This window comes from Bacteroides sp. 519 (assembly GCF_010500955.1).
Lineage (GTDB): Bacteria > Bacteroidota > Bacteroidia > Bacteroidales > Bacteroidaceae > Bacteroides.
In genome coordinates this window covers 1-100,217 of sequence record NZ_QVMJ01000008.1, presented here as the reverse complement: position 1 = coordinate 100,217, position 100,217 = coordinate 1, and the positions used below count along the sequence as shown (strand labels likewise).

Here is a 100,217-nt window from a genome sequence, read left to right as displayed (position 1 = left end):
GTAAGCGTCTCCGCTTTGTCGCCTATATTGTCTTTTCCTTGTTCTGTATCTTTGCATTTAATTTTTATATAATATTTTATGCAAGCCTCAGAACTATATCAGAAAACCCTCGATGGTTATCTTTCGTGTCTTGAACGTTTCCCTTCGCTCACGCTTCTTTCTTATTGCCGTGAGAAGCATGTTAACAATACTGGCATGCGACTTTGGATGAGCCGTAAAGGCATCTCTTTACGCTCTCTCAAACCTGTTGCCTCCTGTCAGCAGTCTGTTTTTGCTCCATTATCAACTTCCGAACCCAATCCTGCTTCGGAGTTTCTTTATGGAATCACCATCACCTTTTCCGACGGTGTAACCGTTTCCATCAAGCAAGGTAATGCCCATAGCATCAATTCTTTCATTAATTATTACAATCTTAAAACGGAGGAAATAAAATCATGTTTGCCCTAAATGAAAGTATTCACTACTACCTTTGTCAGCACTACGTAGATATGCGCAATGGCATAAATGGCCTTTACACGTTAGTAAAATCGCAGATGCACTTATCTCCCGTACAGGGTGACGTTTTTGTGTTCTTTTCCAAAAACAGAAGAAGCGTTAAGCTCCTGCGATGGGATACGGATGGATTTATTCTTTATCAAAAACGTTTAGAAGAAGGCACCTTTGAAGTCCCCCGTTTTAATGCCCATAGTGGTAGTTATGAACTCTCCTGGGAGACGTTTTGTTTAATCATGCAAGGCGTCTCGTTACGTTCCGTACACTATCGAAAACGCTTTAAAATCAAACGAACTGGCGCCTAATGTATTGATATACAGATTGTTGAGACTAAAATAATTGCTAAATTTCTTTGTAGCCCGGTTCTGTTTTCGTATCTTTGAGGTATGAAAAAAGACCGGGTTATTGAATTATTACAAGACCAGTTAAACGCAGTTACAGAACTCAATAAGAATTATCAAAAGATTATTCTTGATCTTACTGCTCAGGTACACGAACTCACTCTAACCATCTCCTCCTTGCAAGAAGCACTTACCAGTAAAGAAGGAGCATTAAATAAACAAACCAAGGTCTGTAAGAATCTCACCAAACTCCTCTCTAACGAATCAGAACAGCAACAGCCTGTGGTAACGAAAGAGCGTATCGTCCACAGCCCCAAAGAACGAGGCAACAATGGTGCCAAACGTAAGCCGCACTATGAGTTGGAAGAAGAGATAATAGATATTTATCCCGATGATCCTCGCTTTGATCCCCATAATGCCCGTGAAATAGGCATACGAGATTCCATTCGTTACTTGTTCATACCTCCCCGCTTCATCAAGCGTATAAACAGGTTGCATATTTACAGTGCAGCAGATACAGTAATAAGCGCCAAAGCTCCCCTTGCACCTTTTCAAAACTCGCAATACGATGGTTCTTTCATTGCAGGTATGTGTCAGCTGCGCTATATATACTCCATGAGTGTGGAACGCATTATAGGCTACTTCCGCGAAAATGGTTTTGCACTTGAAAAGTCTACCGCACACGGATTATTAGCAAAAACAGCTGGCTTGTTTGAAAACCTTTATAAAGCCATGCAAGTAGCTGTTTTGGACACCACTTATCTTTCTTGCGATGAAACCTATTACACTATTTTGGTAAAAGAGAAAAACAGTAAGGGTAAAGCTGTTAGGAAAGGATACATCTGGGTAGTGATTGCTGTACAACTGGGGCTGGTATATTATTTTTATGAAGATGGATCTCGCTCTCAGCAGGTGATACTTGATTTGCTTAAAAACTACCAACACACCATACAGAGCGATGCTTATGCTCCTTACAAAAAACTTGAAAGCAACGAGTATCCACATATTACAAGGTTGGCATGCTTCCAACATGTAAAACGAAAGTTTATGGATATTAAGGGGGATAAGGATGCAGAAAAAATAGTGGAACTTATTAATGAACTCTATCACAAAGAGCATCAACATCGAATAGGACAAGACGGCTGGAAGGAAAAAGACCACCATCGATTCAGGCAGCAATATGCACCGCCAATACTTAAGCAAATAAAAAAGAACCTTGTACGAATAAAGAATGATCCGAACCTGATTCCAAAAAGTGACCTTTATGGAGCAGTGGAGTATATGCTATCCGAATGGAATGCATTGGAAGAGATATTTAATCAGCCAAACTATAAACTGGACAATAACATAGCAGAGCGACATAACAGATATATTGCATTATCAAGGAAGAACTCATTGTTTTTTGGAAGTCACCAGGGAGCAAAGAGAGGGGCAATACTATACTCATTAGCCTGTTCATGTAGGGCAAACAACATTAACTTCTTTGAATATCTAGCTGATGTCATTAACAAAACAGCAGCATTACCACCAAATACAAAAACAGAGGTATATAGGGAGTGGTTACCAGATAGATGGAAAAAGAACGATTGAATTCTTAAGAAATCCCTTTGAATTTTAAAAAATCAGTCATTCCTTGACCAAGAACAAACAAGAAATACAATATAGGCGACAAAGCGGAGACGCTTACAGTACATTTATCTAACTATTGATGATGCCCCACTTAATGGCAGTGCATATATCGATAGCATTATTACGATTGAGAAAGTTAAAACAAGCCTCTTCAGCGTAGGATGTTCAATAGATGGCAGTCACCGTTTCCGGGAATACCATCAGAAGTTCGAAGAAAATCCATTCATAGAAATATACAACCATAGCTATTCGCATGCTAATCACAGATATGCTGCTTTTTATCAAAACCCGGAATATGTATTGAACGACTTTGAAAAGAACCAAACGAGTTGTAACATCAAATACAAAATAGCTCGCCTACCGGGACGTAATTTATGGCAACTCGGTGAAAGAAAGAAGAATTATAAACAAACAGGGGCTACTTCTGCCGCTCTGTTGGTCGAAAACGGTTATCAGGTATTTGGCTGGGATATAGAATGGATGTATAACTCCAAAGATTACTCACCCAAACAGAGTATTGAGGAATTGATTATAGAGATTGAACAGCTTTTTGAACGCCCTACCTTAACTTTTACTGCTAACCATGTGGTTTTACTGATGCACAATCAGATGTTTGCAAAAGTAACCGCACAGAATGATCTCTCTTTACTGATTCAAAAATTAAAAGAATGTGGTTACAGGTTTGAATATTTAAGAAAATATCCGGGAGTTTGATTAAATCTTTCCCAACAACTTCATTATCTTCCGTCCCAACCCTTTTGACTTTACAGAAAGCAAATCTTTATCAATCTTCTTTTTATTATCATCCAAATATGTGCAGGCCAGTGTGTAGCCTTTTTTATATATTTCCTGATTGTGTTTAAAATCAAATATAGAATACTCCGACACCTCATTACATTCAATCAGATAATCGCATAAATCTCGTTGGGCAGAAGTGTTTGCCCCTACCATATAATTCATACAGCGTTCAATTACATACTTCATGGATTCTTCGTATTTCATTGAAATTACAGGACTTATATTAACACCCAGAACGGTTTTGCAATCTCTTCGGATTACGGATACGGGAAAGTTCATCAACAAACCACCATCTACATAATGATGATCGTCTATATTTACCGGGGTAAAGACAATTGGAACAGAGCACGAAGCAAGAACTGCGGGAATGATTTCGCCTTTGGAGAAAACTTTTGCCTTACCACTCTCAATATCCGAAGCAACCACCCGGACAGGAATGTTGAGATCTTCAAATCTCTTGGCTCTTATATACTTAACCAATAGATGCTGAACTCCGGTAGTCTTGAAAAAGCCTCCACGGGGTATTATACCTTCAATGATGGAAGTAAATTTTACGGATAAGCCAATCTTCATAATTTCTTGTGTGGTATATCCGTCGGCATAAAAAACAGCAATAAGAGAGCCTACACTGGTTCCTGAAATAATATCCGGACGCAGATTCCGTTCTTCCATTGCCTTTAAAACGCCTAAGTGGGCAAATCCGCGTGCTCCGCCGCCGCTTAATGCTAAGCCCAGTTTATATAGAGGATTTTTATCCTGTATCATAATTCATTCATGGTTATATACACAAATATACATACTAAATGTAAGATATCCTCCAATCTATATCAGAATATTTTAATAGATGTTCTTCCCATTTACGAACCTCATCTGCCTGAGCAGTAAAGTAAAACAATTGGCGGTTACGGCTTATTTCAATCAGCGATTGGATAATGGCTTCCGAACGTTCGTCATCACTGTTTGCCAATAACTCATCAGCCAATACAGGTAGTTTAATCTGATTCTCTTGTGTCTCGATATATGCCAGCCGGATAGCCAACAACAATTGTACACGGGTTCCTGTAGATATTTCGTCCAGAGATTGGATTTGATTCAGCTTATTATCATACGCTTTAAAGGTTGGCTGACGCCCTTCTCCTAAAATCAGTTTATATCTGTTTCCGGTTATTGCACCCAGTATTTTATTGGCGCGCTTAAAAACCGGATTGTCATTGTTCAATGATATCTCTTCATGTAGATGCGAAATAATTAAATCTCCTGTAGTCGATTTCAGGTTATTATGTAACAGACCGTCTAATCCGTTCAGTGCTTCTTCTTTCTTATTTAAAGCCTTCTCAATATCATCCTTCGATTTTCTTTCACGGACTCGGGCTTTTATGTCGGACATTTCACGCATGATTTCACTTTGCCTGGCCGACAGGTACTCATATTCTGATTTCTTTTGCCGAACTTCTTCTGTGGTAATTTCTTTGTTCATTTCTTTATAAACAGCGTACAACGGATGAGTCGATAACAAATGTTCGTTTGCATTCACCATAGCTAAATCATCGGTAGCCTGCTTTTGTGTCTGTCTGAATAAATGATAATCCGCATTTAATTGATAAACTTCTTTATTACTTCCGTAAGGCAACCCCAAACGAGAATATATTTCTTTTAGCGAAGATTGATAACTGTCTTTCTCCTTTTGTTTCAACTCAATAATATTCCTTTGCGAAATAATCTCATTAAATATTCTGGTTTTGGTTTCGCATTCCTTTTTCAGGGTTTGTAATAGCGAAAAAGCCTGTACGTGGTTATCAGCAGTGGTATAATTCAGACTATCAAAAAGTGTATTTACTATACCGAGCTCATCAAAGTAGTTGTTGTAATAGGTCTGTTGCTCGCTTTGCAGTTTTTCAACTTCAATAACAGCATCCTGCCACTTGGATAAATTGGAAAGGAAAAGAAAAAACGAATTGTAATTACTGGTAAGTAAATCCATGTTTTCGGGAAGCATTCCCATATTCTCCTTTATCCGGAAGTATTCTGTTTTAATATCCATCAGCCTTGTTTGAGATTGCTCAAGTTCAATACTGATCTTTTTCAATTGTTCTTCTATATCGGTTTTAGCCGATACAATGTCGAGGGTATTTAGCAACTCCTGTAATCTTGCTGTTACCGAAACACTGTCCCAATGGGCAGGAGGCGGTAAAGAGCACTTTTTGAAATCGGCTATGCGAACATTCAATTCACTATTTTGTTGCTTTCCGTTCTTTCTGTTTACATAAACAACAATTGGGATAAGTAACAATGAAATACCTCCTACAAGCAGAACGGCCTCTTTTTTAGCATTATAGCTTATGGCTATAGCCAACAAACACCAGCCGATTAAAGCAATCATCACCCATAAGAGGTTGTTTTGCCGGTGCGATGTTATACCCTTTAGCCAATCGGATAAAATGCTGGCTCCTTTGCGGATATTATCAACAGAGATGCTTTGGGTCAGTTTGTTTTTCAATTCAATTAAATCTTTCTCCAGCCTCCGCTTTTCGTTTAGCAGATTGGCATTTATTCCTTCTGCCTCATTTGCTGCCTGAATAAACTCATTCAGGTAACCGGCTTCTTCCAGATTTATTTCACGCAGACCGGATAATTCCCGTTCCGAAGCAATAAGCCGTCCGGTTTGGTTCAATACTACTTCCTGATTTTTTATTTCCCGTTCAAGGGATGAAATCTGTTGTTGCAGGGTTTTCAGGTTTTCAATCCTTGCAGATAGTTCGGTTATAACTTCTTCGGGTATTTCTTTATCTGGAATACGTAGTGAATTTATTTTCTGCCAGTTGTCTCTAATTGTCTTCTCTTCTTCAAGGATGTATCTGTCAATATCAGCTATTTTTCTTTCCTGCGTTTCAATTGTATTATAATCATCCTCTTTTAGTTTGTATATAGCTTTGGGAAAACTATCGAGTTTAATCCGGGATGTTTCATACGCTTTACGGGCATCAAGAAAATTCAGTATCTTTTCATATAAATCTTTATATCCGGATGCTTCTTCGGCTTGCTTCTTTTCTGCTTCCAAAAGAAAAAGCTTCTCTTCATCCTTCAATAACAAAGATTGTTCTGCTTCCAGCTTTGATAACTCCTTTTGAACTTCGACGAAATATTTATAGCGAGGTTGAGCAACATTAGGATTACTCGACTTATAATCTAGTCTGCCGGTTGCCTTGGCAAGGTCTACTCCCCCATTTACTTCTTTGGCAATAATCCGGGCAAGATTATCATCATTGTTGTGTATTAAATCGTGAAGCGCCAACATGTATTGATTACTGAACTCTTTAGGAAAAACAAAAGAGAAGTCATCGTGCACTTGCCCATTGGCATTAATACGTGTATATCCCTGCGAATCAATCCTTATTCCACAAGTTTCGCGGTTGATGTTAAGCAAAGCATCAATCTCGTATCTTGCTGATACATTATCCCACCAAATTAGTTTGTGTATGGAACGGGCTGTTGAGCTCTTACCCGAACCATTGGGTCCGGTTACAATATTAACGTTCCCGGCCAGTTTATTGATACCTTTAAGACCTTCGGGGAAACCAGGTAACCTGTTTATTGTAAGTTTTTTAATTTTCATTTCGTTGATGATTGAGTTCAGCAATTAGTTCCCGGCATTCATTAAGAACGTATTCTCTGGCCATTTTATCCAGTTCCTTATCTGGTTTCTGGGCCTTGAGTGGAATATACACTGGCATAGTAGTAAGGTGTTCGTAACGTGATTTCCAATCGGCAACCAGTTTATCAATAAAACCGTTAGAACTTCCCGTTTCAAGAGTTTTAATGGCTGTAGCCAACACACCAATATACGAAGGTTCATTCATCAGTTGGTTTATATCGAGTTCCGGCCTGATATTGTATTCCATGGAACGGATAGATACATGGCACCAATCATCCGGATTGTAATTCTTTATCTCGTCGCTCCACTTCCGAAGCTCATATACATTGTTGTGGGTACCTGTAAATTCAATGTCGTATACCAGGAAGTGAGGGTTATATTGTTCTTTGATTTGCAATAAATGCATATCGAAGGCAGCGATAACCTGTTTTCTGAATTCAATTTCGTTGATTGCTGTTGATACATCAATATTTAAATATTGATAGCATACAGGCGATAAAGGGAGATGTTTATAGGTTATTTCTTTATTCTCTATGGTAAGTAACCAAGGGCCATGTATTTCTTTTTCTTTGGGATTTAAAGCGTGTGGCGATCCGGGATAAAGTATCAGGGGAGTTTTTTCGCAAATAACATCTGCTTTGTGAATATGGCCTAACAGCCAAGCATCTACTGCACGATATTGTTTCATCTTTTCTATGTTTACCGGATTGTATTTGCTTATAGCTTGATAAGCATCACCATGTAACAATGCCAATGTGGGTATACTATCTTCAAATTGAGGAAAGGTGTTATTTATGGCACTTTCGTAAATATATTTGTTGGTAAACGACCATCCGGCTATACGCACCGATTCACCGTTTGGGGTTGAGTGAATCTGGCTCTCCCATTTTCCATCTCTACCCAATAAATGCACATCAGAAAGGTTATTTATGGTGATGATTTGTGGCAGTACATCATGATCATGATTGCCGGCAACAAGGTAAACAGGTATTCCTGCTTGAGACAGTTTATCGAATCCGGTTTGCAAAGGGCCAATGGCTTCATAGAACCGGTTGTCGCGGTCAACAATATCACCGGTTAATAAGAGTAAATCTATTTGCTGGTCGATAACATATTGTACAATATTACCCCACGTGTATTTTGTAGATGTTGTATTGTTGCCATCAGTAAGTAACGATGAGCGTTTGCCAAGATGTAAATCGCCTGTCACTACTATTTTTATTGCCATAGGAGTTGAGTAATTCTGGGAATGTTTATACTTTTGTTCAATCATACAAAAGTAATTAATTTGCTATTAAAACTTCAAGACATATATGAACTTTTTAGAATTGGTAAAAGAAAGAAAATCCGTACGTAAATACCTATCTCACGAAATTGAACAGGAAAAGATTGAATACATAATGGAATGCACCCGGCATGCGCCATCGGCTGTAAACAGGCAACCTTGGAAATTTCTTTTAATAAAGGATAAGGAGAAGCAAGCTCTATTAAAACAATGCTATCAGGCACAATGGTTTAATGTTTCCGATTGTCCATATTATCTGGTTATATTAGGCGATACCAGCCAGTCGTGGAAACGTAGGTTCGATGGAAAAGATCATTGCGATATTGATATTTCTATTGCCATGGAACATTTTTGTTTAGCTGCAACGGAACAGCAACTCGGCACTTGTTGGGTTTGTGCATTCGATGTTGATTTGTTCAGGAAACTATTCGATTTGCCAGAGAATCTTTATCCGGTAGTTATGACACCGCTTGGATATCCTGATAAAGAGAATGGGGAAAGAACCCCAAGAAAGGATTTAAGTGAGGTTGTGGAAGTGGTGTAGCTTTGATGAAGTTACAAACACAACTGGTAATCAAAAACTTACAGTACCAACACTTTTTTACCTGTGAGAAAAAAGTATCACGCCTGTGGTACAAAAGTATCACAGGGAAGATACAAAAGTGCCACAGGCAAGATACAAAAGTACCACAGGGAAGATACAAAAGTATCTTAGGGAAGAGTATAGAAAGATATTTGTTGAACTCACTTTTCTCCCGGTAGGATAAAGGCTTTGTCCTACCGGGATAAACCGTTTATCCTACCGGGAGAAAGGCTTCATCCTACCGGGAGAAAAGGGTTATCCTACCGGGATAAAAAGAGATAGAAATTCCACGATACCAATGAAAAAGGCAATAGATCCGTTCATAGAGGAACAAGATATATTGCCTTTTGGCCTAATTGTGAATATACAGGCTATTTCTTATTATCAAACACTACTTTACCGTCTTTTTTCAAAACACTATGTCCCTGCCATTCTTCGTACACATAGTTTGCATTACTATATTTTATACCCGAAGCAGTAGTATCAGCTTTCAGGTTGATTTCTTTTCCATCCAACTTAAGTACAGCGGTATTATTGTTATTGTTGAAAGTCATATCCAGTTTTTCACCCTGTTTATTGGTGACCGAAGCACTCACAACATCTTTGTTGTCGAAAACAACTTTACCATCTTTCTTCAGTACGATATGTCCCTGCCACTCTTCGTATTCATACTCATTGTTGTGCATTTTTACACCTGAGGCAGTAGTGTCTCGAACCATGTTAATTGCTTCACCATTTAATTCGGCTATTGCAGTACCACTTTCATTATAAAATGCAAGTACCATTGTATTTCCTTGGTTATCGGTAACAGTAGTTCTTACAACTGATTCAACCACATCTACTTCCGAAACCTGATTATTCTTTTTATTACTGTTACAAGATACTAATAGAGCACCGGAGATAACAGTTATCAATAAGATTCTTTTTTTCATCATTTGCTTATTTAAATTTAAATTATGCTTCATTCAATATAACAATTAAATAATCAGAATGTTTAACTACCTCTTCACCAGCCCAACCTTTGCATTTAATCTGAAGTAAAGAATGCCATTCTCTTTTTCGATTGTTCCATAATGATCCTTTTGTACATCTCCTTGCTCAAAACGAGTATTATAGAATAAGAAATCATTAAATAATTGATTATCAGCTACCGGATAATAAAGAATCTCTCCTTTACCGTTTACCAGAAGAAGTCCTTGAATGGCAGCGGAAGGTGCGGTATATATTTTAGCCGGACGCATACCTGTAACAGCTGCGTTCAGAAATTGTTTCATCTTATACTCATAGAAATGATGTTTCTCAATAAGTTCATCCTTTATTTTTAGAGGATTCATTGCTTTTACAGCCTCTATCAAATCTTGTGTGCGGGTTATTCCATCCAGTTGCATAATACGAAGTACTTCTGCCAACAACCGGGGAAAATGGAGATCGATCATACAGAGGTTGCTTCGGAAAACTTTATCGGCAACATCCGAATATTTTAAAATACCTCCCAGGCTTTCAATAAGCATCATGCGTTCGGCAACAGTGTTTTGGCCTTCAACAGCATTCACTTTGCTTATCATGGGATTGGAAAACTTCATTCCGGTTAGTTCGAATTTAATATTGGCAGCACGTCCACCATCAAGTAACGGATGCATACGGGATAAACGCGAACGGATAACAACACCTGTTGCCGGCGCATCCATGTTCCAAAAGAATAAAGTTAAATTGGTACGTTCCTGCGTTTTTGCATCCAGTTCATAGATTTTAAGTTCATCCAGGAATTCTTCTACACCATCAGGAGAAACTACTGTATCTTCCGAACTACCTTTTATACCTCCCAATATCAGATCGGCAAAAACAGCGAACTTTTCCCTTGGAATTATCTGGGTATCTTCTTTACCTATGTGTATATTGTCTCCAAGAATGCGATACAGGCGACTACCGTCGTGTTCTTCGCGCTCTATTGCACATAAAGTATGTTGTACGCTCTTGTTTATTTCTCCTGAAACTGTGCCAGTGTTTACCAAACCGTTTGCCAACAAACGGAAGAATACATATAAATCACTCCACTCTCTTTTGGTTGCTTCGAATGCCATTTTTTATGTAGCTAATATAAATAATAGCAACAAAGGTACAATAAAAAAACATCTATTGTATTGAAATAAAAACAAAATAGACCTTCTTCACAGGAGGCCTATTTTTAAAGTTTTCAGATATTATCGTAGATAATTGGGATTATTCTACCTCTTTACCCTCTTCGTTAAGTGATACCACTTTTTCTGTCTGATTTTCTTTTGCTTCAAGAGTTACGCGAGTAATTTTCTTTTCTTCGTTATATTCCAGCTTTTTAACTGTATAGGCTTCATTGTAAGTAGCAAGAGTGGCCTGTACTTTTTCGTTCAGGTCTTCTGCTTTAACCTCTTTAAAAGCATCTTCTGTTACCAAAGTAACAACCTCTTGTTTCTGAACTGCATCTGCTGACTGTGCAAACGCTGCTGTTCCCATTCCCATAAATACTACTACTGCAACTAATAACTTTTTCATAATTTTAATTTTTTATTGTTAGTGACATTTTATTTTTGTAGCTAGTGTGCTACGCTTTATTAAATGCAATCTGCGTGCCAAACCCCATTCATAAATCATAAATATTTGTTTTACTGCAAGTTACAGCACAATAAACGACATATCATATACAACAAAAAAGTGTGTAAGTGTGTAAGACACAGGTTACATGTGTGTAAGAAGCAGATTTGGAATCATGATATCTTTTTCATTATTTTGTGCTGTGATGAGAAATAGTATCGAAACAAAAATAAAACTGAATGCCCTATTCATTTATCTGCTGGTTATGCTAACCTGTGGAGGAGGATTTATTTACTTCTACATAAGTTGGAAAAATATGCATATAAAAAAGCTGTCGGTTGAGGTATATAACAATGAACTGGCAAAGGTTAATGAATTAGTATATGCCATAAACGATGCACAAGCCGAAGTAAATCTCTTTGTTATAACGGAAAGACGAAAACACCTGAGAAACTTTCAGGCACAAGCTAAAGAAATAGGATTGCGTATAGATTCATTAAAAAACTCAGAAAAAGATTTGGGGGCAGACACTATTTTCACCGAAATAAATCTGCTGCTTAAACACAAAGAAGAATCTATAATAAGACTTACCCGCCAATTTACATTGCGCAACCCTATAGACTCACTGTCCGAAACCCTTTCTTCGTATTCGGGCAGTAACAGAAATATAGCAGATTCTATCTCTGAGGATGTTGCAAAAACATCTGTAAAAGCTCCTAAACGCAGTTTGTGGAAACGTTTGTTTTCATCTTCAAAAGCCGAAAATCCTGTTGATACACCTCAACCAGAGAGTAATAAAGTAGTACCCAATGATACGTTACCGGTTACGCAGATAATACAACAGGCACGTATTGATTACGATCAGCATATATCGGCTATCGAAAACCATATTAACTCGGTTGTGTTAACCGACCAGTATATAAGCTCCCGAATATCTGAACTGCTAACCAAACTATACAACCAGATTATACATCTGCGTATGCAAGATATTGAGGAAAGCGAAACAATGCTGCGCGAAAACAATATCAGTGCTATTATAATAGGTAGTGTGGCTCTGGTATTGATACTAATATCTCTTATCCTTATTTTAAGAAATGTACAAAAAGGATATTCTGCCCGCCAGGCATTAGAAAAAGCCAATCAGCGTACCAAACAGTTAATGGAAAGCAGGCATCAACTTTTATTATCTGTATCACACGATGTTAAAACCCCACTCAACTCAATGCTGGGCTATATAGATATGTATAAACGCAACGGTTTACTTTCCAACGCAGAGGTAGCACCGGTTTATAGTTCGGGCAATCATATTTTGGCACTGTTACATAATTTATTGGAGTTCTCGGGTTTAGAAAAAGGATCGGTTACACTTGCCCCACGAAGTTTTTCTCCACAGGAATTATGCAGAGAGTTATGCGAAATGTTTATTCCGCTTGCTGAAAGGAAATTATTACACTTTACACATCAAGAAGCTTTTCCAGAGGGTATTATTCTATTTTCTGATTGTTTAAAAATAAAACAGATAATCACTAATATATTATCGAATGCCATTAAATACACAACAGTAGGAGGTGTTTGTATTGAGTCGATATACCAAAATCAACAGTTGCAATTCCGGGTTACCGATACTGGCGTAGGAATTGCGGCAGAAAAACAAAACAACTTATTTAAACCATTCTCTCGTGTAGAAGAGAATAATGTATTGAACGAAGGAAATGGATTTGGATTATTTGTAGTAAAGGGCTTGGTTGATCTTTTTGGGGGAGAAATTAATTTTAAGTCGGAACAAGGTAAAGGAACAGAAGTTTTTATTAAACTCCCAGTAAAAGAAGGTAAAAAAAAGATAACCAACCAACAGGCAAAGAAAATATTGTTTATTGATGATGATTCTACTTTTTTGGAGATATTATCGAGCTTGTGTAGTGAACTTGGGCATGAGGTTACTTGTTGCAGAAACTGCAATGAATTAAAAGAAGAACTAAAAGATATATCGTCCTATCATTGTGTGATAACTGACATGGAGATGGGAATTTTTAATGGGAAAGATGTACTGAAAGAAATAAGAAATGTGAATACTGAAATACCTGTTATACTTATAACAGGAAGAACTGATTTAAGTATAAATACTATATTGGCAGAGGGATTTGCTGATCTTCTCTCCAAACCGGTAACGCTCCGTGAACTACATGCTATAATAGGAGGTAAACTTGAACATACATCGAACAATCTTCACTCTTTATTGAATCAAGACAAAGAGGCCATTCGGGAGATTATGGAAAATTTTATTATGGCTACTGTTAATAACATTGTATTAATAAACAATGCTATTACGGAAAAAGATTTTGATAAGGTCCAATACCTTTGCCACAAAATGTTGCCTATGTTTTTGCAGATTCAGGCACCCGAAGATATAACCCACACTTTAAAGCATATTGATAACATGCGGGGAGAAAACCGTCCGGATAATAGTGTTTGGGTAGAGATAAATGAAGTTATTAAGCGTATCGAGAATTATCTTAGTTCAATTCCATACTGATGCAACTTGTTGTAAAATCCCTTCCGGCTCATTTTGAGTAAACGGGCGGCCGCAGCTTTATTTCCTTTCACAATACGCAACACTGTAAGTATCTGTTCTTTTTCATCACCGGGTTTAAGTTCAATATCCGTATCGCATTTTAATGTGCAAAGATAATCCGGCAGAACCTGTGGTGTAATTTCTCCGTTTTTCGCAAAAAGAGTAGCTCGGCGTATTACATTCCGCAATTCACGAAGGTTACCACTCCAATGATAATTTATAAGCATTTCCATAGCCTCATCTGATATGGTAAATACATTTTTTTCCAATTCTTTATTGGCATCTTCAAGAAAATGGCTAGCGTAAACAGGAATATCTTCCAAACGCTCACGAAGCGGTGGAATATGAACGGTAAACTCATTAAGACGATGGTAAAGATCTTCACGGAAACGTCCTTCGGAAATAGACTTTTCAAGATTTTCGTTGGTTGCCACAATTATGCGAACATCCACTTTTATATCGGTTGCCGATCCTACCGGACGTACTCTTAACTCCTGCAAGGCTCTCAATAACTGTACCTGCACCTCGTAAGGAAGATTTTCTATTTCATCCAGAAAAACAGTTCCGCCATCGGCCTGTTCAAACACACCTTTTTTATTGGAGATGGCCGAAGTAAATGCTCCTTTCACATGACCAAACAACTCACTGGGTGCTAATTCACGAGAAAGTATTCCACAGTCAACAGCAATAAAAGATGCCTCATAACGTTTACTTTTCTCATGTATCATCCGGGCGGCATACTCTTTACCGGTTCCACTTTCACCCATAATTAAGATCGACATACGTGTAGGAGCAACAACTTCTATTTCTTCGTACATTTGCTTTGCCTGCCTACTGTTAGCATATACTGTTTTCTTGTAAGAATCGGTATCTTGTTTAACCACTTGCACAGGTTCAGGCTTTTTATTTAGTGCCTGATTGATTTTTTGTTTAAGGATTTCTGGGTTAACCGGCTTTTCCAGATAATCAAAAGCTCCCAGTTTTATAGCTGCAACTGCACTTTGTATTTCAGCATAACTGGTCATTATAATCACAGGATTGGGATTCTTTATTTCGCGCAACCACGAAAGAAACATGATGCCATCACCATCGGGTAATCGCAAATCAGTAAGTATCAATTCGATTTCTTTTTTTCGGATGATTTCCTTTGCTTGTTTTATTGTAGTAGTTAGCGAAACATTAAAACCGTTTTTTTCGGCCCATCTCTTTAATACTTCGCCAAAGGAAATATCATCCTCGATTATTAAGATTTCCGGATTCATGTAACTATAGTCTCATTATTGCTCGACAAATGTATGAATTTACAGCAGATTATATGTCTTTTTTGCAAATCTTTTTAGATGCCGAACAAGCCCTCAATAAACGCATCTACATACAAAGGATTTAATATCAATGGAAACAAAAAACCATATACAGCACCATAAAAGTGTGCATTATGATTTATATTATCGCCACCGCGTTTAGCCATATATTGACAGTATACCAAATAAAGGACTCCGAAAAGAATACCTGGTATAGGAATTATGGCGAAGAGTAATATTTCTCCCCATGGATCGAAGAATATAGAACTGAACAACACAGCCGAAACAGCTCCGGATGCACCTACCGAAATATAATAGGGGTTATTGTTTTTCTTAATCAGGTCGTAAAGAGAAGCTACAATCATTCCTCCGAAATAAAGAATAAAAAAAGCCAGACGTCCGTGCCCCATATATTCAAATAGGAACTCCATATACACTCCAAACGACCAGAAGGTAAACATGTTAACAAGAAGATGGACAGTATCGGCATGTACAAATCCATGAGTAATCAGTCGGTACCACTGTTTCTCTTTTACTGCAAGATAGGGGATAAAAGCTAGTTTTTCGAATAATGCACGATTACCAAAACACATAAACGAAACCACAACTGTTATTCCAATAATAAGATAGGTCATTATATTGTCTGTTTTTAATTCTGTGCAAAAATAGCAATATAGATTAAAATAAAAAAAGGCCACTCATCCCGAGCAGCCAATCTTTTGTTAACCTTAAAATCTAATACTATGAAAAACACAGTACAAATATAAGATTAACTTACTCGTTTATGCAAATTTTCTAACTATATACAATCTTTAATAACACCCGTTAATAATTTAACGTTGTTAAGTTAACACATTTAAGATTTGTTCAACCTTAGTCATTGTGCTGTAATCCAATTTCCAATATTACGTTCTGCGGCATCAAATTGTACGCCAACTTTAATAACTTCCCGCCTATCTGCAGTATAAGGAATCAAATATCCTTTGTCATCAATCTGTTGTAAAGCTTCCTCGGCAGTACCATTCAGTTTGAATTCAAATACATAAATATAATCTTTTGTTTTTACCACAGCATCGGCACGACCACGGGCACTTCGCACCTCGGCTTCTATATACTCACCAAGTAACTTGAATATAAGATAGAAAACTACTTGATAATGGCGTTCTGTACGATCATTTAGTTCGTAAGGAATATCTCCAAAAAAAGCTTTTAAGCGCTCCATGAAAGCAGACAAATCGCCACATTCCAGTTCCTTCACAAATTTACCGATAAAGAAACCACGCTCACCATCTTTCATTGGAGTATAAAATGGAACCAAAAATTTCAGAAAAGCATATTGTACTTCATCATTGGGAAATTTCAAACGATATAAACCAAATCTGGAATCATACCCCTTAATAGTTAAATAACCACTTTGATAGATTAAAGGAATAGGATTACCTGTATCAGCACGATACTCGGAGAAAGAAGAAGAATCTGTTTCAACACCATCTATTAACACACGAAGATCATAATCGCTTTCTTTTAATAAATCCACCAGAAAAGTAGGAGTGCCTGTATGAAACCAATAGTTATCGAATTTTAGTTTGTCTAACGCATTTAACACACTAAAGGGATTAAACATGCCTTCCGAATCTTCACAGAAATGATAACCATCGTACTGCGCTGTCATGCGAGCCACAGTATCGTCAAAAGAGAGACGGTTGTGGGTAGCCATCTTTTCTATTTCGGGCGTAAAAACCTGTACAAGTTCTTTTGATGTAATTCCGCACAATGTAGCATATTTAGCATCCATACTAATATCATTCAGTTGGTTCAGATTGCTGAAAACGCTTACTTGTGCAAATTTGGTAACACCAGTAATAAATACAAAGCGTAAATAGCGGTCAGCACTTTTCAGTACACCATAAAAAGACTCTAAAATTTTACGATACTCGTTCAACAACGGTTCATTGAGCACAGTTTGTAATAGCGGCTTATCATACTCATCAATTAATACCACTACTCCCTTGCCTGTTTGCTCGTAAGCACGACGAATAACCCCGGTAAAACGGTCCGAAAGAGTTATTTCGCGTTCTTCTTTTCCCCACACATCTTCCCATAAAAGAATATGACGACTCAATATTAAATTTAGTCGTTCAGCTGTATTATATTTTTCAGCATTCAAGTCAAGATGCAACACCGGATAGGTTTCCCATTCGGTTTCCAACTGTTCAATAGCTAGTCCTTTAAAGAGATCCTTCCGACCTGCAAAATAAGACTCAAAAGTGGATATCAATAAACTTTTCCCAAACCGACGAGGACGACTAAGAAAATAAGGTTTCCCTTTATTAGCAATCTCCCATACCAAATCGGTTTTATCTGCATACAAATAATTTCCAGTACGTATTTTTTCAAAAGTTTGTATCCCAATTGAGAGTTTACGCGCAATTGTATTCATAATCCTTTCATTTATAACACAAATCTTTATAAAAAGATCAGGCTATCCTACAATCGTATTTATAATTCTGCCTCAAAAGTATAAAAAAATAAGATTAACCTTTGCTATTTAAAAATCTTTTTCTAGTTTTGCCAGCAAGTTCGGAAAGTACCTTGCTTTTCTGAAAAGAAAAAGATGATGTTTCGTCATCGGTGAATAGATATTTGACATTCGGCACTACCTCCAATCTTTATGGGGAGATACACTACTATACGCATGGTTGCTGTTCTCCTCTCCACGAGATTAACCATGCGTATAGTAGTGTATCTCTGGAGTTGATTGATATAGTCCTGGGAAAATACGAAGATTCCGAACGATTAAGAACCAAGCCCTGTTTTATTTAAAATGGGGCTTTTTTATTTACGATTTGTAAATCAACACTATGTCGGAAAAATCCACCAGACAGCAAATTTACGACAGAATCCGTATGACCTCTAAGGATAGTTATATACTTGAGGAAATGAAACGGCTGGGTTTCTGGGATTCGTCGGATGTACCTTCACTTTCCGAAACCCTGATTAAAAGGGAATCCGAAGTAAACAAGGAACTAACCAGCCTACTAGAGAAAGACCGTAAGTACCGCAACCAGGAAGCCTTATTGAGAGAAATGCGCAAAGAACGCATGAAGAAGGCTAAAGAGAAACGGGAAGAAACAAAGCTACGCAACAAGAAAAAGCGTTTGGATAAAGCAGCTAAATGGAAATCGATGCAAGAGCATCAGGTTATTTATTTAGGTAAAGATGTTTCGGCCGGACTGAACAATACGGAAACCAACGAAGCATTACTCAACAAGAATAACCTTCCTGTATTCAAATCGCTGACAGATCTTGGACAAAGTATGCAGTTGGAGTTATCGAACTTGCGTTATCTACTGTTCCAACGTAAAGTTTCACGGCAAACACATTATTATAACTTCGAGATACCCAAGAAGTCAGGCGGTAAACGAAAAATATCTGCTCCTAAACGCAGAATGAAAGCCCTCCAACTTTGGGTATTGAATAATATCCTCGATCGTATTGCTATTGGCGAGCAGGCACACGGATTTATAAAACAGCGTTCTATTGTAACCAATGCCGGACCACATACCGGAAAGGATATTGTTATCAACATCGACCTGAAAGACTTTTTTCCAAGTATTGATTACAAGCGGGTTAAAGGACTGTTTCATAAACTGGGCTACTCAGAACAAATGGCAACCATCTTCGCTCTAATATGTACACAGGCCGAAACCGAAACGGTAGCAATGGATGGCGTAACTTACTATGTACAAAAAGGCAAAAGAATACTTCCACAAGGTTCACCTGCTAGTCCGGCCATTAGTAATCTTATTGCTTACAAACTTGATAAGAAGGTAAAAGGACTGGCCGATAAACTTGGATTCAGGTATACCCGTTATGCTGATGATTTAAGTTTCTCGACTGATAAGGGAAATGAAAAGAATATTGCATCCCTGTTGCACTTTGTTGGCAAGATAATTAAATCGGAAGGATTAACCATCAATCCGGAAAAGACGCATATTATGCGAAGCGGTGCACAACAAAAGGTAACAGGCATTGTGGTAAATGAAAAACTGAATGTAGAACGAAAACAACTGCATAACTTCCGCGCCCTACTTCATAATATTGAAACGAATGGCTGGAACGGACAGAAATGGGGACGGGCCGACAATGTAATGCATTCTATTGAAGGATACATTCACTTCATTAAAATGGTTAATCCGGAAAAGAGTATCCGGTTCGGCGAACAACTTACCCGCATTGTAGAAAAACACGGATTGCCTTTAGTCGAAGAAAAGACCTGCACAAAGCAAGATATTGCCCCAAAGCAGGTTGTACAGGTAGAAGAGCCTCTGAAGCCTGAGCCAACCATTCAGCCGGGACAGAAACAAGAAGACTCTAACAAGAAAACATCTTCGACAGATGATTGGTGGAATATATTTTCGTAACCTTCAATCCGCAGCAAAATGAAACTTATACAACAAAGTAAACTATATTTTAAAGAAGGTAATTCCGATAAGGTGTACGAAATTGACCTCTGCCAATTATCGGACAATGAATACCTGGTTAACTTCCGCTACGGACGTAAAGGAAGTACACTGAAAGCCGGAACAAAAACACCGGAAGCAGTAAGCCTTGAAAAGGCTGAAGCTGTTTTTGCAGCTTTAGAAAACGAAAAACGAAAAAAAGGATATCAACCCGAAGTAGGAGTAACCGTAGCGGTTGAACTACCTTCAATTGAAACCGTAAATCCGGGAACACCGCAGGGAGTGATACTTCAACGTTTGCAAGATGCTATTGATGGCAAGAAAACGTTTAAGACTGAATGGAAGACCAGTCGGGTTATTTGGCGTGCTGCCGAAATGGGAATGAAAGAAGCAATTCCATTCATTCTGCGATTGGCAACACAAGGTACCGAGTTGCAAACATATTCATCGCTTTGGGCATTGATTAAATTGAATGCCGAAAATGCCGAGCCGTTATTTACAGCTATCGCATCGCAACAAAAACAAAAGGCATATATAAAGCATATAGCCTGCGAAGGGTTGCTTACTGTTTTGCAGGGCAATGAACTTGCTGCATTTGTAAACCAGCTACTAGAGCGTATGCCTTCTAATATCCGTCAAGATATTGAATTGGGTAACAACAATAAATTATCGGCGCACCTTACCGAATATGTAAACGATCAAAATGTAGCATTCCTTTCACAATTCTATTTGTTGTGCAAAGCGAAACCCGAATTGTTGCCTCATCTTCATAACATACTTAAAGTATGCCCGTTTGAGCCACCATTCTTTAAACATATACGTTCTGTTTATAAATTGGCACAGGTTCGGAAAGACTTATCAACCCTATCGCTCCTCGCCTACCGATTCGAAAAAGAAAGTCCAATGTTCAAACGTTCGAGTCCGCTCGACTCAAGATATCATCAATATATTCAACGTATTGATACTTATTTGCGTGTAGGTTCGGAAATTAAAAGTGAAGAAAGCCGGATTGCCTTCTCACAATATACCAAGGCCTATTTCCAGCGCAATAGTTTAAACTTCTTGAAAAAGGCTGGCGATGCAGGCAATGCTACAGAGTATATTCAACTGGCTGTTTCGCTTCTGCTTCAATATACCGAGGCTGATTATACAAAAGAAGAAGAACGACCATATTCCGAATACGGTATATACAATTATACTAAGAAACTCTATTATTATATACTGGTACAGTATCCTGAATGTTGTGATTTGCTTTTGTTATCGAACATTCTGTTTGGAAACGACCCACGTCGTCAACTCCAAAAGAATCTGAAATATATTTATGGCAAACGTACTGTTGCCAGCCAACAATACTGGTATCAACCAGATAAAATCATTGCAGAGAAAGGTACAACAACTTCCGAAACAACAACTGTTTCTACTCAACCAACTGATTCCGGTAAATCCTTATTGGGAGCAATAAAAAGTTTCTTTGGCGGAAAGAAAGAAGAAGAAGAGCCTCAACTGCAACAACAGCAACCGGAAGCACCTGTTGAAGAAAAAACAGAACCATCTGCCAGATTAGAACTCTATCCGGAATTATGGGATAAGATGCCTAATGCCTATGTGCAACTCTTGATGCAGGCAAAAATGAATATCATTCACAGGTTTGCTTATGAAAATCTCAGGAATCACACTGACTACCAGGAAATAAGCAAACGTTTTACACCGGAAGTTATTCTTCAACTGCTATCACGTGAGTTTAAAATACCAAATATTTTGGGCTATGAGCTTCTGCTTACTAATGCCAACGAAATTAAAAAGCAACCTCAACTGGTTGCCCGGATTTTAGATACAAACAGTGCAAAAGCAAGAGAATGGGCTCAAAGGGTAGTCAGTAGCGACATGGATTATTACATGAGTGATTTCGACTTTGTACAAAGTCTTATCTCTAACTCACGGAAAGAAAACCATAGCTGGATAGCCGATACATTACAAAAATATCGTTTTACCGAAGATCGTCAGCAAGCATTGCTTGGTAAACTGGTTGCCGAATTACTGCAATTGGAAAATACAGATGCAAACAATGCGCTAGCCAAAATGATTATCAGCCGCATCAATATTATTGCAGCCGGTCATCTCAGTAAAATCAGTTGGGACATTGTAGAACAGTTAATCCTGTCTCCTCTCTTATCCAACATACTGCTGGCAAGTAATATTCTTACTCAGAAAGCACAAAGAATAAATCCTACCGACATCCCGGTATCGGTGATCGACCTGTTTATGAGAAACGACATTGCCGAGGTTAGGAAAAATGGTATCCAATTGATGAATCTATATCCAACCAACTTCCTTGTAGACAATTACAACTTTGTTCTTAACCAAATTGATAGTGCATGGCAGGATGTGGTTGAAAACGCATTGGTTAAAATCAGCGAATTGGTTAAAGGATATTCAATGGGAGATGCAACCGTACGTCATTTTAATTATGCACTTATCCGGAAAGAAAAATTTGAAGGTGCTCATAACTTATTGAGTAATTTTATGTTGAATAATCTGAAGGGTAACTGGAACACCGGATTAACCACTAAGGATATAACCAAACTGGTACATGCACAGTATCGTACCAGTCAGCTAACCGGATACGAAATTCTGAAAGCATACACCAAGCCCGAAGAGTTTACTTTAGGACAAATCATTTCATTTGGTAATCATGAATTGCTTGCTGTTCGCCATTGGTGCTGGCAGTATTTCAAAGAACATGTTGCACGCATCCGCTTTGAAAAAGACAAAGCACTCAATATTCTTGATTCCAAATGGGACGATACTCGCGAGTTTGCATTTAAATTCTTCCTGACTGAATTTACCGAAAGTGATTGGGATTCTGATACATTGATAGGTATTGTTGACTCCATACGTCCGGATGTAGAAAACTTCGGTAAAGAGCTGATTGGCCGCTATTTCAATCCGACTCACGCAGTGGAATATCTTACTAAACTCAGTGAACACCCCAGTGTAAACGTTCAGGCTTTTGTTACCAACTACCTGAATCATTATGCAGCCGGAAACACAGAGATCATCCGCGGATTGGAATATTACTTCCGTTCGGTACTTACCCGTGTAAATAAAGCCAGGGTTGCCAAAGACCGTATTTTGAAGTTCCTGTTGCAGGAAGCTATGAAGTGTGTTGGTAGTGCAAAGATTATTGCACCTATTATAGACGATATATCCGCACAGGCTACAATACAAGATAAAGCCACCTGCATAAATATTCTAACTGAAATAAGAAGTGCTTATCCACATATAGACACGCACTTAATCCGCATAAATAATTAATTATGATATTCGATTATAAATATAGTAGCAGCACATCAGTAAACAACAGTGCCACAGGTACTGCCATGAATTTTGTGCCCGATGCACTCCGTGAACCGACTTTCTTTGTAGGCAAGCTGAATAAAAAGATATCTTTCCGCGAAGCTATTTCGGCTTTGCACGATGTGGTAGTGTCTGATTTACGCTATACACCTAAAGATAAAACCGAATACAAAGCATGGGCTGCCGAGCAAGAGAAACTATGGCTTAGTGAATACATGGCCAATTTCCAGATAGATGAAGTAAGAGTTCGAATAGAACAATTGCGAGAAGAGCTCAACACTATTTATAAGGAAAAGAGCCGTGTAATGGGTCCCTTTAACCATGCCAAGAAAGCGTATTTCAATTATTTATATGAAAACGATAGGGATGCCTGGTTTGTACTCGATCCTGTTATTACTGTTCATCCGGATGAAGTGTTCTTCGAATGTTTCAGTCAGGACGAGTCTTCGTATGGCAAATTAAGTTGCAACTATAATGTTTTCAAGGAAATAAACGAATTCCAGTGTGGAACTACCAATATTGATTACTCGGCAGAGTTGTATGGTGAGTTCCAAAAGATACGCGATTACAAAGATACTTCCTTTGTTATCGACCCCAGCGGATTCGAAGCTACTACAACCAACGAAGAGACTTACAAGGAAGTTAAAATAGACTTGCCTGATTCGTGGGTACGTGGTTTTCTACAAGTTAGTACAGCTATGACACTGCCGGCAACTACCTTTGATCTTCATCCGATGGATATTTTCAGTATCTGCCAGTTCTTGCGTCGTTTCAAAGAAAAAGAAGGTCCGCGGGCCATACGGTTTATCCTTGAACCCGATAAACCTATCCGTATTGTATTTGAACCATGGTATAAGGAAATTACCTGTCATCGTTCAATTTACACAGGTAGCGATAGCCGCACAATCCGTATATGGGGACGTCGTCGAATAATGATTCTGGAACGTCTTATTCCTATCACTAAGAATTTTAAAGTTGTTCTGCTGGGCTCAGGATTGCCTTCTTTCTTTCTGGCTGATATGGGCGATATGACATTCACCTTGGGGCTTTCGGGATGGACCTCCAACGACTGGAGCCGGGCAGGGAATTTCGATTTAATGGCTCCCCGCGGAAATGTTGATTTCAATACTAAACAGTTGGTATTTAACTCGCTTAAGGAAAAGTGGTTCGAATCTGCCGATAGCCTGGCTAAACGATTAAATCTGGATAGTGCAACAGTGTCTTCTGCTCTTACTGCCTACACACAAGCCGGACGAGTGGTTTACGATCTTAAGGATGGTGTTTACCGTGTTCGTGAGTTAACACAGGAGCCATTGGATTTCGATCAGCTACGTTTTGGCAGTGAACAGGAACGAAAAGCAAATGAACTGATTGAACAAGATAAGGTTAAAATAACTCCGGAAGTTAAAAAAGAGACTTTACACATTAAAGGAAAAGTAAAGGATAAGAATAATACTTTCCACACGCTTGCAGTTATCGATAAAGACGAACGTTTAATTGATGGTGAGTGCGAGTGTTCTTTCTATGGAAATAACAAACTCAGGAAAGGCCCTTGTGAGCATATTCTGGCTACACGGATTGTTTGTAGTGGGATGAAGAGTAAGTTAATGCAATAAATTTAGTCTCTAAACCCTCCCCCTAACCCCCTCCAGAGGGGGATACCATGCGGTAACACTGTACATCCAGCATGTCCCCCTCTGGAGGGGGTTAGGGGGAGGGCCTTTTAGAACTAGTTCTTCACAACCACTTCAAGAATTGAATCTAATTCATCCAGTTCCCCAGTAAAATTAAAAGTAGTCTTACCAGTCTTTTTATCTGTTTTCCACTTAACTGTATTACCAGCCAAGTCTTTATTCAACCATTTAGCAGATTTAATACCTTTCAATTCTAATTCCAGAGAAGTTGTTTGAGAATTCAATACATGAATATAATATGTATTACCTTTTCTTGTTACCGCTCCCCACTCCTGCGGCTTATCAGGCCCCATTTGAGTTCCATAAATAGTTTCCCCATATTTATCCAACCACTCTCCCATTCCAAGAAGACGATCAACACACTCCGGTTGAATTTTTCCATTAGGCATTGGGCCTACATTCAATAACAAGTTTGCACCTGTTCCAGCTGTACGAATCAACAAATGAATAAGCTCCTTAGTTGGTTTGAAGTTATCATCAGTTATTCTGAATCCCCATGCACCATTAATTGTTTGGCAAGTTTCCAGTGGAAGTCTTGATATTGCCTGTCCGCTATGACCAGCTTGATTCTCACCTGGAACATCACGTTCAAAGATCTGGTAATCTTCTCCTGAGAAAGGAGGCAGGTGGTGATTGTTGGCAACAAGACATTCAGGTTGAAGGGTATGTATTAAATCATATATTTCCGGGTAACGCCAATCTACATGAGTGGTAGGGTCGGTACGGTTTTTATCTTCTGTCTGATCCCAATGACCATCAAACCAGATTCCGGCTATAGGGCCATAATTGGTTAACAATTCAGTGAGCTGAGCTTTCATAAAGTCTATATAAGCATTCATATTGCTTGGCTCTGTACGTCCTGTTCCCTTACCTGTACGACCAGTTTCATACTGGTAGTCTGTACGCATCCAGTCGATAAGCGAATAATAAAGAACAAGTTTGATTCCTGCGTTATGGCATTCGTCGGCTAATTGCCGGATAAGATCCTTACCATAAGGGGTATTCATGATATTCCAATCCGATTGTTTTGTATCCCAGTTACTGAATCCGTCGTGATGACGCGAAGTAAACGTGATATACTTCATCCCTGCTTTTTTGGCAATACTCACCCATTCCTTTGCATCAAAAGCCTGTGGATTGAAGAAATCCTGCAAACGCAGATAGTCGTTCCACTTGATAGGTTTGTTTTGCATAATCCATTCGCCATCAGCCAGAACGCTGTAGGGACCAAAGTGAACAAATAATCCAAACCGGGCATCTTCAAACCACTTTGTATCCGGCGATGTTTGTGAATAAGACAAGTTATTGCACAACATAATAACCAATAATAAGGTTAGCACTTTCTTCATAATACGTTAGAATTTAAGTTTATACTTATATATATGCACAAAAATAAAGCTTTTTTTTATTAATGTATAGGGAAATCCCTATTTACATATAGTAATATTATCAGATGCAGGAGTTTTTCCTTGATTACCTTTGCTACTGTTAAACATGAATAACCATAAATTACTGTTATGAGAAAGGTAGCCATCTTATTATTACTCATTATTACAATTGTTTTTTGCAGTTGCGGTACACTGAACTATACTACAAAAAATAAAATAATGGATCTTAAAACGGGTATGACTAAAACAGAGATTATTGATCTTTTTGGAAAACCCAATTATAGAAGTATGATAGGTGATAATGCTGAAATGTGGGAATATCGGGAACCTGTATATAAAGGACATGATGTAGTAAAACTACAATTCGAAGATGATAAAGTGGTATATTTTGAATCTTACTTTCTATAAGATGTAGCTGTACCTCAAACAACGAACACAAAAACTGATTAATATATCTCCTCTACTTAAAACAACTAAGGCAAGCCTCTATCGCTTGCCTTTATCTTTTTACGGTCGTAAACCTTCTTTGATTTAAATACTTTCTGATGATTTATGGGGCGGCCATACATTTCGATCTCCGCTTCCCGGCTTCCTTTTCTTGCTGCCTTCACATAATCTTCCAAAGACAGCTGCGTTTGTTTCTTTTTCTTTTTCATTTTTTGTTCGTCACTTTAGTGCAATAAAAAAGGCTACTTATCCCAAGCAGCCAATCTTTGTTAACCTTAAATCTAATACTATGAAAAACACAGTGCAAATATAAGGGTGATTAGTATATTGTGCAAATTTTGTAACCTTATACAGCGTTTTATAACATTCGTTTGTAGTTCATTGGCCTATCCTTTTGCTTTCTTATTATTCGTTAACAATGAAACAATAATAATTGTGATTATTGATAATGGCAATGCAAAAACAATAGGATCAATCATCGGAAATGGATATGCTTCGATTAATACATCTTTACCAAACAGTGCTTTACAAACACCTAACGCTGCCGATTCTTTTTCATGAAGAAAGATTAAACAGAATATACTGGCCAATGTGCCCACCCACATACTAGCTAATGCTCCTTTGCGATTTGCCTTTTTCCAATAAAGTGCACAGAAATAAGAAGGCAAGAAAGCAGAAGCACAAACACCCATAAACATAGCTGTTCCGCGGGCAATAATATCGTTGGGCAACATATAACAAATAATGTAACTCACCAAAATAGCAAACAAAATACCTATGCGAATAACATTGGTTAGTTTTCCACGCGACCGGGGTTTATAGGTTCCGTAAATATCCGATCCAACAGAAGCTCCCATAGTATGAAACTGTGAGCTTAATGTAGACATGCTTGCCGATAATATACACAACATAAATATGGCCGAAAACCACTCCGGCATTGATTTATTTATGAAATAAGGTATAATTTTATCTATATCTTTAACAACCTCGGTAGCCACAGCACCTTCGTTTTTCAGAAAAAACAAATTGCTTAACGGTCCTACGTGGTATATGGCTCCTACTGTTACCATAATAAATAAACAGCCCACTAATACTCCCCGGTTTAATTGTTTGCTACTTTTTACTGTCATAAAACGCACAACCAATTGCGGTTGGGCCAAACACCCTAATCCTACTCCCAGAATAAGCGAAGTTACCAATGTAAACCATTGCGAAGAACCTGTTACAGGCATGCGTGTCCATCCCTGGTGCCCTAGCTCCTTAAACCGATCGGGTACCAGATGTGCAATATCGGTTAATGCTTTATTGGCCTCTGTTACACCCATTCCTAATGTTTTATATACCCCTATCAACAAGAATAGCATACAACAGAACATAATAACAGCCTGCATAGCATCAGTGTACATAACTCCTTTCATTCCACCAGCTATTACATAAGCAGCCACAACCAGAGTAAATATAAGTAAAGCTATATTAAAATCAATCTGAAAAATCTGTTCTATGAATACTGCGCCCCCTTTCATAACAACAGCGGCATACAAGGGCATTCCTATAAATATTACTGCGGCAACAAACACCTGAATGTTTCGCGAGCGATAATAGCGTCCCAACAACTGAGGAAAAGTACTAACATTAAGTTTTACTCCCAACCGGCGGGTGCGCAAACCGAAAAAGATGAATGCAATAACTACACCCACAAACATGTTAAGGAAGCATAGCCACTGAATACCCATTCCAAATGCAGCCGAAACTCCTCCAAAGCCAACAATAGCCGATGCCGAAATAAAAGCAGCACCATAGGATAAGGCCATAACAATAGGATTCATTTCTCGTCCACCTACCAGATAATCACTGGATGAGGTTGTTTTACGATATCCCAGAAAACCCAAAAACGCAATTAATAAAAGGTAGGCAACTACGATTAGCCCAAGTAGAAATGTACTCATTTTGTCTCGTCTTTATTATTATCCTTGTTCCAATACTTAATACCATACCACGCAGCAAAAATTACACATATCATAGATAGTAGATAGGGTAAATAAATTAATGGGTCTTCAATTCCAAACATTTTGCACTTCTTTATGATTAAATTTCGCACAAAAGTAAAGAATAAAACGATTAAAAGAAACAAAAGAATAAAAATATCGGGGAAATTCTTAATATTTGGAATAAAGGAGAGAAGTATTACAGAGTTCACAATGTTCTCATTTGGTAATGTCTGAATGAAATTTGTGAACTCTGTATATCAATCTATTAGATATTGACGTAAATATTCAGGGTTTCTTCGTGTATCCCATACAAAATCAACACGAATGTAATCAGATAAAACACTGTAATATAACTTACATTTGTTTTTAATAATATATCTATATGGGGTTTTAATCTCATCAATAACCTCAAAAGCACCCATTTCAGGAAATATCAATAAATAATTTGTTTCATCTTTAATCTGATTTATTATTTCCAATGCTTTCTTTTTACCTGTTTGGGGTAAATAAAACAGATACACATCCTTTAAAGATCTACGAGCTAATGGGGTCCATTTTATCACCATGCTTCAATATCTTTATTCAGTTCATCTGTACTGATACATAAGCCTTGTTCATCTTCTTTTGTAGCTTTTGCTACTAAATCCTTAAATAATCCGGAAGATAAAGAAGGAAGGTCATTCCTTTCCTTTCGTAAATCCTGAAAACAGGCATTTAGTTTTCTAAATGTGTCTTCATCGTTTATATCAGTAAGTATTTCACGAACCAATAACGCTTTCCGACTTTCTAATTCTAATACAGTCATTTCATTATTCTTTTAAAAATAAATTATTGCAGACATATCTAAAACAAAAATAAGAAGTTTTTTTCAAAACTCCCCGTAATTCACCTGAAAACAAGTTAACTTTAACTCCTTGCGCCACATATCAACTACCTGATTACGATCGTCAAGGATAAAGTCGATATAATACTTTCCATTTATTTCTGCAGCAAAGATTTCTCTTTTGATGATCGAATCTTTTCTATAATCCTTCGAAGGACGCATCCACAGCTGGTGATAAGTTATGGCATGTTTTTCAAGGAAACGAACCGTAGGTTCACGGAAACGATCTTCACGACCCGACACCAAAAGTATCTGGTATCCCTGACTGGCAAATGTTTTCAACACATTTGCTACAGGCTCATTCAGTTCATCCTTATCGGCATGTGTAGCATCAAACGGGTTACGGTTATCCATCAACGCCAGTGTACCATCAAGATCGCAGATGATTGCTTTAGGCAAAGATTTATCTTGTTCCAGCAACGAGGTTTTTTCTTCCGTTTTCGGACGGGTAGAGAAGTCGAAAGTCTTTTTCAACTCCTTCAAGTCACTTAAAAAATGCCGTTGTACATTGACTGAAATACGTTTTCCGGTTTCCTGTTGTCGTTTCTCGCACCTTTCTGCAATAACTTTGGCATCCGCCTCAAAAATCTTAAAAGAGATATCGGCCAGGTGATTAAACTTATTGATATAATGCTCCAGATAATCAGCCCGACAGTGCGTAGCGTCTATTATCACATTACTTTTCTTTTTTAGTAATGCATGGATAGAGGCATCAATCATATCGGTTATCAAACATTCTTCGTGTACAGAAAGATTGGAATAGGTAAAATGCATTGTACGGAAATCATCCCGACTAAGGCGTATCCAATTCTCTTCAGTGCGGATAAAGTATTTTGCAAAAGTAGATTTACCCGATCCGGGAGCACCTACCAATATTAATAGTTGTGGATTCTTTTTCATTTTATCTAAACATATACAATTAGGGATACAAGCCCCAAACTAAAATATCACTTGGTTTATCAATATCTAAAAAGTCTTTAGCCAATTTATCAATACGATCCGCAAATATTTTTGTCTTTTCCATGGTTTCTTTTAGAGCATCCTTTAAATCATTAATATCAATTATCAATCTTGTTTCTGATGGTGGTGGAACAAATTTTTCATAACCATCAGACAGTAATTCCATAATTATTTTATCATCTTCTATTTTTATAGTAGGTTGCGGATGGCCCTGCCAAAACCATTCATATTGCCCCTTTGTCAGTTCTTGCCAGTGCTGTATATCGCTTAAACTGCCACAGCATTGTGGAAAAAGCATATCCTTTCCGTCTATCTTTAATACACACCCTCCATCGAAAGAACAGATTTCATCTATTTGAGAACCCTCTGTTCTATTTTTTACCTCCCATAATAGGTTTGCATCAGAAATTGCACTTAATTCATAAAAGTTAGATCCTATAGAATAGGATTGCATTGATTCATAACCACTGGCTATCAAACATGCTGTGTGTGCTTTTTCATAGTCCTCAGCATATTCCCAATATGGTCCATTCTCGGGAGATATAAAAAAACTGCTATCTCCCCATATTTCTATTACAGGAACTAATTCTATCTTTTTCATTTTCTTACAACCGTTTGTCTAAAGTAGATTCTACATTCTCGCCCATGATACGGTCCAGCACCAGATTCTTAAAGAAATAGTTCTCTTTATCTATGTCTTGATACTTCACCTTAAGCAATTCCCAGTTCAGCATCCAGTCGTTTATGGAACATTCTAGTTTCCGGCTGACATTTCTTTTTTGCAGATAACCATTGTAATGGTTCTGATAATCAACGCCGTAAATCATAGTAAGATACTGATTGTTCCTTATCTTGAATGCAGGAGGCAAACCTTTTATAAAAGCCTGACGGGGTTTTACCAATATTCCTTCTTCCAGATTCTTTTCCAAAGTCGCAAACCAAGCATATATCTTATCTATAGAGCCGGCTAATTCTTCATCGTTCCTGATAGAAAGATGCATAAACTCATCACTGTTTACTTCTGCATAACTCAGATTATCGTTTACAAACTCTTCTGTACCATCATCAAATATCTTTTTGAGGATGTTAAATGGTTTAAAGTAAATATCACCCTGACGGCCAAAGTGGTTTATCTGCTCTTCATAAATATTCAAACTCTTTTTATAAGCCTCCAAATCAAGTAAATTGAACTGGGTTAACGAATCGTATTGACGAAGGATATGGTGTGGATACTTTATTCGTAATTCTTTATGCGAAAGATTTTCTTTGTCGGCCATATACTCTTTGTAAGCAGCAGATGCTTTTACCTTGGCCATTTTATCATATAACCCGGATTGCAACAGAAAATCCGAATGATTACGGTGCACATTGAGATAAGCTACAAATTCGTTCTCAATCAAGCCTTTTCCTAACACGCTCCACGGCATCATTTCCGATTGTATGATTGCAATGTTCAAGTTTGTCCAGTCCATTCTGCCATGCAACTCCCGACATGCTTCTCTTGCAGCTTCCATGTCTATGAAATCTATCATATACCCATTACGGCTTACAAAATATGTATCTTTCAGGTTTTTATGTAGATAGATATCGCAGTACGAACCCATATATTTCTTCTGAACCACTATCTCTGTTACCTCATTTTTATAAAAGAAGCGAACTGCTTTATCTATACTTTCAATTTCATTACGTTCCAATGATTTTGGCGCAGGAGATATGGTAGGCGAAAAAGCATTTACCTTGTTCGCACAAAAACGGTCTATTCTATTTTTTAATTTCTTCAGATCTTCCATCTTTTCTAAAGCTTACAACTTTCAACTAACTAATTATACATCCTTGTGTAGGCTGAATTCCATTCAAGCTATCGCCCAGTTGAAAATATTCTATATTCAAAGACATGTTTGCTGTACATGTTTCTATCAATTCCTTAAACTCCTGACGAGTAGGTTCAAAATGATGATCCTCATGCCGCATATCACTATCCATTGTATAGTGTTGGTTGAATTCTGCATTCGGGGTGGTTATTATCAGTTTGTTGAAGTTGTACGACAATGCTTTACCAATCAACTTCGGAACTTCGGCCAATGGGTTGTGTTCAATCACTTCGGTCATAATGATATTTACCTTCTCGGAAGATGTAAACTCATCTACCGAACTATAAAAGTGTAAATTGTCTTCATCGTACCTGCGACCAACTGATTCCGACAGTTTAACGAACCGGGCATCCTGATCTACTGCATGGTAAGGTGCAGTAAAACCTTTCTGCATCATCTTTTTATAATACATAAATTCTCCACACCCAATATCAAGAACAGGTATATCGGCCTCCAACTGTTTGGTTATAAACTCCAGCCGCTGGCGGGTAGTTCCCATAAGAACCAGATTGGCTTCCAAACCATTCTTTGCCAGATAGTTCTCGAATACAGGCTTCAGTTCTTCAAATTGTTGCGGTGATTTAACTGCACGCATAATGAAGAGGTAAAATACAAAATAGGGAACATTATCAATGTTGGTCAAGATGCGTCCGTACTTTTGTGCCAAATGTTCGTCTATATAAGTATAAATGCTGTATTCGTTTGTTGCATGGGTAAACAGGGCTACGAGTGCCAACAAGTTGAAAGCTTCGAATATACTCTTGGCTGTAATGGTCAGTTTAAATATACGATTGCTTTGTTGCTCTACCAATATTCCTTCGAAGTATTTGGATAGTAAAAACTTCCCTTTCCGGTACCACGAAGAGTCAATATAAAACGATGGAACTTCTATCGTACAGCTTTCTGTATCGGCTTCGCCCTGTGTTATATGTAACCAAGCTATTTCTTTTACTTCGTATTCTTCTTTGCTTTTCAGCAGATGATTAAACAATTCGTTACAGATATGCAAAATTGCTAGTGGCGAGCAATAGCTTTGATAATCCATTTGGTTGGCATCTTCGGGCATATAACTGTAACGGGTATCTTGAAATACCACTTCGTAGCAATGTTTGCTCACGGCATTGCCAACTACCTGCCCGTTTTTCATGGACTTAAAATAGAGTCCAAAGTCGGTATCCGGATTCTTATAAAGAATATCCAGCAGGTAGTGGTTGTCGCTCTTTATTTTCAGTATCATTATTGATTGTGCTTTAATTATTTCATCTCGATCGCATAGCATTCGCAATCAAGCACTTCGTCGTCGTAACGTCTTTCTGCTAGATACAGTCGGCCCTCATAGCGGAATCCACATTTTTTCAATACATTCTTCGAACCTTCATTATATGAATAGCAGTATGCAGAAATCAAATCAAGGTTTAATTCCTCAAACCCAAAACGCAATAAGGCGGTAACAGCCTCGGTCATATAGCCTTTTCCCCAGTAGTCTTCCCCAATAGCATAGCCAATCATTCTTACTTTTTCGTTTTTTCTTTTGGGGTCGGTAATCAAACCAATGGTACCAAACAATTTGCCTGTTTCTTTCAGCACTATACCAAATACAGACTCCTGATTGAGGAATACTGTTTTCATTACCTCACGTGTTTCTTCAATGCTTTTATGGGCTTCCCATCCTGCATTAATGCCTACATTTTTGTTTTTGGAATACTCGTAAATGTCGTCTGCGTCGCTTTCTATAATCGGACGAAGTAGTAAACGTTCTGTTTCGATGTTCATTTATTCTTGATTTTATAGCTAAAAGCAGCTATAATGTATTTCATTATTTCAACTCCTCTTTCAAGAGTTCGTAAATTTCCTGCCATGTTTTTTTGTGGAATTCAGTAGATTCGTTTGATAGCAAAAGAAAAATTTGAGAAGAGAAGAAAACATCTGTAGCTTTTTCTTCATTAATATTATAATCAAAGATTAAAGCTTCTATTATTTGTTCTCCAATATCTTCGATATTAAACAATATATCAGTATTTGCATCTGTTTTATTCTCAATCATCATTAATGCTCTCTGCGTACAAAAACAAATTTGATGAGTTTCTTCATGATAACGAAGTTCTTTAAGAAAATCTTCTCTTGAAATTTTACCACTTAAAAATTTGTCCAAACGTCGTTGTATCTTATCATCAGCAACAGGTCCCTCTACTATATCATAATCGTGTGCGGGAACGTTATTTTTGGGATTTCTATTTAACACGATAAAATCCAACCATTCATTAGAATAATTTTCAAAACGCAACACTTTATAGTTCCACGAAGAAAATGCGCTTTCGAAAAACTCAAATTCGGTAACTACACCTTGAGTATTATTCTTTTGTCCAATTTTCTTTGCCCATTCTTCTGCTTGTTGGCGAAAACGGGTGACATAAAATCCTTGTCCAAAATCTTTGTATTTTTCACATTTAGACAAGTCAATCTGCGAGATAGCAGTATAGCTTCCATGATAAACATTCATTTCAAATATCCTCCATTTTTGCGACACACATCATATATATCAAGCAATGCCCAGTATTTATTATCTGTATGTAATGCCCACCAGTTCTTTGTTAAAAAATCAAAGCCTCCATAGCGAACTAAATAATGATATGCTTCTGCTATATTTATTTTAAATGCGGCAGCAAATTCAGGTATAATAAAACTGATAAAACTAATTTTATCACTTGTTGCTTTATCCAACTTACGTACGTTTTTCTCAGAATGGATAGTTGTCATAATTTCACATTTAAAAGATTGCTAAAAGCAAATATAAGATATTTTAAGCAGAAAACATACAATTGATTATGCTTTATACAATTCTTCTCTTATCTCCACCAGCACTTTTTCTATCCTTTCCATATCTGGTTTGTCTTGTAGAGTCGAAGTCTCTGCATAATGATTTATATTATCCATCATTTCGTTGGCCATAGTTAACAAATCATCGTATTCCATTTTACCCGATTTTATATTTAACAATTGCTCACGATTGGTTCGTCTTACATTCAATTTTCCGTCACGAAGTATTTCTTCGGCTACTTGCAATAAGCGAATGGTGTGCATCATGTTTTTCGAATCGTAATTCTTACCATGCTGTTGGTTGTTCATATATCTGGCATCGTTCCGTTCTTCCACCCATTCCCAATATTCTTTATATTCTTTGCAATACATGGAATAGGCTTCTATGTTAAAGCTAAGGTAAGCTACTTGCTGATCTCCCTTTTCTATGGATGATAGCGAAACTTCATTTGCAGCCGGATTATGTATTATTCCTTTGTATCCGCGTGTTTTGTCTTCATCATAAAACAAGGCATACATTCCTTTACTATGTGATATGCAACTAAGCCCGCACTGCTCCTGCAAAAAATGACTCTTTGTTAACCACTCTTTTACCGGAACAGATGAATATCCTTCCAGAATATAGCAGAAGTCGAGTACACCCTTTCGTTCCTTATCCATAGGGTTTACTATTTTCTTTTTATAGCCTCTGGCTTTCCGTATCTGAGAATGTGCATATCCGGCAAAGGTGTCTTTACAGAGCTTGGACAAGAACAATTCAACACTTAGTTTATCCATCAGCGGATGTTTGTATAATATACAATCAGCAGGAATTTCCAGTACCTCAAGGAGGTTGGGATTATTTTTGTACAATAACTCCACAAACCGCCCAAGCTCGTAATAAACTTCATCATTGGTTTCATTGTTTATTTGTGGAGTATATTCTAAACCATAAAACTTTTCTTTGGGCAGATAAAATACGCCTTTCAAATCCGTATCCGATTGCGGTGTGTCCAGACCGTAAGCTTTACTCCCACTTATACATTCAAACAGCAAGAGTCCTTTTTCTTTTATTTCCTGTATTGTCATTTTTTGATTGTTTTTCTAAAAAAAGTATCTGCTTCTTTTATATCAAATTGTACTTTTTCTAAGGATTGACTTTTCTGCGTGCAATAATCAAAAGTCTCATCAATCCATAATTTTAGTATACCGGTTATTGGTATGGTACATCGTTCCTCTGAGCTTGCTTTTAAGTCTATCAAGTTGTGTACTATCTGTTTTAAGTTGGCAGGCAGTAATTCTAATAATGGATAGATATTCATTGGAGGAATTGAACCTTTATCAACACACCACAGGGCAGCCAACAGAGGGCGAAGTATATAGAAAAGTTTTTTTATCTTCAATTCATCGCCTTTCAAACTATTCATTGCGCCTTTTGCTATTCCAATATAATGATGGGCATTGGTTCGGGCACAGAAATAATGTTGACACAATGTCCACATATCCTGATGGAATGATGCTGTTGTATTATAAACAACTGGTGATTGCAACCATTCAAATGGTGAAGAATTCGATTTAGTTATCAGTTGAAGTGTTTTTCCAAGCTCCCAACCGCTTATATCCAATTCGTCGTCTATAGGAAAGGTTAACTGGTCGGCTTTCTTTTGAATAGTAAGATAGTCATCAGTCGCACGGATGAATATAAAACGTACATCATAGTCACTATCCGGTGATGGGAATCCCCATGCACGGCTACCTGATTCAGCAGCAAAAAGTATTTTTATATGCTGCTCTCTTTCTATATCTATTAATTTATCCTTTATTCTTTGTTCCATAACTGTATCTTAGTTTGACGGTACAAAGGAAAAGGATGACTACGCAATTTTTATGCGTAGCCTAAAAAATATATTAAAAGAGATTCAATTTATTCTTCTGAGCCTCCTCCAATGATACAACTTCCTGCTTTATTTCGTTTCTGTTCTCACGCAATGTTTTATACGTATTATCCAATTCACGTACAAAATCTTTTTGTAATTCAGGGTTTAATAACTTACCAGCAACCCCGGCATTTTGCGAAGCATCTTTCAGATGTATAACCGGACCACCATAAACCGGTGCTATTTTCAAGGCTGTATGAAGCTGTGAAGTTGTTGCTCCACCAATCAGGAGTGGTATATTTAGTCCTGCCTTTTCTAGTTCTATGGCTACATTTACCATCTCTTCTAAAGACGGGGTGATTAGTCCGCTCAGTCCTATGATATCCACCTTGTTTTCAATAGCTTGCTGAACAATTGTTTCGGCTGGTACCATCACACCGAGGTCTATAATCTCATAACCATTACAGGCCATTACAACCGAAACAATATTCTTTCCTATATCATGTACATCGCCCTTTACGGTTGCCAGCAGAACTTTTCCGGCCGAGGATATACCATCGTGCTTTTCGGCTTCTATAATCGGTTGAAGAAAGGACACAGCCTTTTTCATTGTACGGGCAGTTTTTACTACCTGAGGAAGAAACATTTTACCTGCGCCAAACAGTTCACCTACATAGTTCATACCGGCCATAAGCGGACCTTCGATTATATCTACTGCCTTATTGTATATGGTAAGGGCTTCTTTGAGGTCATCGTCCAGGTAATCACTAACACCTTTCACTAACGCATATTGCAAGCGTTCCTGCAATGTTCCGGTACGCCATGTATCCTGCCTTTTTTCCTGTGTTTTATCTGTCGAAGTATTTTTCAATCCTTCGGCTAGTTCAATCAAACGCTCGGCAGCATCTGGTCGGCGGTTGAGTACTACATCTTCAAGCTTTTCGAGTATATCACTGGGAATGTCGGTGTAGAGAACAGAGGTTGCAGGATTTACAATTCCCATATCCAACCCTTCACGGATGGCATGGTAAAGGAATACTGCATGCATAGCCTCACGAATATAATTATTCCCCCGGAAAGAGAAAGAAAGGTTACTGATTCCGCCACTGATAGATGCCCCCGGAAGATTTTTCTTTATCCAGCCAACAGCATTTATAAAATCTACAGCATAGTTATTATGTTCTTCCATTCCGGTAGCTATGGCCAGAACATTGGGGTCGAATATAATATCGCAAGGATTGAAACCAACTTTATCAACTAACAAATGGTAAGCACGTTCGCACACTTCTACTTTCCGTTCGAATGTATCGGCTTGTCCTTTCTCGTCAAAGGCCATCACAACAACTGCTGCACCATATTGCTTAACAGCGCGAGCATATTGAAGAAACTTTTCTTCTCCTTCTTTCAGAGATATGGAATTGACAATAGATTTGCCTTGAATACATTTTAATCCGGCTACAATAACTTCCCATTTTGATGAGTCGATCATAATGGGCACACGGGCTATTTCCGGTTCCGATGCTATCAGGTTAAGGAATGTGGTCATTTCTTCCTGTGCATCAAGCAACCCGTCGTCCATATTAACATCAATGATCAATGCTCCGTCTTCTACTTGTTTACGGGCGATAGATAAAGCTTCATCGTATTTTTTTTCTTGTATAAGCCGAAGGAACTTTCGCGAACCGGCTACATTGCATCGCTCACCGATATTAACAAAATTCATTTCTGGTTTTACTTCTAACAATTCCAGACCGGAGAGCCACAGCACACCTGGTTTAGCTGCCGGGCTATGAGGTTGTGCACCTGCAATGATGGCAGAATATTCGGCTATATAAGCATCTGTTGTTCCACAACAACCACCGATAATGTTTATCAGACCCTCGTCGATGTATTCTTTTACCTGAACAGCCATTTCCTGCGGTGTCTGATCGTACCCACCCAAACTATTCGGTAGTCCGGCATTGGGATAGGCACTTATATAATAAGGAGCCCGACTTGCCAGTTGTTTTAAAAACGGTTTCAGCTGACTGGCACCAAAGGAACAGTTCAACCCTATTGAAAAAATATCGGCATGTTGAACGGATGCTAGAAAAGCATCCAGTGTTTGTCCGGATAGAGTCCGCCCGCCAGTATCGGATACTGTTATAGAAAGCATTAAGGGAACATTTCTACCCGTTTTGTTCATTGCTTCTTCGGCAGCATATATAGCTGCTTTGGCATTGAGGGTATCAAAGATTGTTTCAATAAGAATAGCATCTACCCCGCCCTCCAACAGTGCTTCTATTTGTTCCAGGTATGCGGATGCAACATCATCATAGGTTACCGAACGATAAGCCGGATTATTCACATCGGGCGACATGGATGTAGTTTTATTGGTTGGCCCTACCGAGCCTACCACAAAGCGTGGTTTATTTGGGGTGAGTAAAGTATATTCGTTGGCTATGGAACGAGCTATCTTTGTTGCTTCCAGATTTATTTCCTTTACCAAGTCTTCTACATGATAGTCGGATAGGGAAATGGAAGTGGCATTAAAGGTATTGGTTTCAATGATATCGGCTCCGGCTTCCAGATACTTTCGATGAATGTCTTTTATTACATCCGGGCGGGTAATATTCAACAAATCATTATTGCCTTTCATTTGTCCGGGGATACTTTGGAAACGTTTGCCACGGAAATCTTCTTCTTTCAGGTTGTATTGTTGAATCATGGTACCCATGGCACCATCGAGTATGAGTATCCTTTGTTTGATTAGTTCTTGAATGCTTTTTTTCATTTCTTTATAAATAGGATATTTGAAACGCAGATTAACGCGGATTAACGCAGATTGAATATTTTCTAATTATAAATCTGCGTTAATCCGCGTTAATCTGCGTTTCAAAATAAAATCAATAATTCTTTCTTATTCTATCCATATCACGCCGATCATCTTTCTCTTTCAATGATTCGCGTTTATCATATTGTTTCTTCCCTTTTGCTAATGCAATAACTACTTTAGCCAAGCCTTTTTCGTTAATAAACATGCGGACTGGAACGATAGTAAATCCGGTTTCTTTGGTACCACGTTCCAATTTCTTTATCTCCTTTTTGTTTAAAAGCAATTTACGATCTCTACGTACGGAATGATTATTGTATGAGCCATAAAAGTATTCAGTAATATGCATGTTCTTTACCCATAGCTCTCCACGCGAAAAGAAACAATACGTATCTACCAAACTGGCTTTACCTAAACGAATGGATTTTATCTCTGTTCCGGTTAGTACAATACCCGCAGTAAAAGTTTCGATAAACTCATAATCGAACGAGGCACGTTTATTTTTTATATTAACAGCAGGCTGTTTCATTTTAGTTACGAGTTACGAGTTACGAGTTACAAGAGTATTGCAACCAATAAACTCATCAATTAAGAAAAAACAATAATTTATCAAATACAAATTGAATAAACAACGGGCAAGTTATCAATAGTAAAGAAGCAACAAGCGTAAATCCCATTCTGGATTCTTCTTTAATTTGCAACAGAATACCTGCTCCTACCCAAACAATATAAACAATATAAAACTGGAATATTAGTCCCCAAAAGCCAATTTCGGGAAATAATCCGGTTACAAAGTTAGTTAAAAAAGAAACAACAAGCGAATATCCGGCAAATTGATAAATTAAAGATAGGTCATTTTCTTGCCTAAAGTACCTAACACCGATTTCATTTATTACATAAGATGCTAAGAAATAGCCTCCAAATAAAGAAACAGCTACAACACAACAACGAGTCATAGCTTCCTGAAAACTTTCCGGACTACCCCAGCCCTGCCTGAATAAAACTCCAGCAAAAACAGCTAAGGCACATAAACCAATCATAGGATAAACAAAAGCTGAAAGTACTTTTTGTTTATCCTCATTTAAATAAATTTCCTCCCAAGCCTTAGCAGGGGAGGAAATTAATTGTATTGCGCGTTTAAATATTTCTTGGTAGTTCAAGGATGTATTATCTTAATTTAATTTTTATTTTTTCGGATTCTATACCAGCATAAGATTTGTTTTCCAATTGAACATATACAGAATCATTAGTAGTTCCAAATGTTTTCAATTCAGGATAATAGTTCTTAATTTCTTGTCCTGGAGCAATGTAAGAAATATAAAAATTCCCCCCAGTAACACCACTATCAGTACTTTTCAATTCTTCTGAATTCATTAATTTCATTTTAATTGTTTCACCTTCTACTCCAGTGACACATAATTTAAAATCTGACAGTGAAAAATCTTTTAAATGGAATGTTGACAAAGCAACATCAAAATAACCATTTCCAAAATAAAAATATTCTGTATAGACAGGCGTTTCCGTTTCAAGAGGTTCATAAGTCATACCATTTACAGCTTGGGAAAAATACATATATCCATAATCTTGAGCAAATGATACATTATATGTAGTTTTATCTTTCGTCCATTCTTCACCCTCTGCTAGATAAACATATATTATAGCTCTTGTAGGAGTAAGAGCTGTTCCATCAGTATATTTTAATTCCATAGCTCCTGGATTAGAAACATTAAATGTATATCCATTATCAGCTTTAACAGATAACCCACCTAAATAACTTTCTGCAATAGTAACAGCAAAAGGCCCATCTGGATAATTTCCTCCATCCGAATCTAAACAAGAAGTTAAGGTTGTTCCCATAAAAACGGTCAACACCGCCATCATCAAAAATCTCATTGCTTTCATAATTTAATTTAAATTTTATGTGTTTTTTGGGTGTGCAAATATATAATAAATACAAAAGGGATGCACACCGTTATCTCCTTTTTTTAATCTATCTTAAGACTAAATGCAAGGAGGGGGAAAATACTGCATACTTTTAAATATTTTTTTTAAGCAAAGAACTTCGAAATACCAAATAGAGGAATGTTCTCCATCCAATCTTGATCCTGATAACCCAACATTGAAATGCGTAGTCCTTTCAATGAATATTGTGGGTGACTCTTGATATATTCGTACATCGATTTAGCTCTGACATTCTCTTCTGCTTTTACTTCGATAGGAATAACCCGTTTGTCCATTTGAATAACAAAATCAATTTCGGCAGGAGTCGATTCGCTACTCCAATAATAAGTAGAGATACCCATAGTAACTAATTGCTGAAGAACAAACTGCTCGGTAAAAGCACCTTTGAACTCTTTGAATACATTGTTACCTACTAACATCTGGCTAGCCGGCGCATCAACCATACAACCCAACAAACCACAATCAAGAAGGAAGAGTTTGAATGCTCCCAAATCTTCATAAAACTTAATGGGCATTTGCAACTCTTTTACACGGCATACCTTATGTATGATACCTGCATCAATGAGCCACTGAATAGCCAGTTCATATTCGGTGGCTCGTGCTCCTTTCTTAAGCACATTATAGATAAATTTTTTGTTTTCTTTAGCCAGTTGAGAAGGAAGAGATTGTAATACTTGACCAATGCGCATACTATCGGTGGCAGAGGTATGTTTTGAGATATCACGTCTATAAGCATCAAGTATTTCATTCTGTTTAACCCTTACCTCCTGCAAATCATAATTATTAATATAGCTATCCACCACTTCGGGCATACCACCTACATAATAATACTGACGCAGTAGGTCAATATATTTGGTTCGGAGTATATTCAAGGGTTCCCAATCTGGCTGATGAAACAGATTGCTCAAAGACGTTTCACCCATGGCCATCAAAAATTCTTCGAAATCAAGCGGATACATGTGAAGAAGATTCACCTTGCCTACAGGAAAAGATTCGCCACGCCCAATAGTGATACCTAATAAAGAACCGGCTGCTATCACATGATATTGGGGTGCGTTCTCTTGGAAGTATTTCAAACTATGCAAACCACGTTTTACCTCTTGCAATTCGTCGAAGATAATCAGCGTTTTTCCAGCTTCAATTTTCGTACTGGTTATGGCTTGTAAAGTCAATAAGATTCTGGGAATATTGTAGTCTGAAGCGAATAATTCTTCTGCCAAAGGTTCTTCATCACAGTTAATGTAAGCCACATTTTCGAACTCAAGTTCTCCAAAATGTTTCATAATCCAGGTTTTTCCTACCTGACGTGCACCTAACAAGATGAGTGGTTTTCTCTGAGGTTCATCTTTCCATATTCTTAGCTTTTTAACTATTTTTCTTTCCATACAGCTGCTGATTATAATTACCGAAGCACAAATATACATTTTTTCGATGATACATTGCAGCATAACCAACACTTTTTCGATGATAAAACAAGCTATTTACTACACTTTTTCGATGATCAAGTTAGATTTACTTTACTATTTTAGCAAACAACTCTAAATGTTCGTCAACATACTCTGCAACGAGGGTGGTATTCAGTTCTTCCATTTCAAGGAATTCCTCTTCTAACTCATCAAAGATCTCATATTGTTCATACATAGCCATGAACTCTTCTTCTGTTCTTTCTTTTTCCAGATCTTCGCGGTTTTTATCAAAAATCTCTTTGGCTCTATAGATAAGTTTTGAAAGATCTTTCAGTCCCCAAAGACGCATAGCTTTGGCAAAAGGATTATCAAAGATATATCCTCCATAACCGTTTTGGATTAACTGGCAGAAACCGCCAACCATCAACTCGTCACGGAACGTTTGATAAGAAAGTAACACATGTTGCTCACCTGTAAGCAGATGCATGTTTTCTGCATTCAATTCACCACCAAGTGTTTCAAGGTATTTGTTGGTAAAAACCTTAATAAATTCGTCCATGCCCTCAAGTGCGGCCTGTTGGAGATATTTTTCTTCTATTTCAATCATAACGGTTTTCAAAATTAGTTTATGCATTCCTCAATCACATACTCCCCAATATTCCTTTCCTCACGATTAAAGTCAACCCCAACCTTAATCAACCTACGCCCATCAGCCAGATAAGGTATCAGATACCCTTTATCATCTATCTGCTGCAAAGCGGCTTGAGCACTACCATTTAGTTTAAATTCGAACACATAAATGCAATCTTTTGTTTTTACCACTGCATCGGCTCTGCCCCGGGCACTGCGTACTTCGGTTTCAATAAACTGCCCCATAAGTTTAAATATCAAATAGAAAACTACCTGATAATGGCGTTCTGTACGGTCGTTTAGTTCATAAGGAAAATCGGCAAAGAAACAGCGCAAGCGCTCTAGGAAATCTTGGGTTTGGCCGTTTTCTAACTCTTCAACAAATCGTTCGATATGAAAAGGTGCTTCTGTTGATGTTACAGTCGAATAAAAGGGTGTAGCGAAATTTAGCAATCCATATTTCACCTCGTCATTAGGGAATCCTAAAACATACCGATCAAAACGTTCATCGTATCCTTTTATTGTTAGATAACCACTTTGGTACATCATTGGTACTGGGTTATTTACATCTGCCCGATCGTCAGTAAGCGAAGCCGCCAATACTTTATGTCCTTCAAGTTCACGCAAATCGTAATCTGTCTGCTTTAACATTTCTACCAGAAAGGTAGGGGTTCCGCTGGCAAACCAGTAGTTCTGCATTTCACCTGCCGACAGAGTTTTCAATATACTAAATGGGTTGTATATTCCCTCCTCCTGATTTTGTCGGAATCTGTATCCATCATATCTGATTGTCAGCATCTCAATGATGGTTTCATAAGATTTATTGTACTTATGCGATAAATTGTTTAGTCCAATTGCAAAGTTTGCCTCAATTTCTTTACAGGTCATTCCACAGATATCACTGAAACGAGGATCAAAGCTTATATCAAACAATTGGTTGAGGGTACTAAAAATCCCCATTTGGGCAAACTTGGTTACACCGGTAATAAAAACAAAATGCAACCACTGGTCGGCAGATTTTAATACTGTATAGAAAGCAGTGAGCAAACTACGAAACCGTTCCAACAGTTTTTCATCATGAAGATTACGCAACAATGGCTTATCATATTCATCGATCAAGACAACAACCCGACGACCGGTTTGCTTATATGCTTGCTCAATAACTGTCATAAAACGTCCGGAGTATGTAATACCTTCACCTCCAGTCATGTAAAGTTCTTCCCATCTACGAAGTTGACGTTCAAGTGTATCTTGCAGGTCTTCATATGTATCATACTTCTCTGCATTCAGATCAAGATGCAATACCGCATGTACATTCCATTCTGTCTCCGTTTCGGCAATAGCCAATCCTTCAAACAATTCTTTCTTTCCCTGAAAAAATGCTTCGATGGTTGAAAGGAACAAGCTTTTACCAAAACGTCGCGGACGACTCAAGAAATAGGGATTTCCCATTTCTATGAGCCGCCGCAAATGATGTGTTTTATCAACATACTCGTATCCGCCTTCGCGAAGTTTTTCAAAACTTTGTATGCCAATGGGATAACGTGGTTCCTTTATTTTCATTTTTAATTATTCATTATCTCTTCAATCTTAGCCTGCAATTCTTCAGCATACAAGCCGCGAGAAACGATTGTGCCATTTTTATCCAAAAGAAGCACATGAGGAATACTACGGATGGCATACAGTTTACCACCTTGCGAGTTCCATCCTTTTAAATCCGACATTTGCGGCCAAGTGATGTTTAACTGTTCAATTCCTTTTTTCCATGCCTCGCCATCACTATCGAGCGAAACTCCTACAATTTCAAGACCTTGGTCTTTGTATTTCTCGTATAAACCTACCAACCGTGGCATTTCACGACGACAAGGTCCACACCATGAAGCCCAGAAGTCAACCACTACCAGTTTGCTTTTACCTGCATAGTCGGATAATTTTATGGGGGTTCCCTCAGGGGTAAGCATTTCAAAGTCAACAAAAGTTTTGCCTTCGGTAGTGCTATTATATGCTTCTACATTTCCTTTCAGGGCAACAGCCGATTTGTTGTTTTGAAGATTGGCTGGAACTTGTTTCAGATATTCTTCTATTTCTTCGTACGAAAAGTTATGTTGATTGGCATTCAATAAATGTACTCCTAATGCCGAATTCATATTTTCGGTAATGTGTTTTTTTACAACATCCGACATTTTCGTTCTAACACCCTCAGCCTCTGTTATTTTAGCTTTCTTGTCTTCTTCTGTAATAGTATTGTCTTGTATAGCAGTATAAACACTTATCAGTGATTTTTGAAGTACAAACATTTCGTTCTTGAAAGACTGATAAACATCATTAACAGGTGTGCCTTTAACTGTTGATTTCTCTTCGCTTTCAGCTAAAAAGAGTTCTATATTTCCGCTTTCAAGGAAGAAATCCAGATATATAGGATCGTTTTCGCCATCGGTAAAAGTTAAATAACGATTCACTGGTTCGGCTTGCGACCCTTCGAATGTAAATTTACCATCGGCTATAACAGCACTATCAACAGGAACAAATTGTCTGTCTACCCTATCTAATAGAAAGACCTTTTCGCCATCATAGGATCCCTGCACAGTACCAGTTATCTTATATCCGTTTTTTTCACACGATGCTAACAGTAAAGTCGATACTGCGAACAAATAAAGTATTTTTCTCATATTTTGTAAATTAGATGAATATATAAGCACAAAGATAATCTATTTTTTCAAGAAAATTGCTGTGTTGCATTTGTTATCATCAGGCTATGACTAAAGAACTTAACAGCCCTCCTCAAGAGTAAGTTAAGTTTCTTTTTGGAATAAGTTAAGTTTTTACAGGTAAGAAAGTTAAGTTTTTATAAGTAAGAAAGTTAAGTTACTCTTAAGAAAAGCTTAACTTACTCTTTGGAATAACTTAAAGAACAGTAAGTAGGTACTTTCCTCTGGAAAAGTCTGGAGCTCTCTGTGGAAAAGTCTGGACTTTTCTATGTAAAAGTCCGGACTTCGGGGCTATGTGTTTTCTAATGATACATGATTTCATTTGTAGAATTAAGTAAATGAATTATTTCATTTGTAGAAAACAACAAACGATATGCTAAATTCAGCAGATATACATGTTGAAATCAGCAATAGGTCTTGTTAATTTCAACACACAAAAGAATAATATAAATTATTATATAGAAAGTTTATTAAATTAAAACTCACTCTGATATAGTCGAAAAATATTTTTTCGACAGAGTGAGAGTTTTTTTATTCAGTTTTATAACTATAATTCAAGTTAAAGTTATTTAAGCAATTTTCAAACACCCCAAATGACTCAATACTACTGTCGTAGGATAAAAAATAATTCATGAAATTATTTGGTTTAATTTCTTCTCTAAACACAGAATCCGTATATGCGATAAATGCGTGTTCAATGGCACGCTCACTATAGTTATCGGTAAGCTTTGCCATTTTTTTCAAGATGGGTTTATTTTTTTGCAATTGTGTAGCTGCTTTTGCTCTTTTCGGTTTTTCACTTGTCAACTTACCCTCATTATACATAACCCGTCGTTTATCATAAACTTCATTCAACAGGTGATATATTGCATGACCTGCATATTTACTAAACTCTTCTTCTTTTTTATGTTTGGTCTTTTTTTTCTGTTCAGCAGCATGATATTTCATATATTTCATAAAAGCCCTGAATATTTCATGTTCCGAATTAATAATCTTACTCAAAATAAATTTATCCGCTAATATTTCAAAGTCTATTTTAAAATATCTCACCCGGCCTTTTGTTTCTTTGTTGTCTTTGACTTCGGTAGTTAAAAATTCCAATTCATGAAATTTGCTGATGATCATATCTTGCCGGCTCCGTTTTATCCGGGTTTCTTTTTCAATCCGAGCTTGTGAGTAATGGAATTCTTTATAATGGAATGAGAATTGCTTAACAATAAACCAATCAAACAAAATAAGTTCATCAGGTGCTAGTAGATAAGATTGCAATCTTATAACATTTGTGCATAATGGGATTTCGGGAATGTTTGGATCTATTTTTTTCATATATTGGTTGTAAAAGCATTACAAATGTAGTGTTTTTGTTTGAAATAGATGTATTCTCTGTGTACTTTGTATCATGCCTATGGTACAAAAGTACCACGCTTGTGGTACAAAAGTGTCTTAGTAGTGATACTTTTGTCCTAAAATTACGTATATTTGCCCGTCAAATTTCAAATGAATATGCAAGAGAATAACTACATTATTGAGGTAAACAACATATCGAAGTTTTTTGGAGAGAAAACTGCTTTGGATAATGTTTCGTTAAAAGTAAAAAGGGGAGAGTTTATTACCCTTCTCGGACCATCGGGATGCGGAAAAACCACCCTGTTACGAATCATTGCCGGGTTTCTCAGTGCTTCGGAAGGAGAAATAAAGATTAATGGAAAAGAAATTACGCAAGTACCACCTCATAAACGTCCGGTAAACACTGTATTCCAGAAATACGCATTGTTTCCTCACCTCAATGTGTATGATAACATTGCATTCGGCCTGAAACTAAAAAAAACACCTAAGCAGGAAATTGAAAAGAAAATGAGGGCTGCCTTGAAAATGGTAGGCATGACGGATTACGAAGACCGCGATGTAGATACCCTTTCTGGTGGTCAGCAACAACGTGTAGCCATTGCCCGAGCTATTATTAACGAGCCAAAAGTATTATTATTGGACGAACCTCTGGCTGCACTCGACCTGAAAATGCGTAAGGATATGCAGATGGAGCTTCGCGAAATGCACAAAAACCTTGGAATTACGTTTGTATATGTAACTCACGACCAGGAAGAGGCATTAACGTTGAGCGATACCATTGTGGTTATGAGCGAAGGCCGCATACAACAAATTGGCGGTCCCACCGATATATATAATGAGCCTATTAACTCGTTCGTTGCCGATTTTATTGGCGAAAGTAATATTCTTAACGGAACCATGATCAAGGATAAACTGGTACGATTCTGTGGCACCGAGTTCGAGTGTGTTGACGAAGGTTTTGGTGAAAATGTACCGGTTGATGTGGTGATTCGTCCGGAAGATGTTTATATCTTCCCTGTTTCCGATCTGGCCCAACTAACCGGAACAGTACAATCCTCTATCTTTAAAGGGGTACATTATGAAATGACTGTACTTACTAACGGTTACGAAATTCTGGTGCAGGATTATCACCAGTTCAATGTAGGTCAAACTGTAGGATTGCTTGTTAAGCCATTCGACATACATATAATGAAGAAAGAAAGAACAACCAATACATTCCAGGGGAAACTGATTGATGAAACACATGTAGAGTTTCTGGGTAGTTCGTTCGAGTGTTTACCTGTAAAAGATATCGAACCGGGAAGTGAGGTTACTGTGGAAGTTGATTTCAACAGAATTATCTTACAGGACAATGAGGAAGACGGAACACTAACGGGAGAAGTAAAATTCATCCTTTATAAAGGCGACCATTATCACCTGACCGTAATCTCGGACTGGAATGAGGATGTATATGTTGATACCCAAGATGTTTGGGATGATGGCGACCGTATTGGTATTACTATTCTTCCGGAATATATTAAATTGAAAATTGATAAGAATTAATTTTGAACACAGAGACACAGAGGCACAGAGTTTTTTATTTTTTGCTTCACTTATAAAGTCTCTGTGCCTCTGTGTCTCTGTGTTCTACCATTAATAATACAATAAATGAGATTATCGACATATTTATCTTCGCGTAAAAGTTGGGCTCTGCCTTATATTATCTTTTCGGCGATATTTGTGGTTATCCCACTTATACTTATTGTAGTGTATGCTTTTACCGACGAAAGTGGGCATATAACACTGGGTAACTTTGTGAAATTCTTCCAGCATCCCGAAGCTGTAAATACTTTTGTTTACTCTATAGGGATTGCCATTATTACTACATTTGCATGTATATTACTGGGATATCCTGCGGCTTGGATATTGAGTAATACTAAGTTTAACAAGTCGTACACAATGGTTGTACTCTTCATATTGCCAATGTGGGTAAACATTTTGGTACGTACGCTGGCAACTGTGGCATTATTCGACTTTTTGCATCTCCCGCTCGGTGAGGGTGCTTTAATCTTCGGTATGATATATAATTTCCTTCCGTTTATGATCTATCCCATCTACAATACACTAAAAAAGATGGACAAAAGTTATATTGAAGCTGCACAGGATTTAGGAGCTACGCCTTTTCAGGTATTTACCAAAACTGTTCTTCCGCTGTCAATGCCAGGAGTAGTAAGTGGTATTATGATGGTTTTTATGCCCACCATATCAACCTTTGCTATTGCCGAGTTGCTGACAATGAATAATATTAAACTATTCGGTACTACCATACAAGAGAATATAAACAACAGTATGTGGAATTACGGAGCGGCTCTTTCGCTTATTATGTTGTTGCTGATTGCGGTAACTTCATTGTTCTCGGATGATAAGGATACTTCAAACGAAGGAGGTGGATTATGGTAAACAGGATATTAGCCAGAGGGTATCTGTGGTTGTTGCTATTAATGCTTTATGCACCCATCATCATTATTGTTATATTTTCGTTCACAGAATCGAAAGTACTGGGTAACTGGACAGGGTTTTCTACTAAACTTTATACTTCGTTGTTTACATCAGGTTCGCATCACTCACTGATGAATGCATTGCTTAATACAGTCAGCATAGCTTTAATTGCTGCTACAGCATCAACTATACTGGGAAGTATTGCAGCTATCGGCATCTTTAACCTGAGAACCAGATCACAGAAAGCTATTGGGTTTGTAAACAGTATTCCTATTCTTAACGGGGATATTATAACAGGTATTTCGCTGTTCCTGTTATTTGTTTCTTTAGGTATATCGCAAGGCTACACTACTGTTGTGTTGGCACATATAACTTTTTGTACTCCGTATGTGGTATTGAGTGTTCTTCCAAGATTAAAGCAGATGAATCCTAATTTGTATGAAGCTGCACTTGATTTGGGTGCTACCCCCATGCAGGCTTTACGCAAAGTAATCTTCCCCGAAATACGTCCGGGAATGATCAGTGGGTTTATTCTTGCCATCACTTTATCTATTGATGATTTTGTGGTAACTGTATTCACCATTGGCAACGAAGGATTGGAAACATTATCTACCTATATTTATACGGATGCGCGCAAAGGTGGACTTACTCCTGAACTCCGGCCTTTATCAACAATTATATTTGTTACAGTATTAGCTTTGTTGATTGTTATAAATAAACGGGCAGAAAAGCAAAGGCGATGAAGCACCGCGGCCAGGTTTCCATGCGGCAAATAAGATGTTTTATAAATAACTGTTCTATGTCTATAAAAAAATATGTATATATCATTTGGGCAGCCTTCTTACTTACAAGCTGCTATAACTCCCAGGGTTCACGCGATAAGATCCTGAAAATATATAACTGGGCGGATTATATTGATAATAGTGTTCTTGATGAATTCAAAGAATACTATAAAGAAGCTACAGGCGAAGATATTCGTATTATATATCAAACATTCGACATTAACGAGGTAATGCTCACCAAAATAGAACGTGGGCACGAAGACTTCGACGTGGTTTGCCCGTCGGAATATATAATTGAGCGAATGCTGAAAAAAGATTTATTATTGCCAATAGATACGGTATTTGTAAATACTCCGAACTATCTTGGTAATGTAGCTCCATATATCCGGAACGAAATGCATAAGCTTAGTCAGCCCGGAAGAGATGCTAACAATTATGCAGTATGTTACATGTGGGGAACAGCAGGGGTTTTATATAACACTAAATATGTTCCCGAAGAAGATGCTTCATCATGGTCGTGCCTGTGGGATGCTAAATATGCAGGAAAAATATTAATGAAAGAAAGCTACCGCGATGCTTATGGAACTGCAGTAATATATGCTCATGCCCAGGAATTGAAAGAAGGCACAACAACAGTTGAGGATCTTATGAACGATTACTCTCCCCGTGCAATGGCACTTGCCGAAGAATACCTGAAAGCACTAAAACCCAACATTGCTGGTTGGGAAGCCGACTTTGGTAAAGAGATGATGACCAAAAACAAAGCCTGGATTAATATGACCTGGAGTGGTGATGCTGTATGGGCTATTGAAGAAGCCGAAACCGTAGACGTTGAACTGGATTACGTTGTTCCTATCGAAGGAAGTAATATCTGGTACGATGGCTGGGTTATTCCCAAGTACGCCCGTAACCGCAAAGCAGCCAGTTACTTTATTAACTTCCTGTGCCGGTCGGATATTGCACTGCGCAATATGGACGAAATTGGTTATGTTAGTTCAATAGCTACTCCCGAAGTTCTTGAAGAGAAAATAGATACAACATTAGATTATCATTCCGACTTAAGCTATCTGTTTGGCTCAGGAGCCGAAAGCGTTCAGGTTGATAGAATCCAGTATCCGGATAAAGCTGTTATAGAACGGTGTGCCATGATCCGTGACTTTGGTGATAAAACAGAGGAAGTACTGGCTATCTGGTCCAGAGTAAAAGGTGATAACCTGGGAGTTGGAATTACTATTCTTATTTTTGTTGTTGCTGGCGCTCTTGGTGTATGGGTTATTTACAAACGTTATCAGAAATATAAAAGAAAGAAACGCCGAAAAATGCAAAGGCGAAGAAAGAGAAACAAATAATTATTATCTTTGTTCTATACCTAATTATATACATTATGACCTACGCAGAATTACAAGCCCGCAAGGCTCAACTTATAGCTTACCTTGAAGAGGAAGTATATGATGAGAAACAGCTCATAAAGTATGAGGCTATCATCATGGGTTTTGAACCTGGTAAGGTTCCACATTTAGTATCTCCAAACTACCCTTATGCTCCAAACGAAGAGCAATTGAAGAAGATTGCAGCTAAGGCAATAGAGGATGATAAGAATGGTTTGTTCATTGATGGCCCAACGTATGCAAAGCAATTACGGGCAAGAATAGAAGCCAGACGAAAGAAAGAGGAGGAGATAAGACAATTATGACCTACAGATTTTCTCCCCAGTCGAAAGATGACATGGATGCTATTGAGAAGTATTATATAAATATTGGTAACACACAGACAGGTGACCATATTCTTGAAAGCATCTTGTCATGTGTAGAAACCCTTTGCAGTCATCCTCATTTAGGACATCCCGAACCTATGCTCAGAGAATTTCCTCAAGGGTTTCGTACCTTTGTTGATGTGCCCAACTACAAAATAGTCTACTGGTTGGAAGAAGATATAGTGAAAGTAGCAACTATTTTTGACTGTCGCCAGCGACCAGAGAAAATGTATGAGATTATAAGTTGGAACAATACATGGCTCTGCGAACCACAAGTAGATAAACAATATAAATATAAATAACCTCCCCCGAAACAAGTTTGTTCAGTTATTAATTCGTACCTTTGCGCCCGATTTACGAAAACGGACCAGTTTTACGGTTCAATTGTAAAATATAATATATAATTTAAAATGAATTGGGTAAATGATTTGTTATGGGGAAACGGAATAGCACACTCCATCCTCATACTGGCAGTAGTGATTGCCGTAGGTATTCAACTGGGAAAGATAAAAATATTCGGTGTCTCCCTTGGGGTGACACTTGTTCTTTTTATGGGAATCCTTCTCGGGCATTTCGGTTTCCACGTTGATGGAGAACTTCTACACTTTTTAAAAGAATTCGGGTTAATTCTGTTTGTTTTCTCTGTAGGTATGCAAGTAGGACCAGGTTTCTTCTCATCTTTCAAGAAAGGTGGGATAACACTGAATATGCTAGCCTGCGGAATTGTATTTCTGGCTGTTGCCACAACAATCGTTATCCATATTATAACCGGCATCCCCATGTCGACCATGGCAGGTATTATGTCGGGAGCAGTAACAAATACTCCAGGGTTAGGAGCTGCACAGCAAGCTTATAATGATATATTTGGAAAACCCGATGAAACCATTGCACTTGGTTACGCAGTAGCTTATCCGCTAGGGGTTGTGGGCATCATCTTATCTATGTTACTTATAAGATATTTTTTCCGGGTAAACCTTGAAAAAGAGCATAAGCAGATTGAAGAGTCGGAACAGGAACAATCACATGGAGCCATTCCTATTTCTTTTATAGTGAAGAATCCGGCTATCTTTAATAAAACCATTGCACAAGTATCTGTTTTATTAGAAGGTTTAGAGTTTGTTATCTCGCGCATTTATTACAATGAAAACCATACAATTGAAATTGCTGATGCCAATTCAATCTTGCACGAGAACGACAGGATATTTGTAATTACTACCGACCAGAACATTGAAACAATTAAAACATTCTTTGGCGAAGAGATCTCAATGGACCGCAAACAATGGATACCAACCGACAGTGAACTTATTAGCCGGAGGGTTATTGTTACCCGTTCCGAACTAAATGGTAAACGTCTTGGTGATTTACAACTCCGCCGCCTGCATGGTATAAATGTAACCCGGTTAAACCGTTCGGGAGTAGATTTGGTAGCCAACCGCAGCCTTACTCTTCAGTTAGGAGATAAACTTACTGTTGTAGGTAGTGAAGTTGCTGTAAATAAAGTAACTGAAATTTTTGGTAACTCGCAAAAGCGTCTGAATGAGCCTAATCTGGTTACTATATTTCTGGGTATTACCCTTGGAGTGATTCTTGGAAGCATCCCGTTTGTTTTCCCCGGAATTCCTCAACCTGTAAAATTGGGATTAGCTGGTGGTCCGCTTATTGTGGCCATATTGATAAGCCGTTTTGGGTATCGCTATAAGCTTATTACTTATACAACTTTAAGCGCCAACCTGATGCTACGCGAAGTAGGTATTGCACTATTTCTGGCATGTGTAGGCCTAAGTGCCGGTGAAGGGTTTGTTGATACTATTGTAAATAAAGGAGGATACACATGGATAGGTTATGGATTCCTTATTACCACTATTCCTTTATTAATAATCGGTTTTGTTGGTCGTTATTTCTTCAAACTCAATTATTTCACCCTGATGGGATTGATTGCAGGTAGTACTACCGACCCTCCCGCATTAGCTTATTCAAATGCTACAGCAGGAAACGATGCCCCAGCAGTGAGCTATGCAACAGTTTATCCGTTAACCATGTTTTTACGTGTGTTATCAGCACAGCTGCTGATTTTATTCTTCTACGCATAATTAGTATTAAGGCGCGAAAGCAAAAAAGCGCGAAAGAGAAAGCGCGAAAGTAAAGAAGTTGACCTTTTTGCTTTCGCGCTTTTTTGCTTTCGCGCCTTCACGCTTTAAAGCCTTCGCGCCTTTTTATTCTTTTCCTACAAATTTCCAAACCAGCGCACTGCACGCAGCACCTACAAATGGAGCTACAATAAACAGCCACAATTGTGATAACGCTTCTGCACCTTCGAAAATAGCTGGTCCTATACTACGAGCAGGATTCACTGAAGTTCCTGTTATAGGAATACAAACAATGTGAATCAACACCAGCGACAAACCGATTGCCAAACCAGCTAAAGATGAGTTTCCTTTTTTAGAATCTGTAACACCCAATACTACCAACACAAAGATAAAGGTGAAAATAGCTTCTGCCAGAAATGCAGTAAGTGTAGTAGTAGAACCACCATAACCATTAGCACCAGTAGTTGTGGAAGTAGGTGCATAACCCGATACAAGCGCATAAAGTATAGCCGAACCAATAATTGCTCCAATCACCTGAAACAACATATACATACCTGCATCTTTTCCTGATATGCGTTTGGTTAGAAGGCATCCCAATGTGATTGCCGGATTTATATGACATCCGGATACGCCACCAATGGCATAGGCCATAGCCACCACCGACAAACCGAATCCAAATGCAACAGTTAATACCTGAGCTGTTGAACCAACTCCTCCATTAAACACGGCGCTACCGCACCCTAATAAGACCAGAACCATTGTTCCGATCATCTCAGCAATGTACTTTTTCATGTTTTTGTTTTTTAATTAGTCGTCAATTAGTCTAAATCCGCAACAAATATAAACCTATTTTTATTAAAATGTATTCAAAAAAACTCTTCTTTTTTCGCATATATGTCTACTAGCATCTAAATTTGTTTAATTTTGCAATTAAATCATCTAAATCAACAATCTTATGAGAAAACTTTTTTTTAGCTTACTCGCTCCGGGTATTATTGCCGGCAGTTTTTTTACATCATGCAATCAGCCAACCTCCCCTCCTGCCCCATACGGTGCTATACCTAGCGAACATCAACTGGAATGGCAGAAAATGGAATATTACATGTTTATACACTTCGGCCCAAACACATTTACCAATGTAGAATGGGGAGATGGCAAAGAAGATCCTAAAGTATTTAACCCAACCAATCTTGATTGCCGCCAATGGGCTTCCATTGCAAAGGATGCAGGCATGAAAGCAATTATTATCACAGCTAAACACCACGATGGTTTCTGTTTATGGCCCAGCAATTACAGTACACATACTGTAAGAGAAAGTCTTTGGAAAGATGGTAAAGGCGATTTACTCAGAGAATTATCGGATGCTTGTAAAGAATATGGTTTAAAATTCGGCGTTTATCTGTCACCTTGGGATCAGAATCATCCGGCTTATGGAACTCCGGAATATAATCAGATATTCGCTAATACATTAAATGAAGTTTTATCTGGCTACGGACATGTATTCGAACAATGGTTCGATGGTGCAAATGGTGAAGGTCCTAACGGAAAGAAACAAGAGTACGATTGGGATTTGTTTCATGAAACAGTTTACAAAAATCAACCACACGCAGTTATATTCAGCGATATAGGTCCGGGAGCACGATGGATGGGTAATGAAAGAGGAATAGCCGGAGCAACAAACTGGTCTACCCTCAATGTTACAGGATTCGGACGAGGACATGCTGCACCTCCGCAAGACACCTTAAATACTGGTAATAGAAATGGAGAAGCCTGGGTTCCGGCTGAGACAGATGTTTCCATTCGTCCGGGATGGTTTTACAGTCCACGCACTAACGACAAAGTGAAAAGTCTGGAACACCTGATGAATATTTATTATAGTTCGGTAGGTAGAAATTCCAATCTGCTATTAAATGTACCACCCGATCGCCGGGGATTGATTCACCCTAATGATTCGACCCGGTTAATGGAACTCAAACACTCTCTTGATAAAGAGTTTGCCAATAATCTTATTACCAATGCTACTATTACTGCACAATATACCAGAGGCAACTCTTCAACTTATAATGCAAACAATTTAATTAATGGTAATTACGACTCTTATTGGACCACCGATGATGATGTTAAGCAAGCATTTATTGAAATATCGCTACCTCAACCAGAAACATTTAACCGTTTCTTAATACAAGAGTACATTCCTTTGGGACAACGAGTTGCTAGTTTTTCTGTTGAATTCTGGAATGCACAGACATCGCAATGGGAACTGATAAAAGAGGCAACCACCATAGGATACAAACGTATTTTACGGTTTCCAAGTGTAACAGCACAGAAAATACGAGTAAATATAAAAGAATCGTTAGCCTGTCCTATACTTAACAATATAGCTATATACAATGCTCCTGAACTAACAGACTCGGCCAATGATAATTTGTCACCGTCTAAATCTGTTAATGGTCCACTAGTTTTAAATATGGAAAAGGTTAACAATATCACTGGATTTTACTACATACCCGCTACTAATAACAAGGCCAATCACATTGTTAGATATAATTTTTACACCAGTAGCGATGGTAAAAACTGGAAGCTGATTAAAGAAAATTCTCCTTTCAACAATATCAGAAACAATCCGGTAAGACAAGACATTCTACTGGATACTCCGGTTAAAGCCCAGTATATTAAAATAGAGGCTCTGGAAACAACAATGAATAAAGACACTTATGATTTAATTGAATTCGGACCTTTATTATAAATCAATGAATCCCCTATATGGGGATTTGTTGTTTTTTTGCTTAACTTTGTCACGAAAAACAAACAAGGATATGATGAGAAAGCAAATACTGGCACTAGTTGTCATATTATCAAGCCTGTGGCTATCATCTTGTGGAGATGATCCAATGGATTATTACGATCAGAATGTAGATCAGCTTACCAATTATGTTTATAAAGAATACACTTGGGGCGAAGCTCAACAGGTACCCGGAGCAACCGATAAATGGTTCAAGCCATTAAAAGCAGTTACTGTTTATAGTTTTAATAAAGAAAATGTTGGCAACATTGAATGGTTTGCTCCTTTTGCTAATAATGACTTCTTTGGTAGCAATGAGAACTCAAAATTCACTTGGGATTTAACTGGAAAGAATTATCAGAACCTGATTATTGATGCTAAAAACGACATTGAATTTAATGACATTTCATTTAGTTACGAAGCTATGTCTTATAGCGATGGTGATTCTAAGCAACAATTACTCAAAGAGCTTATTCCCGGAACCCCATTATTTGCTGATGGATTAACCTATTGGGTAGAAAACCTGGTTACTTCCAAATATTCACTTCTTGTAGACTATATTTATCTATCTCCTGTCTTACTTACTATTAAAACACCGAGTGGCATGATGAGAAAGTATCCTTCGGTTCGACCATTAACTGGTGAATACAAGCCTATTGAAACAACCGAAGATTTTTATATCTACATCATAACAGACGATCAGAATTCGATATATAGTTATACATTCACATCCGAACTTATGAAATTCAAACCAAATGATGGAAGGTATTACTTCTATGTTGGCAAATATTCTCCGCAAACAAAAGATTTAGAAACAATAGAGAATAAAAAGGAATATAAAGTTCAAAATTAATAGGTTCTTTCAATCCAGTACTTATATTCTATTAAAAAACGGGATGCCTTGTAATAAGCATCCCGTTTTGTTGTTTTAGTATATTCTCTTTATTCTGCTTTACGCAAAACAACTGCTGTACGCGCAGGGACATACAACTTTAACCATTCTTTCTTTTCCTTTGCATACAAAGAATCGGGAATAGTAAAGTGTTTTACAGAATCATCTGTAAGTCCGTTTCCACCATACGCCGGATTATCTGTATTAAGAATAACTTCGTAAGTTCCAGGTGCAACAAGGAAACCGTAATCGGCAAAAGACTTCATTGGATTAAAGTTAAATACAAAAACCAAATCCCCACGTTGATAAGCCAATACCTGATCGCCATCGTTGTGCCATACTTCTTGAACTTTAGTATCCTGAATAGCATTCACACTCTTTATGGTTTTCAGCATCTCGGCATCAAAATCACCCAAATAATGATAAGTAAGTTTCTGATTATCTACCAAATCCCATTGGCGGCGAGCATACTTATGCGACCATCCGTTCCCTTCACGCGGAAAATCAATCCATTCTGGATGTCCGAATTCATTTCCCATAAAATTAAGGTAACCACCGTTTATTGTTGATGCCGTTAGTAAGCGAATCATTTTATGTAAAGCAATACCACGATGTACTACATAATTCTCGTCACCTTTTTGCATGTGCCAGTACATGTCGGCATCAATTAAGCGGAAAATAATAGTCTTATCTCCTACCAACGCCTGATCATGGCTTTCGGCATACGATATTGTTTTTTCATCGGTCCGGCGATTGGTTACTTCCCAGAACATGCTCGATGGTTTCCAGTCTTCGTCAATCTTTTCCTTGATTGTTTTAATCCAGTAATCCGGAATGTTCATAGCCATGCGGTAATCAAAACCGTAGCCACCATCTTCTATCTTGGCTGCTAATCCCGGCATACCGGAAACTTCTTCGGCAATGGTTATTGCATTGGGCTTAACCTGATGTATTACATCATTAGCCAAGGTAAGATAACATATTGCATTACCATCCTGATGTCCATTGTAATAATCGGCGTAGTTAACAAATGCCTCGCCCAACCCATGACTATAATATAACATAGAGGTTACTCCATCGAAACGGAATCCATCAAAGTTAAATTCTTCTATCCAGTATTTACAATTGGATAACAAGAAGTGAATTACTTCGTTCTTTCCATAATCGAATAAGAGTGAATCCCATGCCGGATGTTCATGACGGGAACCTGAGTAGAAATATTGATTTGGATCGCCCGCAAAGTTTCCAAGACCTTCTACCTCGTTCTTTACTGCATGCGAATGAACGATATCCATAATTACCGTTATTCCCAATGCGTGGGCAGTATCGATTAATTCTTTTAATTCATCCGGTGTACCAAAGCGAGAACTTGGAGCAAAGAAACTGGATACATGATAACCAAAACTTCCATAGTACGGATGTTCTTGAATGGCCATGATTTGTATACAGTTATATCCTTCTTTCACAATACGGGGAAGGATTTTCTCACGGAATTCATTGTATGTACCTACCTTCTCCTCCTGTTGGGCCATACCAATATGGCACTCATAAATTAAAAGAGGATCTGTGTTTGGCTTGAATTTATTTTGTTTAATTATATAAGGTTTCTCTGGTGCCCATACCTGAGCATTGAAGATTTTAGTATTATCGTCCTGTACTACACGGGTTGCCCATGCTGGTATACGTTCGCCACGGCCTCCGTTCCAATGAATAATTAGCTTATAAAGATCGCCATGTTTCAAATCTTCATCGGCCAGGTTGATTTCCCAGTTACCATAGTCTAACCGGGTAAGAGCAAATTCTTCTTTTTCTTCCCAGTTATTAAATGTGCCAACCATATAAATTTTGGTTGCATTGGGAGCCCATTCTCTGAATACCCATCCAGAAGCTGTGCGGTGTAATCCGAAATAAAGATGACCGGAAGCAAACTCTGCAAGAGTTTCCTTTCCATCATTGGTTAGTTCGGCTTTCTTCTTCAAGGCATACTCATAGCGACCTACAATAGCATCTTCATAGGGTTCAAGCCATGGATCATTTTTTATTAACTTCAAAGTTTTTTCCATACACGAAGTATATCTGCTTGTTTTTACGATTTCACTTTAACTATTACTTTCTTTACTCCAGCAGGGCTTATTGCCGGTGCATGACCGTCCTGTGGGAAAAAGATGGCAAACATTCCCGGTTTAATTGTTAGATAGGTATCTGCTAAACCTTCGAAGAAAGTGATATCCTTATCCTTGTCATAAGGAGCATCAGCAGGTAAACAGTCTTTTCCAGGGGTATAACCCATAACTTCTTCTCCCGACAAAGGTATTTGAATATCAATAAACACATTGTGAGTTTCCAGTTTGGCTTCCTCTTTTGTTTTTGGTCCAGCCTGAGCAATATTCACTATAAGCTCATCAGGCACTAATACAATCTTACCTGGCTCAAGCGTGTTTAAATCAGTTTTTGCCAGAAATTCAATGAACTTTGGAAACAATGAGTTGAGAACGGCATACTTTTCCAGATTCTCCAGTCTGTCAACTATCATGATTATATGATTTAAATGATTGTTACTTATTCTTCGAATTCATCAATTGTAAAATTGACAAAGTCACCAAATCTTTTCAATTGCTTATATGCATCTTCTGTTTTATCCAGAAAATCGGGTGAAGTAAAGAATTCATCGGGCACTTTGTATGAGCAGGTGTACTCTTTACATTTAAGATAATCGATGTATTTAAAATCTTTAGGAAAGCCTTTAGGTGCTGTTTTCAGAAAATCATCTCCTATAACAGGAAAGTATTTTTTAAATTCAGGATCTTCTACAATAGCAATATATTCGTCTATATTATCGTATACCGCCTGGCGCAACTCTTTCAGTAATTTGGGAGGAGGACAAATGCTTCCACCGGCCAACAAGCAATTACCAGGTTGTATATGAATATAATATCCACAATGATTGGATTTTTTGCCTTTTGCATTGATATAACCACCAAAGTGGGTTTTATAAGGAGTTTTATCAAGCGAGAACCGTGTATCCCTGTAAATTCTGTATGTACAGTCTTTTACCTGAACACTTTGAATGCTTTCATCAAACATTGCAATTCTTGTGATAACAGTAGAGAGAAGCTTTTCGAATTCGAGACGGGCTAATTCGTATTTGTCTCTATTTTCATTGAACCATTCGCGATTATTATTTGCGGCAAGTTCTTTCAGAAAGTGAAAGATAACAGCTACATTCATTAAAATTTCTTTTTCTGTTTTTAACGTACAAACGTACTATTTTTTTTTAAAACATCCCAGTAGTTTCGCATAAAAAAGAAAAACATCGGCTCTTAATGGAACCGATGCTATTCATTTATCGTTAACAGACGCTTCTGTTATTGATGTACCTAACTTATCACAAGCGAGTACAACCCTATCCAATTAATCTTATATCTAATACAGTGAAAAACTATACTAATAACAGATAGGATTGTTTTTTGTTCACACAAAGTGATAAAAAAGTATTTATTTTTATTCTTTTTTTCTTCTGCGTAATTTTATAACTAACGAAGATAACGCGTTTACTGTTCTTATTGATGTTACAGATAATGGTTTTGTTAACGCTGTAGTTAACGATACTGATATTGTTGTTTGGATTAAAATTATTTGTATCTTTGCTGATTATAATAATGAATATACAAAAGAATATGAAAACATCTAGAAATAAAAAGGTAAAAGCAAACAACTTACTTAAAAACCTTGATAAGTTTGGGTGGGAAAGAATTGAAGAATCAAAGGAAGTAAGATTGGTTAAAATTATAACAGAAGGAAAAAAAATAATAGTTAATAAAGAATCTGTTAAAACAGGAAAATTCTACATCCGTTAAATGTTTAATAGTACTCCATATCACATAGACTTTGTACAAAAATCGTCCCCTACTGCTGGTGACGATTTTATTTTTTGCAACATCTACAAATTTTTCACTTCTACTAGATTGAAATATATCATTAGAGCAGAGTTTTTTGAGAATGATGTTATATGCATAAAATATTACGCTGCAAGAGACAGAAGTAGCGATATCAAATATTCAATGTTGACCAATGAATTTATGCCATATAAAACGCTGGTTACATGTATCAGTATCATTTCTTTACTAGTAGAAGAATATCCGAACAAATGCTTTGCTTTCAACGCTTCAAGATCAATTTTAATTAAACAAAAAATTAGAGAAAAAATCAACAACAACAAAAGATTTAGAATTTATTGTAAACTCGTAGAGAATTTTGTTGGAGATATTAATTTTGAACATTATATATTCCCAGAGATAAGTTCATATCTTTTGGTTAATAAGAATTCTTTTCCAAAAACTGACGAAAAAAAAGAAGAGGTTAGAAAAATGTTTCTTGAAATATTCGATTTTACTGAAGATATATAACCCCGCAAAGATAACCTTGTTTTATATTCACAACACTACAAAAAAAGCGCCTCTAATGAGACGCTTTTTTTTCTTAAGTGGAGAATATCGGACTCGAACCGATCACCTTTAGACTGCCAGTCTAACGCTCTAGCCAGATGAGCTAATCCCCCATTCTTTTTTTGACGATGCAAATATAATGCATTATTCTTAATTTATTGCTATTTTTGTAGAAATAATAATTCAAAAAAAGATAATATGCTCATTTACAATACCACTTACCATGTAGAAGACGAAGTTCATGATAACTTTTTAATCTGGTTAAAAGAATGTTTCATTCCCGAAGTTGCCAAAGATGAGGTTTTACAATCGCCGCGTCTTTGCCGCATATTGAGTCACCACGAGGGGGGACACAACTACTCATTACAATGGGAAGTAGAGAATTCTACAATACTGCACCGTTGGCATACCGAAAAAGGAATTAAATACAATGAGGAGATCACTAAAATATTTAAAGATAAAGTAGTTGGATTTCCTACACTAATGGAGGCAGTACTGTGATTCAGCCAGTAAAAGAGAAAATAATACTTGGCATTGACCCAGGTACAACAATTATGGGATATGGAGTGTTACGGATTATAGGAACAAAACCCGAAATGATAGCAATGGGGGTGATTGATCTTCGTAAATATGGCAACCATTACCTGAAACTTCGACGCATATTTGAAAGAGTTACAGGTATTATCGAAAGCTATTTGCCCGACGAACTGGCCATTGAAGCCCCATTCTTTGGTAAAAATGTACAATCAATGTTGAAACTGGGCAGAGCACAAGGTGTTGCAATGGCAGCCGCACTAAGCAGGGATATACCCATTACCGAATATGCTCCACTAAAAATTAAAATGGCAATAACTGGTAATGGACAAGCCTCGAAAGAACAAGTTGCCGACATGCTGCAACGAATGCTCAATATACCCAAAGCCGATATGCCTACGTTTATGGATGCTACCGACGGACTAGCCGCTGCCTTTTGCCATTATCTACAAATGGGACGGCCTTCGTTAGAAAAAGGATATGGTGGCTGGAAAGATTTCGTTGCTAAGAATCCCGACAGGATAAAATAACCATTAACAATATGTATAAAATGAAGAAATTAAAAAAGTTGGCTATTATTGGTTTGGCAGCTGTAACTGTATCAGGGTGCTCACCCAACAAGAATTATAAGTCGTACGATGATTATCCGGTACGTTCCGGCGATCTTTTAGAGATGATTTATACCCCTCAATCTACTTCATTTATGCTATGGTCGCCCATTGCAGAAGATGTAAGGGTGTTTATCTACAAATCCGGCGAAGGCGGAAGTCCCGAAACAAGTGTTACACTCAAAAAAGACGAAGAAGGAACTTGGAAAGGCACACTAGGTGAAGATTGGAAAGGATATTTTTATGCTTTTAATGTTAAAATAGAAGGAGCATGGTTGGGAGAGACTCCCGGTATTAACGCCCGGGCAGTAGGAGTAAACGGAAACAGAGGTGCAATTATTGATATAAACGAAACCAATCCCGATGGTTGGCACAACGACAAACGACCAACATTAAAATCGCCTGCCGACATGATTGTTTACGAAATGCATCACCGCGATTTCTCCATTCATGCAGCTTCGGGCATTGATAACAATGGAAAATATCTTGCCTTAACAGAAGAAAATACAGTTATACCAAATACAACCACTGCTACCGGTATAGATCACCTAACAGACTTGGGAATTACCCATGTTCATCTCCTACCCTCTTTCGACTATGCATCGATTGACGAACGTACACTGTCTGAAAACAATTACAACTGGGGATACGATCCGCAAAATTATAATGTGCCCGAAGGTTCATACTCAATCGATCCACACAATCCGGCTTCCCGTATCACGGAATTCAAGAAAATGGTTCAGGCACTCCACGCAAAAGGAATAGGAGTTATTCTCGATGTGGTTTATAATCACACATTTACGTTAAACAACAGTCCTTTTGAACGTACAGTTCCCGGATACTTCTATCGTCATAATCCGGATGGTACTTATGCCGATGGTTCTGCCTGTGGAAACGAAACCGCAAGCGAACGGGCTATGATGCGCAAATACATGATTGAATCTGTACTTTACTGGATTAAAGAGTACCACATTGACGGATTCCGTTTCGACCTAATGGGCATTCACGATATTGAAACCATGAACCAAATACGGAAAGCTGTTAATGCAATTGATCCGTCAATAGTTATTTATGGCGAAGGATGGTCGGCTACAGCTCCACAATATCCTGCCGACTCGCTGGCGATGAAAGCGCACATACAGAGGATGCCGGGAATTGCAGCATTCTCGGATGAGTTCAGAGATGGGCTGCGAGGACCTTTCAACGATGATAAGCAAGGAGCTTTTCTGGCAGGAAATCCGGGTAACGAAGAGAGCATTAAGTTTGGGTTGGTTGGTGCAATTGAACATCCACAAATAGATTATTCTAAAGTAAACTACACTGATGCTCCATGGGCAACGCAGCCAACACAAATGATTAGCTATGTATCCTGCCACGATGATATGTGTTTGGTAGACAGACTTAAATCTACCATCCCTAATATAAGGCCCGATGAACTTATCCGGTTGAATAAGCTGGCACAAACAGCCGTTTTCACTTCGCAGGGAATACCATTTATTTATGCTGGTGAAGAAGTTATGCGCGACAAAAAAGGTGTACATAACAGTTACAAAAGCCCTGATGATATCAATGCAATAGATTGGAACAGAAAAATTCAAAACAATGATACCTATCAATTTTACAAAGCCTTGATTCAGTTACGCAAAAATCATCCGGCCTTCCGTATGGGTGATGCCGATTTGATTCGCAAGCATCTGGAATTTCTTCCAACTTTGCAGGACAACATAGTGGCATTTCATTTAAAAGACCATGCTAATGGCGACTTGTGGAAAGACATTATTGTTATCTTTAATGCCAATAAAATGCCTATTAAACAAATTGTACCCGCAGGCCAATATACTACTGTATGCAACAATGGGCAGATTAATGAGAAAGGAAATGGATTTCAGTATGGCAAGGAAGCTTATGTTGCTCCACAATCTGCTTTAATACTACATAACTAATTCCATTACAAGTAAAATATTTTTCTATATAGATCAAGAGGTCGAAGCTATATAGCTCCGACCCTTCGGTCTATATAGCTTCGGCCTCTTGTTCTATATAGACCGAAACCGCTCTTCTATATAGCTTGCCGACAAATCTGGATTATTCCGCAGGAAACTCTGGACTATTTGGCCGAAGAGTTTGGACTATTCTACAGAAAAGTACCTTATTGTTGAAGGGACATTAAACAGAAACCGGGTGATAAATCAATGACTTACCACCCGGATATTTTCTAAAATATTTCTTTCAAGAATAATTCTACTTATTTGCAGTTGAAGGACCGTACTTCTTATTCAACCCTTCTACAATTTCCTGAGTAATATTATGTTTAGGATCAGCATACAACAAATTATCAAATCCTGTATTACTGATAATCATGTTATATGGATGATCTTTAATATATTCTTTCATGAATGAATTTATTGAATCACGCAACATCAAATTGTTTTTCTGGTTTTCAGTAGCTAATTCCTCACTTAAACGATTTTGAAGATTTTGTAAATCCTGTTGTTTTTTAATGATACGTGCTTGTTCTTGCTCATACCTTTCACGACTCACAAATGCATTGTTTTCAACTTTACGTTGAAACTCCTGCATTTCTTTTTCCAGTTTACGAGCTTCCTGATTCAATGTGGCACGAACGTTTTCTTCTTTTTGCACCATTGCCATGTTCAAATCATTCCAGAAGTTGTATTGAACAAGTAAAGTATCTATCTCTACGAAAGCAATTTTCATATCCGATGATACTCCAGCTCCGTTCGACGATGTTGTGTTAGGAGTATTGCCGGCATTTCCGGAACATTGCGCAAACAACAGAATGGTTGCGATTGCCGCAATTCCGTTCATGAGGTAATTTTTTCTCTTCATAATAAATTAAATATGGATAGTTTTTAATAATGTTTCTTTTGAGCTTCACGATCTTGCGATTGTACGCAGGTAATACCCCTGTCTCTCATAGCCTTACTGCCACTAATATGGGTGTTAGGAAACTTACCTCCTTTTACAAAAAGTATTTTCACTCCAAGCAATACAAGACAAATTGCAACTATTAACAAAGTAATTAATATGGTATAAAGCATTTCTATTAATTTTGTGGATGCAAATATAGACTTTTGTATGGACTCGGCATTCTTTTTTAGCATAAAAAAAAGAAATGCGATAACAAAGAGTGAATTAAATTAATAATATTTAGTATATGATGCTTCTAAAGGAGCAAGAATTAAGCGTTTAAACAATATGGAAAAAGTAGAATTAAAGTCCGCAAGTGTATTTCATTACTTTGAAGAAATATCAAAAGTACCTCGCCCTTCTAAAAAAGAAGAAAAGATAATAGCCTACCTAAAAGAATTTGGTGCAAAACACAATCTGGAAACTAAAGTTGATGAAGTTGGAAATGTGTTGATTAAGAAACCGGCAACACTTGGAAAAGAGAACCTGAAAACTGTAATCCTGCAATCGCACGTAGATATGGTATGCGAAAAGAACAGTGATATTGTTCACGATTTTAATACCGATCCTATTGAGATTGTAATTGATGGCGAATGGATGAAAGCCAATGGAACCACTCTTGGAGCCGATAATGGAATTGGTGTTGCAACCGAACTGGCCATTCTTGCTGCCACCGATATTGAACATGGCCCCATTGAATGCCTTTTTACGATAGACGAAGAAACCGGACTGACTGGAGCTTTTGCGCTGAAAGAAGGTTTTATGACTGGTGAGATTTTATTGAATCTGGACTCGGAAGATGAAGGTGAAATATTTATTGGTTGTGCCGGTGGTATGGACTCTGTTGGCGAATTCCATTACGAAGAGGTTGCAGTACCCAACGGTTATTTCGGGTTTAAAGTAGGTGTTTTGGGTTTAAAGGGTGGACACTCAGGAGGTGATATTCACTTGGGGCGCGGAAACGCAAACAAAATTCTAAACCGTTACTTAAGTTTGATCGCTGCCAAATACGATATGTACCTTTGCGAAATAAACGGTGGTAACCTACGCAATGCTATCCCTCGTGAAGCTTATGCAATATGTGCTGTTCCTTATAATGATAAAGAATCTGTTCGGGTAGATTTGAATATATTCATTGCTGATATAGAAAATGAATTAGGTAGTATTGAACCTGATTTAAAACTCACACTCGAATCTGAACAGGATTATAAAACGGCTATTGATAAAGACACCACCAAGCGTCTTCTTAAAACATTGTATGCATTACATCACGGAGTTTATGCAATGAGTAATGATATGCCCGGACTGGTAGAGACTTCGACTAACCTTGCATCGGTAAAAATGAAGGAAGATCATATTATCAAAATAGAAACAAGCCAACGCAGTTCTATTCTTTCTTCGCGCGATGATATGGCAAATACTGTACGTGCTGCGCTTGAGCTGGGTGGTGCTAAAGTATCGTACGGACACGGATACCCCGGATGGAAACCCAATCCGAATTCGGAAATACTAAAAGTGGCAGAAGAATCATACAAAAGATTATTTGGTGTAGATGCTCAGGTTAAGGCTATACATGCCGGACTGGAATGCGGACTCTTCTTGGATAAATATCCGCATCTGGACATGATTTCGTTCGGCCCTACACTAAGAGATGTACATTCGCCCGATGAACGCCTGGAAATACCAACGGTTGATAAATACTGGCGTCATTTACTTGATATACTGGTGAATATACCGGAAAAGAAATAACTTTAAAACGCAGATTAGCGCAGATTAACGCAGATTATTAAATCCAATATAAATCTGCGTTAATCTGCGCTAATCTGCGTTTCAATAACAGATACATCATGCGAATCATTTTATTATTGATTTTGCTAACATTCTTCCCCTTCTGCTATGCACAAGAGAATCTACTCCGCATCATGTTTTATAATGTAGAGAATCTTTTCGACACAGAAAAAGACTCTGTTAAACAAGACGAAGAATTCCTCCCTCAATCTATCCGCGCCTGGCATTATGGAAGATATAAAAAGAAACTAACCAACATTTCCCGGGTTATTACTGCCGTAGGCGAATGGTCCCCACCATCAATCGTTGGTTTGTGCGAGGTTGAAAACGATCGTGTATTACAAGACCTAACTAAATATTCTCCATTGAAGGAACACGGATACCGTTATGTAATGACCGATTCGCCCGATGCACGCGGTATTGATGTTGCCTTACTTTATCAACGGGATCAGTTTAAACTTCTGGGATATCAATCTATCAAAATAGATCTGGTTGATCGTGCTACCCGGGATTTACTCCATGTAACAGGTATTGTTCAAACATTAGATACCCTCGACATCATCGTTGCACACTTCCCCTCACGCTCGCAAGGGCAAAAAGCATCCGAACCCTATCGAATCAAAGCAGCAAAGACAATGCGCAAAACGGTTGATAGCCTTTTTATTATTCGCCGTGCTCCCAGAATTATTATAATGGGAGATTTGAACGACTATCCTAAAAACAAATCCATTTCACAGATATTAAATGCCCGTATCCCTCAAAAAGAGAGTTGCGAAAACAATCAATTATATCATTTATTGGCAGATAAGTCAAAAAGCTCAAACTACGGAAGCCATAAGTATCAGGGAGAATGGGGATTACTGGATCATATCATTGTTTCGGGCTTACTTCTCGACACATCGGGAGCATTATACACCAATCGGGAGCATTCGCACATTGCTACCCTCCCATTCCTGTTAACACCAGACGAAAAATACGGTGGTCAACGTCCTTTCCGAACCTATCATGGAATGAAATACGAAGGAGGATACAGCGATCATCTTCCTGTATATGTAGATTTGCTATTGAAGTATTATTAATAAATTGTAGTATAAATAAATTAAATGCTATATTTGTATCTAAAACTCAAAACATGGATACATATACTATACAAGCCAACGCATCAGGAACGCGTACAATCACCGTTTCGGAAGAGAATTTGCAAACAATTGAAAAATATTCATTATTTCAGCGCCTGATAGATAGCAATGGAATAGTAGATGAGCAGGTACTCGAAAAACTCAGATTAAACATTCGCTCCCTGATTGCTGCTCAGGAAGAAGATAGTAAAGATCTTCTCGACCTCTGCATTGATGTGATTTATCACAATAATATGAAAGCGTTCGGACTGCAACAACTCATACAATTATATCTACAATGGATACAATAATCGATACCACCATTGTTACTAAATACAGCCCCCTAATACCTGCATTGAAAGCAATATATGAAGGTAAAAAAGGAGATAAGGTTCAGATTGTTATGGACAATGAGCAAGCATTTCAGGACCTTAAAGAATTTCTTTCGGAACGGGGAACCGGTTTCCGCGAGATATACGACATCAATCAGCTTATTCTACAATTCACGCTTTAACGCCGGATATTAGTTAAAAAATCATGGACATAGTATTAATTATTCTTGGTGCTATCTGCCTACTGGCAGGATTAGCCGGATGTCTTTTACCCATTCTTCCCGGACCTCCACTTGCTTATATAGGAATGGTTTTGTTGCATTTTACCGATAAAGTTCAGTTTACAACAACACAATTAATTATTTGGCTTATTCTTGTTATTGTTATACAAGTAGCCGATAATTTTATTCCCATGCTGGGAACCAAAAAGTTTGGCGGTACCAAATGGGGAATATGGGGATGCCTTGCCGGAACGTTACTCGGAGTAATACTATTTCCGCCTTGGGGAATTATTATCGGTCCGTTTGCAGGTGCTGTTATAGGAGAACTACTTGGAGGAAAAGAAACACAGCAGGCCATACGTGCCGGATTGGGTTCCTTTATCGGATTTATGCTCGGCACAATCATGAAGTTCATGATCTGTGGATACTTTATCTATGTTTTTATTCGAGAACTTATTTAATGAAAACAAATTGGTTACCCACTACAAAAAAAGAAGTTGAACTACGAGGATGGGATGAACTGGACATCATTATATTTAGCGGAGATGCTTATGTAGATCATCCTTCTTTCGGTGCAGCAGTTATCGGACGTATTCTTGAGGCAGAAGGGTTAAGGGTTGCAATCATTCCTCAACCTAACTGGCGCGACGACCTACGCGATTTCAAGAAGCTTGGTAAGCCACGCTTATTCTTCGGCATCAGTGCCGGATGCATGGATAGCATGGTTAACAAATACACTGCCAACAAACGTTTACGCAGCGAAGATGCTTACACACCCGATGGTCGGCCCGACATGCGACCTGAATATCCAACCATCGTTTACTCAAAGATTCTTAAAGAAATATATCCGGATGTGCCTGTGGTACTGGGAAGTATAGAAGCATCCCTCCGCCGGCTTACCCATTACGATTATTGGCAAGACAAATTAAGGAAGAGCATACTGTGTGATAGCAGTGCGGATATATTAATATATGGGATGGGCGAAAAACCAATTATTGAACTGGCAAAAAGGCTACAACAAGATAAGTCAATCCCTACAGATATACCTCAAACGGTATACCTAACCAAGCAAATAGAAAAACAGGAAACCGATATATTGCTTTCATCGCACGAAGACTGCTTGAAAGATAAAAAGAAACAGGCTGCTAATTTTCGGTATATCGAAGAAGAAAGCAATAAATATGCTGCTTCACGCATTCTTCAACAGGTAGGGAATGAATGGGTTGTTGTTAACCCACCTTATCCTCCGATGTCGCAACAAGAAATAGATCGCTCGCACGATTTGCCTTATACCCGGCTACCACATCCCAAATACAAGAACAAACGCATCCCAGCTTATGATATGATTAAATTCTCCATCAATCTGCATCGAGGATGTTTTGGCGGATGTGCTTTCTGTACAATATCAGCACATCAAGGAAAGTTTATTGCCAGCCGTAGCAAAGAAAGCATTTTGCGAGAAGTGAAGAAAGTTATGGAATTGCCTGACTTCAAAGGATATTTAAGCGACCTCGGTGGCCCTTCAGCAAATATGTATAAGATGGAAGGTAAAGACGGAAATATGTGCAAACGTTGCAAACGTCCGTCGTGTATCCATCCTAAAATATGTCCGAATCTGAATACCGATCACCGTCCGTTACTCGATATATACCGGTCGGTCGATGCTATTCCAGGCATCAAAAAGAGTTTTATTGGAAGTGGCGTTCGATACGATTTAATGCTGCACGACAGTAAAGATTCTGCTATTAACCGGGCATCCAATGAGTATACCAGAGAGTTAATAATAAACCATGTTAGTGGCCGGTTAAAAGTTGCCCCAGAGCATACCAGCGACAGTGTGTTGTATGTGATGCGTAAACCTTCATTCGATCAGTTCGAAACATTCAAAAAAACATTCGATAAGATCAACAAAGAGAATAATCTACGCCAGCAACTTATACCTTATTTTATCAGCAGTCACCCCGGATGCAAGGAAGAAGACATGGCCGAACTTGCAATCACCACCAAAAGGTTGAATTTTCATCTGGAGCAGGTACAAGACTTCACTCCTACCCCAATGACCATAGCTACCGAAGCCTTCTACACCGGATTTCATCCATATACACTGAAACCCATTTTCAGTGCCAAGACACAACGCGAGAAGCTGGCTCAACGGCAATTCTTCTTCTGGTACAAACCCGAAGAAAGGAAACAAATAATTGCAGAACTTAAACGCATCGGAAGAAGTGATTTGATAAAGAAGCTCTATTAAAAAATCGGGGCATTCTTTTAAGAAACACCCCGATTATACATTATTTGTTAGCTACATATTGATCTGCTTTTTCTTTCATCCTTTTAGCACGCTTTTCACTATCCGGATGTGTAGAGAACATCTGTTGTATTTTAGAAGATTTCTCTCCACCTGAATTAAACATCTCTACCAATTTATTCAAAGAATTCGACATTGCATAAGGATCAATCTCGTTTTGAACACAAAACTTGAGTGCATAGTCATCTGCTGCATTTTCTTGCTTCTGTGAGAATTGAGCACCTGCCAAAGCATCAGCTAATTGCCCCAATTCAGAGTCACCCAGTTTTGCAGCAGTATCACTGAAAGCTCCAGCTGCATTTACTGCTGCTGAACGAAGATATGCATTCTTCATAGCATCTTTAACATCAGTATTCACTATATGACCGATTTCATGCCCAATAACTGCCATTACTTCTTCGTCAGTCATTACATCCATTAATCCGGCACAGATACGGATGCTTCCATCACCACATGCAAATGCGTTTACATCAACCACTTCGTAAACACCGAAATTTACTTTCATACCTTCTACTTCGGTAATATGGCCAACCATTTTTTCAAGGCGTTTACCATATTCTGTATCGGGAGCAGTTAACGGATTATGGGCATCCATCCATTCCATGTATTCTGAACAGATTTTAGCTATATCAGCATCCGAAAGAGTGATTGCTTTCGCTGTTTCTGTTGCAGCTTTTACAGCTTTACCTACATTGATTTTCTTCCCTCCAATCTTAACTTGTGCAGTTGTTGTTAAGGATAATGCACAAAACAATAAAAATACTAAAGTGAGTTTAAGTTTCATTTGTGTTAAATATTAAATTACTAAACTAATTTCATCGTAAAGATAGAAAAAAACATTAAAAAAGAGGATGTTCAATATGAACATCCTCTTTCATCAGAGCTGGAACTCTCTATTGACCCCTATCTTATTCCAGAATTACTACACGGTTAAGTTTGTTCTGACCGAACATATTTGCTGTACCACCGAATCCTACTAGTTCAAGTGAAGACGAGCTTACACCTTCTTTAATAAGAGCATCGTAAACAGCCTGAGCACGTTTTTCAGAAAGTTTCTGGTTCCAGCTTGAGCTACCAGTTGCTTTATCTGCATAACCTGCCACTTTGTATTTTTTGTTCGGATTAGCCTTGATGATCTTAGCAGCCAACTGAATGTTAACCATACCATAATCATCAATGTTAGATTTACCAATCTGGAAGAATACTGCACGAGGACCGGCAACTTCGATTTCCTTAACAACTTCTTCTTTAACTGGTTTCATGTTAGCAAGAGCATTTTTAGCGGCTGCCAATTCAGCTTCTGCTTCAGACAAAGCGTTTCTGTATTTGTTGATTTCAGCGTTAAGAGCATCTGTGTCGATTTTAGCACCAACAGGGATGAATTTCTTTCCACCGAATGTGTAGCTAACACCAGCAAGTACAGATATTGCACCATCACTGTTAAATTCGCTGTATTTACCATAGATAGAAGGAGAAACCTCGCCTCTTGCTTCTATAGTGATATCAATATGCTTATTAACATTAAACTGCCCAATAAGACCAGCAGAACCGTTTACTAACACTCTAAGGTCATTATTACCTTCTATAGTATTTTTTGCAAAAGACATTCCAGGACCTGCAAACACAGAAAGTGTAAATAAACGATTAGGATTATAACCTGCTAAAGCATTAGATAGATTAAAAGTTCCATCCAAATGCAGGTTTACAAATTTCTTCTTTACAACATCATAAGAGTCTCTACCATAATTTGAAACAATTTTACCCCATACTCCATTCGCTTGTCCACGAATTCCCCATACAGGATCAATTAGTTTTCCAAATGTTAATGCTATTTTCGGCGTGATAACGTCTCCTAGCCCAAATCCATCCTGATCATGCCATTCCGGATTTAAAGTTGTTTGGACACCTCCGCTAATACCGATGTACCAATTGTGTTTCCAGCTCTCGCTGTAAAACTTTTCTTTGGTCTGTGCAGTAGCTGAACTAACTACACCGGCCAACAGTAAAGATAATATTACTAATTTACTTTTCATTTTTTTAGTTTTTATTTTTTCATTTTTTGATCTGTAATTCACTCTCACCATTAATTTACTTCAAATATATTTTGTAAGTAAGCCCACCAGTAAAATATTTCATTCTTTGCAATTCTACCTGTGCATGTAAATGGTTGAAAAGCAAATAAGTGGCACCAAATGCAAAATCTTTTGCATCATATTCCATTATCACTCTCAACTCTGGACAAAAAGATGGATTATAAGTTATTCCACCCGCTAATCCATTTAAGGGATAATCTTTTCTATTATTGTAAAGATAAGACAGATGTATTCCTATCATTTCTTTACCTATTGGAATATGTTTTGTTGCTGCAATATAGAATCTACACCAATAACCATTTCCATCTACAGATGATATTTGCCCTTCTCCAGATTCTGTATAAGGATCAGATGTTCCTAATACCACAGATGGCATATAATCCCAAAACTGTCCTTCTTTCAAAACTCTAACTCTTGCTGAGAAGTTTCTATCCTGATTTGTAAACTTACCTTTTCCAACCTTCCAATCTATCCCAATTGTTTGAGATTGAAACAAAGTACATGTATAGGCTATTTCCAACCAAGGAAATATTGTTACATTTAAGAAATAATTATATGTATGGTAATTCCACCGAGTTGGAGTAACCTCCTTGTTCAGAAAATTCCCCCCGATCATAACAGTTTTGTCTGCTTGCATTTCACCCGAAGGAGCATGTAGTAGACCAGTTGTACCGTATGTTAATTGAGCCGAAAGCATACTATACCAGCAAAGAAACAAACCTAATATAAGGATCTTTTTCATCATACTGCTTTATTAACCATCGGCTCAATAAAAATTAGTATTTATTTTCTATCGACTAGTGACTAGAAGCTTCCAGAACCACCACCTGCATTAGGATTAATTCCATGACCATCATGACTTGTATGTGTATCATGATTGAAATATGTAGGATAGATTGTTACACCTTCTTGAGATACAACAGTACCAGTTACATCATTTCCATTAAATGTAAATGTGAAAGTTCTTGGCACCATATTATAGACTGCTCTATATCCAGATGCACTATAGTTATACCATGCAGGAATAGCAAATGTTCCTATTCTTTGTTTGAAGCCAAATGTTTTTCCTATTTTAGCAGCTACTGCAGCTTTGAATATATCTAATTCTTCGCCAGCAGCTACAGCTCTTGAAACAGGAGTAGATTCTACATTGCCAACAATGATAAATCCATCATAGATTACATATTCAGCATCAGCAGGAAGATTGCTCATGTCATTTGTAAAATCAGCAACAAGAGTATTCCAAACAGTACTACCAGACACTTCTGCTGAAGGATCTTTGAAGGTAATATTTTTTGCACTAACAGTTACCGCAGTAGCACCTTGAACACCAGTTTTAGCTGCTGCAATAGTTTCAGCTGTTGTTGCTTCTTCAACACCAGGAATTTCAATTGCACCCAGAGGAACCAACGCAACACTAGCATCAGCAATATAAACACCACCAGCATTTACTTTATTCAAGTAAACTTGTTTTGTTACAGAAACATAACCATCGGCCTTTACTTCAACACTAATAGCATCAGTTGTGTATGTAACATCCGCTTTAAAAGTGCTTACTTTAGTACCTACACTTTTACTTCCTACTGTTATTGTTGTTGCTTTCAATGCAGATCCAGTATTAGCATCAGTAATGGTTCCAGCTACATAGTATTCAGGTTCTCCTAGAGGAAGTGTATCTATTCCCTCTTTTTCATAGCAGCTAGTGAATACAGTACCACAAACTGCTAAAATAGCTAACGCCGTTTTAGCGCTACTTCCAAAAAAACTACTTTTCATTTTCATGTTCGTCTTAATTTAAAAAATTAAAAATTTAATAATTCTGATTTAATAAAATATGGGTTATAATCATTATCTCTTAAATCGTTTTTATCTGCTCTGGAACGATATTTTTTTCCATAAACTTCTTCGTTCCCTGCATTATATTTCAGTCCAAAATCCCCCATCATAACTCTAGGGAAATAACCTTTCCTCTTTTGCTTATATGGAGGTATCGCTATTTGGAAAACAAATCCTCCATTTAAACCATTATTGCCTGCGTGTTCAACCAACGACAAATAAAACCCGATAGAAGTGTGTCTAAAATGCCGAAACATTTCACCAGTAACTCCATATTCTTCACGTATATAACGTTCTCCTCTTATTTTAAATTGTGTGTTATATTCCGGCCAATAAAAATTTGCTCCTAAACTAGCTGTCAAAGTCCACTTTTTATCATGATAATAAGCCCAATTATCATATTCCCCAGCTCTTGTATAACCTAAATGTGCTTGAATAGAAAAACGTTCATCTTTTAGATAATGTTTGATTTCTACATCAAATCCACCACGAAAATTATTAAAAGTGCCCATTGTTGCTGTTAAAAAAGTACATTTAGGTAACCTTACTGTTTGACTTAATGTCACAAAACCAGGGCGAATTTGTTCATATTTTGATCCATAATCATTTACTATTGGAAAAACGATCTGTCCAGCCAATTTCATTCCTGGCCACAAACTTATTTCTATAGATGGAGAAAGATTAAAAACAACATCATAAATCCTTGACAACTTATAATTCCTAAAATGTAATTCCGGATACACTACTATATCCACTTTATACAAGGAACTATTTTCTTTTTTTGCTTTTTGTACTTTCTTCCAACTATTACCCAAATCATAAGTAACATTCCAATCTTGGCGCAACACATTCATTGTACTATCTGCTACTACAGGCTGATAGTTCAATGAGATTTGTGGAACATTATTCTCCAGCACAATAACCCTACATGATTTATTTATGGGTAAACCTGATTCTTGTATTAAGTCAATAGCCTTTCCAACACCTACGCCATTCAACCTATAAGGAGTATTTTCAAATACAAAAACCCTTTCTTCATCATCTTCAATCCAGGAAACATTTTCAAACCCCATATCAACTAACACTTTTGCAACAGAATCTCCTGATTGGCTATAGCCGCTTAGTGTGATTAGGCAGATAAACAAAATTATTGCTCTGTGTGTTATACCAAGTTTTTTCATTAAGTACAATGTGTCCTAGGCTTCCTTTTAAACTCTATTAATAAAATAAAGTAAAACTTGGTGCAAAAATAGGCACATTTTTAAGAATACCAAAAGTTTTTTAAGCAAAAAGCAAATTAAATTCTATTTTTAAAAACAAATCATGAACAACAAAGCATCAATTTTGCCATTGATAATAATGCATTTCTGTTCATTTGTTGGGCTTTTAGTGCTATATAGCTTTGAGAGTCAGTGCTATATAGCCGAGAGGAGCAATACTATATAGTTTTAGGGGTCAGTGCTATATAGACCAAGACCGCTCGTCTATATAGCACAAATGCATAAAAGCGTATTTATACTTTAGCACCTTCATCAACAGCAGCAATTTCTTTTTCTTCTTTTTCTGCTGTTATGTTATGTTATGTTATATTCTCTTCTTTTCTTTTCTATTGTTGCAACGGAATTCAACGGGCGTTGGATTTGGTTCTTTTACATTTGTGCGAACATTTCTTTCCGCCTTTTGCAAGCAGAGATATCTCAATGCAATAAAATCGCATCGCAATTGTAACAGAATCAGAAGAAACAAACAAGTTACCGTTTGCTATTACATCGACAGAAAAAAGGTTGTAGACATACAAAACTGCATCAATTTGCAACCAAAACTACGATGTTTTTATACTATATTGCCACAGTTTGGATTGCAAATCATGATTATTTGAATGATAAATGACTGTGCTTTATAAAATGTAGTATCTTTATTTTTAATTTTCGGCTTTCTGTTTTCAACTATTAGCAGTAACTTTGCAACTGAATATGGGTAGAATACTTGCAATTGATTATGGACGAAAACGCTCGGGCGTAGCAGTAAGCGACTGTTTGCAAATAACAGCAAATGGCTTAGATACTATTGCCACACATTTACTTCTTGACTATATTATAAACTATGTAGTTGTTGAAAATGTAGAAGAGATTGTTATTGGAAAGCCAAAACAGATGAACTATGAAGATTCCGAAAACTTTAAAAGGATTGAAATATTTGTAGGCACACTTAAAAAAAGACTTCCTGATATCCCTATTATATATGTAGACGAACGTTTTACTTCTGTTTTAGCACAACGCACCATGTTAGATGCCGGTTTAAAGAAAAAAGACAGGCAAAACAAGGCATTGGTAGATAAAATAAGTGCCACAATAATATTGCAAAGCTACCTGGAAAGCAAGGATTTACAACTATAAAATTACAATATGATTTTACCTATTTACCTATATGGACAACCTGTACTTAGAAAGGTTGCAGAAGATATAACTCCGGATTATCCTGAACTGAAAGAATTAATATCCAACATGTTCGAAACCATGTACCGGGCAGATGGAGTTGGCCTTGCCGCTCCCCAGATTGGTTTACCAATACGGGTGGTAGTTATTGATCTGGATGTTCTATCTGATGACCACCCTGAATTTAAAGGATTTCAGAAAACCTATATAAATCCACACATCATTGAAACTAGTGGTGAAGAAGTATCTATGGAAGAAGGTTGTTTGAGCTTACCGGGTATACACGAAACCGTAAAAAGAGCAAACCGTATTCATGTGAAATACATGGATGCAGACTTTGTTGAGCACGACGAAATTGTAGAAGGATATCTCGCCCGGGTTATGCAGCACGAATTTGATCATCTGGAAGGAAAAATGTTCATCGACCATATATCTCCTTTGCGTAAGCAAATGATAAAAAGTCGGTTAAACTCCATGTTAAGCGGAAAAGCCCGTTGTTCTTACAAAGTTAAGCCCGTAAAATAAAAAAATTAGCATCTCATAATTTAATTATTATTAAATCATAAATCGTAAATTATTAAATCGCAAATAAACACATACTTTTGTTCCTTTTATTAGGCCATAATTAACTTATGCTAAAAAAGATACTAATCATTTTATTGTTCTTTCCGGTTTATTTATCTGCTCAGATAAATACGGATAGGGTAATGTCCATTGCACGAAATGCACTTTATTTTGAAGACTATGTTTTATCCATACAGTACTTCAACCAGGTTATTAATGCAAAGCCCTATCTGTATGAACCTTATTTTTTCAGGGGATTAGCTAAAATATACCTGGAAGATTTTCAAGGTGCTGAAGCCGACTGTACAGCTGCAATTGAACTCAATCCGTTTGTTGTTGGAGTGTACCAGATCCGTGGACTTGCCAAAATCAGGCAAGGTAAGTTCGACGAAGCCATCGCCGATTATGAGAAAGCCATCTCATACGATCCGGAAAATATCACTTTATGGCATAATCTAACTTTGTGTCATCTACAGAAAGAGGACTATAAAGCTGCCGAAATTGATTTAGAACAAATACTTAGAGTATCTCCTCGATATACACGTGCTTACTTAATGCGTGGTGAGGTTGCATTGAAACAACAAGACACCATTCGTGCCATGAATGATTTCGATAAAGCTATCGAAATAGATAAATACGATCCGGACGCATGGACATCAAGGGCCATATTAAAGCTACAACAAGGCGAATACGCATCTGCAGAAACTGATTTGAATCAGTCTATCCATTTAAATACAAAGAATGCGGGTAATTATATTAACCGGGCATTGGCTAAATATCACCAGAATAATTTAAGAGGAGCAATGGCTGATTATGATATTGCTCTTGATATTGAACCAAATAACTTTATCGGACACTACAACCGTGGATTATTACGCGCCCAGGTTGGCGATGATAACAGGGCCATTGAAGACTTCGATTTTGTTATCAAAATGGAACCGGATAACATGATGGCGATATTCAACAGGGGGATATTACGATCGCAAACCGGAAATCTAGGTGGAGCAATTATGGACTTCTCGACAGTACTCCAAGAGTATCCTAATTTCCTTGCCGGTTATTACCACAGAGCCGAAGCCAGAAGAAAGTTCGGTGACCGTAAAGGTGCAGAAGCTGATGAATATCAGATATTAAAAGCCCAATTAGATCGTAGAAACAATACGAATGCTAATAATACGCTAGCAGACAATAAAACAGAAGAGGATATTGAAGAAGGTGGCAACAAAACGCGTAAAAAATCGGATAAAAACATAAACAATTACCGTAGAATTGTTATTGCCGACAATTCGGAGAACGAGCAACGTTATTCTAGTGATTATAGAGGTAAAGTACAGGATAAGAATGTGAATATCAAGCTGGAACCACTCTATGTACTTACTTATTATGAAAAAGAAAGCGATGTTAAACATATCGTTCACTATAATAAGTATATAGATGCATTAAGTCAATCTAAAATTCTACCCAAACGTTTGCAAATAACCAATGCAGAAGCGGCTCTAACACAACAACAAGCAGATTTCCATTTTGCACTTATTGATACACATACATCTGCCATTGTTGACGAACCTACAAACCCATTGAAACGTTTTGCACGGGGATTGGATTTCTATCTGGTACAAGATTTCTCGAATTCAATAGAAGATTTTACTCAAGCCATTTTATTGGACGATACATTCTTCCCAGCTTATTTTATGAGGGCTTTGGTAAAGTACAAACAACTGGAATATCAACGTGCAGAAGAAGCTATCTCTACACCTGTTGCCCCAGGAGCGAGCAAGCCAAAAGAAATTGGTTCCTTTGATTACGAAATGGTTAAAAAAGACTTGAACAAAGTTATTGCACTGGCACCCGATTTTATTTATGGTTATTATAACAGAGGAAATCTTTTGGCCATGTTAAAAGACTACCGGGCAGCTATTGTTGATTATGATAAAGCCATTGAGTTAAATGCCAACTTTGCCGAAGCATATTTTAACCGGGGACTTACTCATATATTTCTTGGCAACAACAAAAAAGGGATAGCCGATTTAAGTAAAGCTGGTGAATTAGGGATAATTTCGGCTTACAATGTTATTAAGAGATTTACTGAACTCCCGGAGTAAATTGAAAGCTAAAAACTGAAAATTGAAAGTTAGCATGCTGCAAGTTTTATTATTTGCAGATTTTGTCTAATTTTGCATCTCAAACATGAAATTCAAAGAATCTTGAACGTTGTTATGCAGCATTGTAATTTTCAATTTTCAATTTTCAACTTTCAATTTATTCAAGATTATGATAAAAATAACTTTTCCCGATGGCTCTGTTCGCGAATATGAAAGCGGAGTAAACGGATTACAAATTGCTGAAAGCATTAGTTCACGCTTAGCACAGGAAGTGCTATCTATAGGAGTGAATGATAAAACTTACGATTTAAGTCGTCCGATAACAGAAGACGCAGAAATCAAACTATACAAATGGGACGACGAAGAAGGTAAACACACGTTCTGGCATACAAGTGCCCACCTCTTGGCCGAAGCATTGCAAGAACTTTATCCTGGCATTCAGTTTGGTATTGGTCCTGCTATTGAAAACGGGTTCTACTATGATGTTGACCCAGGAAGTGCAGTTATTCGGGAAGCCGACTTGCCCACTATCGAAAAGAAGATGCAGGAACTTGCTTCTCTGAAACAACCATTAGTTTGTGAGAGTGTCAGCAAAACTGATGCACTCAAATTATTTGGCGATAGAGGAGAGACTTATAAAACTGAGTTAATATCGGAACTTGAAGACGGCACTATTACAACTTATACTCAAGGAGCATTTACCGATTTATGTAGAGGTCCTCATCTAATGTCGACAGCTCCAATAAAAGCTATTAAACTTACTTCTGTTGCCGGTGCATACTGGCGCGGTCAAGAAGATAAAAAGATGCTCACCCGTATTTATGGAATTACTTTCCCCAAAAAGAAAATGCTGGATGAATATCTTGTATTGTTGGAAGAAGCCAAAAAACGAGATCACCGAAAGATCGGAAAGGAAATGGAACTGTTCATGTTTTCCGAAGCTGTTGGAAAAGGATTACCTATGTGGCTTCCTAAAGGAACTGCATTGCGTTTACGCCTTGAAGACTTTCTGAAAAAAATCCAAAAGCGCTTTGGGTATCAACAGGTAATGACTCCGCATATTGGTAGCAAGAATCTATATGTAACCTCTGGTCACTACGCTAAATACGGAAAAGATTCGTTCCAACCGATACACACTCCGGAAGAAGGTGAAGAATACCTTTTAAAACCAATGAACTGTCCTCACCATTGCGAAGTCTATAAATGGCAACCTCATTCCTATAAAGAACTTCCATTAAGATTAGCCGAGTTTGGTACAGTATACCGCTACGAACAAAGTGGTGAGCTTCATGGTTTAACACGTGTAAGAGGTTTTACCCAAGACGATGCACATATTTTCTGTCGCCCAGATCAGGTAAAAGACGAGTTCCTTGCTGTGATGGATATCATCCTTATTATATTTAAGGCATTAAACTTCGAGAATTTCGAAGCACAGATATCTTTAAGAGACCCCGAAAACCGCGAAAAGTATATCGGTAGCGATGAGAATTGGGAGAAAGCAGAAAAAGCCATTATAGAAGCTTGTGCAGAAAAAGGCATGAGCGCAAAAATTGAATATGGCGAAGCTGCATTCTATGGTCCTAAATTAGACTTTATGGTTAGAGATGCTTTAGGTCGCAGATGGCAATTAGGAACAATCCAAGTAGATTATAATTTACCAGAACGTTTTCAATTGGAATACACAGGCGCTGATAATCAAAAACATCGTCCTGTAATGATCCACCGCGCACCTTTTGGTTCAATGGAACGTTTTGTTGCCGTGTTGATTGAACATACTGCCGGTAAATTCCCATTATGGTTAACACCCGATCAGGTAGCCATTCTGCCAATCAGTGAAAAGTTCAATGATTATGCAGAAGAACTAAAGAAATACTTCGATACGATTGATATCCGGGCTATTGTAGACGATCGCAACGAAAAGATTGGAAGAAAGATCCGTGATAACGAATTGAAACGCATTCCATACATGTTGATCGTTGGAGAAAAAGAAGCTGAAAATGGTGAAGTTTCTGTTCGCCGACAAGGAGAAGGAGATAAAGGAAGTATGAAATTTGAAGAATTTGGTAAAATTTTGAACGAAGAAGTTCAAAATATGATAAATAAGTGGTAAATTTGCGGCCGTTGTAAAAGCACAGTATTATTTTAATGCTCTAAAGACCGCTTTTAATAATTAAAAAACATTTGGTAGTAAAAAAACAAACTGGAAGTAATCGTTATTTAATGAAGAATGACAATTTAAAAGGGCAATTCCGGATCAATGAACAGATTCGTGCCAGAGAAGTACGTATTGTCGGTGATGACAACATCGAAGCGCAAGTTTATCCTATTGATCAGGCACTTAAAATGGCTAGGGATCGCGAATTGGATCTTGTAGAGATTTCTCCAAATGCGCAGCCACCGGTTTGTCGGATTATTGATTACTCAAAATTTCTTTATCAACAAAAGAAAAAGCAGAAAGAACAAAAAGCCAAGCAGGTTAAGGTAGTTGTAAAAGAAATCAGATTTGGTCCACAAACCGACGATCATGATTATAACTTCAAGCTAAAACACGCAAAAGGCTTCCTTGAAGATGGCGACAAAGTAAAAGCATATGTTTTCTTCAAAGGACGTTCTATTCTATTCAAAGAACAAGGAGAAGTATTGTTGCTACGTTTTGCTAACGATCTTGAAGATTATGCAAAGGTAGATCAGATGCCGGTACTGGAAGGAAAGCGCATGACTATTTTCTTATCACCCAAGAAAAAAGAACAGAAAAAAGCGCCTGCTAAACCAGCTGCACCAAAGGCAAGCGAAAACAATCCACAGAATAATGAAAATGAGTAACGCCATAGGTATAGTGCGTTACCATACTATTAATAATTTAATTAAATAAGTAAAGATGCCAAAGATGAAGACTAACTCCGGTGCCAAAAAAAGGTTTACCCTTACCGGAACAGGTAAAATCAAAAGAAAGCACGCTTTTCATAGTCACATTTTGACTAAGAAATCAAAAAAGAGAAAAAGAAACCTGTGTTACTCAACTACAGTAGCTACTGTTGATGAAAATCAGGTGAAAGAACTCTTAGCGATGAAATAATGTATAAATGTGCCAATAGTTAATGTATTAATACATAATCAATACAATTGGCAAATTAATCACATTATTCACATTATCTCATTATTAACCGGATGCATTAGCATGAAAGTTCGTTACGCGAAGTAACGGCGCTAACATTCAAAAAGAAACAAAACTATGCCAAGATCAGTAAATCATGTTGCTTCAAAAGCAAGAAGAAAGAAAATTTTGAAACTCACCAGAGGTTACTTTGGTGCTAGAAAAAATGTTTGGACTGTAGCTAAGAATACCTGGGAAAAAGGTTTAACTTATGCTTACCGTGACCGTAAAAACAAAAAAAGAAATTTCCGTGCTCTTTGGATACAACGTATTAATGCTGCCGCCCGCTTAGAAGGTATTTCATACTCTAAACTTATGGGAGGATTGCATAAAGCAGGTATTGAAATTAACCGTAAGGTTCTAGCTGATTTAGCAGTAAACCACCCTGAAGCTTTCAAAGCTATAGTGGCAAAAGCTAAAACTGCTTAATTTCGATCGATTAAAGCATAAAAGGTTGTTCTGGAAACAGAGCAACCTTTTTTATTGTAATCGGTTTGATTCGACTGAGATGAGTATTTCACGATTTCACCACAGAGTTCACAGAGTTACACAGAGTTTTAAACTTCATGCGGTATCGTATTTAAAGTTCTGTGTAACTCTGTGAACTCTGTGGTGAAATCGTACAATTAAACTATAAACCCCTAGTAATAAATTCATTACAATCGCTTTAGCTTTATTGCGGATTAATAGAAAGAATTAAAATTAAGAATTTAAGAACAAAAATTTCGAATTACTTGTTTATATGCCATAAAGTACATATATTTGTTATAGAAAACAGCCGCATTGGTTAGATTGGGAAACTCATCAATTATAACTGAAAACCGAGACAAGCTTTCGCTTCTCAATGGCGGGCCACATCCTTCGGGACAACTTTTAAGTCGGTGGATTACAAAGAGGGGCGGGCACTCAAATCATGTCATTCGGAGTTTCATCACATCATCAATGCGGCTTTTCTTTTTGCTCAACTATAATTAGTTGGGCTTTATTTTTATCCGTAAATACCGATTTTAAAGCTACAAAAAAACAGTAACACTGGTTTTATCCAATGCTACTGCATTATATTCTAACTATCTAATTTATTTAATTAGAACGGTAGATCATCATTTACATCACCTGGTATAAATTCAGGTGTTGCTGTTGCTGGAGGTGGAGGGAAAGCCCCTGGCGCTTGTGTACCGGCATTTACTCTTTCAACTTTCCATGCACGGACACTATTAAACCATCTATCTTGCCATTGACGAGCATCAATATCAAAAGAAACAGTTAACTCCTCTCCCATTTGTATAGCAAATTGTTCAATTCTATCCTGACCAAAAACCTCAAAACACATCTTTTTAGGATACTGATCATGATTCTCAATTACATATTCCTGAGCCTTCCACTCATTCCCTGTAGCTTTTGCTACTCCGCTTTTTGGCGATAATACGGCTATGATTCTTCCGGTAAATTCCATCGTTATAATTTTTAATTGTGGTGCGAAGATACAATTTTCTCCTAATATTCCTCAAATAAGATGAGGTTTTTCTTTTGCCATATTGCGCACTACATATTTTTTTTTGTAACTTTGTCACTTAGTAAAATAAAAAAACTTTAATATATAAACATATGAAATTTGTCGTTTCAAGTACTGCTTTATTCAGCCATTTACAGGCAGTTAGCCGTGTGATAAATTCGAAAAACACGTTGCCTATCCTTGACTGTTTCCTTATCAATTTGGAAGACGGTACTCTGACTGTTACTGTATCCGATTCAGAAACCACCATGGTAACCTCTCTCGAAGTTAATGAAAGCGATACAAACGGGAAATTTGCAGTCGTTGCAAAAACACTTCTGGAAGCGTTAAAAGAAATTCCGGAACAGCCTATTAGTTTCGAAGTATCCGATACACTCGAAATAAGTGTTACTTACCTGAATGGTAAATACAGTTTGATGGGACAAAATGCCGACGAGTTCCCACAATCCGCATCATTAGGAGAAAGTGCAGTACGTATGGAAATTGACGCACAGGTTTTACTTAGTGGTATCAACCGCACCATCTTTGCAACTGCCGACGACGAACTTCGCCCGGTTATGAATGGTATCTACTTTGATATAACTACCGAAGATGTCACTATGGTAGCCTCTGATGGTCACAAGCTGGTACGTTACAAAACAACCATGTCGCATGGTAATGAGCGTGCAGCTTTCATCTTACCAAAGAAACCTGCTAACTTATTAAAAAATCTGCTGGCAAAAGAACAAGAAACTGTTGTGATTGAGTTTGACGAAAGAAATGCTGTTTTTGTATTAAGCAACTACCGCATGGTATGTCGTTTGATTGAAGGCAGATATCCAAACTACAATTCAGTAATTCCACAGAACAATCCTAATAAAGTAACAATCAACCGTCAGCTACTTATTGGTGCACTACGTCGTGTATCTATTTTCTCTTCACAATCAAGTAGTTTGATAAAACTAGGTTTCCAGGAAAACGAAATTATCGTCTCTGCACAAGACATCGACTTCTCAACATCAGCAGAGGAAACACAAGTATGTCAATACTCAGATGAGCCAATGGGGATCGGTTTTAAAGCAACTTTCCTTCTGGATATTCTTAATAATATTGCATCCGAAGAAATTGTTATCGAACTAGCCGATCCTTCCAGAGCAGGTGTTATCGTTCCGATAATACAAGAAGAGAGTGAAGACCTCCTGATGCTTCTGATGCCAATGATGCTGAATGATTAATTTTTCAGATACAAATTACGCGGATTACACGGATTAAAAACACGGATATTATTATGTCCATGTAGTTTTAGTCCATGTAATCCGCGTATTCCGTGTCTAAAAACAACAAAAACAACAATCAATGAAACTGAATCTCAAAAACCCTCTCGTCTTTTTCGATCTCGAAACCACAGGTATAAATGTCAATACAGACAGAATAGTCGAAATATGCTATTTGAAAGTATATCCTAATGGAAATGAAGAATCCAAGACCATGCGGATTAATCCGGAAATGCACATTCCCGAAGAATCATCAAAGATACATGGAATATATGATGAAGATGTTGCAAACTGCCCAACTTTCAAAGAAGTAGCCAAAAACATTGCTAAGGATATTGAGGGATGCGATTTAGCCGGATTCAACTCTAACCGTTTTGATGTTCCTGTACTGATAGAAGAATTTCTTCGCGTAGGAGTTGACATAGACATATCCCGCAGAAAATTTATAGATGTTCAGGTAATCTTTCACAAAATGGAACAACGTACACTTTCTGCCGCATATAAATTTTATTGCAAAAAGAATCTGGAAGATGCCCATTCGGCCGAAGCCGACACCAGAGCTACTTATGAAGTACTCATGTCGCAACTAGACACATACACTGAATTAGAGAATGATGTGAAATTCCTTTCCGAATTTTCTAGTTATAACCGTAATGTAGACTTTGCAGGAAGAATGGTTTATGACGATAATGGAATTGAAATTTTCAATTTTGGAAGATATAAAGGGATGGCCGTGACAGAAGTACTACAAAAAGATCCGGGATATTACGGTTGGATTTTGGGCAATGATTTCACATTACACACTAAAGCAATGCTTACTAAAATTCGATTAAGAGAACTTACTGGAAAGAAATAATAAAAGTATTGAGTTATGAGTTATGAGTTGTCCACACGGCATCACTAACTCAAAACTCAAAACTTGATACTCAATACTCTAAACCATGATAAAGGGTAAAAAAATAATATTAGGAATTACCGGAAGTATTGCTGCCTACAAAGCATGTTATATTATCCGCGGATTAATTAAAAAAGGAGCTGAAGTACAAACTGTTATCACTCCGGCCGGAAAAGAATTCATTACTCCCATCACCCTATCGGCCCTAACAAGCAAACCTGTTATAAGCGAGTTTTTTGCTCAACGCGATGGAACATGGAACAGTCATGTAGATTTAGGTTTATGGGCAGATTTAATGCTTATTGCCCCAGCCACAGCCTCAACCATTGGTAAGATGGCAAACGGAATAGCCGATAATATGCTGATTACCACATACCTATCAGCCAAAGCACCCGTATTTGTTGCACCGGCAATGGATCTTGATATGTTTGCACATCCATCTACCCAAAAGAATCTTGATACCCTTCGTTCATTTGGCAATCACATCATTGAACCGGCATCAGGAGAATTAGCCAGTCACTTAGTGGGGAAAGGAAGGATGGAAGAACCAGAAAACATCATCCGTATTATTGAGGAGTTTTTTGCATCTCATGCTGATTTATCTGGTAAAAAAATACTAATCACAGCTGGGCCTACTTATGAAAAGATTGATCCGGTAAGATTCATCGGTAATTATTCTTCTGGAAAGATGGGATTTGCTTTAGCTGAAGAATGTGCTGAACGTGGAGCCGAAGTTGTTCTTATAGCAGGTCCTGTAAAACAACAAACGCATCATGCAAATATACAACGCATCAATGTTGAATCGGCTTCCGAAATGTATAATGCGGCTATACAATACTATCCCAAAATGGATGTTGGCATTCTTTGTGCTGCTGTAGCTGATTTTACCCCCGAGACAACAGCCGATAAAAAAATGAAACGCGGAGAGGAAGATTTAGTTTTACGACTAAAACCAACACAAGATATCGCTGCTGAACTAGGTAAAACAAAGAAAAAGAATCAATTATTAATTGGTTTTGCTCTTGAAACTAATAATGAGGAAGAAAATGCTATCAGGAAACTGGAACGTAAAAACCTGGATTTTATTGTTCTAAATTCGTTGAACGATCCACAAGCAGGGTTTCAGTATGACACAAATAAAATCACGATTATCGACCGGAATAATCGTACAGAATATGAACTTAAGTCCAAAAAAGAAGTAGCAAAAGACATCATAAATAAAGTTATGAGCTTTGAGTAATGAGTAATGTTACTCAAAACTTATAACTAAAAACTAAAAACGTATGTTACGTTCGTTATATATACAAAATTATGCTCTCATAGAAGAGCTTGACATTGCTTTCGATGAAGGTTTCTCTGTAATCACGGGCGAAACCGGAGCAGGTAAATCTATCATTCTGGGTGCAATTGGTTTACTACTTGGACAGCGGGCTGATACTAAATCAATCCGTCAGGGAGCAGCAAAATGCATTATCGAAGCCCGATTTTATATTTCACCCTACAAGTTACAAGACTTTTTCGAAGAGAACGAACTGGAATATGACGATGAATGTATATTCCGTAGAGAATTGCATGCTTCTGGAAAAAGCCGTGCTTTTATTAATGACACACCTGTATCTCTTCCTATGATGAAGGAATTGGGTGAGCAACTAATTGATGTCCACTCGCAACACCAGAATTTGTTACTAAACAAAGAAGATTTTCAATTAGGTGTTCTGGATGTTCTGGCTCAGAATGAAGAACAGTTGGAAAAATATCGCCAGACATACAAAGTATGGAAAGAACTGGATAAAGAATTGAAAGATGTCATTGAGCAGGCCGAAAAGAATAAAGCCGATGAAGACTATATCCGCTTTCAGTTGGAACAATTAGAAGCTGCCAGATTAAAAGATGGTGAACTGGAGGAACTGGAAGAAGAAGCAGAAACACTCACTCATGCCGAAGAAATTAAAAACAGCCTTTATAAGATTGACCAGATATTCAATGGTGATGAAACCGGAATCCTTTCTGAACTGAAAGACGGGTTAAACACCCTTATAAATGTTTCTAAAGTTTACTCCAAAGCTTCTGAGTTGGCCGAACGTACAGATAGCTGTTATATTGAATTAAAAGATATAGCAATGGAAGTAGCCGGCAAAGTTGATGAAATAGAATTTAATCCTGAACGCTTAGAGGAAGTTAATGAGCGCTTAAATCTTATTTTCTCCCTACAACAAAAGCATCATCTTCAAACGGTAGCCGAACTTATTGCATTAACCAACGAGTATAAAACCAGATTGTCAGAAATTACTTCTTTTGACGAACGCATTGCCGATCTGACTCAAAAACGAGACCAACAATTCCAAAAAGTCATTGCAAAAGCAGCTATCCTAACCCAAAAGAGAGAAAAGGCTGCCCGTGAAGTAGAAAAAGATATGGTTGCCCGGTTAATTCCACTTGGAATGCCTAATATTCGTTTTGTGGTTGAGATGAATGCCAGAAAAGAACCCAGCCCAAATGGTGCAGATGCTGTAGCATTCCTATTTTCTGCTAATAAAAACAGTACACTTCAAAATATATCCGCAGTGGCATCTGGTGGTGAAATAGCTCGTGTTATGCTTTCTGTTAAAGCAATTATAGCTAAAGCAGCCAAACTGCCGACTATCATTTTTGACGAAATTGATACAGGTGTCTCTGGTGAAATAGCCGATCGCATGGCCGATATTATGCAGGAAATGGGCAAACAAGAGCGTCAGGTAATAAGCATTACCCACCTACCACAGATTGCATCAAGAGGCAAAGCACATTATTTTGTTTATAAACAAGACAATGATACAGAAACCAATAGCCACATCCGCAGACTGAATGATGAGGAGCGGGTTGAAGAAATTGCTCACATGCTCAGTGGGGCTACACTAACTGAAGCTGCTTTAAATAATGCAAAAGAACTGTTAAAACAAACAAGATAATTTAAAAGAATAACAGATAGGAGATTTAAACACCTGACAGATAAACGAAAAAGCATATATTTGTCTGTTTCCATATCTTATATACTAATAGTAAAGCAAATGATTGATAAAAACGATATCGTATTTGGCGTCCGCGCTGTAATTGAGGCCGTACAGGCAGGTAAGGAAATAGATAAAATTCTCGTTAAGAAAGACATTCAGAGCGACTTATCGAAAGAACTTTTCGCAGTACTTAAAGGTACATCTATACCTGTGCAACGGATACCAGTGGAAAGAATCAACAAAATTACCAGAAAGAATCATCAGGGAGTAATTGCATTTATCTCCTCAGTAGTTTACCAGAAAGTAGAAGATCTGGTACCTTTTCTCTTTGAACAAGGTAAGAATCCGTTTTTTGTTATGCTTGATGGCCTGACAGATGTACGTAACTTTGGAGCCATTGCCCGCACCTGCGAGTGTGCCGGTGTAGATGCAGTTGTTATCCCAGCTAAAAATAGTGTTACTGTGAATGCTGATGCTATAAAAACATCTGCCGGAGCACTACACAGTCTGCCTGTGTGTAAAGAGAAAAACCTGAAGCAATCGTTGGAGTTTCTTAAGAATAGTGGTTTTAAACTGATTGCAGCTACCGAAAAAGGTGATTACGAATATACCAAAGCCGATTACAGCGGACCGGTTTGTTTGATTATGGGAGCGGAAGACAAAGGAGTATCTTACGAAAACCTTGCCCTATGTGATGAGTGGGTAAAAATCCCGGTTCTGGGCACTATCGAATCACTGAATGTATCTGTAGCAGCAGGTATTTTAATATACGAAGCACTAAAACAACGAAACTAAAATAAATAACCATGAAAAGAAACACTTTATTATTAATTTCATTTTGCCTGTTTGCTCAATTAACCATGGCTCAGGCGCCCAAGTGGCTGGATAAAGCTAAACGCGCAGTTTTTTCTGTGGTTACTTACGATAAAGACAATAATATTATAAACTCTGGTAACGGATTTTTTGTAACAGAGTCGGGAGTAGCTTTGTCGGATTATGCATCGTTCAAGGGAGCCGAACGGGCAGTAGTTATTGATTGTGATGGTCAGAAGATGGAAGTTGAAACCATTCTGGGTGCCAACAGCATGTACGACGTTATCAAATTCCAGGTAAATACCAACAACAAAAAGGTTACTACATTAGGTATAGCATCAACTGCACCTGCACAGGGTAGTGATATTTATCTGCTCCCCTACTCTACTCAAAAAGACAAATCATTTACTGCTGGTAAAGTTACAGAAGTTTCATCTATTGGAGAGCAAGCAAACTACTATACGCTTTCACTTGCTTTAGGTGATAAACAAGTTAGTTGTCCTGTTTTAAATGCTGCCGGCGAAGTATTTGGTGTTGCACAAAAAGCAACCGGAAAAGATGCTGCTACCCAATGTTATGCAGTTGGAGTAAAATATGGAATGTCATTATCCATCAGCCCACTATCCGTATCCGATATTACTTATAAAAGTATAGGCATAAAGAAAGGATTACCAACTGCCGAAGATGAAGCTCTAGTTAATCTTTTTATGGCATCGGGACAGGTATCTCCCGAAGAATACACACGCTTACTTGACGAATTCATTGGTCAATTTCCTAACAGTGTAGATGGTTACATTCGCCGGGCAACAAACTATGTATATACTTCAACTGATGAATCAGGAATACAAAAAGCTGCTAATGATTTGTCCAAAGCTTTATCTGTTGCTACAAAAAAAGACGAGGTTCATTATAATGCTGCTAAGTTAATTTATACCTATCAGTTAACCGGACCAGAAAATAAATACAAAGACTGGACTATGGATAAGGCATTAGCAGAAATCCGTAGTGCACTAGCTATTGATCCGCAACCCATTTACACGCTGCAAGAAGGCGATATCCTCTTTGCACAACAAGATTATGCCGGTGCTCTTGCTGCTTACGAAAAAGTAAATCAATCTAATATGGCCTCCTCTCAATCTTTCTTTAGTGCTGCAAAAACAAAAGAACTATTAGGAGCTGATATTAAAGAAGTTATTGCCCTTATGGATAGCTGTATCTTACGGATACCACTCCCTATCTCTGCAACAGATGGTGCATATTTCCTTGAACGTGCTAATACATATATGCAAACAGAACAATATCGTCCTGCTATGCTTGATTATGACACATATTATAGAGCAGTAAGAGGAAATGTAAATGATGTTTTCTATTATTACCGCGAACAGGCTGCTTTCCATGCCCGTCAGTTTCAGCGTGCACTGGATGATATAAACATGGCAATCAAACTAAATCCGGAAGAACCTACTTATCATACCGAACTGGGAGTTATTAACTTACGGGTAGGAAGATATGAGGAAGCAGAAAAATCATTTAACAAAACCATATCGCTGGTACCCGATTACGCAGAAGCTTATCGTTTGAAAGGAGTTGCACTGCAACAATTAAAGAAAATAGACGAAGCATGCGAGAATTTCAAAAAAGCAAAAGAATTAGGTGATACTGTGGTAGATAGTTTCATAGAAAAGACTTGCAAATAGGCGCGAAAGCATGAAGGCGCGAAAGGATAAGTTTGTTTACCCTTTCGCGCCTTTACGTTTTCGTGCTTTCGTGCATTTACCTTTGCGCATTTATGCCAAATCTTAATTAAAAAGAAAAAATATTTATTCGACCGTTAACGCACACAACTACGGTTATAGGTCTAATCAATAGGTTAATAGGCGAAATAGATACCTGCTGATAGGATTTTAGAAAATATAGTCGTACCTTTGCAGCCCGAAATCGAAAAGTGAGTTTTAACATGAATTATTATTCTCCAAAAGAAATCGCTACGCAATTTGCAGCGGCTGGTGTCTATAAAAGTAAACTATCTTTCCCGAAATTTACTCTTATAGCCATACTTGGGGGAGCTTTCATCGCATTTGGCGGGTTATTATCGGTTATGGTAGCCGGTGGAATGCCCGGAATCGGTGCCGAAAATCCCGGAATCATTAAGTTTATAGCAGGTGCACTTTTCCCCGTCGGGCTCATTATGGTGTCTATTACTGGGGCCGATTTGTTCACCAGCGATTGTACAGCCTTCACTTTACCCCTTTTCCAGAAACAAATAAAAGCAGCCACACTTGTACGGCTGCTTATTTATTCATACCTATTCAATTTTGTGGGAGCCCAAGTAGTTGCTTGGTTTATGTCGTCGGGCGTAGGGATGTTATCGCATGATCCCTGGCAAGCGTATCTGCATAAATACTCGGCAGCTAAAGTTAATCAAGACTTCTTTACTGTATTGGTGAAGGGTATTGGTGCCAACTGGTTGGTGTGTTTAGGTATGTGGATGGGATATGCAGCAAAAGATATAACAGGAAAATGTATCGGAATATGGATTCCGGTTATGCTGTTTGTTACATTAGGATACGAGCACTCTATTGCTAATATGTTTTTTATTCCGGCAGCAATTTATTCGGGTGCCAATATTACATGGGGAGACTTTATTGTACAGAACCTGATACCGGCCACTTTGGGAAATCTGATTGGTGGTATAGCACTTGTAGGATGCGTTTACGGATACTTGTATCTAAAAGTTGAGAGTTCAACTCTCAACTAAATAAAGAATTTACTGTTTTAATAGGTTTAATTATATATTATAATGTATGGAAAATAAATATTGGACACAGTTCAAAGGTGAAGTTTGGAAAAGGGAAATCAATGTAAGAGACTTTATCCAACGTAATTATACTCCTTACGATGGTGATGATTCATTCTTGGAAGGACCAACAGAAAGAACTACAAAAGTTTGGAATAAACTAACTGAAATGTTCAAGGTTGAACGTGAAAAGAGTGTTTATGATGCCGAAGAAAAGTACCCACAAGGTATTGATGTTTACGGCCCCGGATATATCGATAAAGAAAATGAGGTTATCTTTGGTGTACAGACTGATGCTCCTCTGAAAAGAGGTATCTTCCCTAAAGGAGGTATTCGTATGGTAGAAAACGGTTTGAATGCTTATGGCTACAAACTCGATCCTACAACAAAGGAAATCTTTACCAAGTACAGAAAAACACACAACGAAGGTGTATTCTCGGTTTATACCGACGAAATGATGGCTGTACGTAAGTCGGCTGTTATTACCGGATTGCCCGATGCTTATGGTCGCGGACGTATTATCGGTGACTACCGTCGCGTGCCTTTGTACGGTACTGCCAGATTACTTGAAAACAAGAAACAGGAAATGCAACGTTTGGATATTCAGGAAATAACTGAAGAGATTATCCAGAAGCGTGAAGAAATAGCCGAACAGATCAATGCACTGAAAGCATTCGAAAGAATGTGTTCAAGCTACGGATTCGATGTAACCCGTCCGGCACAGAACGCCCGTGAAGCTGTACAGTTCTTGTATTTTGCTTATTTGGCTGCTGTTAAAGATCAGGATGGTGCTGCCATGTCTTTAGGAAGAACAGCCACTTTCCTTGATATCTATCTGGAAAGAGATATTAAAGAAGGAACACTTACCGAGAAAGAAGCTCAGGAACTGATTGACCAGTTTATCATTAAGCTTCGTATTGTTCGTTTCCTGCGTACGCCCGATTACAATGAACTCTTCTCAGGCGACCCTGTTTGGGTAACTGAATCTTTGGGAGGTCAGGGAGTTGATGGACGTTCATTGGTTACTAAAACATGCTACCGTTACCTGCACACATTATATAATCTCGGACCTGCTCCTGAGCCTAACTTAACTATCTTGTGGTTCAACAACGCACCCGAAAACTGGAAACGTTATTGTGCTAAGGTATCTATTGATACTTCGGCTCTGCAATACGAAAACGATGACCTGATGCGTCCTGACTATGGCGATGATTATGGTATTGCTTGTTGTGTTTCTCCATTGATTATTGGTAAGCAAATGCAGTTGTTTGGTGCTCGTGCTAACCTGGCCAAATGTTTGTTGTATGCCATTAATGGTGGTCGCGATGAAATTTCAGGTGTACAGGTATCACCAGCTTATGCTCCTATTACCAGCGAATATCTGGACTACAATGAGGTTATGGTGAAGTTCGAAGAAATGATGCGCTGGCTGGCAAAAGTATATGTAAATGCATTGAAAGTTATTCACTATATGCACGATAAGTATGCTTACGAAGCATTCGAAATGGCATTGCACGATGGTAATGTAGATCGTATCCGTGCAACAGGTATTGCCGGTTTGTCTATCGTTGCCGACTCATTGGCTGCTATCCGCGATACCAAAGTGAAAGTTATCCGCGACGAACGTGGCTTGGCTGTTGATTTTGAAAGAGAAGGAGATTATGTTCCATTTGGTAACAATGACGACCGCACAGACGAGATAGCCACTGAGATAACAGAGAAGTTCATGGATTATCTTCGTCAGCACCAAACTTACCGTGGCGCTATACCTACACAGTCTATCCTTACCATTACATCGAATGTAGTTTATGGTAAGAAAACAGGTTCTACCCCTGATGGACGCAAAAAAGGTACTCCGTTTGCTCCGGGTGCTAACCCAATGAACGGTCGTGACACCAAAGGTGCTGTTGCTGCTTTGGCTTCGGTTGCTAAATTACCTTTCCAACATGCACACGATGGTATTTCTTATACCTTCGGTATTGCTCCGGCTGCGTTAGGTAAAGACCGTGAGAACCGCGTAGACAACCTGGTTGGTTTGCTCGATGGTTATTTCACTCCCGATGGCGGTCAGCACCTGAATGTAAACGTATTCGAGAAAGATTTATTGATTGATGCAATGGAGCATCCCGAAAAATATCCTCAGTTAACTATCCGTGTTTCGGGTTATGCTGTAAACTTCGTTAAGTTAACAAGAGAACAACAGTTGGATGTAATTTCCAGAACAATTAATCATTCACTTTAATAAGTTTTGAGTTTTGAGTAATGAGTTTTGAGTCCATGCGGCATCGAACTCAAAACTCAAAACTCATAACTCATAACTCAAATGAAAGGAAGAATTCATTCTTTAGAGAGTTTCGGTACCGTAGATGGTCCAGGTATTCGTTTTGTAATTTTCATGCAGGGTTGTCCTTTGCGCTGCCTGTATTGTCATAACCCGGATACATGGGATACCCAAAATCCATCTAAATATACTATGACTGCTTCCGAACTGTTGGAAGAAGTTCTTAAATACAAAAACTTTATTGCTAAAGGAGGAATTACTGTAACTGGCGGAGAGCCGCTGTTGCAAGCCGAATTTCTTAAAGAATTCTTTATCCTTTGCCGGGCCGAAGGAATACATACCGCACTAGATACCTCGGGATGTATATTGAACGACAAAATAAAAGAGTTGCTTCAATATGTTGATCTTGTGCTGCTGGATATAAAAACACTTGATGTTGAACTCCACCAAACACTAACAGGTATCAAAAGAGACGGGCCTCTTAAGTTCCTTGATTATCTTGAAGCCAATCATATAGATACATGGATACGTCATGTAATAGTTCCCGGATTAACCGACAACGACGAAAGTCTTGAAAAGATAGCCCAGTACCTTACCCACTTTACTGTTATAAAAAAGATAGAGTTACTTCCATACCACATAATGGGAGAGAATAAGTACGAACAACTGGGTATGGAATACCGACTCAAAGGCGTAGAACCTCTATCGGCTGAACGTTTGGAAAATGCCAGAACAATATTCCGGAAACAAAATCTTACTGTTGGATAATTTAGTCCTTATTTTGTATTATTAGACACTTACTGTTTTAAATAAAGCTGTAATTTGCTGCCTGAATTTATTTCTCATTCTAATATTAAATGTATGAAGAAAACACTAATCGGGTTAGCATTGCTCATGGCCGTTACAGGCCATGCCCAGGAACAAAGCAATAAGGGTATTAATAACGAGTATAAACTTGTTTGGAGTGATGAATTTGATAAAGACGGGATTCCCAATCCGGCCAAATGGACGTACGAGATAGGGTTTACCCGTAACAAAGAACTTCAATGGTATCAGCCGGATAATGCCTATGTAAAAAATGGACTGTTGATAATTGAAGGAAAAAGAGAAAAGAAACCCAATCCTAATTACGATCCTCAAAGCACAGACTGGAAAACAAACCGGGAGTTTGCCGAATACACTTCGTCCTGCGTAAAAACACTTGGTCTGCACGAATGGCTTTATGGCCGTTTCGAAATCAAAGCAAAGATTCCTGCTGTTAAAGGTTCATGGCCTGCAATTTGGTTTCTGGGATACAAACCCCGGGCCGGACAATGGCCTCTTTGTGGCGAGATAGACTTAATGGAATATTACCGGGTAGATGATGTGGCCACACTACATGCAAACGCTTGCTGGGGCCCATGGGATAGTGCCAAATGGCCAATATCACATTTCCTGGAAAAAGATAAAGAGTGGGAAAATAAATTTCATGTATGGCGGATGGATTGGGATAAAGACTTTATCCGCTTGTACATAGATGATGAGCTTTTAAATGAAATAGACCTTTCCGAAACAATAACCCGCGAAGGGGTTAATCCGTTCCATCATCCACAGAACCTATTGCTTAACCTTGCTATTGGGCGTCCGGGTGAGGATCCTTCAAAAACAGAATTCCCCATTTTCTTTGAAATAGATTATGTGAGGGTTTATCAGAAGTGATTTTTTAGACACGGATTGCGCGGATTTCACGGATTTTAAAACACGGATAAAATATCTTCTCTGTTTGATATTAAATCCGTGAAATCCGCGTCATCCGTGTCTAAAATTCATTAAACCTCAAAGATATCATTTAGCGTCAACACCAAGCCCGGCAAAGTTTTTACTGGAACCTCTTTTTGTTGATCGGATTCGTACAATGTTCCTACGTCGTACTTACCATTATCCTGAAGAATAAATACATTGACATCTTTTTCTTTGGGAGATACTACCCAGTACTCTTTTACACCAGCTAACTCGTAAAGATTAAACTTATCGTTTAAATCGTACTTGCGGGTAGAGGGTGAAAGAATTTCCACTATCATGTCAGGGGCACCCAAACAACCACGTTCCTCGAGTTTAGATTCATCGCAAATAATACAGATGTCCGGTTGCACAACGGTGTAAATCTTATCGTCGGCTGTTTCTCCGTCTTTAGATAATCGTACATCGAAAGGAGCTGAAAACACTTGGCACTTTCCTTTGTGCTTGTCGATGTAATTAAATGTACGTGCAAATATCTTACGTGAAATCTTTGCATGACTTAACGTAGGTGCCGGCGACATAAGATGCACCAATCCATTTAGTAACTCACGCCTTTTTCCATCCAGCCAAGTAAGGTAATCGGCATAGGTGTACTGCTTTGTTTTATCCAGTATAATATCCATATCCTTTATTTTTATTACTCAATAACAAACTTACATAAAAATAATGAATAATAGGTCAATCTAATAATAAAATATTAAACACAAAGACACAGAAAACACAGAGTTTTCTTATCTCTGTGCTCTCTGTGCCTCGTATATTTGCATCATTAATGATCCGTTATTTCTCCGAGTGTTGTATATTCGTAGTTAATACGGAAAAGAATAGTCTCTCAATTGTGCC

Annotated in this window: 93 protein-coding genes and 1 tRNA gene; 47 read left to right on the top strand and 47 right to left on the bottom strand. The window is 37.8% G+C overall.

Annotated features, from left to right (window positions below; genetic code table 11):
- Positions 1 to 78: 78 nt before the first annotated feature.
- From D0T85_RS09975 to D0T85_RS23055, 4 genes are all read left to right on the top strand, one after another.
- On the top strand, positions 79 to 447 hold the full coding sequence (locus D0T85_RS09975) for a hypothetical protein (RefSeq protein ID WP_163212820.1): 369 nt from the start codon (positions 79 to 81) through the stop codon (positions 445 to 447).
- A complete protein-coding gene (gene tnpB, locus D0T85_RS09970; RefSeq protein ID WP_163212818.1) occupies positions 435 to 797 on the top strand; it encodes an IS66 family insertion sequence element accessory protein TnpB in 363 nt (120 codons plus the stop codon). Before D0T85_RS09975 ends, tnpB begins: the two co-directional genes overlap by 13 nt.
- An 81-nt stretch (positions 798 to 878) precedes the next feature.
- On the top strand, positions 879 to 2,423 hold the full coding sequence (locus D0T85_RS09965; protein ID WP_163212816.1) for an IS66 family transposase: 1,545 nt from the start codon (positions 879 to 881) through the stop codon (positions 2,421 to 2,423).
- A gap of 102 nt (positions 2,424 to 2,525) precedes the next feature.
- On the top strand, positions 2,526 to 3,176 hold the full coding sequence (locus tag D0T85_RS23055; protein WP_163212829.1) for a polysaccharide deacetylase family protein: 651 nt from the start codon (positions 2,526 to 2,528) through the stop codon (positions 3,174 to 3,176).
- On the opposite strand, the gene D0T85_RS09955 is transcribed toward D0T85_RS23055, so the two are convergent.
- The 3 genes from D0T85_RS09955 to D0T85_RS09945 are packed head-to-tail and all read right to left on the bottom strand — an operon-like array spanning position 3,177 to position 8,185.
- The gene (locus tag D0T85_RS09955; RefSeq protein ID WP_163212814.1) at positions 3,177 to 4,025 is read right to left on the bottom strand and encodes a patatin-like phospholipase family protein; all 849 of its coding nucleotides are present in this window, start codon (positions 4,023 to 4,025) and stop codon (positions 3,177 to 3,179) included.
- Positions 4,026 to 4,059: 34 nt separating this feature from the next.
- Positions 4,060 to 6,873: an ATP-binding protein gene (locus D0T85_RS09950; protein WP_163212812.1), complete on the bottom strand. Its 2,814-nt coding sequence runs from the start codon at positions 6,871 to 6,873 to the stop codon at positions 4,060 to 4,062.
- A complete protein-coding gene (locus D0T85_RS09945) occupies positions 6,863 to 8,185 on the bottom strand; it encodes a DNA repair exonuclease (RefSeq protein WP_203558450.1) in 1,323 nt (440 codons plus the stop codon). The genes D0T85_RS09950 and D0T85_RS09945 overlap by 11 nt, the downstream gene beginning before the upstream one ends.
- Positions 8,186 to 8,225: 40 nt before the next feature.
- On the opposite strand from D0T85_RS09945, the gene D0T85_RS09940 reads away from it, so the two are divergent.
- The gene (locus tag D0T85_RS09940; protein ID WP_163212808.1) at positions 8,226 to 8,741 is read left to right on the top strand and encodes a nitroreductase family protein; all 516 of its coding nucleotides are present in this window, start codon (positions 8,226 to 8,228) and stop codon (positions 8,739 to 8,741) included.
- A 410-nt stretch (positions 8,742 to 9,151) separates the two neighbouring features.
- On the opposite strand, the gene D0T85_RS09935 is transcribed toward D0T85_RS09940, so the two are convergent.
- The 3 genes from D0T85_RS09935 to D0T85_RS09925 all read right to left on the bottom strand — a co-directional run bounded on the left by D0T85_RS09935 (position 9,152) and on the right by D0T85_RS09925 (position 11,309).
- The gene (locus tag D0T85_RS09935; RefSeq protein ID WP_163212806.1) at positions 9,152 to 9,715 is read right to left on the bottom strand and encodes an MliC family protein; all 564 of its coding nucleotides are present in this window, start codon (positions 9,713 to 9,715) and stop codon (positions 9,152 to 9,154) included.
- Between the two features lie 63 nt (positions 9,716 to 9,778).
- Positions 9,779 to 10,861, bottom strand: coding sequence for an HpaII family restriction endonuclease (locus tag D0T85_RS09930; protein WP_163212805.1), 1,083 nt, complete (start codon positions 10,859 to 10,861; stop codon positions 9,779 to 9,781).
- Positions 10,862 to 11,000: 139 nt separating this feature from the next.
- Positions 11,001 to 11,309 carry a hypothetical protein gene (locus D0T85_RS09925; protein ID WP_163212803.1) on the bottom strand — a complete coding sequence of 103 codons (309 nt, stop codon included), beginning with the start codon at positions 11,307 to 11,309 and terminating at the stop codon, positions 11,001 to 11,003.
- A gap of 244 nt (positions 11,310 to 11,553) precedes the next feature.
- Between D0T85_RS09925 and D0T85_RS09920 the strand changes: the two genes are divergently transcribed.
- Positions 11,554 to 13,881 (top strand): hybrid sensor histidine kinase/response regulator, encoded by a 2,328-nt coding sequence (locus tag D0T85_RS09920; RefSeq protein ID WP_163212801.1) that lies wholly within the window; start codon positions 11,554 to 11,556, stop codon positions 13,879 to 13,881.
- On the opposite strand, the gene D0T85_RS09915 is transcribed toward D0T85_RS09920, so the two are convergent.
- From D0T85_RS09915 to D0T85_RS09905, 3 genes are all read right to left on the bottom strand, one after another.
- Positions 13,857 to 15,182, bottom strand: coding sequence for a sigma-54 dependent transcriptional regulator (locus D0T85_RS09915; protein WP_163212799.1), 1,326 nt, complete (start codon positions 15,180 to 15,182; stop codon positions 13,857 to 13,859). The two genes, D0T85_RS09920 and D0T85_RS09915, sit on opposite strands and share 25 nt — an antisense overlap.
- Positions 15,183 to 15,256: 74 nt before the next feature.
- Positions 15,257 to 15,859, bottom strand: coding sequence for a rhomboid family intramembrane serine protease (locus tag D0T85_RS09910; RefSeq protein ID WP_163212827.1), 603 nt, complete (start codon positions 15,857 to 15,859; stop codon positions 15,257 to 15,259).
- 239 nt (positions 15,860 to 16,098) lie between these two features.
- A complete protein-coding gene (locus D0T85_RS09905; protein WP_163212798.1) occupies positions 16,099 to 17,661 on the bottom strand; it encodes an ATP-binding protein in 1,563 nt (520 codons plus the stop codon).
- Between the two features lie 421 nt (positions 17,662 to 18,082).
- On the opposite strand from D0T85_RS09905, the gene D0T85_RS09900 reads away from it, so the two are divergent.
- The 3 genes from D0T85_RS09900 to D0T85_RS09890 are packed head-to-tail and all read left to right on the top strand — an operon-like array spanning position 18,083 to position 24,657.
- Entirely contained in the window at positions 18,083 to 19,645 is a 1,563-nt protein-coding gene (locus D0T85_RS09900) for a retron St85 family RNA-directed DNA polymerase (protein ID WP_163212796.1), read from the top strand.
- An 18-nt stretch (positions 19,646 to 19,663) separates the two neighbouring features.
- Positions 19,664 to 22,999 carry a WGR domain-containing protein gene (locus tag D0T85_RS09895; protein ID WP_163212794.1) on the top strand — a complete coding sequence of 1,112 codons (3,336 nt, stop codon included), beginning with the start codon at positions 19,664 to 19,666 and terminating at the stop codon, positions 22,997 to 22,999.
- Positions 23,000 to 23,001: 2 nt separating this feature from the next.
- The gene (locus D0T85_RS09890) at positions 23,002 to 24,657 is read left to right on the top strand and encodes an SWIM zinc finger family protein (protein WP_163212792.1); all 1,656 of its coding nucleotides are present in this window, start codon (positions 23,002 to 23,004) and stop codon (positions 24,655 to 24,657) included.
- Positions 24,658 to 24,770: 113 nt separating this feature from the next.
- Here D0T85_RS09890 and D0T85_RS09885 read toward each other — a convergent pair whose 3' ends face one another.
- Positions 24,771 to 26,084: an alpha-L-fucosidase gene (locus tag D0T85_RS09885; protein ID WP_163212789.1), complete on the bottom strand. Its 1,314-nt coding sequence runs from the start codon at positions 26,082 to 26,084 to the stop codon at positions 24,771 to 24,773.
- A gap of 168 nt (positions 26,085 to 26,252) precedes the next feature.
- Between D0T85_RS09885 and bamE the strand changes: the two genes are divergently transcribed.
- Positions 26,253 to 26,531 (top strand): outer membrane protein assembly factor BamE, encoded by a 279-nt coding sequence (gene bamE / locus D0T85_RS09880; RefSeq protein ID WP_255495694.1) that lies wholly within the window; start codon positions 26,253 to 26,255, stop codon positions 26,529 to 26,531.
- A 65-nt stretch (positions 26,532 to 26,596) separates the two neighbouring features.
- Here the strand turns inward: bamE and D0T85_RS09875 are convergent, their stop codons facing one another.
- The 23 genes from D0T85_RS09875 to D0T85_RS09770 form a co-directional block, all read right to left on the bottom strand.
- Positions 26,597 to 26,779, bottom strand: coding sequence for a hypothetical protein (locus tag D0T85_RS09875; RefSeq protein ID WP_163212785.1), 183 nt, complete (start codon positions 26,777 to 26,779; stop codon positions 26,597 to 26,599).
- 177 nt (positions 26,780 to 26,956) lie between these two features.
- A complete protein-coding gene (locus D0T85_RS09870) occupies positions 26,957 to 28,516 on the bottom strand; it encodes a sodium:solute symporter family protein (protein ID WP_163212783.1) in 1,560 nt (519 codons plus the stop codon).
- Positions 28,513 to 28,638, bottom strand: a complete 126-nt coding sequence (locus D0T85_RS22760; RefSeq protein WP_239060692.1) for a symporter small accessory protein — start codon at positions 28,636 to 28,638, stop codon at positions 28,513 to 28,515. Before D0T85_RS22760 ends, D0T85_RS09870 begins: the two co-directional genes overlap by 4 nt.
- A 177-nt stretch (positions 28,639 to 28,815) precedes the next feature.
- Positions 28,816 to 29,124: a type II toxin-antitoxin system RelE/ParE family toxin gene (locus tag D0T85_RS09865; RefSeq protein WP_163212781.1), complete on the bottom strand. Its 309-nt coding sequence runs from the start codon at positions 29,122 to 29,124 to the stop codon at positions 28,816 to 28,818.
- Positions 29,118 to 29,363 (bottom strand): hypothetical protein, encoded by a 246-nt coding sequence (locus D0T85_RS09860; RefSeq protein WP_163212779.1) that lies wholly within the window; start codon positions 29,361 to 29,363, stop codon positions 29,118 to 29,120. Before D0T85_RS09860 ends, D0T85_RS09865 begins: the two co-directional genes overlap by 7 nt.
- Before the next feature lie 63 nt (positions 29,364 to 29,426).
- Positions 29,427 to 30,341: an AAA family ATPase gene (locus tag D0T85_RS09855; RefSeq protein WP_163212777.1), complete on the bottom strand. Its 915-nt coding sequence runs from the start codon at positions 30,339 to 30,341 to the stop codon at positions 29,427 to 29,429.
- A gap of 19 nt (positions 30,342 to 30,360) precedes the next feature.
- On the bottom strand, positions 30,361 to 31,002 hold the full coding sequence (locus D0T85_RS09850) for a hypothetical protein (protein ID WP_163212775.1): 642 nt from the start codon (positions 31,000 to 31,002) through the stop codon (positions 30,361 to 30,363).
- Between the two features lie 4 nt (positions 31,003 to 31,006).
- Positions 31,007 to 32,191: a hypothetical protein gene (locus D0T85_RS09845; RefSeq protein ID WP_163212773.1), complete on the bottom strand. Its 1,185-nt coding sequence runs from the start codon at positions 32,189 to 32,191 to the stop codon at positions 31,007 to 31,009.
- Between the two features lie 25 nt (positions 32,192 to 32,216).
- Complete coding sequence (locus D0T85_RS09840) at positions 32,217 to 33,509, bottom strand: hypothetical protein (protein WP_163212771.1); 1,293 nt, start codon at positions 33,507 to 33,509, stop codon at positions 32,217 to 32,219.
- A 17-nt stretch (positions 33,510 to 33,526) separates the two neighbouring features.
- Positions 33,527 to 34,045, bottom strand: a complete 519-nt coding sequence (locus D0T85_RS09835; RefSeq protein ID WP_163212769.1) for a GNAT family N-acetyltransferase — start codon at positions 34,043 to 34,045, stop codon at positions 33,527 to 33,529.
- A gap of 43 nt (positions 34,046 to 34,088) precedes the next feature.
- Positions 34,089 to 34,772, bottom strand: a complete 684-nt coding sequence (locus tag D0T85_RS09830) for a DUF3990 domain-containing protein (RefSeq protein WP_163212767.1) — start codon at positions 34,770 to 34,772, stop codon at positions 34,089 to 34,091.
- On the bottom strand, positions 34,769 to 35,029 hold the full coding sequence (locus D0T85_RS09825; protein WP_163212765.1) for a DUF3791 domain-containing protein: 261 nt from the start codon (positions 35,027 to 35,029) through the stop codon (positions 34,769 to 34,771). The genes D0T85_RS09830 and D0T85_RS09825 overlap by 4 nt, the downstream gene beginning before the upstream one ends.
- 66 nt (positions 35,030 to 35,095) lie before the next feature.
- Positions 35,096 to 36,157, bottom strand: a complete 1,062-nt coding sequence (locus D0T85_RS09820; protein WP_163212763.1) for a DNA polymerase beta superfamily protein — start codon at positions 36,155 to 36,157, stop codon at positions 35,096 to 35,098.
- Positions 36,154 to 36,903: a nucleotidyltransferase domain-containing protein gene (locus D0T85_RS09815; RefSeq protein ID WP_163212761.1), complete on the bottom strand. Its 750-nt coding sequence runs from the start codon at positions 36,901 to 36,903 to the stop codon at positions 36,154 to 36,156. The genes D0T85_RS09820 and D0T85_RS09815 overlap by 4 nt, the downstream gene beginning before the upstream one ends.
- 73 nt (positions 36,904 to 36,976) lie before the next feature.
- The gene (gene metH, locus D0T85_RS09810) at positions 36,977 to 39,718 is read right to left on the bottom strand and encodes a methionine synthase (protein WP_163212758.1); all 2,742 of its coding nucleotides are present in this window, start codon (positions 39,716 to 39,718) and stop codon (positions 36,977 to 36,979) included.
- A gap of 112 nt (positions 39,719 to 39,830) precedes the next feature.
- Positions 39,831 to 40,286 carry an SsrA-binding protein gene (smpB, locus tag D0T85_RS09805; RefSeq protein ID WP_163212756.1) on the bottom strand — a complete coding sequence of 152 codons (456 nt, stop codon included), beginning with the start codon at positions 40,284 to 40,286 and terminating at the stop codon, positions 39,831 to 39,833.
- A gap of 55 nt (positions 40,287 to 40,341) precedes the next feature.
- Positions 40,342 to 40,917: a Yip1 family protein gene (locus D0T85_RS09800; RefSeq protein ID WP_203558448.1), complete on the bottom strand. Its 576-nt coding sequence runs from the start codon at positions 40,915 to 40,917 to the stop codon at positions 40,342 to 40,344.
- A gap of 7 nt (positions 40,918 to 40,924) precedes the next feature.
- Positions 40,925 to 41,659 carry a hypothetical protein gene (locus tag D0T85_RS09795; RefSeq protein WP_163212754.1) on the bottom strand — a complete coding sequence of 245 codons (735 nt, stop codon included), beginning with the start codon at positions 41,657 to 41,659 and terminating at the stop codon, positions 40,925 to 40,927.
- Positions 41,660 to 41,805: 146 nt separating this feature from the next.
- Positions 41,806 to 43,104 (bottom strand): ATP-binding protein, encoded by a 1,299-nt coding sequence (locus D0T85_RS09790; protein ID WP_163212752.1) that lies wholly within the window; start codon positions 43,102 to 43,104, stop codon positions 41,806 to 41,808.
- A 127-nt stretch (positions 43,105 to 43,231) separates the two neighbouring features.
- Positions 43,232 to 43,732, bottom strand: coding sequence for a DMP19 family protein (locus D0T85_RS09785; RefSeq protein ID WP_163212750.1), 501 nt, complete (start codon positions 43,730 to 43,732; stop codon positions 43,232 to 43,234).
- 14 nt (positions 43,733 to 43,746) lie between these two features.
- Positions 43,747 to 45,318: an ATP-binding protein gene (locus D0T85_RS09780; RefSeq protein ID WP_163212748.1), complete on the bottom strand. Its 1,572-nt coding sequence runs from the start codon at positions 45,316 to 45,318 to the stop codon at positions 43,747 to 43,749.
- Between the two features lie 2 nt (positions 45,319 to 45,320).
- On the bottom strand, positions 45,321 to 46,424 hold the full coding sequence (locus tag D0T85_RS09775; protein WP_163212746.1) for a TlpA disulfide reductase family protein: 1,104 nt from the start codon (positions 46,422 to 46,424) through the stop codon (positions 45,321 to 45,323).
- A gap of 570 nt (positions 46,425 to 46,994) precedes the next feature.
- Positions 46,995 to 47,789 (bottom strand): hypothetical protein, encoded by a 795-nt coding sequence (locus D0T85_RS09770; protein ID WP_163212744.1) that lies wholly within the window; start codon positions 47,787 to 47,789, stop codon positions 46,995 to 46,997.
- A 171-nt stretch (positions 47,790 to 47,960) separates the two neighbouring features.
- Here D0T85_RS09770 and D0T85_RS09765 point away from each other — a divergent pair, with 171 nt between their 5' ends.
- From D0T85_RS09765 to D0T85_RS09735, 7 genes are all read left to right on the top strand, one after another.
- Entirely contained in the window at positions 47,961 to 49,352 is a 1,392-nt protein-coding gene (locus D0T85_RS09765; protein ID WP_203558447.1) for an ABC transporter ATP-binding protein, read from the top strand.
- A 105-nt stretch (positions 49,353 to 49,457) separates the two neighbouring features.
- Positions 49,458 to 50,249: an ABC transporter permease gene (locus D0T85_RS09760; RefSeq protein ID WP_163212740.1), complete on the top strand. Its 792-nt coding sequence runs from the start codon at positions 49,458 to 49,460 to the stop codon at positions 50,247 to 50,249.
- Positions 50,243 to 51,031: an ABC transporter permease gene (locus D0T85_RS09755; protein ID WP_163212738.1), complete on the top strand. Its 789-nt coding sequence runs from the start codon at positions 50,243 to 50,245 to the stop codon at positions 51,029 to 51,031. Before D0T85_RS09760 ends, D0T85_RS09755 begins: the two co-directional genes overlap by 7 nt.
- Before the next feature lie 56 nt (positions 51,032 to 51,087).
- A complete protein-coding gene (locus D0T85_RS09750; RefSeq protein WP_163212736.1) occupies positions 51,088 to 52,419 on the top strand; it encodes an ABC transporter substrate-binding protein in 1,332 nt (443 codons plus the stop codon).
- Between the two features lie 35 nt (positions 52,420 to 52,454).
- Positions 52,455 to 52,763 (top strand): hypothetical protein, encoded by a 309-nt coding sequence (locus D0T85_RS09745; RefSeq protein ID WP_163212734.1) that lies wholly within the window; start codon positions 52,455 to 52,457, stop codon positions 52,761 to 52,763.
- Positions 52,760 to 53,125 (top strand): type II toxin-antitoxin system RelE/ParE family toxin, encoded by a 366-nt coding sequence (locus tag D0T85_RS09740; protein WP_163212732.1) that lies wholly within the window; start codon positions 52,760 to 52,762, stop codon positions 53,123 to 53,125. The genes D0T85_RS09745 and D0T85_RS09740 overlap by 4 nt, the downstream gene beginning before the upstream one ends.
- A gap of 108 nt (positions 53,126 to 53,233) precedes the next feature.
- Positions 53,234 to 54,913, top strand: a complete 1,680-nt coding sequence (locus tag D0T85_RS09735) for a putative transporter (RefSeq protein WP_163212730.1) — start codon at positions 53,234 to 53,236, stop codon at positions 54,911 to 54,913.
- Between the two features lie 123 nt (positions 54,914 to 55,036).
- Here the strand turns inward: D0T85_RS09735 and D0T85_RS09730 are convergent, their stop codons facing one another.
- Positions 55,037 to 55,702, bottom strand: coding sequence for an MIP/aquaporin family protein (locus tag D0T85_RS09730; protein ID WP_163212728.1), 666 nt, complete (start codon positions 55,700 to 55,702; stop codon positions 55,037 to 55,039).
- A 163-nt stretch (positions 55,703 to 55,865) separates the two neighbouring features.
- Here D0T85_RS09730 and D0T85_RS09725 point away from each other — a divergent pair, with 163 nt between their 5' ends.
- Positions 55,866 to 57,656: an alpha-L-fucosidase gene (locus D0T85_RS09725; protein WP_163212726.1), complete on the top strand. Its 1,791-nt coding sequence runs from the start codon at positions 55,866 to 55,868 to the stop codon at positions 57,654 to 57,656.
- A 70-nt stretch (positions 57,657 to 57,726) separates the two neighbouring features.
- Positions 57,727 to 58,545, top strand: coding sequence for a hypothetical protein (locus D0T85_RS09720; RefSeq protein ID WP_163212724.1), 819 nt, complete (start codon positions 57,727 to 57,729; stop codon positions 58,543 to 58,545).
- A gap of 89 nt (positions 58,546 to 58,634) precedes the next feature.
- Here the strand turns inward: D0T85_RS09720 and D0T85_RS09715 are convergent, their stop codons facing one another.
- Genes D0T85_RS09715 through D0T85_RS09705 form a run of 3 tightly spaced genes read right to left on the bottom strand, consistent with a single transcriptional unit; the run spans position 58,635 to position 61,812 of the window.
- Positions 58,635 to 60,647 (bottom strand): alpha amylase C-terminal domain-containing protein, encoded by a 2,013-nt coding sequence (locus tag D0T85_RS09715; protein ID WP_163212722.1) that lies wholly within the window; start codon positions 60,645 to 60,647, stop codon positions 58,635 to 58,637.
- A 23-nt stretch (positions 60,648 to 60,670) separates the two neighbouring features.
- The gene (locus tag D0T85_RS09710; RefSeq protein WP_163212720.1) at positions 60,671 to 61,117 is read right to left on the bottom strand and encodes a YhcH/YjgK/YiaL family protein; all 447 of its coding nucleotides are present in this window, start codon (positions 61,115 to 61,117) and stop codon (positions 60,671 to 60,673) included.
- A gap of 26 nt (positions 61,118 to 61,143) precedes the next feature.
- Positions 61,144 to 61,812 (bottom strand): DUF2461 domain-containing protein, encoded by a 669-nt coding sequence (locus D0T85_RS09705; RefSeq protein WP_163212718.1) that lies wholly within the window; start codon positions 61,810 to 61,812, stop codon positions 61,144 to 61,146.
- A gap of 449 nt (positions 61,813 to 62,261) precedes the next feature.
- Here D0T85_RS09705 and D0T85_RS09700 point away from each other — a divergent pair, with 449 nt between their 5' ends.
- Together D0T85_RS09700 and D0T85_RS09695 are read left to right on the top strand one after the other, a co-directional pair.
- Complete coding sequence (locus D0T85_RS09700; protein WP_163212716.1) at positions 62,262 to 62,441, top strand: hypothetical protein; 180 nt, start codon at positions 62,262 to 62,264, stop codon at positions 62,439 to 62,441.
- Between the two features lie 108 nt (positions 62,442 to 62,549).
- Positions 62,550 to 62,990, top strand: coding sequence for a hypothetical protein (locus D0T85_RS09695; protein WP_163212713.1), 441 nt, complete (start codon positions 62,550 to 62,552; stop codon positions 62,988 to 62,990).
- A 78-nt stretch (positions 62,991 to 63,068) separates the two neighbouring features.
- Here D0T85_RS09695 and D0T85_RS09690 read toward each other — a convergent pair.
- A tRNA-Ala gene (locus tag D0T85_RS09690) sits at positions 63,069 to 63,142 on the bottom strand.
- Positions 63,143 to 63,227: 85 nt separating this feature from the next.
- On the opposite strand from D0T85_RS09690, the gene D0T85_RS09685 reads away from it, so the two are divergent.
- The 3 genes from D0T85_RS09685 to pulA are packed head-to-tail and all read left to right on the top strand — an operon-like array spanning position 63,228 to position 66,114.
- The gene (locus D0T85_RS09685; protein ID WP_163212711.1) at positions 63,228 to 63,530 is read left to right on the top strand and encodes a DUF4286 family protein; all 303 of its coding nucleotides are present in this window, start codon (positions 63,228 to 63,230) and stop codon (positions 63,528 to 63,530) included.
- The gene (gene ruvC / locus D0T85_RS09680; protein ID WP_163212709.1) at positions 63,527 to 64,093 is read left to right on the top strand and encodes a crossover junction endodeoxyribonuclease RuvC; all 567 of its coding nucleotides are present in this window, start codon (positions 63,527 to 63,529) and stop codon (positions 64,091 to 64,093) included. Before D0T85_RS09685 ends, ruvC begins: the two co-directional genes overlap by 4 nt.
- Positions 64,094 to 64,113: 20 nt before the next feature.
- On the top strand, positions 64,114 to 66,114 hold the full coding sequence (gene pulA / locus D0T85_RS09675) for a type I pullulanase (protein WP_163212707.1): 2,001 nt from the start codon (positions 64,114 to 64,116) through the stop codon (positions 66,112 to 66,114).
- Positions 66,115 to 66,412: 298 nt separating this feature from the next.
- On the opposite strand, the gene D0T85_RS09670 is transcribed toward pulA, so the two are convergent.
- On the bottom strand, positions 66,413 to 67,021 hold the full coding sequence (locus tag D0T85_RS09670; RefSeq protein ID WP_163212705.1) for an OmpH family outer membrane protein: 609 nt from the start codon (positions 67,019 to 67,021) through the stop codon (positions 66,413 to 66,415).
- A gap of 23 nt (positions 67,022 to 67,044) precedes the next feature.
- A complete protein-coding gene (locus D0T85_RS09665; RefSeq protein WP_163212823.1) occupies positions 67,045 to 67,233 on the bottom strand; it encodes a hypothetical protein in 189 nt (62 codons plus the stop codon).
- Between the two features lie 157 nt (positions 67,234 to 67,390).
- On the opposite strand from D0T85_RS09665, the gene D0T85_RS09660 reads away from it, so the two are divergent.
- The 6 genes from D0T85_RS09660 (at position 67,391) to D0T85_RS09635 (ending at position 72,812) form a co-directional block, all read left to right on the top strand.
- Positions 67,391 to 68,851 (top strand): aminoacyl-histidine dipeptidase, encoded by a 1,461-nt coding sequence (locus D0T85_RS09660; protein ID WP_163212703.1) that lies wholly within the window; start codon positions 67,391 to 67,393, stop codon positions 68,849 to 68,851.
- 95 nt (positions 68,852 to 68,946) lie between these two features.
- On the top strand, positions 68,947 to 69,969 hold the full coding sequence (locus D0T85_RS09655; protein WP_370459947.1) for an endonuclease/exonuclease/phosphatase family protein: 1,023 nt from the start codon (positions 68,947 to 68,949) through the stop codon (positions 69,967 to 69,969).
- 53 nt (positions 69,970 to 70,022) lie between these two features.
- Complete coding sequence (locus tag D0T85_RS09650; protein ID WP_163212699.1) at positions 70,023 to 70,319, top strand: hypothetical protein; 297 nt, start codon at positions 70,023 to 70,025, stop codon at positions 70,317 to 70,319.
- A complete protein-coding gene (locus D0T85_RS09645) occupies positions 70,307 to 70,522 on the top strand; it encodes a sulfurtransferase TusA family protein (RefSeq protein WP_163212697.1) in 216 nt (71 codons plus the stop codon). Before D0T85_RS09650 ends, D0T85_RS09645 begins: the two co-directional genes overlap by 13 nt.
- A 23-nt stretch (positions 70,523 to 70,545) precedes the next feature.
- Entirely contained in the window at positions 70,546 to 71,022 is a 477-nt protein-coding gene (locus D0T85_RS09640; protein WP_163212695.1) for a DUF456 domain-containing protein, read from the top strand.
- The gene (locus D0T85_RS09635; RefSeq protein WP_163212693.1) at positions 71,022 to 72,812 is read left to right on the top strand and encodes a YgiQ family radical SAM protein; all 1,791 of its coding nucleotides are present in this window, start codon (positions 71,022 to 71,024) and stop codon (positions 72,810 to 72,812) included. Before D0T85_RS09640 ends, D0T85_RS09635 begins: the two co-directional genes overlap by 1 nt.
- 40 nt (positions 72,813 to 72,852) lie before the next feature.
- Here the strand turns inward: D0T85_RS09635 and D0T85_RS09630 are convergent, their stop codons facing one another.
- From D0T85_RS09630 to D0T85_RS09610, 5 genes are all read right to left on the bottom strand, one after another.
- Entirely contained in the window at positions 72,853 to 73,653 is an 801-nt protein-coding gene (locus D0T85_RS09630; protein ID WP_163212691.1) for a M48 family metallopeptidase, read from the bottom strand.
- A 124-nt stretch (positions 73,654 to 73,777) separates the two neighbouring features.
- Positions 73,778 to 74,902, bottom strand: a complete 1,125-nt coding sequence (locus tag D0T85_RS09625) for an OmpA family protein (protein ID WP_163212689.1) — start codon at positions 74,900 to 74,902, stop codon at positions 73,778 to 73,780.
- Positions 74,903 to 74,957: 55 nt separating this feature from the next.
- Positions 74,958 to 75,707 (bottom strand): YjbH domain-containing protein, encoded by a 750-nt coding sequence (locus D0T85_RS09620; protein ID WP_163212687.1) that lies wholly within the window; start codon positions 75,705 to 75,707, stop codon positions 74,958 to 74,960.
- 59 nt (positions 75,708 to 75,766) lie between these two features.
- On the bottom strand, positions 75,767 to 76,744 hold the full coding sequence (locus D0T85_RS09615; protein ID WP_163212685.1) for a DUF3869 domain-containing protein: 978 nt from the start codon (positions 76,742 to 76,744) through the stop codon (positions 75,767 to 75,769).
- Positions 76,745 to 76,764: 20 nt separating this feature from the next.
- A complete protein-coding gene (locus tag D0T85_RS09610) occupies positions 76,765 to 77,979 on the bottom strand; it encodes a hypothetical protein (protein WP_163212683.1) in 1,215 nt (404 codons plus the stop codon).
- 792 nt (positions 77,980 to 78,771) lie between these two features.
- Between D0T85_RS09610 and ruvX the strand changes: the two genes are divergently transcribed.
- The 7 genes from ruvX (at position 78,772) to rplT (ending at position 85,482) form a co-directional block, all read left to right on the top strand.
- The gene (ruvX, locus tag D0T85_RS09605; protein ID WP_163212681.1) at positions 78,772 to 79,194 is read left to right on the top strand and encodes a Holliday junction resolvase RuvX; all 423 of its coding nucleotides are present in this window, start codon (positions 78,772 to 78,774) and stop codon (positions 79,192 to 79,194) included.
- 9 nt (positions 79,195 to 79,203) lie between these two features.
- The gene (gene def, locus D0T85_RS09600; protein WP_163212679.1) at positions 79,204 to 79,758 is read left to right on the top strand and encodes a peptide deformylase; all 555 of its coding nucleotides are present in this window, start codon (positions 79,204 to 79,206) and stop codon (positions 79,756 to 79,758) included.
- 107 nt (positions 79,759 to 79,865) lie between these two features.
- Positions 79,866 to 81,899 (top strand): tetratricopeptide repeat protein, encoded by a 2,034-nt coding sequence (locus D0T85_RS09595; protein WP_163212678.1) that lies wholly within the window; start codon positions 79,866 to 79,868, stop codon positions 81,897 to 81,899.
- 169 nt (positions 81,900 to 82,068) lie between these two features.
- The gene (thrS, locus tag D0T85_RS09590) at positions 82,069 to 84,009 is read left to right on the top strand and encodes a threonine--tRNA ligase (protein ID WP_163212676.1); all 1,941 of its coding nucleotides are present in this window, start codon (positions 82,069 to 82,071) and stop codon (positions 84,007 to 84,009) included.
- A gap of 110 nt (positions 84,010 to 84,119) precedes the next feature.
- Positions 84,120 to 84,722 carry a translation initiation factor IF-3 gene (gene infC, locus D0T85_RS09585; protein WP_163212673.1) on the top strand — a complete coding sequence of 201 codons (603 nt, stop codon included), beginning with the start codon at positions 84,120 to 84,122 and terminating at the stop codon, positions 84,720 to 84,722.
- A 55-nt stretch (positions 84,723 to 84,777) separates the two neighbouring features.
- A complete protein-coding gene (gene rpmI, locus D0T85_RS09580) occupies positions 84,778 to 84,975 on the top strand; it encodes a 50S ribosomal protein L35 (RefSeq protein WP_163212671.1) in 198 nt (65 codons plus the stop codon).
- 156 nt (positions 84,976 to 85,131) lie between these two features.
- Complete coding sequence (gene rplT / locus D0T85_RS09575; protein ID WP_163212670.1) at positions 85,132 to 85,482, top strand: 50S ribosomal protein L20; 351 nt, start codon at positions 85,132 to 85,134, stop codon at positions 85,480 to 85,482.
- A gap of 655 nt (positions 85,483 to 86,137) precedes the next feature.
- Here rplT and D0T85_RS09570 read toward each other — a convergent pair.
- Positions 86,138 to 86,506, bottom strand: a complete 369-nt coding sequence (locus D0T85_RS09570; protein WP_163212669.1) for a DUF3127 domain-containing protein — start codon at positions 86,504 to 86,506, stop codon at positions 86,138 to 86,140.
- A gap of 152 nt (positions 86,507 to 86,658) precedes the next feature.
- Here D0T85_RS09570 and dnaN point away from each other — a divergent pair, with 152 nt between their 5' ends.
- The 10 genes from dnaN to D0T85_RS09520 all read left to right on the top strand — a co-directional run bounded on the left by dnaN (position 86,659) and on the right by D0T85_RS09520 (position 99,293).
- The gene (gene dnaN / locus D0T85_RS09565) at positions 86,659 to 87,780 is read left to right on the top strand and encodes a DNA polymerase III subunit beta (protein WP_163212668.1); all 1,122 of its coding nucleotides are present in this window, start codon (positions 86,659 to 86,661) and stop codon (positions 87,778 to 87,780) included.
- 121 nt (positions 87,781 to 87,901) lie between these two features.
- Positions 87,902 to 88,675: a 3'-5' exonuclease gene (locus tag D0T85_RS09560; RefSeq protein ID WP_163212667.1), complete on the top strand. Its 774-nt coding sequence runs from the start codon at positions 87,902 to 87,904 to the stop codon at positions 88,673 to 88,675.
- An 85-nt stretch (positions 88,676 to 88,760) separates the two neighbouring features.
- Positions 88,761 to 89,954, top strand: coding sequence for a bifunctional phosphopantothenoylcysteine decarboxylase/phosphopantothenate--cysteine ligase CoaBC (gene coaBC / locus D0T85_RS09555; RefSeq protein ID WP_163212666.1), 1,194 nt, complete (start codon positions 88,761 to 88,763; stop codon positions 89,952 to 89,954).
- Between the two features lie 43 nt (positions 89,955 to 89,997).
- Entirely contained in the window at positions 89,998 to 91,662 is a 1,665-nt protein-coding gene (gene recN, locus D0T85_RS09550) for a DNA repair protein RecN (RefSeq protein ID WP_163212665.1), read from the top strand.
- 99 nt (positions 91,663 to 91,761) lie between these two features.
- The gene (gene rlmB / locus D0T85_RS09545; RefSeq protein ID WP_163212664.1) at positions 91,762 to 92,499 is read left to right on the top strand and encodes a 23S rRNA (guanosine(2251)-2'-O)-methyltransferase RlmB; all 738 of its coding nucleotides are present in this window, start codon (positions 91,762 to 91,764) and stop codon (positions 92,497 to 92,499) included.
- Between the two features lie 11 nt (positions 92,500 to 92,510).
- A complete protein-coding gene (locus tag D0T85_RS09540; RefSeq protein ID WP_163212663.1) occupies positions 92,511 to 94,214 on the top strand; it encodes a tetratricopeptide repeat protein in 1,704 nt (567 codons plus the stop codon).
- Between the two features lie 260 nt (positions 94,215 to 94,474).
- Entirely contained in the window at positions 94,475 to 95,275 is an 801-nt protein-coding gene (locus D0T85_RS09535; RefSeq protein ID WP_163212662.1) for a formate/nitrite transporter family protein, read from the top strand.
- 46 nt (positions 95,276 to 95,321) lie between these two features.
- Positions 95,322 to 97,556 (top strand): formate C-acetyltransferase, encoded by a 2,235-nt coding sequence (gene pflB, locus D0T85_RS09530; RefSeq protein WP_163212661.1) that lies wholly within the window; start codon positions 95,322 to 95,324, stop codon positions 97,554 to 97,556.
- Positions 97,557 to 97,637: 81 nt separating this feature from the next.
- The gene (gene pflA, locus D0T85_RS09525; protein ID WP_163212660.1) at positions 97,638 to 98,363 is read left to right on the top strand and encodes a pyruvate formate-lyase-activating protein; all 726 of its coding nucleotides are present in this window, start codon (positions 97,638 to 97,640) and stop codon (positions 98,361 to 98,363) included.
- 93 nt (positions 98,364 to 98,456) lie between these two features.
- The gene (locus tag D0T85_RS09520; RefSeq protein WP_163212659.1) at positions 98,457 to 99,293 is read left to right on the top strand and encodes a family 16 glycosylhydrolase; all 837 of its coding nucleotides are present in this window, start codon (positions 98,457 to 98,459) and stop codon (positions 99,291 to 99,293) included.
- Positions 99,294 to 99,403: 110 nt separating this feature from the next.
- Here the strand turns inward: D0T85_RS09520 and D0T85_RS09515 are convergent, their stop codons facing one another.
- Positions 99,404 to 99,997, bottom strand: a complete 594-nt coding sequence (locus D0T85_RS09515; protein ID WP_163212658.1) for a Uma2 family endonuclease — start codon at positions 99,995 to 99,997, stop codon at positions 99,404 to 99,406.
- Between the last annotated feature and the right edge of the window lie 220 nt (positions 99,998 to 100,217).

Excerpts from the sequence above, each read along its gene's own strand:
- D0T85_RS09610 (WP_163212683.1), bottom strand. The coding sequence starts at position 77,979 with ATGAAAAAACTTGGTATAACACACAGAGCAATAATTTTGTTTATCTGC.
- D0T85_RS09865 (WP_163212781.1), bottom strand. The coding sequence starts at position 29,124 with ATGGTGATAAAATGGACCCCATTAGCTCGTAGATCTTTAAAGGATGTG.
- D0T85_RS09915 (WP_163212799.1), bottom strand. The coding sequence starts at position 15,182 with ATGAATCCGGAAATCTTAATAATCGAGGATGATATTTCCTTTGGCGAA.
- D0T85_RS09780 (WP_163212748.1), bottom strand. The coding sequence starts at position 45,318 with ATGAAAATAAAGGAACCACGTTATCCCATTGGCATACAAAGTTTTGAA.
- D0T85_RS09520 (WP_163212659.1), top strand. The coding sequence starts at position 98,457 with ATGAAGAAAACACTAATCGGGTTAGCATTGCTCATGGCCGTTACAGGC.
- D0T85_RS09715 (WP_163212722.1), bottom strand. The coding sequence starts at position 60,647 with ATGGAAAAAACTTTGAAGTTAATAAAAAATGATCCATGGCTTGAACCC.
- D0T85_RS09595 (WP_163212678.1), top strand. The coding sequence starts at position 79,866 with ATGCTAAAAAAGATACTAATCATTTTATTGTTCTTTCCGGTTTATTTA.
- D0T85_RS09740 (WP_163212732.1), top strand. The coding sequence starts at position 52,760 with ATGACCTACAGATTTTCTCCCCAGTCGAAAGATGACATGGATGCTATT.
- D0T85_RS09710 (WP_163212720.1), bottom strand. The coding sequence starts at position 61,117 with ATGATAGTTGACAGACTGGAGAATCTGGAAAAGTATGCCGTTCTCAAC.
- D0T85_RS09660 (WP_163212703.1), top strand. The coding sequence starts at position 67,391 with ATGGAAAAAGTAGAATTAAAGTCCGCAAGTGTATTTCATTACTTTGAA.
- D0T85_RS09770 (WP_163212744.1), bottom strand. The coding sequence starts at position 47,789 with ATGAAAAAAATAGATCCAAACATTCCCGAAATCCCATTATGCACAAAT.
- D0T85_RS09955 (WP_163212814.1), bottom strand. The coding sequence starts at position 4,025 with ATGATACAGGATAAAAATCCTCTATATAAACTGGGCTTAGCATTAAGC.
- tnpB (WP_163212818.1), top strand. The coding sequence starts at position 435 with ATGTTTGCCCTAAATGAAAGTATTCACTACTACCTTTGTCAGCACTAC.
- D0T85_RS09840 (WP_163212771.1), bottom strand. The coding sequence starts at position 33,509 with ATGATACTGAAAATAAAGAGCGACAACCACTACCTGCTGGATATTCTT.
- recN (WP_163212665.1), top strand. The coding sequence starts at position 89,998 with ATGTTACGTTCGTTATATATACAAAATTATGCTCTCATAGAAGAGCTT.
- D0T85_RS09930 (WP_163212805.1), bottom strand. The coding sequence starts at position 10,861 with ATGGCATTCGAAGCAACCAAAAGAGAGTGGAGTGATTTATATGTATTC.
- bamE (WP_255495694.1), top strand. The coding sequence starts at position 26,253 with ATGAGAAAGGTAGCCATCTTATTATTACTCATTATTACAATTGTTTTT.
- D0T85_RS09640 (WP_163212695.1), top strand. The coding sequence starts at position 70,546 with ATGGACATAGTATTAATTATTCTTGGTGCTATCTGCCTACTGGCAGGA.
- D0T85_RS09630 (WP_163212691.1), bottom strand. The coding sequence starts at position 73,653 with ATGAAACTTAAACTCACTTTAGTATTTTTATTGTTTTGTGCATTATCC.
- D0T85_RS09790 (WP_163212752.1), bottom strand. The coding sequence starts at position 43,104 with ATGGAAAGAAAAATAGTTAAAAAGCTAAGAATATGGAAAGATGAACCT.
- D0T85_RS09815 (WP_163212761.1), bottom strand. The coding sequence starts at position 36,903 with ATGGAACAAAGAATAAAGGATAAATTAATAGATATAGAAAGAGAGCAG.
- metH (WP_163212758.1), bottom strand. The coding sequence starts at position 39,718 with ATGAAAAAAAGCATTCAAGAACTAATCAAACAAAGGATACTCATACTC.
- D0T85_RS09685 (WP_163212711.1), top strand. The coding sequence starts at position 63,228 with ATGCTCATTTACAATACCACTTACCATGTAGAAGACGAAGTTCATGAT.
- D0T85_RS09730 (WP_163212728.1), bottom strand. The coding sequence starts at position 55,702 with ATGAAAAAGTACATTGCTGAGATGATCGGAACAATGGTTCTGGTCTTA.
- D0T85_RS09515 (WP_163212658.1), bottom strand. The coding sequence starts at position 99,997 with ATGGATATTATACTGGATAAAACAAAGCAGTACACCTATGCCGATTAC.
- D0T85_RS09620 (WP_163212687.1), bottom strand. The coding sequence starts at position 75,707 with ATGATGAAAAAGATCCTTATATTAGGTTTGTTTCTTTGCTGGTATAGT.
- D0T85_RS09635 (WP_163212693.1), top strand. The coding sequence starts at position 71,022 with ATGAAAACAAATTGGTTACCCACTACAAAAAAAGAAGTTGAACTACGA.
- D0T85_RS09920 (WP_163212801.1), top strand. The coding sequence starts at position 11,554 with ATGAGAAATAGTATCGAAACAAAAATAAAACTGAATGCCCTATTCATT.
- D0T85_RS09705 (WP_163212718.1), bottom strand. The coding sequence starts at position 61,812 with ATGAATGTAGCTGTTATCTTTCACTTTCTGAAAGAACTTGCCGCAAAT.
- def (WP_163212679.1), top strand. The coding sequence starts at position 79,204 with ATGATTTTACCTATTTACCTATATGGACAACCTGTACTTAGAAAGGTT.
- D0T85_RS09670 (WP_163212705.1), bottom strand. The coding sequence starts at position 67,021 with ATGAAGAGAAAAAATTACCTCATGAACGGAATTGCGGCAATCGCAACC.
- dnaN (WP_163212668.1), top strand. The coding sequence starts at position 86,659 with ATGAAATTTGTCGTTTCAAGTACTGCTTTATTCAGCCATTTACAGGCA.
- D0T85_RS09665 (WP_163212823.1), bottom strand. The coding sequence starts at position 67,233 with ATGCTTTATACCATATTAATTACTTTGTTAATAGTTGCAATTTGTCTT.
- rlmB (WP_163212664.1), top strand. The coding sequence starts at position 91,762 with ATGATTGATAAAAACGATATCGTATTTGGCGTCCGCGCTGTAATTGAG.
- D0T85_RS09540 (WP_163212663.1), top strand. The coding sequence starts at position 92,511 with ATGAAAAGAAACACTTTATTATTAATTTCATTTTGCCTGTTTGCTCAA.
- D0T85_RS09750 (WP_163212736.1), top strand. The coding sequence starts at position 51,088 with ATGTCTATAAAAAAATATGTATATATCATTTGGGCAGCCTTCTTACTT.
- D0T85_RS09965 (WP_163212816.1), top strand. The coding sequence starts at position 879 with ATGAAAAAAGACCGGGTTATTGAATTATTACAAGACCAGTTAAACGCA.
- D0T85_RS09755 (WP_163212738.1), top strand. The coding sequence starts at position 50,243 with ATGGTAAACAGGATATTAGCCAGAGGGTATCTGTGGTTGTTGCTATTA.
- D0T85_RS09860 (WP_163212779.1), bottom strand. The coding sequence starts at position 29,363 with ATGACTGTATTAGAATTAGAAAGTCGGAAAGCGTTATTGGTTCGTGAA.
- D0T85_RS09535 (WP_163212662.1), top strand. The coding sequence starts at position 94,475 with ATGAATTATTATTCTCCAAAAGAAATCGCTACGCAATTTGCAGCGGCT.
- D0T85_RS09570 (WP_163212669.1), bottom strand. The coding sequence starts at position 86,506 with ATGGAATTTACCGGAAGAATCATAGCCGTATTATCGCCAAAAAGCGGA.
- D0T85_RS09645 (WP_163212697.1), top strand. The coding sequence starts at position 70,307 with ATGGATACAATAATCGATACCACCATTGTTACTAAATACAGCCCCCTA.
- D0T85_RS09820 (WP_163212763.1), bottom strand. The coding sequence starts at position 36,157 with ATGACAATACAGGAAATAAAAGAAAAAGGACTCTTGCTGTTTGAATGT.
- rpmI (WP_163212671.1), top strand. The coding sequence starts at position 84,778 with ATGCCAAAGATGAAGACTAACTCCGGTGCCAAAAAAAGGTTTACCCTT.
- D0T85_RS09835 (WP_163212769.1), bottom strand. The coding sequence starts at position 34,045 with ATGAACATCGAAACAGAACGTTTACTACTTCGTCCGATTATAGAAAGC.
- D0T85_RS09830 (WP_163212767.1), bottom strand. The coding sequence starts at position 34,772 with ATGAATGTTTATCATGGAAGCTATACTGCTATCTCGCAGATTGACTTG.
- D0T85_RS09760 (WP_163212740.1), top strand. The coding sequence starts at position 49,458 with ATGAGATTATCGACATATTTATCTTCGCGTAAAAGTTGGGCTCTGCCT.
- D0T85_RS09745 (WP_163212734.1), top strand. The coding sequence starts at position 52,455 with ATGACCTACGCAGAATTACAAGCCCGCAAGGCTCAACTTATAGCTTAC.
- thrS (WP_163212676.1), top strand. The coding sequence starts at position 82,069 with ATGATAAAAATAACTTTTCCCGATGGCTCTGTTCGCGAATATGAAAGC.
- D0T85_RS09945 (WP_203558450.1), bottom strand. The coding sequence starts at position 8,185 with ATGATTGAACAAAAGTATAAACATTCCCAGAATTACTCAACTCCTATG.
- D0T85_RS09875 (WP_163212785.1), bottom strand. The coding sequence starts at position 26,779 with ATGAAAAAGAAAAAGAAACAAACGCAGCTGTCTTTGGAAGATTATGTG.
- D0T85_RS09950 (WP_163212812.1), bottom strand. The coding sequence starts at position 6,873 with ATGAAAATTAAAAAACTTACAATAAACAGGTTACCTGGTTTCCCCGAA.
- D0T85_RS09725 (WP_163212726.1), top strand. The coding sequence starts at position 55,866 with ATGAGAAAACTTTTTTTTAGCTTACTCGCTCCGGGTATTATTGCCGGC.
- D0T85_RS09925 (WP_163212803.1), bottom strand. The coding sequence starts at position 11,309 with ATGAAAAAGTTATTAGTTGCAGTAGTAGTATTTATGGGAATGGGAACA.
- D0T85_RS09625 (WP_163212689.1), bottom strand. The coding sequence starts at position 74,902 with ATGAAAAGTAAATTAGTAATATTATCTTTACTGTTGGCCGGTGTAGTT.
- D0T85_RS09785 (WP_163212750.1), bottom strand. The coding sequence starts at position 43,732 with ATGATTGAAATAGAAGAAAAATATCTCCAACAGGCCGCACTTGAGGGC.
- D0T85_RS09905 (WP_163212798.1), bottom strand. The coding sequence starts at position 17,661 with ATGAATACAATTGCGCGTAAACTCTCAATTGGGATACAAACTTTTGAA.
- D0T85_RS09775 (WP_163212746.1), bottom strand. The coding sequence starts at position 46,424 with ATGAGAAAAATACTTTATTTGTTCGCAGTATCGACTTTACTGTTAGCA.
- infC (WP_163212673.1), top strand. The coding sequence starts at position 84,120 with ATGAAGAATGACAATTTAAAAGGGCAATTCCGGATCAATGAACAGATT.
- D0T85_RS09870 (WP_163212783.1), bottom strand. The coding sequence starts at position 28,516 with ATGAGTACATTTCTACTTGGGCTAATCGTAGTTGCCTACCTTTTATTA.
- D0T85_RS09900 (WP_163212796.1), top strand. The coding sequence starts at position 18,083 with ATGTCGGAAAAATCCACCAGACAGCAAATTTACGACAGAATCCGTATG.
- D0T85_RS09855 (WP_163212777.1), bottom strand. The coding sequence starts at position 30,341 with ATGAAAAAGAATCCACAACTATTAATATTGGTAGGTGCTCCCGGATCG.
- D0T85_RS09940 (WP_163212808.1), top strand. The coding sequence starts at position 8,226 with ATGAACTTTTTAGAATTGGTAAAAGAAAGAAAATCCGTACGTAAATAC.
- D0T85_RS09700 (WP_163212716.1), top strand. The coding sequence starts at position 62,262 with ATGAAAACATCTAGAAATAAAAAGGTAAAAGCAAACAACTTACTTAAA.
- D0T85_RS09825 (WP_163212765.1), bottom strand. The coding sequence starts at position 35,029 with ATGACAACTATCCATTCTGAGAAAAACGTACGTAAGTTGGATAAAGCA.
- D0T85_RS09885 (WP_163212789.1), bottom strand. The coding sequence starts at position 26,084 with ATGAAGAAAGTGCTAACCTTATTATTGGTTATTATGTTGTGCAATAAC.
- D0T85_RS22760 (WP_239060692.1), bottom strand. The coding sequence starts at position 28,638 with ATGTTTGGAATTGAAGACCCATTAATTTATTTACCCTATCTACTATCT.
- rplT (WP_163212670.1), top strand. The coding sequence starts at position 85,132 with ATGCCAAGATCAGTAAATCATGTTGCTTCAAAAGCAAGAAGAAAGAAA.
- D0T85_RS09895 (WP_163212794.1), top strand. The coding sequence starts at position 19,664 with ATGAAACTTATACAACAAAGTAAACTATATTTTAAAGAAGGTAATTCC.
- D0T85_RS09765 (WP_203558447.1), top strand. The coding sequence starts at position 47,961 with ATGAATATGCAAGAGAATAACTACATTATTGAGGTAAACAACATATCG.
- D0T85_RS09890 (WP_163212792.1), top strand. The coding sequence starts at position 23,002 with ATGATATTCGATTATAAATATAGTAGCAGCACATCAGTAAACAACAGT.
- D0T85_RS09735 (WP_163212730.1), top strand. The coding sequence starts at position 53,234 with ATGAATTGGGTAAATGATTTGTTATGGGGAAACGGAATAGCACACTCC.
- pulA (WP_163212707.1), top strand. The coding sequence starts at position 64,114 with ATGAAGAAATTAAAAAAGTTGGCTATTATTGGTTTGGCAGCTGTAACT.
- D0T85_RS09615 (WP_163212685.1), bottom strand. The coding sequence starts at position 76,744 with ATGAAAATGAAAAGTAGTTTTTTTGGAAGTAGCGCTAAAACGGCGTTA.
- pflA (WP_163212660.1), top strand. The coding sequence starts at position 97,638 with ATGAAAGGAAGAATTCATTCTTTAGAGAGTTTCGGTACCGTAGATGGT.
- D0T85_RS09845 (WP_163212773.1), bottom strand. The coding sequence starts at position 32,191 with ATGGAAGATCTGAAGAAATTAAAAAATAGAATAGACCGTTTTTGTGCG.
- coaBC (WP_163212666.1), top strand. The coding sequence starts at position 88,761 with ATGATAAAGGGTAAAAAAATAATATTAGGAATTACCGGAAGTATTGCT.
- D0T85_RS09850 (WP_163212775.1), bottom strand. The coding sequence starts at position 31,002 with ATGAAAAAGATAGAATTAGTTCCTGTAATAGAAATATGGGGAGATAGC.
- D0T85_RS09795 (WP_163212754.1), bottom strand. The coding sequence starts at position 41,659 with ATGAAAGCAATGAGATTTTTGATGATGGCGGTGTTGACCGTTTTTATG.
- D0T85_RS09975 (WP_163212820.1), top strand. The coding sequence starts at position 79 with ATGCAAGCCTCAGAACTATATCAGAAAACCCTCGATGGTTATCTTTCG.
- pflB (WP_163212661.1), top strand. The coding sequence starts at position 95,322 with ATGGAAAATAAATATTGGACACAGTTCAAAGGTGAAGTTTGGAAAAGG.
- D0T85_RS09720 (WP_163212724.1), top strand. The coding sequence starts at position 57,727 with ATGATGAGAAAGCAAATACTGGCACTAGTTGTCATATTATCAAGCCTG.
- smpB (WP_163212756.1), bottom strand. The coding sequence starts at position 40,286 with ATGAAACAGCCTGCTGTTAATATAAAAAATAAACGTGCCTCGTTCGAT.
- D0T85_RS09560 (WP_163212667.1), top strand. The coding sequence starts at position 87,902 with ATGAAACTGAATCTCAAAAACCCTCTCGTCTTTTTCGATCTCGAAACC.
- ruvX (WP_163212681.1), top strand. The coding sequence starts at position 78,772 with ATGGGTAGAATACTTGCAATTGATTATGGACGAAAACGCTCGGGCGTA.
- D0T85_RS09935 (WP_163212806.1), bottom strand. The coding sequence starts at position 9,715 with ATGATGAAAAAAAGAATCTTATTGATAACTGTTATCTCCGGTGCTCTA.
- D0T85_RS09650 (WP_163212699.1), top strand. The coding sequence starts at position 70,023 with ATGGATACATATACTATACAAGCCAACGCATCAGGAACGCGTACAATC.